This is a genomic window from Aliiroseovarius sp. CAU 1755 (assembly GCF_054482655.1).
This window is the reverse complement of the sequence record NZ_JBTLRH010000004.1, coordinates 1-115,087: the sequence shown is the minus strand read 5'-3', so window position 1 is coordinate 115,087 and position 115,087 is coordinate 1. Positions and strand designations below refer to the sequence as shown.

Genomic DNA, 115,087 nt, shown 5'->3' with positions numbered 1-115,087 from the left:
CGGCCGCACGGTTTTCCTGCTGCGTGAAATCCATGAAATCGAAGCTGTGGCAGTTACGACATTCCTTCGAATCCGTCGATTTCATTCGGCGCCATTCACGGGCGGCCATGTCGATACGGTGACCTTCATACTCTTCCGGGGTCCAGATCACGCGCGTGATGAAGTGGCCGTAAAGCTCTTTCGAAGCTTTGACCTTGCGCACGATTTTTGGGCCCCAATCCTTTGGCACGTGGCAGTCCGGGCAAGTTGCACGAACGCCCGAGCTGTTGTTCTGGTGAACCGAGCCCTGATACTCTGCGTAAGGGTTATCCTCCATCTCGTGGCAGGAGATGCAGAACTTTTCGGTGTTGGTCATCTCGAGCGCCCAGTTGAAGCCACCCCAGAAGATGACACCGGCAGCAAAGCCACCAATCAGCAATGTGCCAAGCGAAACACCCGCAGGTGTCCTGAACTTGCGCCAAAGGCGGCGGATGAAGCCGGGGTTTGCGTCAGACATGTCCCTTATCCTTTCTCATCCGCCTCAGTTCGAGGCTTCGAATGTGTTGTCGACAAGCGCGGGCGCATCGGCCTGCGGCACGTGGCATTGGTTGCAGAACCAGCGAGTCCCGGCGACGGTGTCCAGCTGGTTGCCGTCCCGGTCCAGATAGTGGGTCATCGACAGGGTCGGTGCCTTGCGCTCGCCTGCGACGGTCCAGTCATGGCACGACAAGCAGCGATTGGCCTTCAGGTCGATCTGATACTGATCGATTGAATGCGGCACCAAGGGGGGCTGCTGGCGATAGTTCCGGGCGAACCGGGTTTCGTTTTGGTGAAACACATCCTCGACGGCGACGGGTTCGGATACATCCGCCCCCCGCAAGGTGCTGACACCGCCAGCGCTTTGCGCGAAGGCAACGGTGGCCAGAAGCGTCGGGGCGACGATGGCGCTGATCAGAAGGTTCTTTTTCATTTGGGCATCTCCCGCATTTATTGTCTCAGGCCGCGCGACTGGCCTCGGGTTGACGTTGTTTTGGCCGGCGAGCCGCGCGGGCTGGCGCGGGGGTGGTGTCAAACCGGGTGGTGAATTTGAAAACATCGGGCGCGCAGACATCCACGCAGCGACCGCAATTGGTGCAGTCGGGCGACAGGATGATCGGCGTGTCCTCATCCGCGCCGCGAAGCGCGGGGGTGATCACGTGCATTTCGGGGCAGACCGCGAAACAGTCCATGCAGTCGTCGCATTCGGCGCGGTTCACCGCACTGACCCTGAGGATCGAGCCGTGACCCAGCAGGCCATAGAACGCGCCGACCGGGCACAGGTGTCCGCACCATCCACGGCGCGACACAAACAGATCGAACAGAAAGACGGCAAGGACGAAGGTCCAGGCAAAACCCATCCCGAAAATAAGGCCTCGGTGCAGCATGGAAATCGGGTTCACAAACTCCCAGGCAATGGTCCCTGTCAGGGCAGAAACGATCAGCACCATGCCCAACACCCAGAAACGCGTGTTCCGTTTGGGTTGCCAACCTTTGGCAAAGCCCAGCTTGTCGTGCAGCCAGTGGGCGCCGTCGGTGACCGGATTGATCGGGCAGACCCAACTGCAATAGACGCGCCCGCCGATCAGCGCATAGGTCACGCCGACGATCAGTGCTCCGATGATGGCCGTCATTTCGGGCCAGTGTTGGGCGACCATGCCTTGCAGCAGGACGAACGGGTCGGTCAGGGGCAGAATGTCCAAGGTCAGTGACCCGGCCAGATTGCCTTTCACCCACCAGATCCCGAACCACGGGCCCAGCAAGAACAGGCCAAGGAAGAACGCCTGTGACACACGGCGCAGGATCAAGAACCGATGGGCCAGCCACCAGCCTTTGTCCTGAATGGCCTCTTGTCCGACGGGAAGGGCGGTTTTCTCGCTCATTGTCCTGACCCTCCTGTTCCGGGAAGGTTGAAAGAGGGGGTAAAGCCGCCATCCATCGAGGGATCGGGCAGGCCTTCGGTGCCCGGCAGATAGCCACCGGGGGCGGCAAGGTTATCGGTGCCCGGTCCGGGCAGGCGATCGGGCAGGTCGATGATGTCATCCACCATCGGGTTGCGATCTTCCCAACCCAGCTTGTAGTGGTCGGCGGCCTCGGCCATCGCGACACGACGGGGCAGCACCTTGATGGCGGCCTCGCCCGGCAGCACGCAGGATTTTTCACATTTGCCGCAACCGGTGCAGTGATCGGAATGCACGATGGGCATGAAAATGGCGTGCGCGCCTGATCGTTCGTTATGGCGCCGCTCCAACGTGATCGCTTTGTCGATCACCGGGCAGACGCGATAGCAGACATCGCAACGCAGGCCGAGCGCATTGAGGCAATGTTCCTCGTCGATCAGCACCGCAAGGCCCATGTCAGCGTCGTCGATATTGGTCAGCCCATGGTCCAGCGCACCTGTCGGGCAGGCCACGACGCAGGGGATGTCGTCACACATCTCGCAGGGGATATCACGGGCGGTGAAGAAGGGCGTGCCGGTGGCGGGACCTTCCAGCCCCAGCTCGGCCAGTTTCAGCGTGTCATAGGGGCAGTCCCGAACACACAACCCACAGCGGATGCAGGCGGCCAGAAAGTCCTCTTCCGGCAGGGCGCCGGGCGGGCGGATGGCCTGCGCCGGCAGCGCGCGGGCGTCTGTCGCAAGTTTCGTAAGCGCCATGCCCGCCACCGCGCATGCCCCGGCGGCCCGTGCTGCATCCTGAAGGAAGCGGCGGCGATCAAGCGGCTTGGGTTTGCGTTTGTTGGCGGCGGACATGGTCTTATCTTTCCTCAGTAGTACGCTTAGGCGCGTTCGACTTTACAGGCGCATTTCTTGAAATCCGTTTCCTTGGAAATCGGGCAAGTTGCGTCCAGCGTCAGCTTGTTGGTCAGCTGACCTTCGTCGAACCACGGCATGAACACGACACCACGGGGCATCTTGTTGCGGCCTCGGGTTTCCACGCGCGACAGAACCTCGCCGCGACGCGTCGAGACCTGGATCTCTTGCCCGCGCTTCAGCCCACGATCCTTCGCGTCATCCGGGTGCATGAACACCACGGCAGATGGGAACGAACGGTGCAGTTCCGGCACACGACGGGTCATCGAGCCCGAATGCCAGTGCTCCAGCACACGACCGGTCACGAACCACAGGTTATATTCGTCATCCGGTTCTTCGGCGGCAGGTTCATACGGGGCGAAGATGATGAAAGCTTTGCCATCGGGCTTGCCGTAGAACTTAACCCCCTCGCCTTCTTTCACGTAAGGATCATAGCCTTCGCGGAAACGGTAGAGCGTTTCCTTGCCGTCCACCACGGGCCAGCGCAAACCGCGCGCCTGGTGGTAGACATCGAAATCCGCCAGATCGTGGGCATGGCCGCGACCGAACTCGGCATATTCTTCGAACAAACCTTTCTGAACGTAGAAGCCGAAGTCCTCGCTTTCGTGGTTGTTGAACCCTTCGGCCACTTCGGACACGGGGTATTTGTTGACCTTGCCGTTCTCGTAAAGAACTTCGAACAGGGTCTTGCCCTTAAGCTCCGGCATGGTGTCCAGAAGCTCGGCGGGCCACACCTCGTCGGTGGTGAAACGTTTCGAGAACTCCATCACCTGCCAGACATCCGATTTCGCTTCGCCCGGTGCAGACACCTGTTCGCGCCAGAACTGTGTGCGACGCTCGGCGTTGCCATAGGCGCCTTCCTTCTCGACCCACATGGCGGTGGGCAGGATCAGGTCAGCGGCCAGCGCGGTCACGGTCGGATACGGGTCGGACACGGTGATGAAGTTTTCAGGGTTGCGATACCCCGGCAGACCTTCTTCGTTCATGTTGGGCGCGGCTTGCATGTTGTTGGTGCACTGCACCCAGTGGCAATTCAGGTCGCCATCTTTCAGCTTGCGGTGCATCAGCACGGCGTGGAAACCGGGCTTGGGCGGAATGGTTCCTTTCGGGATGCCCCACGCGGTTTCACAAATGTCGCGGTGACCTTCGTTGGCGACAACCATGTCGGCGGGCAGACGGTGGGCAAAGGTGCCAACCTCGCGCGCCGTGCCGCAAGCCGACGGCTGACCGGTCAGCGAGAAGGGCGAGTTGCCCGGTTCCGAGATTTTGCCCACCAGCAGGTGCACGTTATACATGAGGTTGTTCACCCATGTGCCGCGCGTGTGCTGGTTGAAGCCCATGGTCCAAAGGCTCATCACCTTGCGGTTCGGGTCCGCATATTGCTGCGCCAGACGTTCCAGCGCGGCGACCGGCACACCCGACAGTTCGGACACATACTCGGCGCTGTATGGTGCGACCGCTTCCTTGTATTCCTCGAACGTCATGTCCGACATGGCGCCGTGCTTGCCGTCATGCGACGGGTTCGCGGCGGCTTGTTCCAGCTCGTGCTCGGGACGCAAACCATAACCGATATCGGTGTTGGTGCGTTTGAAATGGGTGTTCTTTTCAACGAAGTCCCAGTTCACCGCATCGTTTTGAATGATGTAGTTGGCGATATAGTTCAGGATCGCGAGGTCCGTTTGCGGCGCGAAGATCATGCCATTGTCCGCCAGTTCGAACGAGCGATGTTCGAACGTGGACAGGACGTGCACTTCTGCACCCGGTTTGGTCAGGCGGGTGTCAGTCAGCCGCGACCACAGGATCGGGTGCATCTCGGCCATGTTCGAGCCCCAAAGGACGAACGTGTCTGCATGCTCAAGGTCGTCATAGCAGCCCATCGGCTCGTCAATGCCGAAGGTGCGGATGAAGCCGGCCACGGCCGACGCCATACAGTGGCGCGCGTTGGGGTCGATGTTGTTGGACCGGAACCCGGCCTTCATCAGCTTGGCAGCGGCATAGCCTTCCCAGACCGTCCACTGCCCGGAGCCGAACATGGAAACGGCGGTCGGGCCTTTTTCCTTAAGGCTGGCTTTCCACTTCTCGGCCATCACGTCGAAGGCTTCGTCCCAGCTGACCGGCTCAAAGTCGCCGTTTTTGTCGTAAACGCCGTTCGACTTGCGCAGAAGCGGTGTGGTCAGGCGGTCGGCGCCATACATGATCTTGGACAGGAAATAGCCCTTGATGCAGTTCAGACCACGGTTCACCGGGGCTTCCGGGTCGCCTTGCGTGGCCACGACGCGGCCGTCCTTGACGCCCACAAGCACCGAACAGCCGGTGCCGCAGAACCGACACGCCGCCTTGTCCCACCGGATATCGGGGGACTTGGGTTGCGCCATAGCGCCATTGGGAAGGGTGATGCCGGCGGCCGAGGCGGTCGCGGCGGCGGCGCTGGCCTTCAGAAAGGATCGGCGGGATGAAGTCATGGACATGGTGTGTCTCCCGATTAGTGTTTGGTCGTCGAAGCGGCGGCAGGGTCGCCGTCGAGCTCTTCGAAATGGTGATACGTCAGGGTGATGGTCAAAACGCCGGGGATCTGGTGCATCTCCATGATCTGGTCGGATGCACGCATGTCTGGCGTGTCTTCTACGGTCACAACGATGCGACCGTCTTGGTGGGCATGCACTTCACCACCTTGGGTGGCGTCGATCGCGGTTATGACAGTCTCGGTCATATCCGGCATCGTGTGCACCAGGCAGCCACAGATATTCATCATGGGCGGGCCTCCGTTTCTGATTTGATCTTCTTGAAGGAAATGGCGCCGACGGGGCAGGCCATCGAACAGCCCCCGCAGCCATTGCACAGGTCTTCGTCCAGCACCGGTTGGGCGCGGCCTCCGGTTTGCAACTGGAACCCGATGGCGCGTTGGTCGCAATGGTCTTCGCAGGTGCGGCAGTTCACACCGTTCAACGACAGGCAGTTGTTGCCGACATCCCCGCGCCACAGCCATTCGTTCTCTGGCGTCAGCGCGCCAAAGTCACAGGCATCGGTGCAGGCATGGCAGAACGTGCAGGCCCCGGCGTTGAAATCCAGGAACGGGCGTTCGCCCGCATCTTTCATGATAATGCCTTCGGGGCAGGCCGTCGCGCATTCACCACACTGGGTGCAGGCGTCGTGGAACTCTGCCTCCGGGCCAACTCCGGGGGGCCGCTGGCGCAGAACCTCCTGAACTTTGCCTTTCAGGAAGGCGCGTCTGGTGGGTGATGCAGACATATGTGAATCGCTCGCTGGTTTGGTGGCTTGCGTTTCAAGCCCTAAACCCGGCGTCGGCGCGCCCTAATGACCTAGATCAAAGAAAGTGTCGATTTGTCGCAGAAATCAATTCACCTGAAAAATTTTACTTTTTGAATGTGGTGTTGGAAAAAGTCGTAAGTCCCTGATACGGCGCACTTTCTGGAAGGGTAAACTGGCGCCAACACGCGTTTGCTGAACAATGAAAGTTTTTGCACGAATGCTGACGCCCTTGCGACAAAATCGGTTCAGTCCGTCTGGCTGGCAGTCCAGTAGCCTTCGAACTCGGCGGGAAGCTTTGCGAGTGTTTCCGGCCCCAAAGCTTGTTTCATGCGGGCGAGTTCGGTGTCAATCTGCGGCCATTCCGAACCAAACCGGTATTGGTGATAGTGCAGGATTGAAGGGGTTGCATCTGCTTCGAAGCCGCGGTTGGAAATCGAAAAATTATAGTCTTCAGACAAAACCCGATACTCAATCCCAAATCTGGCCAGCGTCAAAGGCAAGGTTATCTGGTCAAGCCAGGGGCGTTTCTTGGCGACAGCGCAGTTGAAGTCGAAATCGTGTGCGGTTTCGAACCACAACTTGCCAAACCCTTCGTCCTGGCCTTTGTAGGCGTCGTTGAAAATAACAAGGCCTGCGTTGAAATAGGGATAGAACTCTATCCTTCGGCGGCGTGTCAGGCGCACCCGATCCGTGGGCAACGGCAGGTTGAAATGCGCATAGGCGCGGTCCCATCGGTCGCTGTTCTTGCCCCACGATGGCACGCCTTCGGGCACCACGGAAACAGCGTTTGGCGATGCCAATGAAGCGAAGTCAACCGGGGCGACACAGACCATGTCGGTGTCCATGAAAACATGGATATCTGCCGTGCGGTCTTGCATCGCGGCCAAAATTTTATTGCCATGCGGATAGGGCTTTTTCCATGCCCCGGCGGGAATTTCCATGGTCTGCAGACTGACGCCGAAACCGTCCAGCGCGGCCTTGGTGGCTGCATCAGGGCCCGGCCGGGCGTCGTCCAGCGGAAGATAGCCGACAAGGTCAGGCTCATCGCCCAAATGCGCCCTCAGGCTACTGGCAAGCAACAGCGCCTGCGATTGCATATAGAGGCCCTGAATGACAAAGAAAATTGATGTCTTAGGCATGGTATCTCTCCGAATGTCGGTCGCTTCTCAGAGCCTATCGCCATCAAACGCGCGACAGCACACTTGCCGGACGCGCCTTGGCCAGAGCCGCCGTCAGCATCCCCGCAATTGCGGCTTTCAGGATGTCACCGGGGATGAAGGCCGCCATGACCACGGTTGCTTCACCCATGGTTTTGCCCGTGACCAGCGCAAAGCCCGAGATCCCGAAGAGGTAAAGCACCACGATCCCACCGATGACCGAGGCAACACCCGCGCTGACCGCCAGCGACCCCTTGCGCCATGTTTCGGTGATCAGACCCGTGACAAACGCCGCGATTGGGAAGCCCACAAGAAAGCCGGCGGTCGGGCTGGTGAACACGCCCAAGCCACCGCGACCACCTGCCAGCAGAGGCAGACCAAGCGCCACCAGCAGCAGAAACAACAGCACCGACAACGCGCCGCGCTTGGCCCCCAGCACCGTGCCGCACAGCATGATGCCAAGGCTTTGGGCGGTGATCGGCACACCAAAGGGCAGCGCGATTTGCGGGATCAGACCCAGCGCAGCAATCAGGGCTGCAAATAGGGCGATCAGGGTGACATTCTTTTCCATGTATTAGGTCTCCATAGCATCAAAACCACCGCGCGCGCGCAGCGCCTCGGCGATATGGTCCGCGTCATCCAACGCAAGGACCGTAAACGGTAAGATAATTCGCCAACCGGGGCGGCGCGGCGATCGGGCGCGCCACGCGTCGATCAGCTTGGTGCCTTTGGCCAGCAGTACCGGCGTGAAGCGGATAACCAGCGCAATGGCGGTTTCCAGATAGGTGGTTTTCAGCCCCACACCGCGCAGCGGCGTCGCCAGCCAGCGCACCACCGCGATCAGGTCCGACAGTTGCGTGGTCATTGTCACTAACGTGGCCAGCCCGACCGCTGTCAGCATCCGCAAAACGATCACCCCACCCACGTAAGGCGTGCGCGTCACTAGGTGATAGATCGCCAGCATCACAACGAAGGGCCACAACACCTTCAGCGCCCGCAGACCGGCGCGAAAAAACACCGGGCCGGGCAGGCGATACAGCGCCAACATGCCGGCAAAGGCCGCGCCATGAACCCACAGGTTTTGCGCCTTGAACAACAGCACCGTCGCCACGCACAAAGCCGCCAGTTTCAGCCCGGCGGGCCAATCATGGGCGCGCGTCCTAACGGGAGAGGTCAGAGATATCATCGCCCTCTCCTTGCCGTGTCATTTCATCGGTGAAGGCGTCCAGCACATCGGCCCCCTGCCCTTGCAACACCCCACGGTCCAGCCATAGAACCTGATCATAGCCCGTCAGATCACGCGGATCGTGCGAGACATGAACCAACGTGCCGTCATAGCGATCCAGATAGCGGGCAAGCTGCATCCGGGTCGGAATATCCAGCCCCGCGAACGGCTCGTCCAGAATCAGGATGCGCGGCGTCATCGCAAGGATCGACATCAGGCAAACCAGTTGCTTTTGGCCTTGTGACAGGCTGTGCACATGCGCCTCGTGCCAATGCGCCTTGCCGAATTGCTCCAGCACAGCACCTGCGCGCGCCTCGGGGTCATCCATACCTTGCTGGCGCAGGCCGAACGAGATCTCCTCGATCACCGTCGGAAAGATAATCTGGTGGTCCGGGTTCTGGAACAGAATGCCCACCAGCGACAGCGCCGCACGTCGGTCTTTCGCCGGGTTGATCCCGTCAATCGTGACCGTGCCCGCGCTCGGCGCAACCAACCCCGCCAGCAGCCGCGCAAACGTGGTCTTGCCCGACCCGTTGCGCCCAATCACCCCAATGCGCCGCGCCGACAGATCGACCGAGACGCCGGACAGAATCAAGCGCCCGTCGATCTTGTGATCGACAGCGGCAAAGTTGATCTGTGCCGTAACGCTCGTATCTTTCACCTGTGCGTGGACCCTTTTGTGACCGGTTCACGCGCCTTTTAACGGGCTGCGCGACGGATTGCCGCAAGAAAATGCATCCCGCGTGTTTCTACGCAACCGCTCAGGCGCAGAACCGCCCGGTCAAAGCCTCCCACTGGCGGCGGGTCACATCGCGGTCAGACGCGACCATCCAATAAGAGTTTTCAGACGGCAACACACTTTGCGACAGGCGCGTAAGCCGCTGATCCTCCAGATGCGCCCGCACCAAAGGCAGCGACGCCAACAACACCCCTGCCCCGGACTCGGCGGCAGATAAGGCAGCAGTGAACGTATCAAACCGGAGTTGCGGCACCGGCGTTGGTGCGTCCCCCGTCACTTTCGCCCAGTCATGCCAACCGGCGCGCGGCCCTGACAGACCAAGGCGCGGCAGATCCTGCCAGCCCCCCTGCCCTGCCCGCTTGATCAATACGGGCGCGGCGACCGGCGTCAGCGCCTCGTCATACAGCCGCGCGCGGTGCGCGATATCCCAATCCCCATTGCCGTAACGGATGCGCACGCCCGATACGCCCGGCCCATCCTCGGAGGCCAACACCATTGTCTTAAACGACAGCTCAACCTGATCGCCCAGCGATAGCCCCGCCAAACGCGGTGCGACCCACAATTGCAACACGGACGCGCTGGCCCAAACCGTCACCCGTCGCCTCTGGATGCCAAACAGTTCTTCCGAGCTTTGACGCAGCGTGCCAAGCGCATGGGTCACATAAGGCAACCAAGCCTCGCCCTCGACCGACAGGATCACGCCGCGCGGCTGGCGGATGAACAGGGTCGCGCCCAATCGCGCCTCAAGGTTGCCGATCCGCTGGCTGATTGCGGCCTGCGTCAGCCCCGTTTCCGCCGCCGCTGCGGTGAAGCTGCCGGTGCGGCCTGCCGCCTCGAACGCGCGGACCCAATCCAGCGGCAGGTTTGAAAGGGGGGTGTTTACCATAAGCCAATCCATGCCTCAGGGTTGTTTCCTCTAAATTGTGCTTATCTATCAAACGCGCGAAAGTGTCACCGAAATTCACGCAGCGAACGGACACACCATGCTTGATGCCAACCTTGACCCGACAGGACAGATCCTGACCCTTACCACCCCAGACGGCCCTTTGCGCTTTCACGCCATGTGGCTGCGCGACAACGCCTGGGACGACGCCACCCGGGCGCCCGGCAATGGGCAGCGGCTTGTCGCGCTGCGTGACATTCCGGCGGATACGAAAATAACCGGGGCTGTCGTGAATGGCAGTGCGGTTGACGTGACATTCGTGCCCGAGGGCAAAACCATCACCTATGACGCAAATTGGTTGGTGCAGAACGCCTATGACCGCCCTACCCCGACGCAAAATGGCTGGCTTTCGGCCGAATTAGAGCCTTGGGACGCCCGCCTGATGGGATCCGTTCCGGTTGGTGACTTCGTTGCGATGACGCAAGACGACGCGGCCTTGGGCGACTGGCTCGCGCTGGTCAACCGTTACGGTTTCGGCAAGCTAGAAAACGGCCCCATCGAGGACGGCGCGCTGTTCAAAGTGGTCGATCTGTTTGGCTATGTGCGTGAAACAAACTATGGGCGCAAGTTCGAGGTGCGCACCGAGGTGAACCCAACCAACCTCGCCTTCACCGGGCTGGGTCTGCAAGCGCATACCGACAACCCATACCGCGACCCGGTGCCCTCGGTTCAGGTGCTATATTGCCTTGAAAGCTCGGCGGCGGGTGGTGAAAACATGGTGGTCGACGGGTTTGCAGCCGCCCTGCGTCTGCGCGACGAAAACCCTGACTATTTCACCGCATTATCGTCCTTCTGCGCCCGATTTGAGTATGCGGGTGAAGATGGTGTCTGCCTGCAATCGCGCCGCCCTATGATCGAACTTGCCCCCGACGGCGAACTGGTCGCGGTGCGCTTCAACAACCGCTCGCTCGCGGCCGTGTCGGACGTGCCGTTTGACGAAATGCAGACCTATTACGCCGCCTATCGCCGGTTTGGCGAAATCATCGACGACCCGGCGATGGAGGTCACCTTCCGGCTGGAACCCGGCGAGGCGTTCGTCGTCGACAACACCCGCGTTCTGCACGCCCGCAAAGCCTATTCCGGCACCGGCTCGCGGTGGCTTCAGGGCTGTTATTCCGACAAGGACGGGTTACGCTCGACCTATGCCGCGATGCGCCGCGCAGACGTGAAAGAGGCCGCAGAATGAAACCCAATATCAACACCCTGACCCCTGACACCATCGTCGATTTCATCGGCAGCATCTTCGACCGACGCGGAGGGGAGGAATATCTGGGCGAACCCGTCACCATGGCCGAACACATGCTGCAAGGTGCCACCATCGCCGAGCAAAACGGCCAGCCCGAGGAAATCATTGTCGGCGCGCTGCTTCATGACATTGGCCATTTCACTTCCGAATTCGGCACCTATCACCCTGACGACACAGAAGATCGCCACCACGAAGACGCGGGCGCCGAGGTATTGGAGCGGTTTTTTCCCAGCGTGATCACCGATTGCGTGCGGTATCACGTGGCCGCGAAGCGCTATCTCTGCGCCACCAAACCGACCTATTTCGACCGGCTCAGCGAAGCCTCGGTGCATTCACTGATGCTGCAAGGCGGCCCAATGAGCGATGATGAGGTCGCCGCGTTTGAAAAGAACCCGAACCTGAAGCACATCATCGCGGTGCGCTATCTGGACGATGCAGGCAAACGCGATGACATGGAGACGCCGGATTTTTGGCACTTCGCCCCGATGGTGCAACGGATGGTCGATCGGCACGTTGCGCAGGGCTAAGCCCCCTGCCCCGCTGGATTAGTGTCTGATTGCGATCTCTCCCACGCTGTTGTCGATGGATTGGCAGGCATAGAGGATCCGTGCGCGGAAATGCGTGTCGACGTAATCCGCGTGGAACCTGCTGGGCGCTTTCAGGATCAGTTTTGCACCCTCTCGCCCCTGCCGGGACAGGCCCCGGAACCACGCGTTGAACAAGGTTTGATCCTCTGAATGCAGCAAGGTCTGGACCGTCGACCATTCCGTCCCGTCCGACATATCAGGCGGGGGCGCATCTATGCCCCCTGCCCCGCTCCGCGATCCGCTGACCGGAAGCGGCACGACATTGTCGTCCTTCGCCTCGTCGCGCGTCATCCGTTGTTCGTAATCAGGCCCTATTGCTGCCCAACTGGCCCGTGTGCAGCGCAGGATCTTTTCGATATCCAGCCGGTATTCGGTGACCCGGCCCCGCGCGCCCTGCCGCTTGACGACCAGCCAGCCCATCGCCCTGAGCTTCGCCATCTCGCGCTTCACGGTCCGTTCATCCACCGACCACAGCCGCGCAATCTCGCGCTGGCCCACGGTCAGTTCATTGCGGACCCAATTGTAGCGCGCGGTGACCAAGGTCATCAGCCGCAGCACCAACCGTTGCGGTCCCTTCCCTTCGGCCAAGGCATAGGCGCCCATCGCCGTGAGAAGATCATATTTCAACGACGCCGCATTACGACCCGTCGCCCTGAGCTGTTGCATACCGCCCCCAGCTTACCTGTTCCGTCCGCATTCGCGGCTGCCTCGATCCGGAGCTTTGCCCGGAAGTATTATCAATCGCCGAATCTAACGTTCGGTCTGTGGAAGGCATATTACGCCGAACTCAACGCTTTTGCCAACACTGCAACGATTTGCGTCCTTGGTTGCGATTCTGTCAAGCCCTCTCGGCTCAAGACCCTAAAACCTTTTCAAATCTAATAAGAAAAATGGTTTATAGGTATAGGGGGACATGCAGGGTGTCCCGTATTACAACATATATGTCCCCCAATATAGCGAAGCGGCACATCTTGTGTCCCCAAATTCTGCGGCTCAGCGGGCTATTCTGAATAAAATGTAATGAAATCAATGCTGTCCCTGTGGGGCGTCGCAAGCTGACCCAATTCCAAAATCCCTTTTGCTTTTTCCGCCAATTCCGCGTAAATCAGAAAGCACATATAATTAGCGTCCTATAAGAGCAGGAGTCAGGATGTTTACCCACGAAGATTTGGCGCAGTTACAGGCACAATCACTGAAGATGCAGGGCTGGATCAGGCAGCAGACCTATTCGCCCGAGATGGAGAAGACGCTGCGCCGGTTCTCATCCTGGGAGGTCGCCGAGCTGATCTTCAAGGTCAATCAATCCACATTGCGTGGACGTCTTGCCGCCGACCCCTCCCTGCCCCAAGGGCTGGTCGAAGGCGACGGGCGGCAGCGCTGGTATACGCTGGACGAGATCAACGAGCTGCGCCGGCGCATCCGCATCAACCGCAAATCCATGATGCCCAAACGCCCCGCGGGCAAGCGGGCGATTCGCGCGGCGATTGCCAACTTCAAGGGCGGCGCGGGCAAATCGACTGTTGCGCTGCACTTTGCGCACGCCGCCGCGTTGGATGGCTACCGCGTGCTGTGCGTGGATTTCGACCCGCAGGCGACGCTCAGCCACTCGATGGGGCTGAGCGACGTGGCCGAGGAATACACCGTCTGGGGCATTATGGCGCGCGACCTTATTCAGGAAACCCAGCGGATGAACAGCGCGGTCGCGGGCGCCGAAAGCGGAACCGCCCTGCCCCAGCGAAAGCTGCCCGCCGCGATCACGGATATGGGGCTGTCTGATCTGCGCAATTCGGATTTCATCAAGCCGACCTGCTGGCCGACGATTGACATCATCCCAAGCTGCGCCAACGCCGCGTTCGTTGAATTTGCGTCCGCGCAGTATCGCCACGTGAACCCGGAATGGTCCTTCTTCGCGGCCGTGTCGCGGTTTCTGGATGGGTTGGCGGATGACGCCTATGACATGATCGTCTTCGACTGCCCCCCCGCGATTGGGTATCAGTCGATGAACGCGGTGTTTGCGGCGGATGTGCTCTATATCCCGTCGGGTCCCGGCTATTGGGAATATGACAGCACCACGTCCTTCATCGGTCAGTTGTCCGAGGCGCTGGAGGATCTGGCGCGGTTCACCAATTCTGTCCCCGCGGGGACAATGTCGCTGCCCAAGGAGTTCGCCGATGTGCGCTTCCTGCTCACGCGCTATGAGGCATCGAACGAATTGCACCGTGCGATGCGGACGGCGTTTGGTAAGGTTTTTGGGGAACGATTGGCCGAACACCCGATCGAGATGACGCGCGCCGTGGAGCAATCCGGGCGCTTCCTCAGCTCGATTTACGAAATTGATTACCGCGATATGACGCGGGAAACCTGGCGGCGGGCGCGAGGGTCGTTTGACACCGCGTATGAGGAATTCAGGGACAACCTGCTGACTGCCTGGGACAAGCTGGAGGATAGAGCATGAGCAAACGTCGCGTCTTTGACATCGACTTCCCGGAAGCCGACCCACCCGCAGCCGATCCTGCGCCCGTGACGGAACCCCGACGCGGCCCGATGGCCTCGGCGATTTCGGAAAATTCGGCCGCTTTGGAAGAGCGCCAAGCGGTCGAGGCGCAAATTCGCGCCGAGAACGACAGGCTGGCGCATGAACATGTGCGCCTGAAAAAGGCAGGGCTGATCACTGACATGATCCCGCTGAATGCCATCCGGTCTGACAAACTGACCCGTGATCGCAAGCCGGGGCGTGATGCGGAACTGGACGAGTTGAAAGCCTCGATCCGTGATGTAGGGCTGTCCAACCCGATCCGGGTGGAGCAGGTGGGCGAAGGTGTCTTTGAGCTGGTGCAGGGCTTTCGCCGCCTGACGGCGTTCCAAGAGCTTTATGACGAAACGGGTGACGAGGCTTACGCGCGCATCCCCGCGGGGCTGATGGCGCATGGCGAAGAGCTGGAAATGCTCTATCGTCGGATGGTCGATGAAAACCTTGTGCGACGCGATATCTCGTTCGCGGAAATGGCTGAGCTTGCGCGCGGCTATGTGGCGGACCCCGAGACAGCCGCGCAAGATGCAGATCAGGCTCTGGCGGCCTTGTTTGGGTCTGTTTCGCGGCAAAAGCGCAGCTACATCAAGCATTTCATGACGCTGCTTGACGCCATTGGAACCCACCTGAAATTCCCTGAAGCGATCCCACGCGCCTTGGGCTTGCAGCTTGAAAAGCGTTTGGTGTCGGAAGAGGGCGCGCGCGCCAAGGTCAAATCAGCCTTGGCGGCCGCGTTGGTGTCCACGCCGGATGCCGAACTAGAGGTTCTGCGCGAGCAAGCCGCGCCGCTTTCCATCCCCAAGAAAGCTCAGCCCAGCAAGCCCACAGGTGCGGCAAAGACGACGTTCCGGCAGGACGTCAAGGGTGGAACGGTGCGCTGCGCTGCATCCGAAGGGCGGATCGAAATGCGCATCGCGCGCGATTTCTCGAACGTTGATCGGCATCGGCTTGAGGAAGCGGTTCAAGCTTTTTTTCACGCGCTGGATGGCTGACCACCTTCTTGTCCCCAAGGGGACAGAAGGCTGAATGGGCCGGGCAGGAGGTCTGTCCCCGCGGGGACAGGGTTCGCCCTGCGCGTGGATTGGCCGAATTGCAGGCATTTTCCCGCCCATTTTCTGCCACAGAGGTTGATTAACTCCGTCTGACAGCAGAAACGTAGCTGACCGAAATCAGGAGGCTTTATGTCGATCATTGAATTGTTGCGCGCAGGTGGCGTGCAAGCCGGGGCGCAAAGCGCCGCAAGCAGCCCGTCTCTGGCCGCGATGCCAGCCTATTCGGTCAACCAGATCGCAAGCTATCTGACAAATGGTTACTGGGCGATCTCCGGACAACCAGCCCGGCATTTTGATGTGAAACCGGGTGGCACGCTAACCTATTCCGTGTCTTCCATCGCGCCGGCCGGAAAGTGGTTTGCCCGAAAGGCGCTGGATGCCTGGTCCGCCGCATCTGGCATCAAGTTCACCGAAGTTTCGGGCACGTCGGCGCAGATCGTGTTTGTGCAAGGTGACAGCAGCGGGGCGTATTCATCGTCTTCGGTGAGTTTTGGCGGCACCATAAGCGGGTCGATGGTCAACATTCCGACCTATTGGTATTCGGGCGACGAATATGACCTGAGCAGCTATTCCTATCAAACATACCTGCACGAGATTGGGCACGCTCTGGGGCTGGGCCATGCAGGGGATTACAACGGGTCGGCCAACTTCTTTGGCAATGCGCATTACGCCAATGACAGCTGGCAAAAGACCGTCATGTCCTATTTCTCGCAGTCGGAAAATCCGTATGTGTCCGCCTCTTTCGCTTATGTCCTGACGCCGATGATTGCCGATGTCGCCGCCATTCAAAAGCTGTATGGCACTTGGAAGGGGGCCAACAAGGGCTCGACCACCTATGGCTATGGCTCGAACGCCGACGGGCCGGCTGGTGATTTCGCGGGTGAAAGCAACGTCGCGATGACCGTCTACGATTCCAGCGGTTTTGATACGTTCAATTTCTCGAACTACAGCGGCGATCAGCGGATCGACCTGCGCATCGGCAAGGCGTCAAGTGTGATGGGCGAGAAGGGCAACCTTGTGATTGCCTATGGCACAGTGATCGAACGGGCCAAGGGTGGTTCGGGCGATGATGTTTTGATCGGCAACACCGGCGCCAATACGCTGATCGGTGGGGCGGGTGACGACACGCTTGCGGGCGGCAACGGCAAGGATGTGCTGATCGGCGGCCCGGGTCTGGACGATTTGTTTGGCGGGGATGGCTTTGACTTTGCTGACTATTCCGGCACAAAAGCTGCCATCTATGTGAACTTGGCCAAGGGCATGGGACGCGGTGGTGCCTATGGTGACACCTACTCGCGGATCGAAGGTGTGCGGGGCGGCGACGGCAAGGATCTGCTGAAAGGAAATGCGGCGGGCAACACGCTGTCCGGAAAAGATTCAGGTGACCGGCTGTATGGCTACAAAGGAAATGATGGGCTGTTTGGCGGGACCGGCAATGACGCGCTATACGGCGGCAGGGGCAAGGACTCGCTCTATGGCGGTGCAGGCTCTGACTGGATGACAGGCGGCAAGGGTGCTGATCGGTTCTATTTCAATGGCGGCAAGGATCGGATCAAGGACTTCCGCGATGGTCAGAACGACCGGATCTTTATTGAACGCGATCTGCTGCCAAAGGGTATGGGCGCGCATAAGCTCATGAAAAACAAGGCAAAAGTTAAGAACGGCGATGTCTATATTGAACTGGGCAACGGCGATACACTGATCGTCGAGGACGTGCGCAACAAGATGAGCCTGGTCGACGATATCTCGTTTTACTAAGCGATATCAGGGGTCTACCGAGTGCGCGCGGGGCTTAGTCGCGCCGTGCAAGGGCAGGGGCCAGCACCACGATCAGGGCGGACAGCGCCAAAAGCAGCACAAAGCCCACCCGGAGTGAGCTTGCCTGCGCGATGAACCCGATCACCGGCGGCCCCATCAGCAGACCGCCATAGCCTAACGTTGCAAGCCCGGCGACCGCTTTGCCCGGCGACAGGTCCGGGTCGCTGGTGGCCCGGCTGAAGGCCAATGGCATGATCACCGCATAGCCGACCCCCATCAGCGCAAAGCCGACCAACGCAACAGGATAGGTTGCAACGCTGATGGCCAAAGCCACGCCAGATGCTGCGATCACTCCGGCAAGGCGCGCGGTCGGCACGGGCCCCAGATGGAGGGTCACGCGGTCTCCGGCCAGTCGCATGGCAACCATGGCCACGGAAAAGACCGCATAGCCGAAAGCGGCCGCGGCTTCGGAAGCGCCGGTCGTCGTGACCAGAAAGATCGCCCCCCAATCTGCCATCGCCCCTTCCCCCAGCGACGCGCACATGGCGGTCAGCCCGACCAGCAGCAATGACCCCTTGGGCAACGCCAGAAATGGGCCGCGAGAGGCGCTGTGGGCCGGGTTAGGCGCCCATTGGGCAGATTTAGAGGGTCCAGCTGCCAGCCAGAGCGAAAGGCCCGTCACGGCGCCCCCAGCAAGCACTGCATGCGCCGAAACGGGCAATCCGAGCTTGATCGCCGCATAGCCCGACGCCGCGCCAAGCCCCGCGCCAAGTGACCAGGTCGCGTGAAACCGGGACATCATCGGGCGGGGCAGGTGGCGTTCGACCGCGCCAGCCCAGCTGTTCATCGCAACATCCATGCCGCCATGGGTTGCCCCGAAGAAAAACAGGGCCACCGCAATCGACAAGAGGTTGGGTGAAAGGCCAATCAGCAACAGCGACAACGCATAGCCCACCGCTAGCCACACGGTCACGCGTGCAGCGCCGTGCTGATCCACCCAACGCCCCGCAAGCGGGAATGCCGCGATGGCCCCGGCCCCCATCAAAAGCAACAGCGCCCCAAGATCCTTCGGGTCCAGCGCAAGTTTGCCCGCGACTGTGGGGATACGCGACGCCCAGATGCCGAACAGCGCGCCGTTGAGCACGAACATCGCAATCACGGCGTTGCGCGCGGCGTGGAGGGCTGGGGCAGGGGGGGGTGGCATTGGTTACCTCGGTTCAATCGGGCGAAGGGGTTTGCGGGAAACAGACACTAAGCAGGCCAAATAGGGCGTTTTACCCCCGCGATGCTTCGGCGGGGACGGTGGCATTGCTGATCTCGACGGTGGCGTGTTCGATGCTGAACGCCTCGCGCAGACGGGTTTTGACACGGGTCTTGACCTCTTGCGGGTCCGTTCCGGGGGCTGGCGTGACCTCCATCGTCACCATCGGGCGTTCCTGGGTGACGGACCACGCATGGATATGCGCCACGCTGTCGACGCCGGGCAGGGCCTCCAGATCGGTTGCAACCTTGCGCCGGTCAAACCCATCGGGCGCGGCCTCAAGCAGGATAGACCCGCTTTCACGCACAACTTTCCACGCCGAGCGAAGGATGATCAGCACCACAACGACCGACAGGATGGGGTCGATCGGCGTCCAGCCCGTCGCCAGAATGACCAGTGCGGCCACGATCGCGGCAACCGACCCCAGCAAATCCCCCGCCACATGCAAAGCAGCGGCGCGGACGTTCAAATTGTCGCCTTCGCCGCGTGTCAGGACCAGAAATGCGACGATATTCACCAGAAGGCCCAGCACCGCGATGATCAGCATCGTGCCGCCCAGCACCTCGACCGGGGCGGTCAGGCGCTCAATCGCCTCCCACGTGATCCAGGCGGCGATCAGGAACAGCGACAGCCCGTTCACAAAGGCCGCCAGCACCGAGAACCGATCAAACCCATAGGTGCGCTTCCAATCGGCGGGCCGCCGGGCCAGCCGAAACGCGAACCACGCCAGCATCAGCGACGCGAAATCGGTCAGCATATGGCCCGCATCGGCGATCAGCGCCAGCGAGCCGGACAGAAGCCCGCCCACCAGTTCTGCGACCATGAACCCCCCGGTCAGTGCGGCGGCGATGGCGATCTTGCGCTCGTTCTTTGGGATATGGTTATGGCCATCATGGGTGTGATGGTCGTGCGCGCCGTGGTGTGACATGGGTGCCCTTCGCTTGGTTGACCGCTGTTGGTTGCGCACAGTGCGGCGATTGTTTGCGAAGATCAATTGGCGTGATTGCCATATCTGAACCATCCAAATATTTGCTTCGAAAAAGTAAAAATTTTTCAATAGGTTACTGGGTCTTGCGACGCTCCACTACGCGTCTGCGACCCGCGGACCCCTGTGCATTTGCTTGACTCGGGGGCGGTCGATCTGACATGGACGTCGTGCGATCGGTTCCGTGTGCGCAAAGGCGCCGCGGTAGTAATAGGGAATACGGTGAGGTGTAGCCAAAAGGCGCCAATCCCGTAACTGCCCCCGCAACTGTGAGCGGCGAGCGAAGCTGACAATGCCACTGGGATGCGTCCCGGGAAGGCCAGCCAAGCCAAGACCCGCGAGTCAGGAGACCTGCCGGACGCTGGGCATCTGCCCACAACCTACCGGACGCCGGGGTGAGCGTCTGGCCCGGCGGTCACCAGACCCTCCCGAGCCATTATCCCCGTTGTTCCTTCTTGAATGCAGGCGTTTTGCCTGTGAACTCTAAGAGGACGACATGAAAACTTGTCTACTGGCCACCGCTTTGGCCGCTTTGCTTCCCGCTGCTGCCGCGGCGCATTTCCAACTGAACTACACCGACGACGCGATGATCGACCGCCCCGGCGATGTGCCGATGGGCCTGATCTTCTGGCACCCGTTTGAAAACGGCCATGTGATGGACATGGGCGCGCCGCAGGAATTCTTCATGGTGCATAATGGCGACAAGGTTGATCTGTCCGATCGGCTGGAGCCTGCGACGTTCAAAGGCGCGTCGAACGAGGCGGCGGCCTATCGCGCCACCATTCCCGTGAAACGCTCGGGCGATTACGTCGTCGTCACGATCCCCGCGCCCTATTACGAGGAAAGCGAGGATATCTTTATTCAGCAGATTGCCAAGGTCGTGCTGAACCGCAACACGCTGCCCACCGATTGGGATCAGCCGGTTGGGTTGCCGACGGAAATCCTGCCGCTGAACAAGCCCTACAACGTGATCGTGGGGTCCACCTTCTCGGGTCAGGTGCTGGCGGACGGCAAACCCGTGCCGGGGGCCGAGATTGAAGTGGAATACATGGCGGCAGAGCCGGATCTGGAGGCTTTCGCAACAACCGACCCCACCGCCCAACCCATGCAGGGCGGTGCAGTTGTGGCCATCGCGGATCAAAACGGCGTGTTCACCTTCGGCATTCCCAGGGCCGGATACTGGGGTTTCGCAGCGTTAGGGTCTGGTTTGGCCTCTGAGCACGAGGGCAAGGAACTGTCGCAAGACGCCGTGATCTGGATCCGCGCCGAGGACATGAAGTGAGGCGGCTGCCATGCATATCGTAGACGGCGCGCTGTCAAACCCCGTGCTGATCAGCGGCGCCGTCGTCGCCATCGGCGGAATTGCCATGGGCCTGAAACACTTGCCGCTGGAACGGATTCCGGCGGCAGGCGTGTTGTCGGCCAGTTTCTTTGTCGCCTCGCTGATCCATGTGCCCATCGGCCCAAGCTCGGTCCATCTGATCCTGAACGGGTTGGCCGGGCTGGTGCTGGGCTGGGCGGCGTTCCCGGCATTGTTTGTCGGGCTATTGTTGCAAGCGGTGTTCTTTGGCTTTGGCGGGCTGACCGTTCTGGGCGTGAACGCGGTGAATATTGCCGGCCCCGCGGTGCTGGCGGGCCTGATCTTCGGGCGTCTGGTATCACGCGGATCACCCATGCAGGGTGCGATCTGGGGCGGCATCGGCGGCGGCTTTGCAATAGCCGCCACCACGCTGGCCGTTGCGTTTTCACTGGGACTTTCGGGCGATGAATTCATCCCCGCCGCCAAGCTGGTCTTCATCGCCCATATCCCGGTCATCGTGATCGAGGCGCTGTTGTCCGGCGCCGCTATCTATCTGGCGCGCCGGGTGAAACCTGAACTGTTCATCGGCGCGAAAGGGGGGCTGGCATGATCCGCGCTCTGATCCTGATCGCCACGCTGTTGGCCCCTGTGCCCGCGCTGGCCCATAACGTCATCGCCAGCGTCTTCCCGTCCGGCCAGGATATCGAGGGCGAGATCGGCATGTCCGACGGCAGCATGGCTGTGAACAAGCTGGTTGAGGTGTTTGACGATACCGGCACCAAGCTGGGCGAAACCACGACCGATGATGACGGGTTCTTTGTCTTTACACCGATCCAACCCGTGACCCATGTCTTCCGCGCCGACCTTGGGGCCGGGCATGTGGCCGAAGCCATCTTGCCGGGGGCCGAGGTTGCGCAACTGATGGGGCAGGGGGCGGCCGGAGCATCGGCAACCGCGTCGGTTCTGGCGGGGGCGCCGGAAGCCATGCAGAGCGGGACGGCAGGTCTGAACGACGCCACCCGCGCCGAAATCGCAACCATGCTGCGCAACGAGCTGCGCCCGATCCGGCAAGAGCTGACAGCGTTCAAGAACAAATCGGATTTTCAGTCCGTTTTGGGTGGAATAGGCTATATTTTCGGCCTGTTCGGTCTGGGCTTCTACATCGCCGCGCGGCGCAAGCTGGGGGCTGGCAAATGACTTATGTCCTGACCTCGGACCACAAGCCGCTATCAGGGTTTGGCGCGCTTCGGGCGGCGGTGTCGTCGCTTGATCCACGGATGCGGATCGTGATGACGGTGATCTATGCCGTGACCGTGGTTGGGCTGAGCGATCTGCGCGTTCTGTCGGGCGCACTGATTCTGTCGATGTGGCTTCTCGCGATCTCGGGCTTGCCGATCCAGAAAACACTGAAACGCATGGCGATGATGGACGGGTTCATCATCTTCACCTTGTTCCTGTTGCCCTTTACGGTGCCCGGCACGCCGTTTGTGACGGTGTGGGGGTTCGAGGCCACGTGGCAAGGCCTGTGGCGCGCGACCGAGATCGCGTTGACGGCCAACGCGGTGATTCTGGCAGTGATGACGCTGGTCGGCTCGATGGAGCCGGTGACGATGGGCCATGCCCTGTTCGCGCTGAAAACGCCCGAGCGGTTGGTGCATCTGATGATGTTCACCATCCGCTATATCGACGTGCTGCGCGAGGAATACCAACGCCTGCGCACCTCGATGAAGCTGCGCGGGTTTCGGCCCGGCACCAACTGGCACACCTATCGCAGCTATGGCTATCTGGTGGGGATGATGCTGGTGCGCGCAATCGAACGGTCCGAACGTATTCTGGCGGCGATGAAATGTCGGGGGTTTTCTGGCCGCATCGTGCTGCTAGAGGATTTCCGCCTGAGCCGCGCCGATCTGCTGTTTGCCGCAGCACTTGGCACTGCCCTTGCGGCCCTTGTCTGGGCCGAGGTCGCGTATGCCGCTGCTTGAGCTAACAGACATTCACTTTGCCTATCCCGGTCTGGACCCGGTCTTGCAGGGTGCGGCGATGCGGCTTGAGCCGGGCGAACGGTTGTCGCTGGTTGGACCCAACGGCGCGGGGAAATCCACGCTTCTAAAGATCATCATGGGGCTTTTGCATCCGGCGCAGGGGACGATCACCGCCTTCGGCAAACCCCGCTCGGCCGAGGCGGATTTTCACGAAGTGCGCCGCCGGATCGGGTTTGTGTTCCAAGACGCAGACGATCAGCTTTTTTGCCCCACCGTGGCCGAGGATGTCGCCTTCGGGCCGCTTAATCTGGGCAAATCGCGTGACGAGGCGGTGGTGATCGTCGATGACATTTTGGCACGCCTAAGCCTGACCCATCTGCGCGACCGCGTGACGCACAAGCTGTCGGGGGGCGAGAAACGCCTGGTGACGCTTGCGACGGTGCTGGCGATGGAGCCGGAAGTGCTGATCTTGGACGAGCCGACAAATGCGCTGGACCCGGACAATTACGCGCGGCTTGTTGCGATCCTGAAAGGGTTGGATCAGGCGATGTTGTTGGTCAGCCATGACCCGGAGTTCCGGGCCGAAATTGCGCCGGATGGGTATCGGCTGGATGGCGGAGTTTTGTCGCGGCTTTAGTGCTCCGCCCGGTCGCCAGACCGGGCAGCGCCCGTTCGCCCCCATGGTCGGGCGATGCCCTATCGACCCTATTCCAGCCGAACAACCGGACCATCCGCCGCTTTTGCATCCGCGTCGTCATGCGTGACAAGCAGCACCGGCAATCCCCGCACTTTGGCATGGTCAAAGACCAGTTGGCGCACTTGGTCGCGCAGCTCTGCGTCCAACCCTGAAAATGGCTCATCCAGCAACAGCGCGTGGGGATCTGACAGCAACATCCGCATCAGAGCCACCCGTGCGCGTTGTCCTCCTGACAGGGTCGCGGGGTCGCGGTCGGCAAAACCGTCCAACCCGACCTCGGCCAGTGCGGTGTCTATCTTCGTGCGACGCTCGGCCCGTGTGCCGCCCTGCGCCAGCCCAAAGGCAAGGTTTGCCCCCACCGACAGGTGCGGAAACAGCAACGCGTCCTGAAACAGGATGCCGACACAGCGCTCATCCGGCGGCAGTGCGGTCAGGTCGCGCCCGTTCAGATGGATTTGCCCGGACAGCGTGAAATCGGGTGAAAGAGTGCCTATTATGGCGGAAAGCAGGGTAGACTTGCCTACGCCCGACGGCCCCATGATGGTCACAACTTCGCCGGGGGCGACATGGGTGTCGATCGACATCAGGGGCTGGCCCAAATGCGTGATCTTTACTTTGTTCAGGTGCAATCCCTCAGCCATGCAACAGCCCCTTTCGGTTGCGCCATATCAGGGCGGGCAGGACCAAAGCCAGCGCGAATGGCACCAAAGCGGCGGCAGTTTGCATCAGGCCAAACACGCCAATGGCGCGGCGGTCGCCACCGGATGCCAGCGCGACGGCTTCGGTCGTCAGGGTTTCAATGAGCCCGCCACCCACAAGAAGCGTGGGCAGGTATTGCCCGACCGACACCGCGACACCAACCGCGATGGCCGTTAAAAGCGGGGCCAGCAGCATCGGCAGACGGATGCGCCACAGCACGCGATCAGGGCTTGCGCCAAGGGCGGCGGCAACGGTGGCTTGGCGCGGGTCCCATGCCTGCCATGGCCCTTCAAGCGACAAGCGCAGATAGGGGAGGACGAACACCAGATGCGCCAGCACCACCGGTGCGCGGCCCATATCCAGCCCGAAATTTAGAAACAGCGTTTGCAGCCCCGGCAGAAACGCGGTTTGCGGCACGATCAGCGGCAGATAGATCAGCCACATGCCGCGCTGGGTCAGGCGCAGGTTGCGGCGATGCTCGGTCTCTAGACAGCCGATGGTAAGGGCCAAGCCGATGGCGACGGCGATGCTGGCGATCAACATGGTTTCGAAAAACGCGCCCAGACTGCCGGAATAGTGACGTATCCAGTTGCGGGCGGTCAGTTGGTCGGGGGCAAGGTCGGGGAAGCTCCAGAACCCCGCGACGGACCAGATGGCAAGGCTGAGAAGCCCCAACAGCAGCGCGACCGAGATCGCGGTGCCAAGGGCAAAACCTGTGAGCCGCAGGGGGCGGTCGTAATGGCCGCGGTGGCCCATCTCAATGCGCCTGCAGGCAAGGTGGGCGACCAGTTTTTCACCTGCGAACCACAACCCGACGGCACCGATGACCAGCGCCAGTTGCACCAGTGCAGCAGCGGCAGCTTGAAGGCGGAAGGCAAGGTCCGGGTCCGACATCCAGCGCACGATCTGCACCGATAGGGTCGGGGGCGTCGATGGGCCAAGGATCACTGCGACATCCACCACTGACATTGACCATGTCAGAACCACCAGCACCGGCAGACGGATGCGGGCATAGACCGCCGGGAAGATTGCGAACATCCACGCCGAGATGCGGCCGTAGCCCATGCTTTGGCTCAGCGCCATGCGACGGCGTCCGTCGATTTGCCCAAGGGCGGCGATGGACATGAGCAGCAGGAACGGCACCTCTTTCATCACCATTCCTGCGATCAGGGACAGGCCCCATGGGTCGTTCAGGATCAGCACGTCAGGGGGGCGGTCCCAGCCGGTCAGCCACGGCGAAAACAGGCGCGCGATCCAGCCTGACGGGGCGATCAGGAAGGCCAGCCCAAAGGCCGCGGCGGCGTGGGGGACGGACAGGAAGGGCGACAGCAAGCGCTCAAGGATGCGAAAGCCGCGTGTGCCTGCCCAGCCCGCGAGGATCAGCGCGGTGATCGCCAGCGACAGGATCGCAGCGGCCAGCCCGGTTGTCACAGACAGCCGCACCGCCGGACCAAAGCCGGGCCAGTCGATGAGCGCGCGAAAGGCGTCCAGCGACGGACCGGACAGCCCCGCGGCAGGCAGGTGGCCAAAGGCTGGCAGCAAGGTGCCCCACAGCCCCGCCGCCACCGGCCCCAGCAGCACCAGAACGGTCAGCGCCGGAAACAGCGGCAGGCGGGGAAATCTGCGGGATTGGGCCATATCAGGGTCTATTGCACACCGTATCGGGTCTGCCAGTCATCAGAAATGCGGGTCATCCAGCTGGGGTGCGGTTCGTCCTGCACATCGCCCAGTTGCTGGGGTGTCAAGGTGGCGATGCCAAGGTCCAGCGCGTCAAATTGCGCGCGATCCTCGGGCGGCAGGGCGCCGACATGCAACACGGTGCCATAGCCCAACACCTCGGGGTCTTGCGCGCGGGCCTGCGCCATGGGCGACATCAGGAAGTTGGCAGTCACCATCGCTCCTGCCTTGGACCCGGAGTTATACGGGATCGCCACGAAAGAGGCGTTGCCGATGGTGCCTTTGTCCAGCACGAAGGTGCGCACGGTGGCGGGCAGTTCGTAGTTGGCTATGGCGGTCGAGGCTTCGGACGGTGAAAAGCTGATCGCCAGGTCGATCTCGCCATCATTCATCAGCTGGATCTGGCGCGGCCCGTTGGCGGGATAGGCGCGGCCTTGGCGCCATAGGGTCGGGGTGAGGTCTTCGAGGAAGTCCCACAGCGGCGCGGTGACGGTGGCGTAGGTGTTGTCGGACACGGGGGCGGCCAGCGCGGCGGGATCATCCACCAGTTCAACCAGCATTTGTTTCAGAAAGGTAGTGCCAAGGAAATCGGGCGGCTGAGGATAGGTGAAGCGGCCGGGGTTGGCCTTGGACCAGTCAAGAATTTCAGCGGCCGAGGGCAGGGGGGTCGAAATATCCGCCGTGTCATACATGAACACGACCTGCGCCATGGCCCATGGGGCCTCATAGCCCTCAACAGGAACGGTGAAGTCGGTGCGCACGGTTTTGCCTTCGACATCGACATATTGCCAGTTGGGCAGGTCTTCCGCGAAGGGGCCGAACAGCAGCCCGTTTTCCTTCATCGACGCGAAATTGGCCCCGTTGATCCAGATCAGATCAATCGCGCCGTCATCATCCTTGCCTGCTTGCTTTTCCGACAACACGCGGGTGACGGCGTCGGCGGTGTCGGTGAGTTTCACATGCTCCAGCGTCACGCCAAACCGCCCGCTGACCTGATCGCCCACCCAGTCGATGAACGCATTCGTCGTGGGGGACCCGCCCCAAGCGTTCCAATAGACGGTTTGGCCGTGGGCTTCGGCCTTGACCCCCGCCCAATCGGCTGGATTAGGGTCTGATAGGGCCGGTTGCGTCAGCGCGCCCAAGGTGAGGCCGGCGGCAAGGGCAAGGTGTTTCATGAGGTCTCTTTCTGGTCGGACGGGGGGATGGCGAATGCCTGATACGCGCCCCAGACGCGTAAGGTGGCGGTGGCAAAACAGAGCGCGCCAAACAGGTAGGCGAGCGGCGCGAAATATGTTGGCAGAAGGCAGAGAAGGACGAAGAAGGCGATGGTCTCGGTGCCCTCCAGTAGCCCGTTTGAGTAATACAGCGACTTGATGCCTTGCGCGCGGGTGGCCATGCCCTTTTTCTCGGCGAGGATTGCATAGCCCAGAAAGCTGGCTCCGTTCACATAGAAGGACAACAGCAGGAACGCCCCCGCGACCCCGTTGGCCGCCGGATCAAACAGCACGAACCCGAAGGGCACCGCGCCGTAGAAAAAGAAATCCGACGCGATATCAAGGTAGCCGCCGAAGTCGGTTTTGTGCGTTGCGCGCGCCACTGCGCCGTCCAGCCCATCGGCCAGGCGCGAGGCAAGGATTAGACACAAACCCACCGCAAAAGCGCCCATCGCAACCGCGCCAGCCGCCGCCACACCAAAGCCCAGCCCGGCCAGCGTCACCGAATTCGCACCGATGCCCAGACGTGCCAGTCCGCGCCCGGCCACGTTCAGCGGCGGGTCGATCAGTTTGCGTGCATAGGCGTCCAGCATCTGCGGCCCTTTCCCCTCCCCGCAGTCGCGCGGGAATTGCTTGTTTGGATATGTGGACCGGAACGCCCCCATCCGTCCATCCGGCTTACGAAATCGTGAGAGGATGTCATTGCGCGCGCGCGCGCTTTCGACCCTTGCACCTGACCCCGCTTTCGCGTTCTGTAAACCCATCACCCAATCGACGAGGTTCTGATGTCCCCCGCTTCCAGCAGAAAAATCCGTATCGGTTTGAACGGCTTTGGCCGCATTGGCCGCTCGATCCTGCGTATCCTGTCCGTGACGCCGTCGGATTTCGAGGTCGCGTTCATCAATGACATCGAATCCTTGGACACCTGCGCCTATCTGTTCAAATACGACAGCGTGTTCGGCCCCTTTGCGGGTCAGGTTGAGCCGGTCGAGGGCGGGTTGTCGATCAATGGCACGGTGATCCCGTTTCATGGCCTATCCGACATCAGCACGATGGACCTGTCGGATGTGGACGTGGTGCTGGAATGCACCGGCATGGCGGGCAAGCGGGCGGTGGCGGAACGCGGGCTTCAGGCCGGCGCGCGCAATGTGTTGATTTCCGGCCCGTCGAACGAGGCGGACGTGACAATCGTTCTGGGTGCGAACGAGGATAAGCTGACCGGGCAGAAGATCGTGTCGAACGCATCCTGCACCACCAACGCGCTGGCACCTTTGCTGAAGCTGTTGGATGACGAGCTGGGCGTGATCGGCGGGCATATGACCACGGTGCATTGTTACACCGGCAGCCAGCCGACGGTGGACAAGCCGCGTGCCGATCCTGCGCGGTCGCGGGCGGCGGCCTTGTCGATGGTGCCAACCACCACCAGCGCGCATGAACTGGTGGGCGAGGTGCTGCCCCATCTGGCGGGTCGTATCGAAGCGCGGGCGATCCGGGTGCCGACCGCCAGTGTTTCAGCCATCGACCTGACCGTGCGCACCCGTCGCGAGGTGTCGGCGGATGAGGCGCGCGATATTCTGAAAGCCGCCGCAACTGGCCATGTTCTGGGCTGGACCGAGGAACCCTTGGTGTCCAGTGACCTGCGGATGCGGCCCGAAAGCCTTGTGTTGTCGGGGCCTGAGACCTCGGTTTCTGGAGGCGGGCTTTTGCGCGTTTTCGGTTGGTATGACAACGAATGGGGCTTTTCGCACCGGATGCTGGATGTGGCGCGGATGATCGCAAACGCAGGCTAAATTCACAAAAACCGTTGTTTCGAGCCGAATTTCGGCTTTGGTTGACGTGTGGGCAATTGTCCACACCCAGCTCTATTATGCAGAGAACGTGAACAATGGTTAATCTGCCTGTTGTTTAGGTAGAGTTTTCTAACTAACAATTCCTAAAAGCGAATAGTTTTTGGCGGGTAGAGGTGTGTTCTGTCGATAGTGGTCGCCACTACAACCCAGTTGGACCGACGAGAAGCCAACAGCAAAACGCGCAGTTTCGAGGTTGTGAGCAGATGAATGAGTTCCGGGACAGACTGACGAGCACGTGGCTCAAGCCGATCGCACGCGCGGCCGCTGCGGTAAAGACAGCCCTGCTGGCCATGTTCATGATCGCGTCGTTTGCGGGTGAAGCGGATGCCTCCGACTTTACCCTTACCTCCGTGCCCAACAACTTCACTGCTGTTCTTGAAGACGGCAACGGCAATTCGATCACAGTCACTGTTTCGCCTCAGAACACGTCCTGCGCCAGTATTAGTGGTGCCGGACGCATAACACTGTTTCCCAGTCAGAGCCGTTCCGCGTGTAACCGTTCCGCGATTATGACCTATACAACGAATGGGTTTCTGCTGGATCGGGCCATCTTCGAAGATATTGACGATATGGACGGCACAGCGCCACGGGATTCCTTTGCAGCAAACGTGCCGGGCACATGGACTTCACCTACCATCGAGATTTACCCGCTGGTCGGACCGCGCCCCCCTTGGCTGTCAGCCGCCGACGATCAGCGCGGCCGATTGATCGCCTCGGGCGCCGTCGGAAGCTTCTTGGCAAACGCCAGCGGTAATAACCCGACAAATGAGTCTGCGACTTTCACGTTGGATACGCCGGCGACATCTTTCTCGATCATCATGGACGATGTTGAAGGCACACGAAATGCGCGTGTTCAATTCTCGCTCGCGTCCATCACCGTGGATATTTCACCTGAGCTTACACTTGAGAAGGTTGTTGATAACTCGCTTGGCGGGTCCGCTGTGCCGGGTGACTTCACCTTGTCTTACACAAACGGCAGCACAGCATCCGGCAGCGGTGTCACCGGGTCTGCCGCTGTCACCGATGTCACGGTGCCGGTTGGCACATACACGATTTCAGAAACCAATGATCCGAACTACGCCTTAACGGCCACCTGTTCGGGCGGCGCGGACAGCAACCCGCTGGATGGTCTGGCTTTGGGGGATGCCGAGGATGTGACCTGCGTTCTGACCAACACCTTTGTTCCCGCCCCCGAACTGGAGGTGACCAAGACCGTCCCGGCGACCAATCTGTCAAACCCACCATCGGTGGGTGACACGATTGCCTATCAGGTTGTGGTTGAGAATACCGGCAACGTGGACATCTCGGGTGTGGCGCCCGTCGATACCGGCCCGACCTTTAACGGAAGCGCCCATGCGGGTGCCGACCTGACCTGGGTGGCGGGCGGCAGCACGACGCTGGCACCGGGCGATACGACCACGTACACGGCGACCTATACTTTGGTGGCGGCAGATGTGGCGGCGTTGACCAGTGCGGCCGATCCGACGAACGCAATAGCCAACAGCGCGACAGCAACCGGCACGCCTGCAAACGGAACGCTGCCCCCCGTGACGCCCAGCACGGCCACGACCGGATACAGCGCCGCGCCGGGTTTGAGTGTTGCCAAGTCCGTGCCAGCTACCAACCTGTCGACACCGCCAACGGCGGGCGACACGATTAACTATCAGGTGGTGATTACCAACAGCGGCAACGTGGATGTGTCTGGCGTGGCCCCGGTTGATACCGGCCCGACCTTTGATGGTGCCGCCCATGCGGGTGCTGATCTAAGCTGGACGACGGGCGACAGCACGACGCTGGCCCCCGGCGCCTCGGCGACGTTCACGGCGACCTATACCTTGGTGGCGGCAGATGTGACGGCACTGACGGGTGCCGCAGACCCGACCAACGCGATTGCCAACAGCGCAAGTGCGACCGGCACACCGACCTCTGGCAGTTTGCCGCCGGTAACGCCAAGCACAGCGACGACAGGTTACACCGCAGCTCCCGGCATGAGCGTGGCGAAAAGTGTCGCTGCCTCCAACCTGTCCACCCCACCCGTTGCGGGCGACACGATTGAATATGAGGTGGTCGTCACCAACACCGGCAACGTAAACATCGACGGGGCAACTCCGGTTGATACCGGCCCGACCTTTGACGGCAACGCCCATGCCGGGGCGGATCTGTTCTGGTTTACGGTTGGCAGCACGACGCTGGTGCCGGGCCAGGCCAAGACCTATTTCGCGACCTATACGCTTGTGGCCGCCGACGTCGCCGCGTTGACCAGTGCGGCAGACCCGACCAATGCGATTGCCAACAGCGCAACCGGCACCGGCACGCCGACCTCTGGCACCTTGCCTCCGGTGACGCCCAGCACCGCGACGACGGGCTACACCGCCGCGCCAGAGTTGAGCGTTGCGAAGTCCGTGCCGGCCACCAACCTGTCCAACCCGCCTGCGATTGGCGACACCGTCGACTATCAGGTCGTGGTGACGAACTCGGGCAACGTGGATATCTCGGGCGTGGCCCCTGTGGATACGGGGCCGACCTTTGACGGTGCCGCCCATGCCGGTGCTGATCTTGTCTGGACCACCAGCGACAGCACAACGCTGGCGCCCGGCGGCACCGCGACCTTCACGGCGACTTATACGCTGGTGGCGTCGGACGTGACCGCGTTGACCTCGGCCGCCGATACGGCAACCGCAATTGCCAACAGCGCAACCGCGACCGGCACGCCGGTCAGTGGCAGCCTGCCACCCGTAACACCCGGCACGGCGACCACGGGCTATACCGCAGCACCCGGCATCAATGTCGAGAAGACCGCGAATACCGCTGGGTTCAGCACGCCGGTCACAGCGGGCGATCAGATCGTCTTTACCATTCAGGTTGCCAATACGGGCAACACCGCGCTGACCAATGTGTCGCTGAATGACAGTCTGACCCGGCGCGATGGTGCGACGCTGACCTTGTCGGTTCCCGGCACGCCCAGCTCCGGCGATGGGGGTGTGCCTGGCACGCTCGATATCGGCGAGACGTGGGAATATCAGGCGACCTATACGCTGGTGCAGGATGACATCAACGCGGGCGGGGTCGAAAACACCGTGACCGGCACGGCGGATGTGCCGGGTGGCGGCACTGTGTCGGATGTCTCGGACGATGGCGATGATGGGGACGGCAACACCACCGACGACCCGACCGAAGTGTATATTGCGGCGACACCCACGATCACCTTGGCCAAAAGCCTTGCCGCCAGCAGCCCCAACCCGTTTGATACGGTCGGGCAGGTGCTGGCCTATGAGTTCCTCGTCACCAACACCGGCAATGTGACGATCACCGCGCCGGTCACAATTGACGACCCCCTGATCGCGGGGCAGGGCACCGGACCTGTCACCTGTCCGACAGGACCGATCCTGCCGACCGCCAGCATCACCTGCACGGGCAGCTATCAGGTCACGCAGGACGATTTGAACAACGGCGAGGTCGTGAATTCGGCCACCGCCAGCGTCACCCAGCCGGTTGTGCCGGTAACCCCCGGCGGGCCGACCTCGGTCACTGCGACCGATGGGCCGTCAGGCGTCACGGTTCCGGCAGACACGACCGCGGCCATTCTGTTTGATAAGACACTGGCGGCAAGTTCTGCCCTGACCTATGCCGCGGTTGGCGATCAGCTGACCTATGAATTTACCGTCACCAATGACGGCAACATCACGCTGGACGGACCGTTCACTGTCGATGACAACCAGATCGGCAATGGTCTGGCCTGCGGCACCGGCCCGCTTTTGCCCGGCGCGAGCGTCTCGTGCACCCATGTCTGGACGGCTGAGCAGGAAGATCTGGACGCCGGGTCGGTCACCAACCTGGCCGTGGCAACAACCACTCAGAACGGCACGCCTGTGCCGCCGAAGAACGATCAGTTGACTGTCAACGCGACGGTCAACCCGGCGCTGACGATCGCCAAGACGCTGCAATCGGCGACGCCGGACGCGTTTAATCCAGGCACCGTGCTGAGCTATCAGTTCGAGGTCACGAACACCGGCAACGTTACCATTGCCGGGCCGATCACGATCACCGACAACAAGGCCACGGGCATCACCTGCGCCGCGTTGACCAATGGGGAATTGTTGCCCACCGAAAGCGTTCTCTGCACCGGCTCCTATACGCTTGTTGCGGGGGATATCGGGTTTGGATCGGTGACCAACGTGGCGACAGCATCGGGCGATTATAACGGCACGACGATCACCTCGCCGTCCGATGATGCGATTTACCCGGTGACGGCCACGCCCGCGATCACCCTGACCAAAGACAGCGACCCGACGGACGTGACCTTTGCCGCTGCGGGCGATGTGATCACTTACAGCTATCAGATCGTGAACGGCCCGGACGTCGCCTTGTCCGAAGACATCACCATTGATGACGACAAGATCGGCGCGCCGTTCGTGTGTTATGATGCCTCGGTCAGCGGAATTTTCGCCACCGGGGCCACCGCGACCTGCACCGCGCAATATACCGTCACGCAAGATGACGTGGATGCGGGTGGGGTGACCAATATCGCCGTTGCCTCGACCACTTTCGCGCCGGGCACGCCGAACGAAACACTTGTGCTGTCCGGTCAGGCCACCAAGACGGTGCCTGCCGATGTTGCTCCGTCCCTGTCGATTGTCAAAGCCATCACGGACGGCCCGCAGCCCGCCGCGGTCGGCGATGTGATCGAGTTCACAATCACGGCGACCAATGACGGCAACCAGACCATCGACAACGCGTCGGTCAGCGACCCGGATGTCACCGGGTTGATTTGTCGTCACCTTGGGTCGAATATCTTCGCGCCCGTGTCCTTGTTGCCGACCGAGACGATCACCTGCGTGGGCGACTATACGGTCACGCAAGCCGACCTTGATGCGCAAAGCAAAATCAACATCGCAACCGTGTCGGGCACCGATCCCAATGGGGCCACGGTCACCGTCGACGGGCAATTGACCGTCTTGTTGGATGACAATACCCCGGCGCTTGAGCTTGAAAAGTCCATCACCCCGGCCGTGGCCCCCGGCACGCCGGTGTTCACGCAGGCAGGCGATACCGTCACCTTCTCGGTTCTGGCGCGCAACACGGGTAACGTGTCGCTGGAAAATGTGGTGATCACCGATGACCTTCCCGTGACGCCCACAAGCTGCGCGGTCGGTGACCTTGCCGTTGGGCAGGCGCTGACCCTGTGCACGTTTACCTATACCGTGACGCAGGATGATGTGGATGCGGTGAATGGTGCGGCCCCGGCCTATGGCGGGTTCACCAACATCGCGCGCGCCACGGCCAATGACGTGACACCCGATGCGACCCCGGTCACCGCCGATGACGACGTGTTCGTGCGCGGTCCGGATCACGCGCCCAGCTTCTCGCTTGCCAAATCGGCAGATGCGGCGCAGATCGCATCCGTTGGGCAGGTGGTGAATTACAGCTATCTGGTGACCAACACGGGCAATATCACCCTGACCGCCTTGCCGGTCGTGGCGGACGACAAGATCGCCAGTGTGACGTGTCCCGCGCTGCCGGGAGGCGAACTTGCACCGGGTGACGATCTGACCTGCACTGGCAGTTATACGGTGACGCAGGCCGACCTGAACGCAGGCAGCCTGACCAATATTGCGCGCGTCTCCTCGCCCGAGGTGCCGCTGCCTGCCTCGCCGGGGCCGGAAACGGATACGGTAACCTTGCCCGCCAACCGCACCGCGTCGGTGGATTTCGCCAAATCGGCCTCGATCACGTCAGGCGCGGCTGTTGGCGATGTGATCACCTATACCTATAGCGCGACCAACACCGGCAATGTGACGCTGACCGATGTGGCGGTCAGCGACCAGCACACCAGCGCGGCTGGCACCGTGGCGCTGAGCGTCGGTGGTGATGCGATTGATACGGATGTCGCACCCGCCGGTGACAGCACGGATGCCGCCGCCAATGGCAGCTGGGATACCCTTGCGCCGGGCGACAGCATCACCTTCACGGCAAGCTATACGGTCACGCAGGACGACGTGAACCAACAAGGGTCGCTGGACAACACGGCCAGCCTGACCGCCACGCCACCCGCCGGGCTTCCCCCAGTTAACGAAACCGACGGGCTGTCGATCCCGGTCACCGCCCCGACGCCTGAGATTACCGCGCTGAAGACGCTGGCGACCGGTGGTCTGTCCTCGCCTCCCGTGGCGGGCGAGACACTGGACTTCACCATCACCGTCACCAACTCGGGCAATCAGGATCTGAGCAATATCAGCCTGATCGACGTGTTCCAACGGCTTGACGGATCGACCATCACCCCCGCCGCTCCGCCGCAATATGTCAGTGGCGATGTTGGCACGGCCAATGTGTTGGATGTGGGCGAGGCATGGACCTATTCCTTCCAACACGTTCTGACGCAGGCGGATATCGACGCAGGTGGCGTTAGCAACCAAGCCACCGCGCGCGGCCAGTCGCCCAGCAATGCGCTGGTGTCGGACGCGTCCGACGATGGCAATCCGGCCAATGGAGATGACAACCCGACCGTCTTGCCAATCGCTGTGACACCGGGGATCGAGGGGCAGAAAACCCTGTCATCCGGCAGCGGTGTGGTGGGCAGTCAGTTGGTCTTCCTGATCGAAGTGACGAATACTGGCAACGTAACGCTGACCAGCACCGGCATTCAGTCCGACACGCTGACGCGGGTGGACGGCACACCGCTGACGCCCTCGGCCCCGACGTTTGTCGGGTCAACGCAAGGGTCTGGTGCAGGCACTCTGTTGCCCGGCGAGGTTGCCAGCTACGAGGTCCGCTATACGCTGGTCCAAGACGATATTGACGGCGGCGGCGTGCGCAACAGCGCGACCGTCACCGGCACCCCGTCCAGTGGTGTGCCGATCACTGATGTGACCGATGATGGTGACGATGGGGACGGCAACACCACCGATGACCCGACCGAGGTTTTGATCACGCAAACCCCGGCGCTGTCGATGGTCAAGACGGTTGGCGCGGGATCGTCCAACCCCTATGACACGGTCGGCCAGCTGATCAACTATGACTTCGTGGTCACCAATGATGGCAATGTCACCCTGACCGACCCGATCACCATCGCGGATGATTTGATCGACGGGGCGGGGGGCAGTGTCACCTGTGATCCGCTGCCAGCCGGCGGCTTGCTGCCCACTGCGACGCTGAATTGTGCCGGGTCTTACACGGTCACGCAGGACGATATCGACAACGGGTCGGTGACCAACACGGCGACCGCCTCCAGCGGGGCGACGACGTCGGCACCTGACAGCGTGACGGTGCCTGCCAGCCAGACCGATGCGCTGACCCTTTTGAAAGTGGCTGATCCGATCGCTGGTCCTGCCTTCTTTGTCGGCGCCACGGCGAGCTATACCTATACCCTGACCAACACGGGCAACACGACGCAGGTTGGGCCGTTCAGCATCAGCGACAACCTGATTGCCCCCGCCAACATCACCTGTCCTGTCCCTGCGGGGAACGAGCTTGCGCCGGGGGATGATCTGGTCTGCACCGCGACCTATCTCATCACCTCGACCGATGTATTCCTGGGTGTGGTGACCAACCTTGCGACGGGCAGTTCGTCGACCACGACCTCGCCCCTGACGTCTGAAAGCATTCCCGACCAGGGCGTCGCCGCCTTGTCGATCGACAAGCAACTGGTTGCAGGTTCCGACTTCTCAGAGGTTGGTGATGTGATCGGCTATCAGTTCGTCGTGACCAACAGCGGCACCCGGACCCTGATCGAACCGATCATTGTGCGCGACAGCATTCTGGGCGACATCACCTGCTGGACGCCAAACCCGCCCACCGACCCTGATTTCCAAGTCGGGGAAGAGGCGATCTGCACCGGTGACTACGTTGTGACGCAGCCCGATCTGGATCGTGGTTTCGTCTTCAACGAGGCCTACGCCGAAACGACCTATGGCCCTGGCGGCACACCGGTTGTCAGCCCACCGGACACTGTGACGGTGGATGGCGACCTGATGCCTGACCTGACTCTGTCCAAAACGGCTGCGACCTTGCCCGTCACGACAGTCGGTCAGGTGCTGACCTATACGCTGACGGCGGAAAACACGGGCAACCAGACCCTGTCGAACGTGTCGATCACCGACCCGCTTCTGCCCGGGTTCACCTGCGAAACGCCGTCACTTGTGCGTGGTGACACGCTGCAATGCACCGGCACCTATACGGTCACGCAACCCAATGTGGACAGCGGCACCCTGTCGAACCGCGCCGATGTCACGGCGCAGAACCCGCAAGGGGCGCCAGTGACCACCTTTGCGACGCTGGACATCCCGATGCCCGCCGCCGCCCCGGCGATAGAGCTGACCAAGGTCGCCTCGCCCTCGCCCTTTGGTGCGGCTGGCAGCACGCTGACCTATCAACTGTCAGTCACCAACACCGGCAATGTGACCCTGTCCAATGTCGAAGTGACCGACCCGATGGGCGGTGGCCAGATTTGCACGATCGCTTCGATTGCGCCGGGCGTGACGACGGGCGGGTGCAGCTTTGATGTGACCGTCACCCAAGACATGGTCGATGCAGGCGAGGTTGTGAACAACGCCTCGACCACTGCGACCGATCCGTTCAACACCCCGGTAACTGACATGGTCGAACTGACGACCCCCGGTCCGGCACGCAACCCCGCGCTAGAGGCGACGAAGGTCGTTCTGGGCGGGCAGTCGGTGGTTGGCGGGCTGGTGGATTACAGCCTGTCGGTGGCGAACACCGGCAACGTCACGCTGCGCAATGTGAATGTCGTGGACCAGATGCAGTCGCTTCTGGGTGCGGTCACTGCGTTGGATGCGCCCTTTGCGCTGGACCCTGCCAGCGATCTGGACAGCGACGGTGAATTGGATGTGGGCGAGGTCTGGACCTATACCGCCTCGGTCACGCTGCGCCAGATTGATCTGAACCATGCAGGCCTGTCCAATCAGGTCACCGTCACCGCCGATGGTCCCGCAGGCAGCGGGCAGGCGACAGATGTGTCTGATGATGGCGATGACAGCGACGGTAATACGGTCGACGATCCAACCATCTTCGATGTGGTCGTGGACCCGCAACTGACTGTTGTCAAAGCCGTTTTGACCCCCGGCACACGCGCGGGCGATCAGGTGGTGTTCGAGATTACGGCGACCAACACCGGCAACCAGGATCTGACCGACCTGAGCGTGAGCGACACGCTTCTGCGCGCCGATGGCACGCCGATCCCGGCCACCGCCACGCCGCTGTCAGTGCCCGCAACGCTATCGCCAACCGAGGACGCGGTTTGGCGCGTGACCCACACGCTGACCCAAGCGGATGTGGACGCAGGCGGGTTGCGCAACAGCGCGGTGGTCAGCGGCCTGTCGCCCGACGACACGCCGGTCAGCGACCTGTCAGCCGATGATGATCCGCTGGACGGCAACAACACCGACGACCCGACCGAGATGCTGATCCCGCCCGCACCGGGGATGGAGGTCATCAAGCGTGAAGTCTCTGCCGGGGCGGCTGCGGGTGAGTTGGTTGTTTACGAGGTTACGGTTGAAAACACCGGCAATGTGACCCTGACGAGCATTTCCCTGACCGACCAACTGACCGCCATTGATGGGACCGATCCGCGCACTCTGACGCCGGTCTTCAACAGCTCAGATGGCACGCCACCGTCACCCGCTGGCACCTTGGCACCGGGCGAGACCGCGACCTATGACGTGTCCCATGTTCTGTCGCAGGATGATGTGAACAAGGGCGGGGTGATCAACGTGATCACCGCAAACGCGGCCACTCCGCTTGGCGGATCGACCTCGGATGTGTCCGATGATGACGGGGTGGGCACGGATGATCCCACAGTCACGCCAATCGCCTCGGCACCCGCGCTGGATGTGACGAAAACCGCCGGAGCACCCTCGCGCCTGTTCCACACGGTTGAGCAATCGACCTTTACCATCACCGTCACGAACACCGGCAACATCACCCAGACCGGCATTCAGGTGACCGACGATCTGGTGACGTTCCTTGCGCCCGCAACGCTGTTGTCTGCCGACTATCCGGTCACGACCACAGCGGCGGATTTCACCAACGGGGCCGCCAGCGCAACCTTTGACGGGGTTGGCGACACCGCCCTTCTGTCAGGTGACCCGACACTTGATCCGGGCGAAACCGGCACCATCACCATCACCATGGTCTATTCCACCGCAAACGGCTTCCCGACTGCGCCGAACACGGCCAGTGCGACCTCGACCCAGCTGACCACGCCCAGCATCGGGCAGGGACCGCTGACGCCGAATGACAATGACGGCGACGGGATCCCGGATTATCAGGATTTCGACCCGACCGGCTATTTCTATTGCGAACAGGACGGGTCTGTCCTGACGGGCGGCCAGGTCAGCATCTCGGGTGGCGGATTCACCCAAACCGGGGTGGGTACCAACGGGCCGATTGTGGTTACCGATGACGGAACGGACGGGTTCTATCAGTTCTTTGTCACCGCGCCGGGGACATACACGCTGGCCGTGACCTATCCGCCGATCGGTGCGCCATCGACGACGCGCACGCAAAGTGGCACGATCGACCTGACGACGCTTTTGCCGACCAATCCGGCGCCCATCGGGTCTGGGGCAAACGCGGACGGATCGTCGCTTGTCGATTACTCTGCGGGCGGCAACCCGTTCTACTTCACATTCGACATCGAAGCGGGCGACCCAGAGGTCCTGAACAACAACATTCCGTTGATGGATTGTCGCCCCAGCGTGCCGATTGTCGCCACCAAGACGGCAGACCGCGAAACGGCTGTATTCGGGGAAAGTGTCAACTTCACCCTGACGTTCGAAAACCAATCTGGTGCGACGTTCAGCGATACCCGGTTGGTGGACGAACTTCCGCCGGGCTTGCTGTATACCCCCGGCACCGCACGGGTGAATGGCGCGGGGGTTGAACCCAATGTGTCTGGCCGGAAACTGCGCTGGATCGAAACGCTCGGCGCGTCCGAGAAGATCACGATCACCTTCGCCGCCCGCATTGCATCGCGCGGCAACTTCGGCACGCTGACCAACCGCACATGGGCGCAGGATGCGAACGGGAATGTGCTGTCCAACGTGGCCACGGCGGATATCGAAATCCGGCCTGAACATGTGTTCGATTGCTCGGACGTGATCGGCAAGGTGTTCGACGACAAGAACCGCAATGGCTACCAGGATGGGCCGGGCACATTGCCCGAGGCGATCCTTGACGACGACCTGTATGACGGCAGCAAGGGCAAGCTTGCCCCGACCGTTGAGCGCCCCAACACGACCGAGCCGGGCCTGCCGGATGTGCGTCTGGTGTCGCCCAATGGCACGATCATCACGACCGATGATTACGGTCGCTTCTCGGTCCCCTGTGCAGCACTTCCCCGCACCATCGGGTCGAACTTCATGCTGAAGCTCGATAAGCGCAGCTTGCCGACGGGCTATCGCGTCACCACGGAAAACCCGCGGGTGATCCGCCTGACGCCGGGCAAGATCGCCAAGCTGAACTTCGGTGCCGCGATTGGCAATGTGGTGGATATCGACCTGAATGCGGCTGCGTTTGCGCCCGGTTCGGCGACCCCAAGCGATGGGTTGTCGCGCGCGCTGACATCGCTGATCGGCCAGATCAGCGACAAGGAGACCGCGATTGAGCTGACCTATGTGCTTGGCGCGGGCGAAGATCCGGCCTCAGCGCGGGCACGGCTCAGGGTCGTCAAACAGCTGCTCAAACGCGACTGGCACGGAAACTATCGGCTTGATGTCGACACGCATGTGGTGCGCAGACAATGAGCGCGGTGAGGTATAAGATGATGTATCGATTGACCAAATTCACCCTGGCCTTCAGCGCATCAGTGCTGGCGCTGATCGGAACTGCGCACGCGCAGGACGGGTTCAGCATCACCATCAACGACGAACAATTTGCGGGCGATCCGGCGGTGCAGACCGCCGTGCGCCAGATTGACCAGTCGTTGGCAGCGGCCGACTTGCAGGTCAAGTTCGACGGGCTTGGCGTGGTGCCACGCCTGACGCTTTTGGTGCTGAACGACACGCCGCCCAGACCCGGCGACACCGTCGCAGTGCGCAGCGAGCTGAACTATCCCGCCTTCGTGACCCGCGCCGAGCTGCGGGTGATTGACCCGCGGGCCTTGGGTGGCGCGCGCACGGTTTTGGTGGCGCCGATCACCCCCAATGGAGAGGCACGCTTCACCATGCCCGAAGGGCGCGATCTGGTGCTGGTGCACCGAGTTTATGACCAGTTCGGACGCTTTGACGAAACCAACCCGATCAATATCGCACCGCTCTCTGACAGCCGCGCGGAAACCACCGAGGCCGAGGCCGGCGTTGACAACACCGCGCGCCGTCGCATCCCCGTGCGCGGCGGTGCCGTGACCGTCAGCGGCAGCAGCGTTGCCCCCGGTGCCACGGTGCAAACCCTTGGCGAAGAAGTCAAAGCCGACCGTTCGGGCAGTTTCGTCATTCAGCGCATTCTGCCCCCCGGTGACCACCCGGTCGGCGTGCGCGTCGCGGGTGGCGGTGCAGGCTATATCGAACGCGAAATCACGATCCCCAACACCGAATGGTTCGGCACGGGCCTGATTGACCTGACCTTTGGGCGCAAGCTTCAGGGCGGGGTGGGGGCCGCAGGTGGCCCGTTTGAGCGCGACTATGGCTATGGGCGCATCGCGGGCTATGTCACCGGCAAAACCGCGACCGGGTGGGATTTGACCGCACGGATTGACACCGGCGAAGACGAGTTCAAGAACCTGTTCAGCGGGTTGGACAAGAAAGACCCGAAGTCGCGGTTGCGCCGGATGCTGATCGAAGACGGCTATCCGACCTATGGCGATGACAGCACGCTGATCGACGGCGCGCCGTCGGATGGCAAGATTTACCTGAAACTGGCCAAGGATGGCAGCCACATCCTGTGGGGCAACTACAAAAGCCAGATCGAAAACAGCACCTATCTGCGCAACGAACGCACGCTTTACGGCGCGCAGGCGCTGTATCGGTCGCAGGCGCAAACCTCCAATGGCGAAAGCCGACTGGCCGCCGAGGTTTATGCCGCCAGCCCCGACCGTCTGCCGGGACGCGAGTATTTCGACGGCACCGGCGGGTCGATCTATTTCCTGACGCGCGATGACCTGACGCTTGGGTCCGAAACCATCTCGGTCGAGCTGCGTGACAAACGCACGGGCCGGGTGATCTCGACCACCGAGCTTGTGCATGGCGTGGACTACGAAATTGACTACAGCCAGGGCGTCGTCACCCTCACCACGCCACTTGGCAGTTTTGGAGCGTCGGGCAATCTGATCACAGACCCCAGCGGCGATCAGGCGCTGCGCCTTGCCGTGCAATATGAATACACCCCCAGTGCCACCGAGATTGACGGCATGTCCTATGGGGGACGGGTCGAAACCTGGGTCAGCGACAGCGTGCGCGTTGGGCTGACGGGCATGGTTGAACAGACCGACATCGCGGATCAGACCGCTGTGGGTGGTGATGTGCGCCTGCAATTTGGCGAAGACAGCTTTCTTGAGGTCGAATACGCCGAAACCGAAGGGCCGGGCTTTGGCTCGTCCATCAGCTCGGATGGTGGGTTGATCGTGACGACCACAACCACAGCCGGCACCGTTGGCGGCACAGGCGAGGCATGGCGCCTGCGCGGACAGGCCGAGTTTGCCGATCTGGGCGTGCCCGTGCCGGGTCGCGCCACCGGGTATTACGAAAAACGCAGCGCGGGTTTCTCTACTCTGGATTACCAGATCGTCAATGACGAAGAATTGTGGGGCGTCACGCTTGAGGCCGAGCCGACCGAGCGGCTGGCCTTCCGCCTTTATGCGGATGATTTCAAGGACAGCACCGGCAAGAAACTGACCGAGGTCGGTGCCGAACTGACCTTCAAGGCGTCCGAGCGGATCACGTTGGATTTCGGTGTCGAACATCTGGACCAGGTCACCCCCGGCGGGGATGCGGACGAAACCGGGTCGCGCACCGATGCGGCGGTTCGTCTGACCTATAAGGTCAGTGATGACCTAAGCTGGTATGTGTTCGGTCAGCATACGCTGGACCGCGCCGGTGGGCTGCGTCGCAACGACCGGTATGGCGCCGGGGCGTCCTACCGATTTGCCAAGAACTGGACAATCGAGGGCGAGGTGTCCGACGGCACCCTTGGCATCGGTGGCGAGCTGTTGCTGAGCTATCAGAGCGATGGCTATAACAGCGCCTATTTCGGCTATCAGCTGGAACCGGGGCGTGAGTTGTCAGGCGTTGACTTGATCGGCGATGACGGCGGGCGCTTTGTGCTGGGCGGCAAACGACAGGTCAGCGATTCCGTCAAGCTTTACGGCGAAAACACTTATGACATCTTTGGCCGCCACCGGTCGCTGGTCAGCGCCTATGGCGTCGAATACGCCTTTGACGAAGCACTTAGCTTTTCGGCCGGGTTCGAGACAGGCCGCATAGATGACGATATCGAAGGGGACTACGAACGGAACGCCTTTTCGTTGGGTGCGCAGTATGATGACGGCAATGCGCTCAGCTTTGCGGCCAAGCTTGAATACCGGCGCGACCGGGGCGTCAGTGACGGCACGATCCGCGATGCAGATGCGTGGCGTGTTGCGGCGTCGGGGCAATACAAATTCGACGACAGCCACCGGCTGGTCTTCTCAGCCGACCATACCAATGTGGAAAGCGTCAGCCCGACGCTGGACAATGGCGTCTATACCGACGCGGTTCTGGGCTATGCGTTCAGACCGGTAGACCACGACCGCCTGAACATGCTGTTCCAGTATCGCTATTTCCACGACTCGCTGGGGCAGGTGATCGACCAGACCGGCGAACGTGGACAGCGTCAGGAAAGCCATATTCTGTCGTTTGACGTGGAATATGACCTGAACCGGTTCTGGACAATCGGCGGCAAGTTGGGGCTGCGCAAGTCGGTGTCATCACCCAGTGCGGGCGTCGCCTTCCAGCAAAACGACGCAGGGCTGGCGGTGGTAAATGCCCGCTATCACCTTGTTCACAAATGGGATTTGCTGCTGGAGGCCCGCCATCTGGAAGCCAAGCAAGCCGGTCTGTCGGAAACAGCGTTCTTGGGGGCGGTCTATCGCCAAATCGGCGACAACGCCAAGATCGGCGTCGGCTATAACTTCGGCAACTTCAGTGATGACCTGACCGATCTGACCTATGACGACGAAGGCGTGTTCATCAACGTCATCGCCAAGTTCTGACACCGTAAATTGGCGAGGATCGGTTTCATAGGCACCGGAGAGATTGCCGCCGCGATCGTCACCGGTCTGGCCGGGCGGGGACATCAGATTCTGGTGTCCGACCGCAACGCAGATGTCGCGGACCGGTTGGCCCGCCAGCACAGCGATGTTTTGGTCACGCCCAACGATCAGGTGGTGGCAGACAGTGATATCGTCTTTCTGTGCCTGCTGGCAGATGTCGCCCGCAAGGTGTTGCCCACGCTGCCATTCCGCCCCGATCACAGCGTGATATCGGTGATGGTCGATGTGCCGCTCAGCGATCTGAAGGCGCTTTGCGCGCCGGCTGTGGACATCGCGATCACGATCCCCTTACCCTCAGTAGCGGTCGGAGGGTCTGCCCTGCCGGTCTATCCTGAAAGCGCAGCTCTGAGGACTTTGTTTGGGGAAACTGACATTATCATTGCGTGCCGCGACGAAAACGCTCTGAACGCTCATTTTGCGGCGTCGGCGCTGGCATCTCCGATCCTTGATCAGATGCGCGAAGGTGCGGCCTGGCTGACGGATCTGACCGGTGATGCAACCGCTGCCGAACGCTATGTCGCGACCGTCTTTGCTGGCTTCCTGCGCCAGATGACGACCGAGCCCGACGCCCGTTTTGAAGGGCTGCTGGACAGCCTGTCGACCGAAGGCGGTCTGAACGCCACCCTGCGCGCACATATGCGTGATGCCGGCACATTGGCAGAGCTTGCCGAGGGGCTGGACACGCTGAAGCCGCGGTTGGGTTTGGCTGACTAACCCTACAAAAGAATGGATAGAAATCCACCCGGTGTCGCTTTTTGTCGTCAAAAGCGGTTTTCCCATCCCGTCTGATATGGTCAGTCTGTGCATAACCGAACGCATGGCCGCGTCACACCGACTCGGCCCCCGATAGAAGGCATTCAAACCATCCGATGACGGACTTGTGGGACGGCATAGTGCAGGCGTTCTGGCTGCTGATCACGCTGGATGCGGATCTGGTCGAGATCACGTTGCGGTCGCTTCGGGTGACGCTGACGGCGCTGGTGATCGCCTCGGCAATTGCGCTGCCGTTGGGGGCGCTTTTGGCCGTGCGCCGGTTTCGCGCGCGCCGCGTGACGATTGCGGTGCTGAATGCGCTGATGGGTCTGCCGCCGGTCGTTGTCGGTTTGATCGTCTACGTCTTCCTCAGCCGCTCTGGTCCGTTCGGCGTCTTTGGTTTGCTGTTCACCCCCACGGCGATGATCATCGCGCAGGTGATCATCATCGTGCCGCTGATTGCCTCCATCGCGCATCAGGCGCTGCGGGAGCTTTGGTCGGATTACCACGATCTGCTAATTTCGATGAACACCACTAACTGGCAACGGATACAGGCCCTGTTATGGGACGGACGGCGCGCGCTTTTGACCGCATCGCTGGCAGGCTTTGGCCGCGCGATCGGCGAGGTTGGCGCGATCATGGTCGTGGGCGGCAATATTGACCACCACACCCGCGTTCTGACCACCGCCATCGCGCTGGAGACCGGCAAGGGGGATTTCGCGCTGGCGCTGGGGTTGGGTTTCGTGCTGATCGCCATGGCCATCGCGGTAAACCTCGCGATCCACATTATTGGCCGCACAGAGCAGGAGGGGCGGTGGTGAGCATCCTGTTTCCCCTGACGATCCAAGACGCCTCCTTACGGCGGCGCGGCAAGGTGCTGGTGGGGCCAGTGGACCTGACTCTGCAAGGGCAGGGGGTTACGATGGTGATCGGGCCGAACGGGGCGGGCAAGACCTCGTTTCTGCGGATGTTGCATGGGATTGCACGGCTTGGCAGCGGGTCGGTGACATGGGCCTGCGATCAGGCCACGGCCCGCGCGCGGCAGGCGTTTGTCTTCCAACACCCGATCATGATGCGCCGGTCCGTGCTGGGCAATCTGACCTATCCGCTGCGCCTGACGGGGGTGTCGCGATCTGACGCCCGCGCCCGTGCCACAACTGCGGCCGAAGAGGTCGGGCTGGCCGATATGCTCGAGCGCCCGGCGCCTTTCCTGTCAGGGGGCGAGCGGCAGAAACTGGCGCTGGCGCGTGCGTTGATCACCAAGCCTGATCTGCTGTTTCTGGACGAACCCTGCGCGTCGCTGGATGGCCGCGCTACCCGTGAAATCGAAGACATCCTGACCCGCGCCGCCTCCGCAGGCACCCGGTTGATCATGTCCACACATGATATGGGGCAGGCACGTCGTCTGGGCACCGAGGTGCTGTTTTTGCTCAACGGCACCATTCACGAACACCAATCCGCGCGGGACTTTTTCGCAGGCCCGACCTCTGCGCCCGCCCGTGCCTTTCTGAAAGGAGACATCGTCGAATGAAACGGATGATACTGGCCCTTGCAGCCGCTGCCCTGATGGGAGGTGGTGCGCTGGCCGAGGATATGAAACTTGCGGTGACGACATCGTTCCACAACTCGGGGCTGGCGGATATTCTGCTGCCACAAATCAAGGACGATACGGGCATCGACGTGCGGTTGCTTGTCGTCGGAACCGGTCAGGCGATCAAGCTGGGCCAAGCGGGCGATGTGGACGCGATCCTGGTTCATTCCCGCCCGGCCGAGGAAAAATTTCTGGCCGGTGGCTTCGGCACCCATCGCCGCGAGATCATGTATAATGACTTCGTGTTTATTGGCCCTCGAACGGACGAGGCCAAGCTGTCGGATGCGACCAGCGCCGCCGACGCGTTGCAAAGGATCGCCGCCGCAAATGCGCCCTTCGTCAGCCGCGGCGATGACAGCGGGACGCATAAGAAAGAGCTCAGCCTGTGGGCCGCTGCTGACGTGATCCCTGAAGGCGACTGGTATCGCGCGGTCGGCGCGGGCATGGGGGCTGCGTTGAACACCGCGTCGGGGATGAATGCCTATATCATGTCGGACCGGGCCAGCTGGCTGAACTTTGGCAACAAGGGCGATCTGGCGCTGGTCTATGCCGGTGATCCGGTGCTGTTCAACCAGTATGCCTTTCTGCCGGTGAACCCGGACAAGCACCCGCATGTGAAGGCCGATTTGGTCATGAAGCTTGAGGCATGGTTGGTGTCAGAAACCGCCAAAGCCCTGATCGACGGCTATAAGATCAACGGCGAAACGCTGTTTGTTTTCAACGCAGAAACAGGCGGTTAAGGCACTAGAAAGGTTTGCAACATGATAAAAGTCGGCTTCATCGGATTTGGCGCCATCGCACAATATGTGGCACAGAAACTGCCCGAGATCGGCGGCGAAATCGCGTTCGTCATCGTGCGGGAAGGGCGGGCTTCGGCTGCGAAGGATGCGATGGGTGCGGATGTGCATGCCTTGACCTCGATCGGGGATGCGTGCGCGGATGTGGTGGTGGACTGCGCCGGCCATGCGGGTTTGCGAGACCACGGTGCCGCGATCCTGCGGGCGGGTATGCCGCTTGTCACCGTATCAATCGGTGCCCTTGCCGATGATGCGTTTCGCGAGGCGCTGACCGAGGCCGCGCGGGCCGGGGGCACACAACTGCACCTGTCTACAGGTGCCATCGGCGCGCTGGATGCCATCGCATCGGCGCAGGTTGGCACACTAGAAGCGGTCACCTACTCAGGTCGCAAACCGCCCAAAGGGTGGAAGGGATCGCCCGCAGAAGATGTGATGGATCTGGACAATCCGGGCAGCGACGCAACGGTGCATTTCGAAGGCTCAGCCCGAGAGGCGGCGTTGAAATATCCGAAAAACGCCAATGTGGCGGCGGCTGTCGCGCTGGCAGGGCTGGGGTTTGACAAAACACAAGTCCAGTTGATCGCCGACCCGAACGTGGACGCAAATATCCACGAGATCACCGCGCGCGGCGATTTTGGAGAGCTGTCCTTTACCATCCTTGGCAAGACGTTGCCTGACAACACCCGCACCTCGGCACTTGCCGCGATGAGCGTGGTCAAAATGATCGCCGCGCGCATGAAGGCGATCACGTTCTAGGGGTGCGGCACATTGATTGCGCCGACCTGCTTGACGTCTTGAGTTCAAACGACGATTTGGACTGCGGTGATGATAGGCGCCGCGTGCCGCTGGCGCGCTAGATCCAGTCAAGATTGACCCGGGTTGGCGGGTGAGCCTTCGCGACGGCGACACGCAAGGCCTTGAAACGGTCGCGCAGGGCCTTGAACTTGTTTTCATGGGTTTCTGCGACGGTCAGCGTAATTTTGTCGAACAACCCTTCAGCCTGCATCACCTCTAGAATATCAAGCTCGGCCCCTTCGATATCCATTTTTACAAATGCGATTTGGCCATGTTGGGTGTGCAGGTCGGAAAGGAAATCAGGCAGCGAGATCAACGGCACCTCGATGCTGTTGCCGTTGGTTTCGTCGATCTTGCGCCCGCCACTGATCACTGTGCTTTTGACCGACGCCCCGCTTGGATTTTCATCGAAATTTTCAGCCCGCATCAGGTTGATCATGCCAGCTTTCGTGCCAACGGCGGCGTTGTGAAGGGTGACGTTCTTAAAGTCGCGGGTCGCATCTGACAGCTTGCCGAACGCATAGGGGTCAGGTTCGAACGCGTGGATATGGGCGCCGGTTTTTGCCAGCGGAACGGTGACCTCGCCGACATTCGCGCCGCAGTCCAGAACGACATCACCGGGTTTCAGCATCGAACAGATGCCTTGCAAAAGCCCCTTGGCATGGGCTGCCCGTTGGTTTCTGGCTTGCCGCCGTTCAAGCTTTTCCAGCCTTTGGGTCAGCTTGGCGACGTCCAAATCCTGTGTGTCATCAGTGTCTTGCATTACCCTGTCCTGTCTTGTTCGGGCACCGCCGAGCGATGCAAAAACAGCAGCGCGGCGGCGAGTGGGTTGTCTTTCAGCATTCCATAGCCGGCTTTGGTCAGCATTTTGGCGGCGGTTTCGGCGTCCATCTGGTCGCCCAGTGCGCGGGCGCCAAGGATGATGGCTTTGGGTGGCATTTCAGGCACCGCGTTCAGGGAAGTCTCCAGCATAGCAGGGGTTATGCGTGGGTCGTTCACGACAAGCACGCTGCATTTGCTGTCCTTGATCAGTGTTTTAAGCCCTGACGCAGTGTCTTGGGCATCACCGGGTTGGATCAGTGGTGCGGTGGTCAGCGTCAGCGCTGGCCCTTGCGAAAGCCCGTTCATTTCCAAGATGCGCGCGGCGGTCTGGGCAAGGGCAGGGGCCTCTTCCTGTGCGATCACGGTGACGCCGGGTTGTTCGTGGGCGATCACGGCGGGCAAGAAGCCGACGCCTGCGCCGACCTCAAGATAGGTGGCGCCGGGGTTCAGCAGTTTCGGGATGCGTCGGGCGGCGTTGCGTTCAAATTTGCCGTCCATGATCAGCTGAAGCGAGGCGGGGGTGAACACGCGCGGGTCGGCGGGGATCTTCAGCTTGCGGTTCTCGAAGACCTCGACCGGGGTGTCGGTGGCCAGATCAATCGGCCCGCGCACGTAAAGATCGCTGGCTTTGCCCCAATCGAGGTGCGCGCTGTGGCGGCGTTCGGCCTTGGGCTTGGTGTTGCGCTGCTTTTCGACCTCGGACATCAGGGCGGCGATGCGGGCGGGGTCGCGAGGTTTGGGGGGTTTGGCGTCGATCTTGGTGATCGGGACTTTTGACGCCTCTTTCAACCCGGCGACCAGATCGGCATAGGCGTCGGTGCCTTTGAACTCCGCCAGACGCGCTTCGGCCCGGTCGAGTGCTGCGAAATGCAGTTTGTGAAGCACCGGGTCGGTGAGCAGCGTGTCAAAGATCTCGCGCCGCCGGTCGGCGTGGCGCAGGGCGCTGTCGTCCGCCACTTCGTTGCGGTCCTGAAGCGCCCAGTAGTCTGCGTTATACTTGTCCTTCTTCAGGTTCACGTTGCCGCGAAACTTGCGGATCGCATAGCTGTCGATGGATTTGACCGCATAATGGTTCATCTGCGCCCAGTCATAGCCAACCGTGCGAACGATCGAGCGCCAGCCGCGGAACTTGAAATAGTCCTCCATCGGCAGGCCAGAGCCGTTCAGCCAAACCACGCTGTCAGGAAAGTCGGTCTTGAGGTGCTTGTTCTTGATCTTGGGACGGTGGATGCCAAGCTTCCAGTAATCGGGGTCGAATTTGAACAGCGTCTTGACGCCCCAACCCTTGTTCCACATCGGCGGGGCGGCGTGCAGATACTGTTCGGTGACAGGCGCGCGTGACCAGTCGTGAACACCGCCGGAGCCATAAATGCGCCAGGTGATGACGATGCCGTTCGCGCCTTTGTCCTGTGCGGCTGAAATCATCCCGTCCAGCGACCCGTCGCCATGGCGGATGCACAAAAACTCGTCCGCATCGAACACCAACAACCAATCGCTTGCGCCGACCAGCGGATCCACTTGCGCATGTTTCAACGCCGAGGGCTGGGGCCGGATGCCGTCCGCGATCACGTTGCGGCGGTGGTGGGCCAAGCCCAGCTCCTCGAGCCGGATCAGGATATCGTCGGTGCCGTCAGAACAATCATTGGTAAAGACCACCAGGTCGGTGAAGCCGACGGCCAGATGGTGGGCGATCCATTCCAGCACGAACGGCCCTTCGTCCTTCATCATCGACACGGCCGTGACGCGCCCATGCGGGCTTTTGTTCGGCTTCAATGCGAAGTCCACAGTGCCGTAAATATCCGACACCACTGACCCTGCGTTTGAATTGCCGTGTTCTGCCTTGGTCATAGTGTTTGTGTTCTGCCCGGCGCTTTCATGTGGTGTCGGCGTTTTCGCCTGCCGCAACCTGCCACGGACAGACCACGGATGGTAGAGAAAACAAGGTTGTCGCCTGCAATCTGACCATAAAACTGGCACGAAGGCACTGGACAGTTCAGGGGAAAATGTCCATTCCTAACCCCTAACAGGATCAGGCCTGCGCATGGGTGCGGCCAATCAAAGCGGAGAATTTCATGGCTGAACTGAACCGACGCCCCGTCGCATCGCTTTGGATCGGGGACAAGTTGCATTACCTCAATCAGCTGTGTCTGAAATCGCATATTCAAGCGGGGCATCCGACGACGCTCTATTGCACCGATGATGTGCAGAACGCGCCCGAAGGGGTCGAGATCCGCCCCGCGTCCGAGATTATGGACATCGACATGTCAGTGGTCGAACAGACCAGCGCATCGTTCCTGTCCAACGTGTTTCGCTATAAGATGATCAAGAAGACAGAAGCGGTCTGGATTGATTGCGACGCCTTCTGCCACAAGCCGTTTCCCGATGACATGCAGCATATCTATGCCGGCCATGGCTTTCGCGGCGCACTGAATTGCGGCGTCGTTTCTATCCCCGCGCAGGGCGATCTGATCGACATGCTGCTGGATTACTACGAAAACCTGCCCGAGGCCCCGCCGTGGTTCAACAAGAACCAAAAGCGCAAACTGGAACGGTTCGCGTCCGACCCGCTTCCGGTGCGGATTTACAAAGCCGAGCGCACAGCCTTTGGCCCGCAAGCCTTCACCTATTTTGCCCAGCAGACCGGCGATTATGACAGGGCGCTCAGCCCGGATTACCTGTATCCGGTGCCGTTCCAGTTGAACGACATTTTCTATGACCCCTATGGCCGGGTCGAAGGGCATTTCACCGACAACACCCTGTCGGTCCACCTGTATACCAACGGCACAAAGCCATGGTGGCGCAAGAACGCACCGCTGGAAGGGTCTTATGCGGACCGGATGTGCAAGCAGGTCGGCATCGACCCCAATCAGGCGTTGAAATAGGATCGCACGGGTGGGGGATGTGCCGGACACCAGTGATCTGACGATTTTCTATATCGTCGAGCCACCGCTATACGAGATCATGGCGTGCAATCTTCTGGCCTCGATCCGCACGCATTTCCCCGACTCGGTGAAGGCGGTCGGCTATTGCCCCGAACACCGGTATCACGAAATTCACCCCGCGGTGCACCGTGCGCATGAGCTGATGGGGGCCGAAGTGCGGCCGTTCACAACCAAAGACCGCTTCGACCCCGCCTATCCGCATGGCAACAAGATCCTTGCGGCGCTGGAAAAGCGCGACAGTGCCTATTCGATGTTTGTGGATTCGGATGTGTTGTTCATCCGCGACAACACGCCGGACAACATCATCCAGCCGGGGCACGTGTCGTGTTCCATGGCGGCCTCGATGCTGTGGGCCGAGCAGTCGGTCTGGGATGACATCTACGGCGCGCTTGATATGCCAATCCCGCCAGAGCGCTATGAGCTGATGCGCCGCAGCAAGGGTGCGGTCGTGCCGTATTTCAGCTCGGGCCTGGTGGCGTTTCCCGAACATGACATGGGGCAAGGGCGGTTCCCCGATGTCTGGTATGACACCGCTCAGATCGTTGATCGTGTCGAAACGCTGGAACGCCGTCGCCCTTATCTGGATCAGATGACGCTGCCAGCCGCGATTCGCAGGGCGGGGTTGGATTGGAACATCCTGCCGGAAGAACAGCATTACATCTTGGGTGGTAAGCTTCGCGGCAAGCCTTTGCCTGAAGATCGCGACATCTACACGATTCACTATCGCAACTCGAAAAACCTCAAGGAATGCGGGAAGTTGCCAACCGCGCGGGCGTATCTGAAAGAACAGACCGGCGAGAAATACGTGCGTCGCTTGGTGCCGGAAAGCTAAGCCAAAAGGCTGTCCGACTGAACGGTGCAGATGCGGAAACCGACACCAATATACGCTGCTGATTCGCAAGCGACGGTGGGTCGATTCGCCGCGCTGCCGCATCGCTGGGTCTTTCTGGCAACGGCTGTGCCGCGGGCCGGACGACCTGTGGGTTTGTCTGGGGCGAATTTCGGGCAAATGTGGCTCAGACAGGCCGCAAAACATCACTAAAAACAAAGAGATAGCAATAAACGCCCGTCGCGCGAAATGACTTAGAAATTATGTCGGAATGCGGTTGTTGCTTAACAATTGTCAAGCTACGAGTCAGATAGCTACCTTATCACCGAAACTGGATAACTGAACTGGAGGCCAATATGCGAGAAGTCATGACTAAGACCATGGCGCGTAACGTGTTCTATGGCGGCTCGTTGTTTTTCATCGTGGTCTTTTTGATCCTGTCGGCGCACTCGGTGCGATACGTGGTGACCAAATCGACTGCAAATGCAGAACTGACGGAAAGCGTAGTGCGCGGCAAACATGTGTGGGAAAAGAACGCCTGCATCAACTGCCATACTTTGATGGGCGAGGGCGCATACTTTGCACCCGAGCTGCAAAACGTGATGACCCGGTGGGGTGTCGACGATGACCCGGAAGGCGCGTTCGACGTGCTGAAAGGTTGGATGGAAGCACAACCCAGCGGCATCGAGGGGCGGCGCCAAATGCCGCAATTCAACCTGAGCGACGAACAGATTCGTGACCTCGCAGACTTCTTCCTGTGGGTGAACACCATCGACGCACAGGGCTGGCCGCCCAACGAGGCAGGCTAAGGCCGGGAAGAGGAGACGTGAAATGAAATATCAAACACAACGAATTGCCTACTGGTACTTCCTGGCAGCCATGGCGGTCTTTGCCGTTCAGGTGCTTGGTGGTCTGTGGGCCGGCTGGATTTATATCAGCCCGAACTTCCTGTCCGAGCTGATGCCGTTCAACATCGTGCGCATGTTGCACACGAACGCGTTGGTCGTCTGGCTTTTGCTGGGCTTCTTTGGCGCGGCCTACTTCCTTATCCCGGAAGAAGCCGAGCGTGAGATGTATTCCGCCAAGCTGGCCTATATCCAGCTGATCCTGCTTCTGGTGGGCACGGCGGGTGCGGTTGTGACCTATACGTTCGACCTGTTCCACGGCCACTGGCTGTTGGGCATGGAAGGGCGCGAGTTCATCGAACAACCTGTCTGGGTCAAGCTGGGCATTCTGGTCGCGGCACTGATCTTCCTGTTCAACATCTCGATGACGGTGTTGAAGGGGCGTAAGACTGCGATCACCAACGTTCTGCTGATCGGCCTGTGGGCGCTGTCACTGCTGTGGCTGTTTTCCTTCTATAACCCGGGCAACCTGTCGCTGGACAAAATGTTCTGGTGGTACATCGTTCACCTGTGGGTGGAAGGGACCTGGGAACTGGTCATGGCTTCGATCCTTGCCTTCTTGCTTCTGAAGCTGACTGGTGTTGACCGTGAGATCATTGAAAAATGGCTCTATATCATCGTCGCCACCGCGCTGTTCTCGGGCATTCTGGGGACGGGCCACCACTACTACTGGATTGGTCTGCCGGGCTATTGGCAGTGGATCGGGTCGATCTTCTCGACGCTTGAAGTGGTTCCCTTCTTCGCAATGATGAGCTTCAGCTTCGTCATGGTGTGGAAAGGCAAACGCGACCACCCGAACAAAGCTGCCCTTCTGTGGGCGCTGGGTGCCGCAACTGTCGCCTTCTTCGGCGCAGGTGTCTGGGGCTTCCTGCACACGCTGCACGGTGTGAACTATTACACCCACGGCACGCAGATCACCGCGGCCCACGGCCACTTGGCCTTCTATGGTGCCTATGTGTCGGTGAACCTTGCGATCATCACCTATGCCATGCCGATCCTGCGCGGACGTGATCCGTATAACCAGGTTCTGAACATGGTGAGCTTCTGGCTGATGACCGCTGGTATGTCCTTCATGACCTTCACGCTGACCTTTGCGGGCACGGTTCAAACCCACATGCAACGTGTGCTGGGCGAGAACTTCATGGAGATCCAGGAAGGCGTGCATCTGTTCTTCGTCATGCGCTGGCTTTCGGGTCTTGCGGTGGTGATCGGTGCGCTTCTGTTCATCTACTCGATCCTTGTCCCGCGTCGTCGCGAGATCATCGAGCCGACGGACCAGTATGAAAGCGAAGGTGCCTGAGATGGCTGCCGTTGACAAAAAAACGGAGGGGGCTTCGGCCCCCTTCTACTCACCCGTATCAGACGAATGCGATATCTTCGAAGCTGCCGAACGCCATGGGCTGCCGCTGCTTTTGAAAGGTCCGACCGGTTGCGGTAAGACCCGTTTCGTCGCCCATATGGCCGCCCGTCTGGGCCGCCCACTTTATACCGTCGCCTGCCATGACGACCTGTCCGCGTCCGACCTTGTGGGGCGTTACCTGCTGAAAGGCGGGGAAACGGTCTGGGTCGATGGCCCGCTGACCCGCGCCGTTCGTGAAGGCGCGATCTGTTACCTTGATGAGGTGGTCGAAGCACGCAAGGACGTGACCGTCGTTTTGCACCCGCTGACCGATGACCGCCGCATTCTGCCGCTGGATAAAACCGGCGAAGAAATCGAGGCTGCTCCGGGCTTCATGCTCGTGGCCAGTTACAATCCGGGGTATCAGAACATCCTGAAAACCCTGAAACCGTCCACCCGCCAGCGTTTCCTTTCCATCGACTTCGATTTCCCTTCCCACGACCGCGAAATCGATATTGTGACACGTGAAAGCGGACTGGATGTCAGCCGGGCAACGTCCCTTGTCCGGCTGGCGCACAAATTGCGCGGCCTGAAAGGTCAGGATCTGGAAGAGGGTGTTTCGACCCGTCTGGTGATCTATTGCGCCACGCTGATCGAAGACGGCATGTCCGTCGAACGCGCGATCCGCGCGGCGATGATCGAACCTCTGTCCGATGACGAAGACGTCAAGCAAGGGCTGATGGATCTGGTCACCGCGATCTATGGCTAGTGCCACATCCGCGACCGGCCATGGTGCCGGTCGCGGGTCTTTCTACACTGGACGGTCCGCCTAATCACCCGAGGTTCCCCATGTCCGAACGCATCTTTGATCCCTTCGAGCCCGAAGAAACCGTTGGCAAGATCTGGCACAAATACGCCAGCCGACTGGACGCACCGGGCATTCACGATGAAAACGCCGTCAATCTGGCCGATGTCGAAGGCCGTCTGGGCGTGTTTTTCCGTGGCCTTGGCGGGTCACATTCCACCGAAATAAAACTGGCGACCGTCGCAGCCTCGCATCACCGGCTGTCGTTTCGCCGGTCGCTTGGCACGTGGCGCGAAACGCAGGCGCGCCCCAGCTTTGATGGCGAAGCGCTGCGCCTGCCGGAAACCATCGCTGAATTCCCCGCCCGCGAGGCCAACGCGGCGCTGTATTTCTGGCTTGTCGCGTCCGTCGCGCACGCGCCTGACCCGGTCGGTGACGACGACCCGTTGCGCGCCGATCTTCGCGCCCTGCAAGCGTCAATCGCGATGACGCAGGCGACGTTGCAAGATTGCCCCGGCCTGCGCGGCTTTTACGAAACGCTGGTGGGGGCGTGCCGCGCGATGCGCCCTGACGCAAAACTTCCCGGCACCGAGGCCGCGATGGAAGCAGCCATTGATCACCTGCTGGGCGGGCCAGAGCCGACGGGCAAGCTGGCGCTGGACTATGTGGCGCTGATCCGGTCGCCCGATGCTGATCTGTCTAATTTGACTGCCCCGCGTGGCTATCGCCCGTTTCGCCCGGTGCCGATGTGGCCCGACCTGCGTCCGATGGCGGCACGCGCACCGGTGGATCGGCTGGGCGAAGGCGATGAAGAGCAAGGCAGCGGGCCGGGCGAAGAAGCCGAAGGCACCAAGGCCGCACGCCGGTCTGAAAGCGATCAGGCCGAACGGCGCGACAGCCTGATCCTGCACCGGTTCGAGGCGATCTTTTCCTGGGTTGAAAGCCTGAACATGAACCGTCGCATCGAAGATGATGACGACGATAACGCACGCCGTGCGGCTGACGATCAGGACGAGCTGGCGTTGGGACAGGTGTCAAAGAAAACCGCCACGCGGCTGAAGTTTCACCTTGATCTGTCGCCTGAAGATGCCGACCGCGAACGCCTGTCCGGCAAGCACATGTATCCCGAATGGGACCACCGCACGAATAGCTATATCCCCGACCACGCGCGGGTTTTGTCCAGCGTCGCGGACGAGGAGGAGGCGATCGACCACGACCCCGCCACCAACCGCCGCATTCGCGCCGTGAAACGTCAGTTTGAGGCATTGCGCCCCAAACGCGTGATCCTGCCGCGCCAATTGGACGGTGACGAGCTGGACCTTGAAGCCGCGATTGCCGCGCAGGTCGAACTGCGCGCCACGGGCCGGTCCAGCGACCGGGTCTATCGCGCGGCGCGGGTGATGGAACGTGATCTGGCGATCTCGGTCCTGATGGATGTATCACGCTCAACCGAAAGCGCGATTGGCGACCGTCAGGTGATTGATGTCGAAAAAGAAGCGCTGACCGCGCTCGCGTGGGGGCTAGAGGCGTGCGGCGATGATTTCGCGATCAACACGTTTTCATCCCTGAAACGCGACCGCGTCTATGTGCAGGAATGCAAAGGGTTCGACGAGAAAATGGGCCCGCGGGTTGAGGCACGGATCGGCGGGCTGTCCCCCGCGTTCTACACACGTCTTGGCGCGGCGATCCGCCATACCACCGCCGGGCTGGACGACCGACCCAACACCCGCCGCCTGATGCTGGTCATCACCGATGGCAAACCCAACGATCTGGACCATTACGAAGGTCGCCACGGGATCGAAGATAGCCGCATGGCTGTGCGCGAAGCCCGCATGAAGGGTCACGCGGTGCACGGCGTCGTCGTTGATCACAAAGGGCAGGGCTGGGTGCATCGCATCTTTGGCGCAGGCGGATTTTCGATTGTGCCGGACCCCACGCGGCTGACTGCCGCATTGCCTGAAATCTACCGCCAGATTACCGGTGGGGCATGACCGACCAGACATCCATCATTGATGACCTGCCCGGAGATCTGATGATCTGGGTGTTGATCGTGTCCGAACTTCTGGTGTTCGGCGCGGGGCTGCTGGCGTTTCTGGGCATGCGGGCCATGGACCCGGTGGCGTTTGCCGCCGATCAAGAGGCGCTGAACCGCGTTGCGGGCGCGGCCAACACCATCGTCCTTGTCACCAGCGGCTATTGTGCAGCGCGCGCGGTGAATGCCGCGGCCCATTCGGTGCGCAACATGCGTCTTTGGCTGGCCGCTGCGATGGCATTTGGTGTCGTGTTCCTTGTGGTCAAAGGGTTCGAATACGCCGAAAAAGCGCGCCACGGGATCGGGATCGAAACCAGCGACTTTTTCACCTTCTACTATCTGCTGACCGGGTTTCACGCGCTGCATGTTGTGGCCGGTCTGATCGTCTTCGCGCTGCTCATGCGCTGGGGCACGCCGCGCAACCTTGAGGCAGGTGCCGGGTTTTGGCACATGGTCGATCTGGTCTGGGTGCTTCTGTTTCCCATCATCTATCTGGTGCACTGATGAGCAACGCAATCCTGACCCGCGCGTTTTTCCTGCTGATTGGCCTGAGCGTCGCCACGACCTTTCTGGCGGGTGTCCTGCCCGAGGCTGGCCCGGTCTTTGTGCTGTCCGTTCTGGTCCTGTCGGGCCTGAAATCCTTTGTGATCCTGTCCGATTATCTGGGCCTGCGCGTGGCGCGCGCTGTCCGGGGCGGGTTCACCGCCTTTCTGGTCGGGTTTTTGGGGCTGGCCGCCCTTATTTATGCCATGCCGTTGGCGATGTAGTGCTGCTTGATGATGATCAAGCCTTGCGTCATGCCGTTACAATATGATGAACAAAGAACATGACAGGAGCCCTGCTATGAAAACTCTTCCACTGGCCATATTGGCTGGCATCGTGGCCTCACCCGCTTTTGCCCACCACGACCAGACCCCACTGCGTGAAGCGGTGATCGACGGACATTCGCACGCTGTTGGCGGCGCGACTCTGTGGCTGTTGGGGGCTGCGATTGCGCTGATCCTTGCGCTGGTTGCCGTGCAGAAATCCGTGTTTCGCAAGAAATGACCGATCACGGAGACAGGTCAGGCCGCTGGCCCGTCTGGGCGGTGGCGCTTGTGATCTATCCGTTTGCGGCGGGGGCTGCGGCGGTGAACCTGTTTTTCCTGTTCTTGATGCTGCAAGCCATCGGCCTGCGCGCGCTTACCCCGTTCGAGGCGATCGCGGGCGGCGTCATCCTTGGCGTACCGTTTGCGTGGGTATTGGGCAAATGGACCCACGGCATGATCACGCAGGCCGAAGACGACGCCTGACGCGCGCGCCGACCCGCCACCTTTTTTCGTTTCACATGCGCAGGACTTGACTTTGGTCATTGGTCGCCCGCGTCAGACCCATAGGCTGCGTGACGTCAGCCAATAGGGGGCCAGTCATGGCAAATGTGGTGAAACGCGTCCTCAGCGAAGGGTTTCGCGCCTTCTTTCTGGGCGCTGCAATCTGGGCCATTCTTTCCGGCTTGATATGGGAGGTCTGGCTGAGCGGGCAAGCCACGGGCACCGCGTCTGATCTGTCGGGCCTGTCGATGGCCCCGCACCTGTGGCACGCCCATGAAATGGTGTTTGGCTATGCGGGCGCGGCGGTTGCCGGGTTCTTTCTGACGGCTGTCGCCAGCGGGCGCGGTTTGGTCATCGGGATGCTGGCCGCCTTGTGGCTGGCGGGCCGTATTGCGCTTTGGCAATCCGCAGCGCTTCCGCCTGTGCTGGTGGCCGCAGTCGATCTGTCATTTCTGGCGGTGCTGGCGGTGCGCATCGGGGTGCAGCTCGTCAAACGCCCAAAGGCGCAACACGCGATCTTTCTGATTTTCCTTGGCACTTTGTTCGCCGCAAACCTTGCGGTGCATCTGGATTGGCTGGGCCTGTGGCCGGACGGTGCCCGCGTGGGTCTGCGCATCGGGCTTTTGGCCTTGTGCGGGTTGATCGTCGTTCTGGGCGGGCGCGTGACGCCCGGGTTTATCCGCAACGCGATGAACCGCGCGGGCCATCCGCCCGAGGCTTTGCCGCCTGTCACGCCCCGGCTGGATCGCACCGCGATCCTGACTTCCATCGCGCTTCCGTGGAGCGTGCTTTTGCCCCCATTCACCCCCATCATTGCGCTGGTTCTGGCGATTTTGCACGGGTTGCGGATCAGCCTTTGGCGCCCGCATTGGTCGTTGCGCGATCCGCTTTTGTGGTCGCTGTTTGCCGCCCAAGGGCTGTTGGTCGTCGGGCTGGCGCTGTTCGCTTTGGCTGGTTGGGGCATTGGGGACGAGGTCGGCGCGCTGCATGTTCTGGGTCTGGGCGGCGTTGGCGGCATGACTTTGGCGGTGATGAGCCGCGCCACGCTGGGCCACACGGGCCGCGCGCCGATTGTGCCGCGCCCGGTTGCGGTCGGCTATGGGCTGATGATCCTGTCGGCGCTGACCCGTTGGCTGGCCTCGGATCTGCTCTATGGCTGGTATGACGCGCTGGTGTTGATCGCCGGGGCCGCGTGGATCGGGGCGTTTGCGCTGTTCCTTGTCGGGATGATCCCCGCGCTGACCCAAGCGCGCACCGCACGCCCTGCACCGCCGCCGCCACCCCCGTTGCCGCCGCATATGAAAACCGCACCGTCTTGACGTTGGTTAAGTGCAGCCGATCCGCGATGTGCCACATTTCGCCCAAGGCCCACCCGCCGAGGTTGCGCAGGCATCCTTGTTTTGTAATTCGAATACGGCCTCTGTGATCAATGTCGCCTCTGTTCTTGGGTGAGGCCGGCGGCGAAACCGATCACGTTCGGGTTTTCGAACCCATAGGCCAACCGCCCAGACGCATTTCATGCGTTCCGAGGCCGGGTGTCCCCAATCTGGGGGCGGGCGGTTGGTCTTACTCTCCTATTTTTGGCGCGCAGTCCCTAAGGGCCGTCGTGTTGGCCCGGTTTTTCCCGTCCACTTGACAAACATCATGTCCGGCCCGCCGCCGATCCGGTTCAATACCACAACCGATAAGGCACCGGAGGGACGTCCCATGAATTATCAAGACTATTTCAAAACCCGCCTTGATGCGCTGAAGGATGACGGCAACTACCGTGTTTTTGCCGACCTGCAACGCAAACGCGGCGCGTTCCCGAAGGCCCGCCATACGGGTGCGGATGGCACGGGTGACGTGACGATCTGGTGCTCGAACGACTATCTGGGCATGGGGCAACATCCCGATGTGCTGGAAGCTATGCACCACGCGATTGACACGGTGGGCGCGGGCGCCGGCGGCACGCGCAATATCTCCGGCACCACCCATGACCATGTGTTGCTTGAGGCTGAATTGGCCGATCTGCACGATAAAGAAGGCGCGCTTTTGTTCACGTCAGGTTATGTGTCCAACTGGGCCGCGCTTGGCACGCTGGCGTCACAAATCCCCGGCTGCATTGTCTTTTCCGACGCGCTGAACCATGCCTCGATGATCGAAGGCATCCGCCATTCGAAAGCCGCGCGGGTGATCTGGAAGCACAATGATCTGGAAGATCTTGAGGCCAAATTGGCCGCCGCCGACCCCGATGCGCCGAAGCTGATCGCCTTTGAAAGCGTCTATTCAATGGATGGCGACATCGCCCCGATCAAGGAGATCTGCGACCTGGCCGACAAATACGGCGCCATGACCTATCTGGACGAGGTGCACGCGGTTGGCCTTTACGGCCCACGCGGCGCGGGCGTTGCCGAACGCGAAGGTCTGATGGATCGCCTGACGGTGATCGAAGGCACGCTGGGCAAGGCGTTTGGCGTCATGGGCGGTTACATCGCCGCCTCGGCCGAGCTGTGTGATTTCGTGCGCAGCTTTGCCAGCGGATTCATCTTTACCACCGCCTTGCCACCTGCCGTGGCCGCAGGCGCGCGTGCCTCGGTGCAGCACCTGAAACGCTCGAACGTCGAGCGGGATCGCCAGAAGGAACGCGTCGCAAAGGTGCGCGAAGGGCTGGACGCGATGGGCATTCCGCATATCGACAACCCGTCCCACATCATCCCTGTGATGGTGGGCGACCCGGTGAAGTGCAAGTTCATCTCGGACACGCTGATGCGCGACTATGGCGTCTACATCCAGCCGATCAACTATCCCACTGTGCCGAAGGGGACCGAGCGGTTGCGTATCACCCCGTCGCCAGTGCATTCGGATGCAGATATCGCGCACCTGTTGGGCGCTTTGGAACAGTTGTGGCGCCAGTGCGAAATTGCGCGGGTTCCGATGGCAGCGCAGTAAGCCAAACCCGATAAATTGACTCAGATCAAGGCTGGAGGCTTGCCCGCGCGGCATATACCTGTGTAATTCAGTCGGGAATAGCCGACTCACCCAAGGAATTGCAGACGATGCCGAAGCTCAAAGACCTGAATATAGGCGACCGCGCCACGGTCACTGGATTTTTGGGTGGCTCACCCAGCTATCGGCGCAAGCTTTTGTCGATGGGCTTGACCTTGGGGGCCGAGTTCTCGGTCAGCCGATTGGCTCCGTTGGGCGACCCGGTCGAAATCCGCGTGCGCGGATACGCCCTGAGCCTGCGCAAACATGAAGCCGAGGCGATCAACGTCGCGCTCATACCCACCCCCATCGTGTCATGACACGCGTCGTTGCGATTGCCGGCAATCCGAATTGCGGCAAAACCACGCTGTTCAACGCCCTGACCGGTCGCCACCAACAAGTGGGCAATTGGCCGGGCGTCACGGTTGAAAAGAAGCTGGGCGATCTGCATCACCACGGCACCGCAATCACGCTGGTGGACCTGCCGGGCGTCTATTCGCTGTCGGTGGCAGGTGGGGCCGCGTCGCTGGACGAACGCATTGCCCGCGATTTCATCCTGTCCGAACGGCCAGATCTTGTGGTCAACGTGGTCGATGCCTCGAACCTGGAACGCAACCTCTATCTGACCGTGCAATTGGTCGAGATGGGCGTGCCGGTGGTGGTTGCCCTGAACATGATGGATGTGGCGCGGGCGCGGCGTTTGGTGATCGACACCGATGCTCTGTCGCGCGCACTGGGCTGCCCGGTGGTCGAGATTGTCGCCTCCGAGGCGCGCGGGTTGACCGAGTTGAAAGACCTGATGCGAACGGCGGACGGAGTGCCGACATTCGCCCCGAAATTCGACGATGCGACCGAAGCAGCGCTCGCGCGGTTGGAAACCGCACTGGCCGGTAAAGTCGCGCAAGGGGTGCCGCGCTGGCTGGCGATCAAGCATCTGGAAGGCGACGAGTTGTGCCCGGCGATGACCGATCCCACTGTCGCCGCGCAGGCCGCTGACGAACGCGCCGCACTTGAGGCTGACACCGGGCTGGATGCCGACACCGCCATTGCCTGCGCGCGGTATGACGCGGTGGCGGAGTTGGTGGGACAGTCGCTTAGCCGCGCTTCCGAAGTGGCCCGCACTGTGTCGGACCGCATTGACCGGGTGATCCTGAACCGCGCGCTTGGCATCCCGGTCTTTCTGGCCGCGATGTATGTAATGTTCATGTTTACCATCAACATCGGCGGCGCGTTCATCGACTTTTTCGACATTCTGGCGGGGACCATCTTTGTCGATGGCACCGCAGCACTTCTGGGGGCGATCAGCGCGCCGGGTTGGCTGACCACCATCATGGCCGATGGCGTCGGCGGCGGTATTCAGACCGTGGCCACCTTCATTCCCATCGTCGCCTGCCTGTTCTTCGCGCTCTCGGTTTTGGAGGATTCGGGCTATATGGCGCGCGCGGCCTTTGTCATGGACCGGTTCATGCGGATGATCGGCCTGCCGGGCAAAAGTTTCGTGCCGCTGATCGTGGCCTTTGGCTGCAACGTGCCCGCGATCATGGCGACGCGCACCTTGGACAGCGCGCGCGATCGCACGCTGACCGTGATGATGGCGCCCTTCATGTCCTGCGGCGCGCGACTGCCGGTCTATGCGCTTTTTGCCGCCGCGTTCTTTCCGGTGGGCGGGCAGAACCTTGTGTTTGCGCTCTATCTGCTGGGGCTGCTGGCCGCCGTCGGCACCGGGCTGATGCTGAAGCTGACCATTCTGAAGGGCGAACCCACGCCCTTCGTGATGGAGCTTCCGCCCTATCACCTGCCGACCTTGCGCGGGTTGGCCCATCGCACCTGGCACCGGATGCGCGATTTTCTGACGGAAGCCGGGCAGGTCATCGTCTTGATGGTCGCTGTGCTGGCCTTTCTGAACTCATGGGGCACCGATGGCAGTTTCGGGAACGAGGACAGCGAGGCCTCGGTCCTGTCGGAAATCGGGCGCAGCCTGACCCCCGCCTTCGCCCCGCTGGGGATCGAGGAAGACAACTGGCCCGCCACTGTCGGCATCTTCACCGGCATTCTGGCGAAAGAGGCCGTGGTCGGCACGCTGAACACGCTTTACGCCACGCCCGAACCGGATGACGGCACCCCCTATTCGCTGGTGGCAGGCGTGAAAGAGGCCAGTGCGACGATCCTGCCCAACCTGCGCGACGCGATTGGCATGGCGCCCGACCCGCTGGGGCTGAACATCGGCGATGTGTCAAACCCGGACGTGGCGGCGGAGACGCAAGAGGTGTCACGCTCGACCTTCGGGACGATGGCAAGCCTTTATGACGGGCAGGCCGGGGCGTTCGCTTATCTGCTGCTGATCTTGCTGTATATGCCGTGTGTCGCGGCCATCGGAGCCATCTGGCGCGAAACGGGCTGGCAATGGGCGTTGTTTGCCAGCACCTGGACGATGGGTCTGGCTTACGGTGCGGCGGTGATGTTTTACCAGATCGCGCGATTTGATCGCCACCCCGACAGCTCGACCATATGGATCGTGTCGATCCTGGCGGCGCTGGCCGGCGTGTTCCTGTTCCTCAGGTGGCTGGGCAATCGCCCGACACCGTTTGCCGTGGGGGCGGAGTGATATGGCCGTTCTTTTGGACATCCGCAACTATGTGAAAACACATGGGCATGCCAGCCTTCTGGATCTGTCGCACAGGTTTCATTTGCAACCCGAAGCCATTCGCGGCATGTTGGACCATTGGCAGCGCAAGGGCGTGATCCGACGGGTCGAAGTGGCCGACAATTGCGGCGGCTGTGCGATCAAGGTCGGCTGCGGCAGTTGTTCGTCGAACGCTGCGTTTGAAACCTATGAGTGGGCGGCAGGCCGCGCCTAGCCTTTCCAGTCCAACGCAATCGGTGGCGCAATCCGCAATAGGTCCACCGCCCGCGCGGCAATCTGGTCGACCACCTGATCCACGCTTTCGGGCAGCATGTAAAACGCGGGCACCGGTGGCAGGATGATCGCGCCCATTTCGGTGGCCTGTGTCATGTTGCGCAGATGGGCCAGCGTCAGAGGCGCCTCGCGGGTCATCAGAACCAGCGGGCGGCGTTCTTTCAGTTGCACACTGGCGGCGCGGGTCAGCAGGTTGTCGTCCAGCCCGTTTGCAATCGCCGCCAAGCTGCGCATGGAACAGGGCGCGACGATCATCCCATCCACGGGGGCGGAGCCTGACGCGATGGATGCGCCGATATTGCCACGTTCATGAAACCGGGTCGCCATGGCGGTGATCTGGTCAAAGGCATCCGCGCCGCATTCCTCAAGCAAAGTGCGTTCGGCAGCGGCGCTGATGACCAGGTCAACCTCGGCCCCGATGGCCACCAGGTGACGCGCGGTGGCAAGGCCAAGGGCCGCGCCTGATGCGCCTGCGATACCAAGGACGACGCGGGTCATTGGGACAACTCCGGCAAATGGCGCGCCAGAAGGTCGGCGGCGAAGGCTGCGTCTTTCGGGTTGGTGTGCATGACCTCGCCCCATTCACGACTGGTTTCCGCGCCGATCTTGTTGGTGGCGTCAATGCCGATTTTCCCGGCGAGTCCTGGCTCGGGCGAGGCGAAATCAAGGTAATCCATCGGCGTCTTCTCCAGAATTGTCACATCGCGCGACGGGTCCATCCGCGTGGCGAGCGCCCATGCGATGTCATCCCAATTGCGCGGGTCGATGTCATCATCCACCACGACGATCATCTTGGTATAGCTGAATTGCGGCAACATCCCCCACAGCGCCATCATCACCCGGCGCGCCTGCCCCGGATAGCGTTTGTCGATCGAGATCACCGCCATGCGATAGGACGCGGCGGCGGGGGGCAACCACAGGTCGCGGATCTCGGGGATCTGCGCGCGGATCAGGGGCAGGGCGAGGCGGTTGAAAACCTCGCCAATGATCGCGGGTTCATCTGGCGGGCGACCGGTATAGGTGGACAGGTAAATCGGGTCTTTGCGGTGGGTCAGGGCGCTGACCTGCATCACGGGGAAGGGGTCGACCTGGTTGTAGTATCCGGTGTGATCGCCAAACGGGCCTTCGGGCGCGGTCTCAGACGGGTGGACCCAGCCCTCGATCACCATCTCGGCATCCGCTGGCACCATCAGGGGGACAGTCTTGGCGGGCACAAGGCGGGGACGCGCGCCGGAAAAGACGCCCGCGAAGCCCAGTTCCGAAACTGTTTCAGGCAGGGGGAGGGCGGCGGACAAAAGCGTGGCCGGGTCCGCCCCCAAGGCGATTGCCACGGGCATCGGTTCGCCTTGCGCGGCCCAAGACCGGTGATGCGCCGCGCCGCCCCGATGGGCCAGCCAGCGCATGATGATGCGGTTGCGGTCAATCACCTGTGCGCGGTAAACGCCTGCGTTGTAACGTTTCACGTCGCCCGCGTCGCTGCCATGCGGGCGGGTCAGCACCACGGGCCATGTGATCAGCGGCCCCGTGTCGCCCGGCCAATGGGTCTGGATCGGCAGCGTTGACAGGTCCGGGTCCGTGTGAACCTCGGCCTGCACGGGCGGGCGGCGCATGATCTTGGGTCGCGTGGCAAGGGCGGCTTTCAGCATGGGCCAGCGCGACAGCGCATCGCGCATTCCGTCGGGCGGCGTGGGCGCGCGCAAAGCGGCCAGAAATGCGCCAAGCTCATCCAGCTTGTCGGGTGCGACGCCCAGCCCTGCGGCCACGCGTTCCGGCGTGCCAAACAGGTTCACCACGACCGGCACATCGGACACGCGGCCCGCGTCCAGCACGGGTTTGTCAAAACGCAGAACCGGCCCGCCACGTTCCAACACCGCGCGGTGCACGGCGGTCATCTGATGGCGCACCGACACGGGGTCAGGCACGGCGGTCAGATCGCCGCGCGAAGCTGCCCAGTCGAGATAAGCGCGCAGCGTGGGGAAGGGGGGCAGGGTGCGGATGGTCGGTTCCTTTTTGCAGATCGTTCACCGCTATCACCGGGCTGTGATGCGGCAATTGACCAAGGTCAAGTTACCGCGCGCCCAGATTGATATGAAAGTCCGGTGTAGACACCCGTTTGCCCGCATTGAAGAGGTGCGCCATGCAGGACCATGCCGTCCAACTGCCTGTTTTTCCACGCCTTCCCGCCTTTGCCCTGCGCGGACTGCCCCTGACCCCGATCTCGTTGGCGCTCGGCGCGTTTGCGAGGAGGATGGCGACGCGGCATCCGTCGATGTTCAAGCGGTTGGGCGACTATAGCAATACGCGCTTCGTGCTGGACCCGACCGACCTGCCGGTGACACTGCTTCTGGAGCCGCGCGCGGGTCATCCCCGCCTGCGGCTGTCGCGCAAACCCATGCAGGGGGATGCGCGGATCGCCGGGCCTCTGTCCGGGCTTCTGGGCATGGTGCACGGGGCTTACGATGGCGATGCGCTGTTTTTCTCGCGCGATCTGGTGATCGAAGGCGACACCGCCGCCGTTCTGGCCCTGCGCAACGCCATTGACGACGCCGAACTTGACCTCGCCGCCGAGGCCGGGGCGATGTCCGGTCCCTTCGCCCCGCAGGTCAAGCGCCTGATTGGGCTTGCTGAAACCAAAACCGGCGTGGCCCTGTCGCGCCACGAGGAGGACCCCCTGTGGTAATGGAAATCGTTTGCCCCGCCGGCACGCCCGCATCCCTGCGCGCGGCTGTGAAAGCGGGGGCGCACACCGTCTATTGCGGGTTTGCCGATGAAACCAACGCGCGCAACTTTCCCGGCCTGAACTTCGACCGGGACGAAATGCGCGAAGGCGTGAAATTTGCCCATGACCACGGCGCGAAAGTGCTGGTGGCGATCAACACATACCCCCGCGCGGGGGCCGAGGCGATCTGGCACCGCGCTGTGGCGGACGCGGAAAAATGCGGCGTCGATGCGGTGATTCTGGCCGATCTGGGCTTGCTGGCCTACGCGGCCAAGCACCATCCCGGCCTGCGTCGGCACCTGTCGGTGCAAGCCGCCGCCGCCAATGCCGATATGCTGAATTTCTATGCCAGCGAGTTTGGTGTGAAGCGCGTCGTGCTGCCGCGCGTTCTGTCCGTGCCCGAAATTGCCGCGATCAACGCGGAAACCGAGGTCGAGACCGAGGTGTTCGTTTTCGGGGGGTTGTGCGTGATGGCGGAAGGGCGCTGTTCGCTGTCATCCTACGCCACCGGGTTATCGCCCAACATGAACGGCGTGTGCTCGCCCGCGAGCCATGTGGAATACCACGACGATCACGGCGCGCTGTCGGCCAAGCTGGGCGGGTTCACCATCCACAAGGTCGGCGCGGATGAACCCGCACCTTACCCCACGCTGTGCAAGGGGTGCTTTAGCGCAGGCGACGCGTCCGGGCATCTGTTCGAAGATCCGGTCAGTTTGAATGCTGAGAAACTGATCCCGCAACTGGCCAAGGCGGGTGTGACGGCGCTGAAGATTGAGGGGCGGCAACGCTCGCGGTCCTATGTCGCGCAAGTGGTGCGCAACTTCCGTGCCGCCGTTGAAGCCCAAGCCGCAGGGCGTCCGATGCCCGAGGGGATGTTGGCGCAACTGACCGAAGGGCAGGCCGCAACCGCCGGTGCCTATAAGAAGACCTGGAGATAACTCATGCAGTTGACCGTCGGACCCAACCAATTCTTCTGGAAAGCAGACGCGTGGAGCGAGTTTTACGACCAGATGGCCACCGCCCCTGTCGTGCGTGTCGTGCTGGGCGAGCTTGTGTGTTCAAAACGTCTGCCGTTTTACCAAGACCGCATTCCCGGCGCGATTGAAACGTTGCTGGAGGCGGGGAAAGAGGTCGCCGTGACCTCGCTTGCGCTGGTGACGTTGAAACGCGAACGCAAGCTGACTGCCGAGCTGGCCGATGCAGGTGTCGAGGTCGAGGTGAACGACCTGACCACGCTGGCCTATCTGCCCAAGGACGCGCCGTTTTCGGTGGGGCCTTTGGTCAACGTTTATAACGAAGGCACGCTGGCATGGCTCGCCGATCGCGGGGCCACGCGCATTTGCCTGCCGCCGGAATTGCCGTTGGCGTCTGTCACGGCACTGGCGGCTGAGGGGGCCAAACGCGGTGTCACGATTGAGGTCTGGGGGCACGGGCGTTTGCCGCTGGCGATCTCGGGTCGTTGCTATCACGCGCGGCTGCACAAGCGGACCAAGGACAATTGCCAGTTTGCCTGCGAAGATGACCCCGATGGGCTGTCTGTGCGCACGTTGGAAGACCAGCCGTTTTTGGCGATGAACGGCGTACAAACCCTGTCGGACAGTTGCGCCAGCATGGCCAACCAGTTGGAGGTGCTGGAAAAAGCGGGCGTGACCGCCCTGCGTCTATCACCCCAAACCGGCGATTTTGCGCGCGTTTGTCAGGCGTGGCGCGACCGGATTGACGGAACGCTGGACGCCGCTGCATTGTCGGCTGAATTGGAAACCCTGTCAGGCGGAATGCGCCTTTCGGACGGGTTTTTGACCGGCGCACGCGGTGCGGACTGGTCGCGCGCCAAAGAAGGAGAGCCTGCATGAGGATCGCTTGCATCACCGCAGATGGGCGGGGCGAAACCGACCGCCTGATTTCCGAGGCCGCCGCCACCCTTGAGGCCGAGGGCTTCGTGCTGAACGGCATCGTCAAGGTTTTGCAGGACATGCCCGAAGGCTCGCACCATTGCGACATGGATGTGCGTGTTCTGGCGGACAATCGCACCATCCGCATCACCCAATCGCTGGGCGAAGGGTCGGATGGGTGCCGTCTGAACCCCGAAGCGATTGCCGAAGCCGTGGCCGCCGTGGATCAGGCCAGTAGCCTGGACGCTGACGCCTTCATCTTGAACAAATTTGGCCCGGAAGAGGCCGAAGGCCGCGGCTTTCGCGCCGCCATCGCCGATGCGCTTGAAAAAGACATCCCGGTTTTGGTGGGCCTAAGCGCGGGCGAGGGCAGCCGCAAAGGTTTTGCCGAATTTGTTGGCGATATGGCCGAAACTCTGCCTGCCAATCCCGACGCAATCCTGACATGGGTGCGCGGCTAGGCGTTAGGCCGACGCCGCCTGCTGTGCGGCGCTTCCTTCGGCCAGTTTCGCCTTGATGGCGCGGGCGACCATCGCATCGACGCCGGGCAATTGGCTGATGACTGGCAAAACGCGGCCTTTGAAGGCGCACTCACCCAGTTCCTCGTGCACGTCTTCGCGCACGTGGTCGCCCTCCATCGCGAAGAAGGGCAGGCACAGGACATTGTCCGGCAAGCCTTTTGCGACCTCGGGAATGGTGGGGGATTGCTCTAGAAACCCGACCGTTATGTTCGCGCCGCCAAGCGCGGTGGCCAGAGCTTTGGCGAAATCATCCGTCGCGCGTTCAGGCGCAGGGCGCCCGCTGCCCGACCCATGCGCGACCAGCAGCAGCGGATCGCCATCGGCCCAGCCTTCGGCCCGCAGGCCAGCGGCGGCCAGATCCGGCAGGTCCGGGTCCATGCCAAATGGCGTCATCACCGCAAAAGGCGCGTCGCCCACACGCCCCGCAAGACAGGTGCGCACGAACCAGCCATCGGACATGAACAGCGGATAAATCACCGCACCGGGGGCCATGCGTTCAAGCTGTGCGTCAAGGCTGCCGGGTTTGGCCAGCGTGGCCGATCCCAGCCGCAAGTCTGGCACATGGGCCTGCACCTGCGCGACATAAGCGGCCAACGCGGCTTCGGCCGGATCGGGCGACGAGGGTTGGCCGTGCGAGACGATCAGGGCGTCGATATGGTCCAATGGCTGGCTCCTTTTGCAAGCTGGCGCGGGGTTAGTGGCTGGTGCCTTCTTCGAAGGTGATCTTGTTCCAGACGTTATACTTGCCCGACGGTTTGCGCATCGGCAAGCGCTTCACAATCTCGAGGGTCTTCGCGTCATAGACCAACACCTCGCCCTCATCTTCCCAGACCGACACCAGCGCGTGGCTGCCGTCCTTGGTAAACTCGACATGGGCGACGGTCGCGCCCGGCACGGGTTGCAAGGTCTTCACGATCTCAAGCGTTTCTTTGTCGATGATGTGCATCTTGTCCTTGTTCGGACCAAAGAAAACATCGGCCCAGACATAGGGCGAGTTTTTGTGGCTGCGCATGAAGAAACCGGGGCCTTCGGTGGTGATCCGCTTGACCGTTTTCCAACTGTTCATGTCGATCACCGACACCACACCTTCTTTCAGGTGCGGGGTGGCCATGACCTTTGTATCGTTCCAATCCCACGTGATGCCCGACCCAAGGTGCGGCATGCCTGGCAAGTCCAGATCGGCCACTTTCATGCCGATCACCAGGTCGATGACCAACCCATCCTCGCCTTTGCGCGACGCGCCCATGATGTGCTCGTATTTCTGATCGAAGAAGAAATCGTCCAGATAGTCGGGCGTGGTGATCTTGCGGATCGGGAAGGGCGTGTCCTGCTTGGTCGGGCCTTCAATGCGCCAATCATGGGTGAACCCGGCGGCATAAATGCCCATGTCGGGGTTCTTGCTGTAAGAGACCTCCCAGATTTCCGGCACGTCCTTCAGCGCGAGAACGAAGCTGTCGCGCGGGGGGGCCTGATAGACGGCAGAGACCCGGCTGGGTGTGCCGTCTTTCCCCTCGACCTGATGCACTTCTGCGACTGACAGGTCATCAGTGGACAGGATGGTCAGCGTGTTCGGCAGGTAGTTCGCGACCGCCAGCCATTTGCCGTCGCCCGACATGGCGATGTTGCGGCTGTTCAGACCGGCGCGCACGCGGCCCACTTGTTTCAACGCGTAGATGTCATATTTCTGCACCCAGCCGTCGCGCGACATGATGAAGACGAACTTGCCGTCAGGGGTAAATTTCGGGCCGCCATGGACGGCGAAGGGGGTTTCGAACCGATCCAGCACCTCGAACGTATCACCATCAAGAACGGACACGTGGTGATCGCCGGTTTCCACCGCCAGCGTGATGTTCATCGGGTCGGACGGCCAGACGGGCGCGTCAACAGGCACGTAATCTTCGTCCATCACGCGGCTGGCCATGATCTCAGGCTCATTCCATGGGGGAATGACATCCAGCGGGGTTTTCAGATAGTCGGCCAGCGCGGCAATCTGCTCTTCCGACAGCTCTTCGGAATAGGCGGGCATCTGCGTCGTGACGCGGCCATCGCGGATGACCTCGGCGATCTTCGGGCCGCGCATCCGGGCCAGCGTTTCGGGAATCAAGGCCGGGCCTTGCGCGCCAAGACGGTTCTCGGCGTGGCATTCGGCGCAGTGTTCCTGATAGTCCGCCTCTGGGTCGGCACTTGCCGCAAAGGGCAGGGCGGTCAGGGCTGCGGTCAGCGCGAGGGCTTTAGAAAAACTGGTGTTTCGGGTCATTGCTTTTGCCTCGGAAGGGGGTGACTTCAAGCCGGTCGGCATCGGTCACGCCAATTTCGTCATTTGTCAGATAGCAGGCCGGATCTTCGGCCCACGGATCGCCCGTAACCTGTAGCGCGCGGATGCGGGTGTTGCCACCACAGACGTCCTTGATCGCGCAGGCGCCGCAGCGGCCTTTCAAGGGGCGCGGGCGGGTGCGCAGGGTGGCGAGCATTTGGTCATCACTGGTCCACAGTTCGGAAAACGGCGTGTCTTTCACATTGCCGACGGTGTAGTCGGACCAATAGGTGTCGGGGTGGACCTTGCCCAAGAAGTCGATATTGGCGACACCCATACCGGATGAGTTGCCGCCCCAAGCTACAAGATGTTCGCGCAGATGGGCGACTTTCTCGGCGTCGAAATTCTCGGCCGCCCATTGCAGGAAATAGCCCGCATCGGCGTCATTATTCCCGGTGACGATGTCCAACTGCCGCCCGCCCGAGGCACTTTCCCACGCGCGTTCGATCAACAGGTCCATGCCCTTGCGGGTCATCAGATGGTGGGCATCCTCGCCCCGGTTTTTGTCGCCGCGCCCGGCATAGACAAGGTGGGACAGATAGAATTTGTCGACCCCTTCATCATCGCAGAGTTTCAGAAGGTCGGGTAAATGGTGCTGCGTGCCTTCGGTCAGGCAGAAACGCAGGCCCACGCGCACGTCGCGCTTTTTCAACTCGCGCACACCGCGCACGGCGTCGTCAAATGCTCCGTCAACGCCGCGGAACCAATCGTTCGTCTCGCCAATCCCGTCGATCGAGATGCCAACATAGTTGAACCCGATCTCGGCCACCTGATCGGCGGTCTCGCCGTGGATTTTGGTGCCGTTGGTGGATAGGGCCAGAACGCGGGTCAGTTTGCGGGCGCGTTTCGCCAGCGGGAACAGGTAAGGGCTGTCCAGCGGCTCACCGCCCGAAAGGATAATCGCGGGGACTTTGAACTGGCCCAGATCTTCCAACGTGTCCATAGCCTGCGCCTCGGACAATTCGCCGGGGAAATTCACGTCGGCCGACACGGTGTAACAGTGGCGACATTTCAGGTTGCAGCGGCGCGTCAGGTTCCAGATCACCACGGGTTTCACCATCCCGTCACCCCGGCGTTGGCGCACGGGGGTGGGTTTGGCAAGTTGGTGCATGTATTCGGTCAGGCGGAACATATCAGTCCCCTTTCTTGCGAAGCCGAAGCCCCGTCTTTTTCAGAATGCGAGTGGAGTAGAGCGTGTCCGAGCTGCGCAGCGCATCGCCCAGAAGCTCGACGATCTGCTGGCGCTTTTCCTCGACCTCTTCACGCGAGGATCCGTGGACCATGGCAAACAGGTTATAGGGCCAGTCGGGCAGGGCGCGCGGACGTTCATAGCTGTGGGTGACGAAGGGCAGCGCGCCGATTTTCGGGCCAACCTCGTTCAGCACTGCGTCGTCCACATCCCAAACGGTCATGCCGTTGGCGGTCATGCCCAGTTTGTAGTGGTTGGGCGCGGCGGCGATCCGGCGGATGACGCCGCTTTCCTTCATCGCGGCAAGGCGCGTGGTCAGGTCGGACTCCTCCAGCCCCAGTTTCTCGGCCACTTCGGCGTAAGGGGCTGGGACCAGTGGCAGGCCGGATTGCAGCGCTTCGATGATGGCGCGGTCTGTGGCGTCAATGCTCATGCCGCCACCCTGAACCCGATGTAGAATTCCTGGAGTTTCGGGAATTGCAGGACTTTAAGGCCGGTTTCATCTTCGATCCGGGCAGCAATTTTGGCGATGCCTTCGGGTGTTTCGCAGGCCAGCACGAACCACATGTTCAGCTTGTGCGAACGTTCATAGTTGTGGGCCACTTCAGGGTGGGCGTTGACCTTGTCGTTGACCTCGTCAAACCGATCCGCCGGCACGTTCATGGCGCACAGGCAGAACGCCCCGCCCATGGCGGCCGCGTCAAAGAACGGGCCGAAGCGGGTCAGAATGCCGGATGCGCGCAAGGCGCGGACACGGTCCAGAAGCGCCTCTTCCGTCAGGCCAAGTTTTTCGGCCAGGGGTGCGAAGGGGCGGTGGTCCAGCGGCAGGTCGTCCTGCAACGCGTTCACCAAAGCGCGGTCGATGTCGTCAAGGGCGGTCATTCTGCGGCCTCCTTTTCTTTCGCGATCATCGCGCCGGTTTGGCGGAAGCAGCGAGTGGAGAACAGCACTTTGTGGTCGATACCTTCCAGCGCGGGCAGGGCGCGGGCCTTGTCCAGAACCGCCATCGCGGCCTCGCGCGATTGGGCGTGGATCATGCAATACAGGCGATAGGGCCAGACATCCGCGACCGGGCGGCGCTCATAGCAGAGCGTCACGCCGGGCAGGGTAGCCAGTTGGGTGCCAGCCTCGGGGATGTCAGCTTCGGCCACTTGCCAGACGACCATTGCGTTTGATTTCCAACCCAGTTTGCGGTGGCGCACGATGACGCCAAGGCGCGATAGAACGCCAGCATCCGTTAGGGCAGAGACGCGGGCCAGAACGGTGGCTTCGCTCCGGCCAAGCTGGTCGGCAATCACCGCATAGGGCGCGGCGACCAAGGGCATTCCCTTGGTCAGGATATTCATCAACGCTTTGTCACCGTCGCGGATCGCGGACATATCCAGCGCACGGGGCGTGGCGTGCATGACGGGTGTGTCTTGCCCGGCCATTTTGAACCCAAGGTCGATGTTGAACGGGCGCAAAAGGCGCAGGTCGATCACGCGCAGCCCGGTGCGTTTTGAAATGCGATCAAGCGAGGCGTTCACCGCATCGCGATCCGGCCCGGTGGCGACGAACCAGATGTTCCACTGGTCCTCACGCTCGTAGGAATGGTTCACGCCGGGGTCTTCGTTGATGATCGCCGCGACCTCTTCGATGCGATCCTCCGGGGCGGCCACGGCGGCAAGTGTCGACGCTGACAGAGTGTTCGGCGCACAGGTCGCGCCAACCCGCGTGATGGTGCCGTTTTCCTGCATATCAGCCAAGCGATTCAGCACGTCAATCTCGCTGGTGCCTGCCGCTTTTGCCAGTTCGGCGAAAGGGCGGGACACCACGGGGAAATCTCGCTGCCAATCGTCCAGCAGGGCGCGGTCAATGGGATCGGCGACATCTTTCATCGCTTACAGCCCTGTCCGGTGCGCGCGCGCGGTGAAGAAAATGCCCGAGGGGCTGTCGGCGTCAATCTCGCGCAGCAGCTCGTAGCTGTGCGTGTCGTAGATCTTCACTTTGTTCTCATCCCGCACGCTGACCCAGATTTCATGGCCGCGCGGAGTGAATTCCATATGCAGCACAGCGGGGCCGGGTTTGAACTGGTGGATCACCTCTTTCGTCACCGTGTCGATCACCTGAATGGTGTCGTTCATCGGGTGGGCGAAGTTGACCCAGACCTGACGCCCATCGGGGCGCGCCATGGCGAAAACGGGTTGGGAATAGGTCTTGGTGCGGCCGGTTTCTTCCAGCGTTTGGGCATCGACCCACAGCACTTCGTGGTGGCCCACGGCGGGCAGCACGAATTCCGATCCGGTCAGCGCCCAGCCTTCGAGGTGGGGCATCTTGTAAACCGGCATTTCTTCCTGTCCACGGCCATAGTTGGGCATGACGCGGATGGGTTTGGGGTCATCTTCCCACAGGTCCAGCGCGGTCAGCCCGTCTTCGCCAAAGAGGCCGGTGATATAGGTGCGCCCGTTGCCGGTGACCAGCGCGTCATAGGGATTTTTGCCCATGTCGGTGATCTTGGTGATCTCGGGCTCGGGGCCGTTTGACATATCGGCAATCCACGTCTCGCCCGTGTCCCACATGGTGAACACGAAGCGGCGACCGGGGACGTCCACCAGCCCGATGGTCTTCGATTCGGTAGGAATGTCGGCAACCAGTTCCAGCGTCTCGGCGTCAAAAATGCGCACGCCACCGGGTTCATAGTTTGATACGGCGACCAGCTTGCCATCGTCAGAAATCGCCCCGCCGATGGAGTTGCCGCCCTGCACCACGCGGTTTGCGATCTTGCGTTCAACAATATCGACCTTGGTCAGCCCGCCGTCGCGGCCAAACACATAGGCGTAGCGTTCGTCAGATGAATACACGATCGAGGCATGGGACAGATCGCCCAAGCCTTCGATCCGGGCAATGGAGGCGCGGTCGGATTGGTCGACCAAGAGGACCGAGCCTTTGGCCCGTTCAATCACCAGACCCAGATCGCCAGTTGCAATCGTGTCGGCAAGCGCGGCCGTGCCAAGGGTGGCGGCAAGGGCAAGCGCGGAAATGAGGGATTTCATTGGGTGTCGCCTTTCAGCAGATAGTCAGCGATCCAGGCCGCTTCGGCCTCGGAAATCAGCGGGCGCCAAGGGGGCATGGCGGTGTCGGGAATGCCGTCAAGGATGACAGATTGCAGCACGTCCGCGTCGTAATGTTCGATGGTTTCGGCCCGGATATCGGGTCCAAGACCGCCTTTCAGGGTCAAGCCATGGCATGAGCCGCAATCCTGATGCACCAGACGCTGAAGCGCGATCGGGTCAACAGGTGCCTCGCCCGCATGGGCGGCACCTGTCAGAAGCAACAAGGCCAGAAGGCTAGGCATGGGCGGCGACCTCTTGGGCGGGATCGAACTGGACCGCATCATAAAGCGACACGACCTTGCCGATAATGAACAGGGTGGGCGGCTTCAACCCGGCATTGCGGGCGTCTTGCGCGACGTGATCAAGGGTCGAGATCATGCGCGTCTCGTCAGGTGTGGATGCACGCGAAATGGCCATGACGGGGGTCGTGCCGGACAGGCCTTCGGTCATCAGGCCCACCGCGATCTGGCCGATATTGGCCACTCCCATATAGACGACCAGCGTGGTGGTCGGATCGGCCAGTCGTTTCCAATCAAGATCCAGCACGTTGTCGGCCTGACGGTGACCGGTGACATATTGAACGCTGGTCGCCAAACCGCGATGGGTCAGCGGAACGCCGGTGACGCTGGCGGCACCCTGTGCGGCGGTGATGCCGGGGGCGTATTCGACTTCGACCCCTTGGGACACGACATACCCAGCTTCTTCCGAGCCACGCCCGAAGATCAGCGGATCGCCCCCTTTCAGGCGGGCTACGACGTGCCCGGCGCGGGCTTTTTCAACCAGAATCTCGTTGATTCGATTTTGCGGCACCGTGTGACAATTCGAGGCCTTGCCGACGAAAATCATCTCGGAATCCGGTTTGGCCATGGCGACGATATCGTCTGACACAAGCCGGTCATAGACCACCACGTCTGCCTCTTTCAGCATACGGATGGCTTTCATGGTCATCAGCTCCGGGTCTCCGGGGCCTGCGCCGATCAGGTAAACTTTACCGGTCATGTCTTTTCTCGCTCGTCCTTTGGATGGCTGCAAGCCAGATACCCGAGACGAGCGACAGCATAATACATGCGTCTGAACATAGACATCGCCAGCGGGTGAGGCTTCGGCCGAATTGTGAGGGTAAGATGGCCCGCCCAGCCATGCCCTTCCTTGATATAAAGCAAGGCGCGCCGATTTCGGCGCACCTTAACACGTGAATAATTTCAAGTGCTTCTAATCAAAGGGTTATTTTGACGTAACCGTGACCATACCAATCATATTTTGTGTTTCCCAATGGGGTCCACAAAGGTATTCCTGGTCGCCTTCGGTCAGAAAGGTGTATTCGATCGTCTCTTCCGGGAAAGCGCGGTCGCTTTCGGGTTCGTTGGGAACGATCACGCTGTGGCTGGTGCGCTTGTCCACATTGACCCAACGCACCGTGGTGCCGACGGGCACGACCAGTTCACCAGGGCAGAAGTTATACTTATACATCTTGACGACCACGACGCCCTCTTCCTGATCAGAGGGGTGGCCGAACAGCTCGACATAACGATCTTCAGCTTCGGCGCAGATGGCCGCGGTCTTGTCGTCATCGGCCAGAACGGGAAAAGCCGCGCAAAGCACGGCAGTCGAGGACAGGGCAAAAGCGGCGAGTGTGCGTTTCATCAGCGTTCCTTTCTGAACCTCGTCAAATGGCTGCGGCCGGTTGGGGCCGGCCGCAGCTTAGTTTTTTATTGCTTGACCACGTTAATCGCAGCTTCTGCATTGTCCAGTGCAAGGCTGGTATTCAGCGTTACATGGTGGAAACGCGCCGCTGTGAAGTCATCATGGATCGCAAACCCGACCGTATAGATCTTGCCTGCTTCCAGTGCGACATCACCTTCGCCACCTGCCAGAGGCCGCGAGAACGTGACGGTCCAAGTGCCATCTGCACCCAGATTGGCTTCGGCGGCCATTTCACCTTCGTTCACCGTGCGGTTTTGCAGAAGATAGCCGTTTTCGGCTGTGCCATCGGCATAGACCCGCATCAGGTCCATAAAGGTGCCATCGGCCAGAAGCTGGTCGATTTCAGCCTGATCTTTGACCTTGTCCCAACCACCCAATGGCTTGTCGCCACGGCCTTTCAGCTCGATATCTGTCCGGCTTTCGGCCAGATACTTGGTGATTGTTTTGTCGGCCTGAAGCTGCGTGGCGATGTCACCGCTGGCGGCAATCGCATCCGCACCCGGATCGAAGGGCATATAGGTGTTGTCGGCGTGGCAGGTTGCCCAGCAGCCCACTTGCTCACCCATTTCGATCCCTGTGCCGGTGATCATCATGCCAACCTTGATCTGGTTGTCCGGGTCCATCTTGCCGCCGTCAACAAACGGGGCAGGGGTGTGACCGGCATCCATCCACTGCAGGCGGAAATAGACGTTTTCATCGTCATAGGCTGCCTTCAGCGATGCAGCGATCGTGCCGCGCTTACCGGGGATCGGGGTCGGTTCCAGCTCGTCGTTCTTGCCGCCACCGCCAGCGACGATCTTGTCGCCAATGGCTTCCAGTTCTTTCGCGTGGCAGGTCGAGCATGCGTCGCCACCCTTGGTCAGCGGACGTGCGCCGCCGTGGGTCTTGCCGTTTTGCACCCATTCGAATGAAGCTTGGCCCGGATAGAACAGCGTCATATCGGTCGAGGCGACAGCGTCCCAATCGACATTGGCGCCAACCGTGCCACCGGCACTTGCACCACCAGCGTCACCACCGGCAGGCGCATCCGTCGCGGTGCCAGCCATTTCGGCTTCGACCTTGGCGCGTTCGTCTGTGCGGGCGGCTTCAACCGCTGCCATCACACGGGCCTGAGCCGCGTCAGATTCAGCTTTGCGCGCTGCGTCTTCTTCGGCTTCCTGGGCTTCGATACGGGCAAGGCTTTCCAGATAGGCTTGCGGAACTTCACGAATGAATTTCGGGTTCGGCGCTTCCAGCGCTTCCAGATATTCCTCGTCCGCGCGGTCACGCAGGTCCGAGTGCGCGATGCCCTTGTGGCAGTCGATACAGGTCTGACCGGTTTCCATCGCGTTCAAGTGCTGCTGACGGGCGCGGGGGGCCTGAAACTCGGGCATCATGGATTGGAAGTTGTGACAGTTGCGACATTCGCGGCTGTCGGAGTTTTTCATCCGTTCCCATTCGTTCATCGCCAGATGCAGACGCTTGGCTTCAAACTTCTCTTCTGTGTTGATGGTTCCGACCAGCTTGCCCCAAAGCTCTTTCGAGGCTTTGACCTTGCGGATCATCTTGTGGGTCCAGTCCTTCGGAACGTGACAGTCGGAACAGACCGCACCGACGCCCGAGCGGTTCACGTCGTGGATCGTGCCCTTGTATTCCTGATAGACGAAATCTTCCATCTCGTGACAGGAAATACAGAAATCTTTGGTGTTCGTGGCTTCCATGGCGGTGTTGAAACCACCCCAGAAGATAATGCCGGCGACAAAGACGCCCGCGATACCGGCAAGCGGCATTCCCCACAGGAAATACCGGCGCCAGATTGGCTTTTTCGGGTCGCTACCGTTGGTCTGGGACATGTCCAGGCTCCGTTCTGGCTTCGTGATTGGTCCGTATTCAGACCAGTAAGTAGAAAAGGGGCGGGCGCTTGGCCCGCCCCCTTGGGTTCTTTTTCAACTCACCCTTAGGTGACGTGGTTCGAACGGTTGTAGACGTTGAACTTGCCGGTCGGGGCAAACAGTCCCTTCACGCGGGCTTTTTCTTCCAGCGTTTCGGCGTCGTAGATCACGATCTCACCATTCGGCTCAAGCGAGTCTGCCAGGTTCCAGTTCGACACCCAAACTTCGGTGCCGTCTGCGTTGAACTCGAAGTGCACAGCGGCGTGACCTTCTTGTTCTGTCAGCTGGATCGTTTTCACGATTTCACCTGTCTCTTTCGAGATAACCTGAACAGATTGCTGAATTTCAGGCTCGGGGTGTTTTGTCTGATCCGCCCAAACATACTTGGAGTTCGGGTGGGTCCGGACAAACAGGCCAGCGCCGTCAGTTTCGACTTCGTAGCAGGTTTTCCAGGCGTTATCCGGGTGACCTTCGGGGTCGTTGCCCCAAACCGTCACAGTACCGATACCCAGGTGGGTGGTGCCTGCAACCGGGCCACAGTTCGGATCGTCCCAGTTGGCGCCGGGACCGGGGTGCGGCAGGGCCGCAACGTCGATCATGGCTTCCAGCTTGCGTTCCTTGGTGTCGACAACAACCATTTTGTTCGAGGCGTTCGCCGCGATCTGGAAGTAGCGACCGGTCGGATCAAAGAACCCATCGTGCAGGAACTTGGCCGAGTCGATCTTGTCGATCCGCAGGTTTTCCAGGTCGGAATAGTCAACCTGCCACATCTGCCCCAGCTCTTTCACTGCAACCAGCCAGCTGGTTTCATTGGGCGTGGTGTAGATGGCTGCCACACGGGCTTCTTCCACATAGTCGCCGTCCACGTTCACGCCGCGGGTCGATACGACCTTCAGCGGTTCCATGGTCACAGCATCCGCGATCACGAAGTGCGGAGGCCAGTAGCCGCCACCGATGACATATTTACCATCGCCGGATACGGCAACGTCACGTGCGTCATAGGCAACTTTGACTTCGGAAACCAACATCTTGTCCGGTGTTTGCCACAGGTCGATCTTGGTCATCTTGCCGTCGCGGCCCATCGTGTACCAGAAGCGGCCGGGCTGTTCGGGTTCGGTGATCTTGTGGTGCTCTGACGCTTTGATCACGTGCACGGCATAGCCGGTCGGGATGTGTGTCAGCACCTCTTTGGTGTCACCGTCAACGATGGCAACTTTACCAGCGTCACGTTCGATGACGACGAAGAAGTTTTCCCAGTTGCGGCCATGAAGCGGCTCGGTCGGGTAGTCGGCTTCTTCGACATAGACCTTGCGGGTCTCTTTCATCTGAGCCAGCGACATTTCTGGCGGCTTGGGCGGATCCATTTGGATATAGGTCGCCATGTCTTTGATCTGCTGCTCGGTCATGATGTCCGAGAAGTTGTTCATACCGCCTTCGGTGCCCCAGGTAATAATCTTTTCAAGACGTTCCTGGCCGAGTTTAAGCGTGCCGCTTTCTGTTACCGTGCCATCGTCGGCAGTGGTTTTCACAACCGGCTCAAGGCTTTTGCCTGTCGCGCCCTTACGGAGCACGCCGTGACAACCGGCACATTGTTCAAAATAAAGTTGCTTCGAAGCATCAAATGCTTCTTCGCTGAGGGTCGGACCTTCAGCCATTGCTGGCAGAGCGACGCTGCCGAGCATCATGGCTAAGCCAATCCCTAGCGAGCTGCGGATATTCTTTTGGGTGGTTCCAAGTGACATGATCACTCTCCATTTGCTTGGTGAGGCAAGGTGAAGATGGAGGCAACGGGCGCCGCGCGTCTTGACATATGTCAACGAAGCTCACGAAAAAGAGAGCGGGCGTGAAAAACAACGTGATCGCAGGGGTTATTAGTTTGCTTCTAACACGCAGCAACTGTCCCAATCTTGGAAATGAGGCGTAAAAAGACCGTTTCCGGGGAATCAATTTGAGCTGTGCGGCGTTGGCTGTCCGCGTCCGAATCTGTCAGGTGTGACAGGCCGGACAACGCGGGCAGGTCGCTACTCGATCGCCAGAACAAGGGACGCCGGCGACAGTGGGATCGCGGCCACGTCCGGGTGCTGTGTGTCCATCAGCACGATCGACGGTCCTGCCATGTCTGCAATGCTTTCGCTGCCCATTGCGGCCAACGCCGCCCGTATGCCAAGCCGACCTTGGGCGACCGGATCATCAAACGGAACCGCCATGACTTTACCGCTTTGCAGACCCCGCCGAACCGAGTGGCTGATATAGGTTGCGATCATCTTTGGAAACGGGCGGCCGAGACGCTCGGACAACCCCATAGCGCCTTCGATTGCCGGGGCGCTGCCGATCAGATAATCCAGATCCGGCTGGGTGGTCAGCAGGTCTTCGACCTCACGCAGTTGTTCACGCAACCCGGTGTCCGCGCGCCTGACGGCCACGATCTTTGCGGACGAGCCTTGCAAACCGACGCGCAGGCCGCCTTCCAAAAGGGGTGACCACCCGGAATCTTCTGGTCCGGTGACAAAGCCGACCCGCATCGTCTTGGTCCCTTCGGGGTGGCGCTCGGCGACAAACCGTCCGACCGCCTGGCCCATTTCGCGCCAATCCACCCCGATCGAGGCCACAAGCTGCGGGGCATGAAGTTCGTTCACCAGTGCCAGTATGGGCACCTCAGCAGACGCTTCTTCGACAGCCCCCAGAAGGGCAGGCGCATCCGCAGACACCGCGCCCAGCAAGATCGCGTCCGCGCCTTTCGCAAGACAGGTCTGCATCAGCGAAACCTGACGTTGCAGGGCGTGATAGCCACCGGATTCATAAAACAACAAGGTGGCCCCTTCTTCAGTGGCCTCCTCTTGCAATCCATAACCCACGCTAAGCCAGTATTCATCCTTGAAATGCGGCACCACGACACAAATTGTCTGCGCGCCCTCCTGCGCCTGTGCTTGCATTGAGGGCAGTGCGACACTCGCACCAGACAGGCCCAGCACGGTGATTGCGATCGCCCGCAATACACCATACCGTCGCATCATGCGGCAGGTCGGTTTTGATAAACAATTGCTCAGGGTTTTCACATTCATTGTGAGCCTGTCCGTGCTTGTCAGCGTCACAGCGCTTGCATCCATCTGGTATCTGGCAGGGCAGCAGCGCGCCTTGATACAGGACAACCTGCCCGCTGCCGCGCTGGCCCGAAAGATTTCGGAAGAAAGCGTCTTTGTTGCCGCGCTGGCGCCATCCTTCTCCGAAGTCGGCAATCTGCCCGACCTGCAATCGCTTGTGCAGTCGCTCAGAACCGAAATGGACAACCTGCAGACAGATTTGCAAGAGCTGGAGCGACTTGGGCTGTTTCCCGAGGGCGACGATGGCATGGCGGTTCTGAACAGGCTGCAAAACGCGGTGACGCGTCTGGCCACGGGGGCCGAAAGCCGGTTGATGCAGCGCCAGGTTCTTCAGCAGCAGATTGTTGACATCTCGGACAGGCTGACCGAAATGCAAGACATTCTGGCCAGCCAACTGGACATCGCGCGCGTCCGTGTCACGGCAACGATCGCTGATTTGTATACCCAAAGCGGCGCAGATGCCCGCGACCGGCTGGACGGTTTGGCCGACCGGGATTTCTTTGCCTATGACCGGCAGGTCGAGCTTGGACGCTCGATCGACACCGCGGGGGGCTTGTTGCTGCAAGTCGCAGGTGCGTCCGATCTGGCGCAGCTTGAAGAGGCGCGCGCGCAGGCACGCGACGAGCTTGCATTTGCGCAGCGGCGATTGAGCTATCTGCAATCCGCAGCGGCCCAAACACGCGCGGCCACGCTTTTGGATCAGCTTGCAGGCGAACTTGCCAGCGATGGGGTCTATAGCCTGCAGGCCGAATGGCTGGCAGAAGGCGACACGATGGCAGACATACTGTCCGGCATCCGCGACGATGTGCTTGCCTTGACAGGGTTTTCTGAAACCCAGTTCACCCGCTTGCAAGCCCATGCCGAACAATCCCAGACCAGGACGCAGACCTTGGGGCGCAGAATTGTCGCGGGTCTGGCGCTGTTGTTGGGCCTGACGACCGGGGCGGGCTTTGTCAGCTGGCAATTCGCCCGCCGCAAGGTGGTTGGGCGACTGCGCGGGGTTGCCGAGCATATCGAGGCCTTGGCGCATGAGGATTTCGACCACGCCATTCCCGTCAGCGGAGGGGATGAAATCGGCGAGATGGAAAAGGCGCTTCGCATCCTGCGCACCCGCGCCCTGAAGGCGCGAAACCTGCGCGACGAGCTAGAAGAGACTGTGTTGCAGCGCACCGGCGATATCGTCACCGAGATGAAAGCCCACGACGCGGCCCGCGCCGAATCCGAGGCAGCGAACCGGGCAAAATCCGAATTTCTGGCGATGATGAGCCATGAAATCCGCACGCCGTTGAATGGCATCATCGGGATGCTGCGACTGTTGGAGGGCGAACTGTCCGGCGCGGATGATCGCAAACGTTTGGTGACCGCGCGCGCCTCGGCGGAGCATCTGTTGGGTCTGACCAATGACTTGCTGGACTACGCCAGCACCGAACGGGGCAAGCTGCGCGCGGCGCCCGTGCATTTTGACACCCGTGATCTGGTCGGCCATCTGGCCACCTATCTCAGCGTCAGCGCCAAGGCTCGCAGGCTGGACTTTGAAATCAGCGCGCCGCCGGATTTACCGATCGCCCTGTTCGGGGACGTTGCCAAGATCCGGCAGGTCGTCGTTAACCTGCTGTCGAACGCCACCAAATACACCGACACGGGTCGTGTCGATCTGATCATCGACCATGTTTTTGACAGCGATCAGGGACGGCATGTGATCACCTTTGCGGTGGCAGACACCGGGATCGGCATCGCTGCCAAGGATATGGACTATATCTTTGACGCCTATGGGCGCGTCGATCCGGGGCAGCGGGCCGACATTCAGGGCATGGGGCTGGGTCTGTCGATCTCGCGGCGGCTGACCGAGGTCATCGGCGGGCTGTTAAGCGTCGAAAGCGCGCCGGGGCAGGGGTCTCGGTTTTCGCTGACGGTTGCCCTGCCCGAAGGCGATCTGGCGCAGGTGGCCCGCACCGCCGAAATCGCCCAACACGCCGAGCTGGGCCAGCATGTGTTGCTGGTCGAAGACAACGCGGTCAACCGCATGGTGGCGCATGGCTATCTTGAGCGGCTGGGCTGTCGCGTAACCGACGCAGAAACCGGAGCGGCGGCAATCGACGCTGTGAAATCGGATCAATTTGACATCGTGCTGTTGGATCTGGATCTGCCCGATATGCAAGGGACCGAGGTCGCACAGGCGATCCTGCGCCTTGTGCCGACACCCCCCAGACTGGTCGCGCTGACCGCCCACAACATACAGGACACCCCCGACGAACGGGCGCGATTGGGGGTCGAGCGTGTGCTGACCAAACCCATATCGCCCCGCATCCTCAGCGAGGTGTTGGGCACCGCGCCTTTGGTGGTCCAAGAGATCGACGCGGAGGCCGCGGCGAACACCACATTGGCCGGGCTGAAAGAGGATATCGCCGATCTGGGGGCGGAAGAGACCGAGGCGATCCTGTCTGAATACATTCATCAGGCGGACGAGGCGATCCCAGCCTTGAAAGATGCCGCGAGGGCAGGGGATCACGAAACAGTTCGCAAACTGGCGCACCGGATGAAAGGTGCCTCGAGCAACTTCCGACTGGATAAGCTGTGTGCCCGGCTCGGTGACATCGAACAAATCGCCCGCGATGGCGGCGATCTAGCGGTCGTTGAACGCATGTTGGACGACACTTACCACCCGGCGCGCGCGACGCTCAGGGATGCCGCCCGATCAGTGGGGCTTCACTTCCCTGACGAGGCAAAGACATAGCCTTCACCATGCACCGTGATGATCCAGTTGGGCTGGGTCGGATCGTCTTCGATCTTCTTGCGCAACCGACCCACCAACACGTCGATGGTGCGATTATCCGGCGCCCATTGGCGATGTTGGATCAGGTCAAGCAGGCGGTCACGTGACAAGATCACGCCGGGATGGCGGGTGAAGGCATGCAGCAGCTCGAACTCGGCCCGGGTCAGGGGTTCGATGGTGCCGGTGTCATCCTCAAGCCGCCGGCGCATCTGGTCCAGCGTCCAACGGCCAAAGCGCCACACGGGGTCGGGGTCTGCGGTGGCTTTGCCGATCTCGCTTATGCGGGCCAACAGGTTCTTGACGCGGGCGAACAGCTCGCGTTTGTCGAAGGGCTTGGTGACGTAATCATCCGCGCCCATTTCCAGCCCGACGATCCTGTCGATCTGGTCATCCCGGCTGGTCAACAGGATGATCCCTGCCTTTGACTTGGCCCGTTGCTCGCGCGTTATGGTCAGCCCGTCCTTGCCGTCAAGGTTGATGTCCACCAACAACAGGTCGGCGGGATCACGGGCCAAAATCTCCTCCATCTGGGCGGCGTCTTCGGCTTCGCTGACACGATACATCTGTTTGCGCAGGGATGCCGCCAACCGCCTGCGGGTGACGCTGTCGTCTTCGACGATGATGATGTGCTGGCTCATTGGACCCTTCGATTCCCTGCTCACCTCTTCCTTTTACATTCTTTTACAAACTCGAACAGCCTGTTCATCCCAGCTCAAAGACCGGTTCACATCGTGGGTGTAGAAAGAGGGCAAGAACAGTTAACTCGTCAGGAGGACATCATGACATTTGCCAACCCAACCCGCCGCGGTTTCCTGCAAGGTGGCGCCGCCATGTTTGGCGCTACGTCCCTTATGGGATCGACCGCGCTTGCAGCGCTTGACCCCAACTCGTTCACGGACCGCGTTTTCCACGCCACCCACTTCGGCCCGTTCGAAGGTGTGGTGCGTGACGGCAAACTTGTCGGCATCAACAACATCATGGAGATTGATGCCCGCCCCACCGAGATGCTGAACCACGGCGTTCTGGACCGGACCTATGACAAATCGCGCATCAACTACCCGATGGTGCGTAAATCCTACCTTGAAGGTTGGGAAACCGGCGACACCAAGCCCGAACTGCGTGGCAAGGAAGAATATGTCCGCGTCGATTGGGATACGGCCTGGAGCCTTGCGGCCAAAGCGCTGCTCGACACCGCCACCAACCACGGCAACGAAGCGATCTTCAGCTCGTCCTATGGTGGCTGGTCGAACGCTGGTTCGTTCCGCCCCAACGTGCTTCAGGGTCGCCTGATCAACCTTATCGGCGGCTGCACCAACACCGCTGGCGACTGGTCGGCCGGTGCTGGTCAGGTGCTTTTGCCACGCGTGATTGGCGACATGGAAGTCTATTCGGGTCAGACATCGTGGGAAGTCATCCGCGACAACACCGAAGTGTTCGTGCTGGTTGGCTGTGACCCAATCAAAAACAACCGCATCGAATATCGCGTGGCCGACCACGGCATGTATGGCCCGTGGGAAGAGATTCGCGACGCAGGTGTCAAGTTCGTCTCGATCAACCCGCAACGCACGGCCTCGGACGACTATCTGAATGCCGAATGGCTGCAAATCGTGCCCAACACCGACACCGCTTTGTTCCTTGGCATGGCATATCATGTGCTGGAGAACGGTCTGGAAGACCGCGCCTATATGGACAAATACACGGTCGGTGCCGACAAGTGGATCGCCTATGTGAAAGGCGAAGACGACGGCACGCCGAAAACACCGGCTTGGGCCGCCGCCATCACTGGCATGGACGAAGACAAGATCAAGGAACTGGCCGAACTGCTAGCTACCTCGACCACCCAGATCGCAGGGTCTTGGGCCATTCAGCGCGCACAACACGGCGAAATGGCTTATTGGGCCATCGTCAACTTCCAGGCGCTGACCGGCAAGATCGGCAAACCCGGCGCGGGCCTTGGCTTCTCGTGGCACTATGGTAACGGCGGCATGCCGCAAAGTGGCGCACGCACGCCGGTCGGCATGAGCCAGGGTCGGAACTTCATCAAGAAGGTCGTTCCCGCGTCGCGGATAACCGAGGCGCTGGAAAACCCGGGCAAAGAGTTCTTTTATAACGGGTTTACGAACACCTATCCTGACATCAAGATGATCTTCAACGCCGGCAACAACTTCATGTCGCACCAGCAGGACACCAACCGCCTGATCCGTGCGCTTGAGAAGGTCGAAACCATCGTCAGCGTGGACGTCTGGTGGACAGCGGCAACCCGTTGGGTCGACATCGTCTTCCCGGCGTCCTCGACGCTGGAACAGGATGACATCACATCGGGTGGCACCTATTCCAACGACAAGGTCTATGCCATGAAGAAGGTGATCGAACCGATCGGTGAAAGCCTGCCGGACTACGAAATCTTCGAAGGCTTGGCCGACAAACTGGGACTTTGGGCCCAGTTCACTGACGGCGAAGACAAGATGTATCACATCAAGCTTGCCTACGAGGCCTCTGGCGCTGCAGCCCACACACCGTTCGAAGAGTTCTGGGAAAAAGGTTATGCCCGGATGCCAGTTCCGGATGCGGCCCGCAAGTGGACCCGCCACGGCGCCTTCTACGAAGACCCCGAAGGCACACCGCTGCACACCGACTCCGGCAAGATCGAGATGTTCTCGGAAGGGATCGCCGGTATGGAGATCGACGATTGCCCCGGCATGCCGGTCTGGATGGAGAAACACGAATATCTTGGCAACGCCAAAGAAGGCCAGTTGCACGTCGTGTCGCCCCACCCATGGTTCCGCCTGCACAGCCAGATGGACCAGTCCGAGAAACTGCGCGCCCTTTACAAGGTGCAAGGTCGCGAGCCGGTCCGGATCAACTCTGAAGACGCCGCCTCACGCGGTATCGAAGATGGCGACCTGGTCGAGCTTTACAACGACCGTGGCACGGTGATCGCCGGGGCTGTTGTCAGCGATGACATCATGCCGGGTGTGGTCTCGATCTACGAAGGGGCTTGGCCGTCGCTGGACAGCAAGGGTCGTTGCAACTCGGGTCTGGTGAACTTCCTGACCTCGACACAGCGGTCTTCCGGTCTGGCGCAGGCAACCACCGCCAACACCGTTCTGTGCAGCATGCGCAAGTGTGAAGACCCCGAAGGTCCGAACATGGCGTATGAGAAACCGGCCATTATCGAAGACATGGAGTTCGCTTCGGTCGACGATGAAAAGGTTGGTGCCGAGCGTCTGGAAGCCCTGACAGAAGCGCTTTATGCCGACATGACCCCGGGCGAGAAGATGTTCTTCGAACGCTGCACCGTCTGCCACGCCCCGCGCGAGGTGACGCACTATACCCAGCAGCAATGGAAAGGCATCGTGCCGTCCATGTTCGAACGGGCCGGTCTTGAAGAAAGCGAACGCGAACTTGTCATGGAATACCTGATGACAAACGCGGCTGACGCGAACTAAGCGACCCCAAGTCACGACACCGAGGGCGGCCAGACAATCTGGTCGCCCTTTGTCGTCTGCGGGTTGCTCTATTTGCTTAACATAACTTTGGTTATGCGCACTAAATACGGTGGAACCCCCGTCTGACGCCACCTCACCCGCATGGCGCGCGTCGCTTTAGCTGACTTGCTCCAGCAACCATTCGGCCCGGCTGATATGTTCGCGTGCAATCGTCAGCTTGCGCTGCAACCGCCCCTGCTTGTCTGGCTTTTCAGTCTTTTCAAGCTCGGCCTGAAGCTCGGCCTCTTTCTCGCGCAGCTTGGACAGGACTTTCTTCACGTGGTCCGGCGCTATCTGGCTTGCGGTTCCGCTTTCCAGCCGGTCGTTATAATCGGCCACTTTGGCGGCCAGCTTTTTCAGACCCATGACTTGGACCTCCTATGGTCAACCATCAACTTTCCCCACCAACGGGGGCAGCCTCTGTCGCCTTGTCAGGTTTCATTTGCAACTCTTCGTCTTCCAGTGACAGCAGCTTTTCGACCTCTGCCAAGGCACTGTCGCGTTCGATGTAATAGCGCCGCGCGGCCTCGATCAATTGGCGCATGGCCGAATAGGCATAGCCGCTATCGTTCAGAAACGACGTGGCGGCGACAGGGTTCAAATCTCCGGTTCGGATCAGTCGGTCGATGTTGCGGTTTGTCGACCGTGCATCCTCTTCGATCTGTGCCCGCTCCTGATCAAGCCACAGGGCAGAGCGCTTGTCAGGTTCGACTTCCCCAAGCTTGTGAATTTCGATCAGGATACGCGCCAATTCCGTGCGCAGCCCATCGTAAAGCTCTGTCACTTTGCCTTGCGGACGTGTCGTATAGCGCAGCACATTCTTGCGCAGGTGTTTGACCGATTTCACCGCCTGCACGATATCCGCTGCCACATCGCGCAACGTGTTGATCTTTTCAGAGACATCAGGATCGTAACGTTTGTTACCTGCCCGCGAGGCATAGTTCACGATGGCCGCAAAAAGGGTTTTGACCCGCCGTTCATACCCGTCTTCGATGTCCAAATCGAACGGCGCACGGCTGTTGCGCACGGTTTGCGCCACGTTGGAGGCGCCAAAGACCTCGTGGCGGTGCAGGTTCAGGCCATGAAAAATCAGCTCGACCGCGTTTTCATAAAGGTGCTGAACCTCCTGACGCAGCGCGCTTTCCAAGGTCTGAGGGAATTCGAAGACAGCTTCGTTCAGGAAATGGGGTTGGCTGACTTCTTCGGTCGGTTCAACGATCCGGCGTTCAAGAAAGGCGACCAGCTTGGTCAAAACCGGCAACATCAAGATCACGCCGACCACGTTGAAAATCGTGTGGAAAACAGCAAGCTTCAGGGCAAAGTCGTTGGCGTCGATCCCGACCTGCAGGCTGACCCAATCGACGATCTGCCCCAAGGGCACAATGAAAACCAAGGCGACCGCTGCCGTTGACACGTTGAACACCAAATGCGCCAGCGCCAGCCGCTTGCCCTGAAAATTTGCGCTCAGCGATCCGATGATCGCGGTGATCGTGGTCCCGACATTGGCCCCAATGGCCAGCGCCAGCGCGTTTTCATAGGTAATTTGCCCGGCCGCCAGCGCAGTGATGATCAGCACCATGGTCGCATGGCTGGATTGCATGATCACCGTCGCCGAGGCCCCCAGCAACGTATACACCACCAAGCCCGCCAGACCCGGCAGGGCAAAGCGCGTCAGGTCAATTTGGTCCTTGAACGCGTCAAATCCCTCTTTCATGTGGTGGATGCCAAGAAACAGGAAGCCAAGCCCGCCCAGGGCGTAACCGATACCGCGCAGCGCCTTGGATTTTTGGAACACCAAGACGATGCTCAGCGCGATCATGGGCATGGCATAAGACGCGATGTTGACCTTCAGGCCAAACCCCGCGACCAGCCACGCGCCTGTCGTGGTGCCGATATTGGCGCCAAAGATCACACCGATGCCACCGATCAGCGAAATCAGCCCTGCGCTGAGAAACGAGATCGTGATGACCGACACAAGCGAGCTTGACTGAAGCAGCGTGGTCGAAACCATGCCAAACAGCAGTGCACGCGGGGTCGAGCGCGTGGCGCGTTCCAGGATGCGTTCCAGCGCCCCGCCGCCAAACAGCTTGAACCCGTCTTCAAGCATCAGCATCCCGAACAGGAAGATGGCGACGCCGGCGGCGATTTCCTGAATGTCGGGTTTCAGCCAGAAGGCCAGAATAAGCCCCGCGACAATGACCGGCAGAAGGTATCGTTTCATAATGCGCTTAAGCTCATGGCAGCAGCATCCCCCTTAGGACGAAATAGAACAGCGCAGCCAGAAAGGCCGATACCGGCAATGTGATCACCCAGGCCGAGGCGATTTTCAACAGCGATGTGCGGCTGACCAACTGGCGTTTCAGGGCCTTTTGCAGCTCTTTGCGCTGCGCGGCCGGAATAAGCGTGTCAGGGCCCATGGCCTTCAGTTCCTTCAGAATGCGCTGCTTTTCCTCGACCGGCGCGTTGCGGAAGTCCCACAGGACGGCCTCGACCTCGTCGAAATCCGGGTCCCCTTCGTGACGTGCCAGAACGGATTCAGCCACGCGGCCGATGCGTTGGTCAAGCCATTCGCGCAAAAAACCGACACCGAACACCGCCCCCAACGCCACATGGGTCGAGCTGATTGGCATGCCCAGCTGGCTTGCCACAATCACGGTGATGGCGGCGGACAAGGCAATGCAAAACGCCCGCGAGCGGTCAAGTTCCGTGATCTCGGAGCCGACTGTGCGGATCAGCTTCGGGCCAAACAACGCCAGCCCGAACGAAATGCCGATCGCACCGATTGCCATCACCCAAAGCGGAATGGCAACCTTGCCGCCCCCATTGCCTTCGGTCAGAACATCGACGACACCAGCCAGCGGACCCACCGCATTGGCCACGTCATTGGCGCCGTGCGCAAAGCTCAGAAGGGCGGCAGCGAAGATCAGAGGGATCGTAAACAACCGATTCACACCGTCGCGGTCTTGCGTAAGGCGCGGGCGCTTGCGTTTGATAATGGGGCGGCTAATGAAATAAATCAGCACGCCGACCACAAGACCAAGCAGCATCGCCATCGGAAACGGGATGACGATGATCTTCTTGATGCCTTTCAGGGCGACATAGGTCGTGAAAGCCCAACCCATCAGGCCGATCATCACCGGCACGGTGCGTTCGGCCTCTTTCAGGGGATCGTCGCGAAAGAACACCATTTGCTTCAGCACCAGCAGCAGGCCTGCCGCGATCACACCGCCGGTGACGGGCGATATCACCCAGCTGAGCGCGATACTGGTGACGGACCCCCAATTCACGATATCCCAGCCCGACGCCGCGATGCCCGCACCCATCACACCTCCCACGATCGAGTGGGTGGTCGAAACCGGCGCGCCAAACCATGTCGCGGCATTCAGCCAGACCGCCGCACCCGCCAGCGCGCCCATCATGACCCAGACATACTGGTCCGTATCTGCAAGATCCGCCGGATCAATAATGCCGTTCTTGACGGTCTTGACGACATCACCGCCTGCGATAATCGCGCCCGCGGCCTCGAATATCGCGGCGATTATGATCGCCCCGGTCAGCGACAGCGCGAACGACCCGACAGCCGGCCCCACGTTGTTCGCCACATCATTTGCACCGATGTTCATCGCCATATAGGCGCCCACAACCGCAGCAGCGATCAGCAAATACGCCTGTTCAACATGCGCAAATCGGGTGCCGGTAAAGACAATCACCGCCACGATAAAAAGTATCGCCGTTCCCATCCGCGCCACTTCGCGGCGGCTCAGATTGGCCGCGCGCTCAACCTTGTTGAATTCTTTGATCCGCAATGTGAAATTCCTCCCAGACTGGGCGCGCCGTTCTGGCACGCACATACTTGCGTCTAGACCCTAAACCTAACGCCGCGCGCCCGCTTTGATAGGGATCATCTTAGGGGTGCATTGTCGACGGCGCGTCAAAAGCGATAACCCGCCGATCATTTAAATCCGGTGGTGGCGCGGGTCGGATCGCGTTAGATTGCACGGACGGCTGCAAACGCCAGAGAAACTTGGGGGTATGGGGTGGCTAAGTTGCGTTTTGCCATGCGGCAACCACTGCTTTTTGCCGGGGCCTTGATCGGCGTCCTGACGTTGCCCGCGATGGCACTTGATGACGCGCGCCTTGACGTTGCCGGGGCTGACGACAGCTTGCAGGAGCAGCTGGAAGGCGCCTCTTTGGTTCTGTCGGCCAAGCGTGACGGCACAACGGATGCCCGCGACGTGTTTGCCGCGGCTTTGGCCGACTACGGACGGCTGACGGAAACGCTTTATGCAAACGGTTATTACAGCGGTGTGGTGCAGGTGCGCGTAGATGGGCGTGAAGCGGCAGACATCCCGGTCTTTTCCGTTCCCAAGAACATCGACCGGATTGACATCTCGGTGACCCCCGGCCCGGTCTTCCGCTTTGGCGCGGCCAAGGTTGCCCCGGTTGCCCCAAACACGGACTTGCCCGAGGATTTCCGCGCCGGTCAGGCCGCGAAAAGCACGCTTATTCAGGAGGCGGCAGACGCGACCATCTTGGGCTGGCGCAGCGCTGGCCACGCCAAGGTCAGCCTGTCGGGGCAGAAGATCACTGCAAACCATGCCAACCAGACCCTGTCGGCGTTTCTGTTCATCAGCCCTGGCCCCAAGGTTCAGTTTGGCAAGCTGCGCCAAACCGCGCCAAGTGCTGTCAGATCCGATCGCATCCAGCGGATCGCGGGCTTTCCCGAAGGCACGGTCTATTCGCCCAAGGCCATGGACACCGTGGCCAAACGCCTGCGCCGCACCGGCGCGTTTTCATCGGTCGCGCTGAGCGAGGCCAAACAGCTTGGACCCGGCAACAGCATGGATGTGGATCTGGCGCTGGTCGATGAAACACCGCGCCGGTTCGGCTTTGGCGCCGAACTTTCGTCGCTCGAAGGGCTCGCACTGACCGGCTTCTGGATGCATCGCAACCTTCTGGGCGGGGCCGAACGGTTCCGCGTCGAGGGCGAAATTTCCGACATCGGTGGACAGCATGGCGGTGTCGACTACTTCCTCGGCGCCCGGTTGGAACAACCCGCGACCTTCGGCGCAGACACAAGCGCTTTTGTCTTTGCCAAGCTCGCCTACGAAGACGAACCCGCCTATATATCGCGCAGCGCCGACCTGGGCGCCGGGGTGACGCGCATCTTTTCGGACACGCTTCAGGGTGAATTTGGGGCGGGCCTTCGATACTCGGAAACCACGGACATCTTCGGCGACCGGCGCTTCTTTCTGTTCACATTGCCCACATCGCTGACCTGGGACCGGCGCAATGATGTGCTTGATGCCACTTCTGGCACCTACCTGAAGGCCGAGGCCCTGCCCTTCGTGTCATTGGATAGCGGCGCGACGGGCGCGCGGGTCTATCTGGACGGTCGCGCCTACCGCGCGTTGGACGCAGGCAACCGCTTCGTGATTGCCGGGCGGGTGCAGGCCGGGTCGGTCTTTGCGCAGAACATGAACGACATTCCCCCGGATTACTTGTTTTATTCCGGCGGGGGCAATTCTGTGCGGGGACAGCCCTTCCAATCGCTTGGCATCGACGCGGGTGGTGGGCGGTTCACAGGGGGGCAATCCTATCTTGGACTGTCGGGCGAGCTGCGCGCCCAGATCACCGACACGATCGGTGTGGTCGGGTTCGTGGACGCTGGACATGTCGCACAGGGAAGTCTGTTTGACGATCAGGGCGACTGGCATGCCGGGGCGGGGCTTGGGCTTAGATACAAGACAGCGATCGGACCATTGCGCCTTGATGTGGCTGCCCCGATTTCCGGCGACACGGGCGACGGCGTTCAGATCTACCTTGGGATTGGACAAGCGTTTTGACCCGGTTTCTTTGCAAACTTGCCCTGTTGATCAGCGTCTTGCTGCCCGGTCTGCCCACTGCAACCGTTGCGCAAACCGATCAGGCCGAGGACGACCGCGGCTATCTTCAAGCTCTGCTTGAGGACAACCTGTCCGATGTCGGGCGCGACATTCGCATCATCGGCTTTTCGGGCGCCTTCAGCTCATCCGCAACTGTCGATCAGATCACCATTGCCGATACCCAAGGCGTGTGGCTGACGTTGAACGACGTGGTGCTGAACTGGAACCGAGCGGCCCTGCTGCGTGGTGCCATCGACATCACCGAACTGTCGGCCGACGAGATCTTGATAGACCGTCGCCCGATCGCCGACCCCGATATGCCCGCCCCCGAAGCGTCAGGCTTTTCACTGCCCGACCTGCCCGTCTCGGTCGAGATTGACTTGATCAGGGCGCGGGCCGTCAACCTTGCCGAAAGCGTGATCGGCGAGGCCGCGATCGTCAGCCTTGAAGGCGCGGCGCAACTGTCCGGCGGCACCGGCCAGGCCACGCTGGACATCCAGCGCACAGATGGCCCAGACGGCGCCCTGACGCTGGACGGCCGCTATGACAACGCCAGCAAAGAGCTGGGTATCGACCTGACGCTGAAAGAAGGAGCAGGCGGGATCGCCGCCAATATGCTGGGGCTGCCCGGCCGACCCAAGGTTGCGCTGACCATCGCAGGGGCAGGTCCGCTCGCCGATTTCACCGCCGATATCGACCTGTCCACCAATGGTCAGAAACGTCTGGCGGGTCAGGTTGTGTTGACCGATGAGCCGTCCACCGCGACCGACACAGACGGCACCGACACCCCTGCCCCGACCAAGCTGTTCCGGGCCAATGTCTCGGGCGATCTGGCCCCGGTCTTTCTGCCCACCTACCGCGAGTTTTTCGGGCCAAACGTGACCCTTGGCGCAACCGGGCGCCGTTTTCCCGACGGCGCGCTTGCAGTTGAGGCGCTTGAGGTATCGACTGACGCGCTGTCCCTGAAGGGCGATCTGGCCCTGTCTGCCGGTGGCTGGCCCGAACGGTTTTCGCTGACCGGGCGCATCGCTGACAAAGCGGGCGCTTCGGTGCTTCTGCCGCTGGCCGGAGCGAAAACCTTTGTGCAGAACGTTCAGCTTGACGTGTCCTATGACGCGGCAACCAGCGAAGGCTGGCAGGCCGATTTCGACATCACTCAATTGTCGCGCCCCGACCTTGCACTGGAGCGCGCCGCCCTTGTGGCCAAGGGCACACTGATCCGGGGGGACGGCACCGCCTTGGGTCAGGTGAACGGCGACGTGACGCTTCAGCTTTCTGGGATCGCCCCCAAGACGCAAGAGCTTGCCGCCGCCATTGGCCCCGAGATCACCGGGCAGATGTCCTTTGGCTGGCGCGAGAAGGCGCCGCTGACCATTTCAGACCTGCGCCTGTCGGGGCAGGATTACGCCCTGACCGGCAGCCTGCAGGCCGACGATTTTGACACCGGGATCACCATCACAACCCGCGACAACCCCACTTTGCGCGCAGATGACCTGTCTCGTTTCGCAGGTCTTGCCGGCGTGCCGCTAAACGGCGCCGTGCAGGTTGGGCTTGGCGGCACGGCGAACCTTCTGGGCGGCGCGTTTGACCTGAAGCTTGACGGCCGCGGTCGCGATCTGGGCATTGGGCAGCCACGGTTTGACCCGTTGATTGCAGGCGCCAGCACGCTGGTTGTTGACGCAACCCGCGATAAAACCGGCACGCGGCTTAACGTCCTCAGGGTCGAAACCCAACAGGCAACCGCGTCCTTGTCGGCCGATCTGAAAACAGACACATCCAGTGCTAAGGCCGAGATCCAGATCGCCGACACTTCGTTGATCGAGGCTGGGTTGCGTGGACCGGCGCAAATCACCGTCCAAGCACAACAATCCGGCAGCGTATGGAGCGTGACCGCCAATGGAACCGGGCCGGGTGATCTGGTCGCCTCGACCGAAGGCACCGTCGCCATCACAAGTGGCGCCCCCGGAAAGCTTCAAGGCAAAGTGACCGCAACCGCCGGGTCGCTGGCTCCCTATGCGCGACTGGTCGGCCAACCCGTGACTGGCGCGCTGGACGTGACCGCAAATGGCATGTTTGACCTGCAAGACGGCAGCTTTCAGGCGGCGATTGACGGCACGGGCCGCGATCTGGGGCTGGGCCAGGCCACGCTGGACCTTCTGACCCGCGGCAACAGCCAGTTCAGCGCAAAGGCACACCGCACCGCAGAAGGGATCGTGTTCATCGACGCGCTTGACGTGCAAACCACCGAAGGCGCGGCACAAATCACCGGGGCCAGCGACAACGGCCGCAACACGCTGCAAATCAGCGCGCGCCTGCGCGACCTTGGGCTGCTGGCCGATGGAATTTCTGGCCCGGCCGAGGCGACCGGCACCGCGGTTCTTGTTGACGATGCGTGGCAAATTGCGTTCACCGGAACGGGGCCGGGCGGCGTGAATGCGACAGCCAATGGCAGCGTGCGCGCCGATGGCAGTGCCGCCAACCTGGACATTGACGGCGTGGCACCTTTGGCGTTGGCCAATCGAATGATCCGCCCGCGGTTGATCACGGGACAGGCAAGTTATGACCTTGCGCTTAGCGGCCCGTTGGCCTTGTCGTCGCTGTCTGGCACGGTGCAAACGCAGGGCGCGCGTCTGGTGCTGCCGACCTTCCGGCAATCCATCAGCATCGACACCGCCACGGTCACCCTTGCGGCGGGGCGCGCAACCGTCAACGTGGCGGCCACCGTCGAAACCGGCGGACAGCTCGCGGCAACCGGATCGATTGGGATGGCCACGCCTTACACGGCTGACATGCAAATCAGCGTGGACAATGTCACCCTGACAGATGCGCGGTTGTTCGAGACGCTGGTGAACGGTTCAGCCACCCTGAACGGCCCCCTTATCGGCGGCGCGACCCTGCGCGCCGATCTGGCGCTTGGCAAAACCGAAATCCGCGTGCCCGAGGCCGCGTCGATCACCTTACCCGTCATGGACGGGCTTGTGCATGTGAACGAACCCGCCGCCGTGCGCCGCACCCGCGCCAATGCGGGGTTGATCCAAACCGAGGACGACAGCACCCAAACCGCCCGCCCCTACCCCATCGACATCACGCTTAGCGCGCCCAGCCAGATGTTTGTGCGCGGTCGTGGACTTGATGCCGAGTTGGGTGGGCAGCTTCGCCTGACCGGCACCAGCGCCAACGTCATCCCAGAAGGTCAGTTCGATCTGATCCGCGGGCGGCTCGACATTCTGGGCAAGCGTTTGACGCTGACCGAAGGGCGGGTCAGCCTGCAAGGCGATTTCGACCCCATCCTGCGGTTCATTGCCGAAAGCGAGGCCGAGGGCGTTCAGGTCAGGATCGGTGTTGAAGGCCCGGCCACGGCGCCGGAAGTGACCTTTACCTCGAGCCCTGAACTGCCCGAAGACGAGGTGCTGGCCCTGCTCTTGTTCGGACGCGACATTACGCAGATCTCGGCCCTTCAGGCGCTGCAATTGGCTGCGGCCGTGCGCACGCTGGCAGGCAAAGGCGGCGAAGGCATTGTCGGCAAGCTGCGCAACAATTTCGGGCTGGATGATCTGGACATCACCACCGACGAAAACGGGTCTGCGGCGGTGAAGGCCGGCAAATACATCTCGGAAAACATCTATACCGATGTGACTGTCGGCGCGGATGGCGATACCGAGGTCAATCTGAACCTCAACATCACCCCGTCACTGACCGCGCGCGGCACCGTGGGGACGGATGGGAAAAGCACCATCGGCGTGTTCTTCGAACGCGACTACTAAAAGACCCAGCACGGTTACGCCGCGGGGGTCAGAACCTCGATCCGGGCGCCGGGGAAGGCCGCGACAGCCTGCGCAGCGTCGGCCTGATCCATCAGGCACAAGGCGGTCGACAACCCGTCTGCAACCACCGCACTGGGGGCCGACACGGACACAAGCGTATTGACCGGCGCGCGGCCCGATGGCGACAGGATATGACCCTGCGCCATACCGATCTGCATCGCTGTCGGCACCGATGTCGCCACCGCCCGATCCGAGGCGGTCAGCCGATGAACCAACGTGCCATCCGGCATCGCAACGCCGATTGACCAAGGCCCGTTCGGCCCCTGCCCCAGTGCTGCAATCTCGCCCATATCAACAAGCACGTCACGCAGGCCCTGCGCCTTCAAAAGCGCCGCAATCCGGTCGGTCACCGCGCCCTGCGCAATGCCGTTCAGGGTCAATGCACCACCTTTGGGCAGTTCGATGCGTTGCGCGTCGAACGCGACCTTGTCCCATCCGATCGCCGCCTTCGCCGTGGTCAGATCAGATGCACCGGCTTTTTCTGCGATCGCGGTCCAGAGCGGCTGGATCGTTGGGTCGAACTGTCCCTTGCTGGCGCTATGCAGCGCCCCACACAGGCTAAGCACCTGCAACATCTCGGCCGAGGGTGCCGCAAGCGTGCCGGCTCGGTTCAGACGCGAAAGCTCAGAGCTGTCGCGATAGAGGCTGAAGATATCTTCCAGCCGGGTCAGCTCTGCCTCGACGGCACTGAAGATTGGCGCGGCTTGGGCGTCTGAAAGACCCACCAGCTGCATCGACACCGGCCCGCCAAGGGCGCGGCCTGTCCATCGTGCGACCGACGCGGACGCACCTGACGGCGCGACCACAGCGGCTGCAGCGGTTATGGCCAGAAAACGGCGACGATTAAGGCTGCTCATGAGGGGGTCTCCAATGTCTGGGTCAGGTCGACGGGCGCCAGAACGGCCGCGTCGGGAATGGTATCAAGGCTGTGTGTTTCACCGCCATAAGTGGCGATGAAGGCCGCGGCAGATGCGTCATCCTTGAACGGCACAATCTCGGGGGCGCCCATACCGCCCGCGACATTCGCGCCGACCACATAGATCGCATCTTCGGCCGCCATCCAGTTGTCAACGCCAGGGTTTTTCCAACTGGGCGCGGCGCTCATGTCGCTGACATAGACCGCGGTGATTTCGGCCTCGCGCTCGGGGCTTTTCAGATAGGCCATCAAGTCGCGCACTTGTGCGAAGAACAGCGGCGCGGGGAAGCCTTGCAGGTGGATTTGCCCCTTGGGGCCGCCATGTTCGGCAACGTTCATCTGGCAGAAATAGCTCAACGCCTGCTCGGTCAGGTCAACCGGGGGTGGCGGGGCTTTCGCCTCTTCTTCGTTGCAGGCAACCAGCGCCAGAAGGCTTAGGGCGATCAGGCGCTTCATGGCTCGACCCTTTTGAAGGCAGCGCGCGCCAAAGCGAAGGCGAGAAGCGGCCAAAGGATCAGCGACAGGGGCGCGGCCCATGCGGGCAGAGTTTGCGCTGCCCCCACCATGCCAGACGCCATCGCCACGCCATCAGAGGCCGAGATATTCCACACCCGGAACGCATCCGCCGGGTTGGCGACCATCAGCCACGGAAAGATGGATCGTGTGAAGTCTCCGCTGCCGTCCATGACGACTGCGCCCAACAGGCCAAGATCATAAAGCACGACGAAGACCAGCCACAGACCCGCGGACAAGCCCGCCGCTGCGGTCGCGCTGCGTGACAGGGCCGAGACCAGATAGCCAAGCGCCAGAAACACCGCGCCCAGCAGGATCGAGGTACCGATCAGACGTGCCAGCGCGGTCAGGCTTTCCGCCCCTGCCCCGCCGAACCACGCAGCAATCGCGCCGGCCGCGCCAAACCCGATGGTCATGGCGAACGCCAGTGCGGCCAGATGGGCGGCGAACTTGCCCAGCAGGATCTCGCCCCGCCCGGCGGGATAGGACAAAAGCAGTGACAGGCTGCCGCGTTCGGCTTCGCCTGCGATGGCGTCGAAGCTGATCATCAAGGCCAGAAGTGGGGCCAAATAGACCGACAGCGTGGTCATCGACGTGACGGACACGGTCAGCATATCAACGCCCACCGATCCGGTCGGCGCGCTGCCCGCGAAGGTCAGTGCCAGCGCAAAGAGCAGCATGATAACGGTCGCCATCAGCAGCCAGCGGTTGCGGCGCAGGATCAGCATCTCGGTCGAGGCAATGGCAAGGAAGCGGGTCATTGCGCGCCCTCCTTTGCATAATGGCGATACAGGTCTTCAAGGCGCGGGGGCGTCATTTCAATATCGGTGATCACCTCGCCCATAGCAGCGACGCGGCGCAACGCCTCCATTTTGCGATCCGGGGTGCAGAGGATTTCAACCGACGCGCAGTTGATGCGGGTGCCGCCCGTTGCCTCGGCGACCTCATCCGCGTGGTCGCCGCTGGCGCGAATGCGCAGCTTGGTGGGCAACCCGGCCTGCGCGGACAGGTTTTCCAGCGTGTCGTCGGCCACTTTGATGCCTTTGCGCAGAATGGCGATGCGGTCGGTCTGGGCCTCGACCTCGGTCAGGGCGTGGCTGGCGATCAGGACGGCGGTGCCGTTGGCGGCCAGCTCGTCGATGATCGCGTAAAGATCCTGGCGCGAGATCGGGTCAAGCCCGCTGGTCGGTTCATCCAGCAGCGCGACTTTCGGATTGCCCAGAAGCACCTGCGCCAGCCCCAAACGCTGCCGCATCCCTTTGGAATAGGCGCCAATCCGGCGATCCATCGCATCGCCCAGACCCACACGGTCCAGCAATCCGGGAATATCGGCTTTCTGCCCATCGAGGCGGGCAAACAACTGCAACTGCTCGCGCCCCGTCAAAGCGGGGTGAAAGCTGACAGCTTCCGGCAAATACGCGGTCGTGCGGCGGGCGACCGCACTTCCGGGCTTCGCATCACCGATGCGAATTTGACCATCCGTGAGTGGAGTAAGGCCAAGAATTGTTTTGATCAGGGTCGATTTACCCGCCCCGTTGTGACCCAAAAGCGCGACCCGTTCGCCGGGCGCCACGCGCAACGACACGTCGTCCAGAACCGTGGTCTTGCCCCGGTCCTTGCGCACATTGTCGATGGTCAAAGCATTATCCGTCATACGGCACCTTTTCACTGGCCGCCGGTTTCACGGGGCGCATAAGAGGGTTCGAGTCGATCACGCCACCGGGCAAAAGCGCGGGGAAGGCGGATTGCGACCAGCGCACAAGCTGCACGGCCGGCGACCCCAAAAGCAGTTTAGCAGCAGGTTGGGTCCACAGAACATGGTCCATGCTGTCATTGGGACGGTATGGCGCATCTGCGATCCCGTCGCCATCCACGTCGAAGGCGGCAAAGTCGCTCCAGTAATTGCCGCGCCCCTCTTCGGACCATTCAACCCACTGGGTTGAGACATATTTCACCTGCGTGCGGTTGCCGATGAAGCTGTTGCCGACAATGCGGTTGCGTTCCGACCCGGCGGTGAAGTGGATGCCGATGTCACAGCCCTCAAACCAGTTGTCGGTGAAGGTGTTCTTGTTGGCATTATAGAGGAACGTGCAGCGGTCGGACGCGTTCTTCACGTAATTGCCCACAAATTCGCTGTCATTGGCATAGTTCAGCATGACGCCGTGGTCGCGGTCGTTCAGCGACACGTTGTTCAGAACCTTCACATGGGTCGTGAACATGATCGCATAGCCAAGGTGGTTGCCGATCGAGATGTTGTCCGACACCTCGCTGCGGTCTGCATACATATAATGCACCGCGAAACGCAGGTCGCGAAACAGGTTGCCCTTGAACAGGTTCTTTTTCGAGGTGTTCACGAAGATGCCGTCGCGGCCATAGCGAACGTCGTTGTTCAGCACCTGTGCGCCCGCGGCATTCCACACGTATACGCCGTTGCCGCGCGCGTTCATGTGACGATCCTGACGGCCTTCGATGACATTGCCCCGCACGATGCTGTCGCGCGCGCCGTGAATGTCCACGCCGTAAAGATTGCCCAGAATTCTGTTGTTTTCGACAATCGCGCGCCGGGCTGTCTTGGTCAGCTGCACACCGCTGTCGATGGTTTCATGGCTGCTGCCGGAGCCGATCAGCTCTAACCCGCGCACCACGATATCGTGTCCCGTCACCGTAATGACAGACCCTGTGCCGCCCGCGTCAATCACGGCCTCGCCGCGTCCGTCCAGCGTGATGGTCTTGTCCAGCACCACGGGGCCGGCATAGCGACCCGGCGCCAAGATCAGCACATCGCCGGGGGATGCCCCGGCGATGGCTTTTGCAAGTGCGCCCTCTTCTGCGGTCACAATCCGTTCGGCTGCCGACACCAAAGGTGCCGCCAAAACCGTGAAAAGAACCGTTAGAAGAAGGCGCAGGATTTGCATGGTTTAGGCTTTCGGTTTCACGAACATCCGACCGCGCATCTCCATGTGGAGTGCGTGGCAGAACCACTGGCAGTAATACCAGTAAACGCCCGGTTTCGCGGCGGTGAACGTCACCGAGGCTGTCGCCATCGGGCCGATCTCCATCGCGACGCCGTGGTTGTTCAGCGTAAAGCCGTGCGTCAGGTCGTCGATGTCATCAAGGTTGGTGATGATCACTGTCACCTCGTCGCCTTGCGTAACCTCGAACGATTCCAGCGCAAAGGTCGGCGCCTGGCTGCTCATATAGACGCGGACTTTGTTGCCGTCACGAACGATCGTGTCCATGTATTCGTCAATATTGACACCATCCGCTTCAGCCTGCTTGCGGGTTTCAGCCCACATCGGATCGTTACGATCCCAGACGTCTTTCGGGTTCACGATGTCACGACGCACGATGATCACGTCATGCGGTTCGGCAAAGGTCGGGCCGTCATGCACGACTTTCATATCGTCGGTCGAGATGTCGATGATCTGCTCGTTCTCGGGCTTCAGAGGACCGACATTGATAAACCGGTCTTTCGAGAACTTGTTGAGCGACACCAGCCACTTGCCATCGGCTTCCTTGGTTTCACCCATGGATGTGTGGTTGTGGCCTGGCTGGTAATGCACATCAACCTTCGAGATGATCGGATCGACGTCTTCGCCAGCATAAGCCTTGACCGCTTTTTCAAGGTCCCATTTCACCATCTGGCTGTCCAGGAACAAGGTGGTATAGGCCATGCCCTTGCCGTCAAATGCGGTGTGTAGCGGGCCAAGACCCAGCTCAGGCTCGGCAACCACGCAGGAACGCGGATCGGTGCCATCTTCAAAGATCGCATCGACCTTGCGCACGTCAATGACCGAACAGGTCGGCGACAGCTTGCCGTTGATCACGACATAGTTGCCATCGGGCGCGGTATTACAGCCGTGCGGGCTGTTGGGGATCGGAATATAGCGGGTATATTTCTTATTCTGACCCTTACGACCGTCGATGACCTTGACGCCGTTCATCTCTTCAAAATCACCAGCGGCAATGCCGGCTTCGATTTCGGCAATGTTGAAGACGACAACGTGGTCCATCTCGTTTTCCGTCATCTCGGCCAGGTTCATACCCATTTCCGAGTTGTAGGACGTCGAGAAGGCGAACTTGCCCTGATAGTCACAGTCGGTGTTATCAAGGTTGCCCGACACCATGACCTGCCACGAGATTTCCATCGTGTCGCCGTCAATGGCTGTGAAGAAGTTCACATACTTTTCGGGTTCATCCAGGATCGAGCCGTCATTGACGATCGGTGTTTCGTCTTCGCCGTTGGCAAACACGTAACCGGTGCGCGGGAATTTCTGTGGACGCAGGCCGTGGATGGCTTTTGCGTTCGGAATTTCCACGATCTTGTCGGTCTTCATCACGTCGCAACGCACACGCGCCACGCGGGTGTTCGCCTTGTCGTTCATGAACAGGTAACGCCCGTCATAGGTGCCGTCGGTGAACGACATGTGCGGGTGGTGAAGGTCACCGTTGTCGTGCACGCGTTTGCCGTTGGCCTCAAGAAACGCCTTGGTTTCGGGCAACATGCCGTCTTCAAAGATCTTGATGCTTTCGTTGGTTTGACCCCAGCCGGTGGCCGAGCAACGGTTGAACACGGGAACCCGCATCAGTTCGCGCATCGACGGGAAGCCGAGGATGCGCAGTTCGCCGGTCTGACCCGACGACCAGAAGCCGTAATATTCGTCCAGCTCGCCCGGCTCAAGATTCAGGGCCGACGCCGCACGTGCAGGAGTCGCCGTCATCATCGAGCCACCGATACCGCCGGTGCCAGCGACAACCGCAGTGGTAGCGGCAGCCCCCAACATGCCCCGACGGGTCATGGATAGGTCTTTGGTTTCTTCAGTCATGGTCTTTACCTCCTTCAAGGAATTTATGACGTCTTGGCGTTCGGATGGTTCGCCGGTGGGTTTTTGGGCGGGATGTTGAAATCCGCCGTGCCGATCTTTTCGCGCCGTTTGATTTGGCGAATCACGACCGGGCATTTGTCGGCCGACTGATACAGAACCTGGCAATGCAGGCAGTCGACACACTCGTTGGGATTGATCTCGCCTGTCGGGTGAATGGCCTGAACGGGGCATTCATGTGCACAGGTCTGACAGGGATTGCCGCATTCCTTATAGCGTCGTAGCCAATCGAACATGCGGATACGGGCCGGGATCGCCAGTGCACCGCCCAGCGGGCAGACATAGCGGCAATAGAACCGTTCAACGAACAGGTTCGCGACGATAATCGCGACCGCAAAGACCACAAACGGCCAGTCGCGGACGAATTTCAGGATGATCGCGGTCTTGAACGGCTCGATCTCGGCATAGGTTTCGGCCATCGAGAGCGACACCATACTGACGCCAAAGAGGCCGAAGAAGATCATGTATTTCAGCGGCCACAGGCGTTCGTGCAGACCCCAGGGCAGCGTCCATTGCGGCACCTTGAAGGCGCGTGCGATGCGGTTCGTCAGCTCTTGCAGCGCCCCGAACGGACACAGCCAGCCGCAGTAAGCCCCACGGCCCCAGAAGACCAAGGCGGCGGCGACCGCGAACCATTGGATGAACACCAAGGGGTCCATCAGGAAAGCGTCCCACGTGAAGCCACTGCGCAAGCTATTTGTCAGCGCCATCAGGTTCACCACCGACAGCTGCGCATTGGCATACCAGCCAAGGAAGAACAGCGTGAAGGTCAGATATCCCATGCGGAACCAGAAAAAGACCCGCGCGTTTGCCGTGGCTTGGAACTGGAAGAAGAACACACCGGTCAGCACCAGAAGCATGGCGCCCAGAATGCCGATCTCGACCGTTTTGTCTTTCCAGATGCGCTTCCACAGCATCGACTTGGCGGCGGCCTCGTCATCTGCGTCGTTCAGGACGGGGACCGGCGCGGCTGCAGGAAGCAGGTATTTCTCGGGCAGTTTATAGCCCAGATCAAAGGTGATGAATGTCTTGTCAATCGCACCCACCGAGCGCTGTGCAAGCAGTTGCAGGCGGAACGACTCGGCTGGGTTAAAGTCAATTTCGGCGGGGATCTTGAACAGATCCATCTCGGCAAAGCTGGGGCTGTCAGGGGATGCCAGCTGTCCCACACGCTCGTGTTGCTTGTCAAAGAACCGCGCCGAGATGTCACCTTGGATCAGCTGGATTCGGTCAAAGATACCACCGCGCACATAGCCCGAGCCTTTGAAACTGTATGTCCCGCGACCCATCACAAGGATCGCGTGTTCGCCCTCTTCCAGCCAAGCTTGCAGATTGCGGTATTCAGCGTCGCCCAGAAGCGATTTGCCGATGGACGGCACCGATACCAGCGCCATGTGCATGTCGATGAATGTGTCGTCAGGCTGGCCTTTTTCCGGGCGCTTGATGGCGCGGGCATCACCGGTTGCCTCGAACGCTGCGTTGATCTGGCCGACATCAAGGGTCAGCCGGCGCACGGACCCGTCACCTGACAAGGTGGCCCAATCCGCCAATTCTTCCTTCGACATGTCCACGTCACGCTTCGGCCCTGCGGCCAGCGCAGGCGACAGGTCACCCAACCCCAAACTGCGCGCGACCTTGATCCCGGCCCGCACAAGGCTGTCGTCGATCACCATGATCGTCACGGTCGCGCCTGAAATGATGTCCAGATCATGTGCGGTGCCACCGGCGGCGACTTCGGCCTTCAGGTCAAGGCCGGTATAGCCTTCGGTGACCTTCACCATCTTGGATTCCGGAATACCGATCAACACGATCGGTTCCGAGTGCTTGACCAGCTTCACGCCCGTCAAGATCGCATCCGCGTCAATCGCGGCGACAACATGGATAGGTTTGCCGGAATATCCCGTCGTGCCCACGAAATCCGAGGTCAGGAAGGCATAGGCAACCGTCTCGCCGCCCTTCAGGACGGGGGCAACCGGCACATCCTCGCGGATCGGACCGAACGCGTCAGCGCCTTCGGCCAGTTCAGACGGCGTAATGTCGGGAAGGAAATTTGCGAGGCTTTCGGCTTTTGCCTCGCCCGCCATGACCCCGGCAAGGATCACGACAATGGCTCTGAGCCAGTGGTTCATCGCGCGCTTAACGTTCACAGCGCACCTCCATTTTCTTGGATTGACGCTTGGAACGCGCGAAGGGCGCGGTCGACTTTATTCTTGTTCGCGGCTGGAGGGCCACGGGTTTCAGGCCAGGCGCGTCTGAACGCCGGACCAACCGTTTGGGTTCGCAGGTCCGAGGCTGTGGAAAGGGCTGGCGCAAACCGGTCAAGCGTGATGCTGTCGCCTTCGACACCCGTCAAGGACGCGCCACACATGACGCAATCAAAGCAATCGGCGCAGCCATCTGTGCGGTCCACCGGCCCATCGGACAAGTCGACCCCGACATAGGCCGTGCCAAAATCTGAACAGATCTCGATCCACGTGCCGTTTGCGGCATATCCCATCGACGACGTGAAAAGTTGCAGCACAAGCGCCAGCATTCCAACGAGAGGCAACACCACGGCACGTCTATAGGCATGCCCCTTGGCACCCTGTCGGACGTTTTGTGATGTCAGCCCCCAACGGCGCATTCACGAATCCCTTCGGCTCGATACCCGGCCAATGTGATTGGCGGGGTCAAAGCCCTCCTTGACCTTGATCAAGTGACAGTGAAACACAACCAGCCGGAGAGTTACAACCAGCCTTTTGCACCTGCGCAACATTTTTCTGACTATAACGTTCTGAGATTTCACAGATAAAAAAATGGAATGGATGGCAGGCAAGGCAGGTATCGCTGCGCGATGACACCCGCCTTGCCCCAGTCAAGCCTACCCTTCCAGAGGCGCCAAGACCGTCTTTGGAGCCTTGGTATTGGTCCTGAAAGCAACGTGTCGCTTGCCAAAGCGCTCCGTAATTGGAAACGCCCTGCGACGCATTGCTTTCTGGGACCGTTCCACCCCTCGGCAAACCAAACCCATACACCCGAAGATGATGAACCCGACCTGGATCAGGAAGGAGCCCAGGTTGAATGCACCGATCAGGCTGATCAGCACAAGGACAGCGGCCAGAATCTTGGACACCGAATACCCTGTGCCATTGCCACACGCCCACCCACATTGAACCAATGCAAATCCACCTACGTAGATGATTGACCCAAGAACTCCTGCAGCTTGAAGAAGATCAGGGTAGTCTCGCATAATTGAGAGCACGTCCGACAAAGCTTAATTCCTTTGCATCAATATGATGACCCTAGAAAGCGGACCGAAGAACGTCATACCCAGTATTGGGTAAAAATTAACGTGCGAGGTATTTTTCTGCCTCGTCCAGCACGGTTTTCCAGTGTCTGAAGAACACCAACTGGCCCGCGTCGTCAAAAACGCGGTAGTCAATCCAGTCGTAATCCGCTTGAAATTCTTGCAACGTCGCCAGCGGCACCTGCGGATCGTGGGTGCCATTGAAGAAGACCACCGGCATCTTGCCGCGACGCGCGTCGACCAGCGCGGACCAGTCTTTGATCTGCCCGCCAAGCACCATGTGCGAAAAGGCGTCATGGGCGCTGTGTTCGTCGGTCAGGGCGGTTTCCGATCCAGTGACCATTGCCTCAAAAACCTCTGGGTTTTCAAAGGTATCAACGTCTGCCGGGCAGTTTCCATAAACCGCGTGGACAAAACCGCGCTTGCCGATCTTACGGGCCAGATAAAACCCGGCTTTCACCATGAAGGGCAGCAGGTGGGGCGTGTATTTCGCACCGGCCAGAATGAACCGGTGCCACTTCTCCATCCGTTCGTATTGTTCGCGCCGGGTCATCGGCAAAACCCCGGCGCAACACAGCATCGCGGTAAACCGGTCCGGCACCATATTGGTCAGCGCGAAAGCATAGAAACTGTCGCCACCAAGGCTGATGATCGGGCAGCGTGTCACACCCTCGGCATCAAGGATCTGCAGCACATCCTGGTGGGCGGTCTGATCATAATCCTGCCCCTTGGCGACCATATCCGACAGCCCATAGCCCGCCCGCACCGGAACGATGATCCGAATGCCCCGCGCCGCGGCTTCGGCTTCTGCCGTGGCGGGCCAGCGCACCAGCCCGTAATCCAGCGGCAGATACAACAGCGGCACCCCGTCGTCGGCCCCAAGCGTCAGGTAGTCCAGCCGCCGCCCATCCGGTGTCACCAAGCTGTGAAAGGGTTGCTCTTTCAGCGTTGCATATCCCCGGCTGACAATGCGCGGACCGGGATCGACCTCCAGCGTCAGGTTCGACATGTCCATCACCGACAAGGCCAGCCGCACCAATTCGACCTGCGACCGGGTTTCGGTCTTGGACAGGATCGACTTGATCTGCACCCGCACGGTATCCACCGACCGGCCCCGCTGTTCGGCGATATCCTTGACCGAGCAACACTCAACCAAGCTTTGAACCACGTTCGCTTCGGCGGTCGTCAGATCGAACGCGCGCTTCAGAATATCCGAAAAGCCGTCCGGGCAGCTGACTTCCGAGGACGCCGCCAGCACATAGCGTTCACCCGACCCGACCTGCACCACCTGCAGGCGAACGACCACGAAATGGCCTTTCTCGCGCGACCGAAGCCGCAGCACGGCCGCCGTTTCTGCACGCCCCGCCAGCAAGGAATGGGCCGTGGACAGGATGCTTTCGATATCTTCGGGATTGACCAACATGGACGACAGCCGCGATCCGACCTCCAGCCCCAGCAACACCTTCGCGGCGGGGTTGGCGGCAGCGATCCGGTGATCTTCGTTGAACAAGAACGCCGCCACCCTGTCGAACGGGGCCAGCGCGTTGTTCAGTTCGTCTTGTGTGCTGCTTTGATCCAGCCGGTCCAGAAAGGTTCCTGCCCTGTCGAAATGGCTGGAAATCGTGCTGTCATCCAAAAGGCGCGGCGCGCTGAAATCAGCCCCTTCGCGCAGCGGCGCAATCGCCGTTTCCCACACATCCAGCAGCGTTTCGTATCGCGTTGGATCAAGCGCCACATCGTAAAGTCGCTCAATCGCTTCGTCTCTGGTTTTCCCCGTCAGACTGTCTTCTTGTGTCTGAGAGAACCTGGTTTGCCGTTCCATCGCGCTTGTCCCGGTATTTGTTCTCTGTCGGTCATTCCGACCTCACTACGATAGCGAAAACGCTGTTTCCCGCCAAGGTCACCAGCGGACGGGTAATCCTGACCTTTGGTAAACTTTTCGGTGCGAATCCTGTGCAATCGGCCGGCACTTGCGGTTTTTGAAAAAGGCAGCGCACCCGCTTTTTATTTCGGTTAGGCTGGCCGAAAAGCTTAGAAGGACAAGCCATGGCCGACCCGTTCACCGCCGCTCAGCTGCACCACATCGCGGTCACGCCCGCCAAGGGCGACGCCGCCACGCGCGTTCTTTCGCCAAAGGACTTTGCCGACAGTTGGGCCGAGATCACCCAGTGGGACGGCTATGCCCCCACGCCGCTGGTGCCCCTGTCCGGGTTGGCCGCGCAGATCGGCGTTGCGCGCATCAACTACAAACACGAAGGCCCGCGCTTTGGGCTGGGCAGTTTCAAGGCGCTTGGCGGGGCCTATGCCGCCATGCGCGTGTTGCAGCGCGAATTGGGCAAGCGTCTGGGCCATACGGTGACGCTCGCCGATATTCGCAAGGGCAACTATGCCGACGCGTGCCGTGCGATCACGATGTGCTCGGCCACCGACGGCAATCATGGCCGGTCGCTCGCGTGGGGGTGCCAACGCGTCGGTGCGCCCTGCCGCATCTATATCCACGCCGAGGTCAGCGAAGGCCGCGCGCAGGCGATGCGCGATCTGGGGGCCGAGGTTGTGCGGATCGACGGCGACTATGACGCCTCGGTCGCGTTGGCGCGCGACGAGGCAGAGGCAAACGGCTGGTTCGTCGTGTCCGACACCTCGTGGGAGGGGTATACCGAGCCGCCCCGCGATGTGATGGCCGGATACGGCGTGATGACCCACGAAGCCTGCGCAACGATGGAGGCGACACCCACCCATGTCTTCCTGCAAGGCGGTGTTGGCGGGCTTGCCGCCTCGGTCGCCGCGTTCCTGCGCCAGTATCTGGGCGACGATGCCCCGCGCGTTGTCATCACAGAACCCGAATGGGCCGCCTGCCTGTATGAAAGCGCCCGCAAAGGCGCGGCGACGACAGTGCCGATTGACAAAGAAACCATCATGGCTGGCCTGTCCTGCGGCGAGCCGTCCGAAATGGCGTGGGAGATCCTGCGCGAGGAAGCCACTGATTTCGTCACCATGCCTGACAGCATCGTCGCCCCCACCGTGCGCCTGTTGGCGAATGCGGAAAGTGGTGATGCGAAGATCGAGGCAGGCGAAAGCGCGGTCGCCGGGTTGGCGACCCTGATCGCCGCGATGCGCCAACCGGACTTGGCAAAGGCGTTGGGGCTGGATGCATCTTCCCGCGTGTTGCTGATCGGGTCTGAGGGCGTCACCGACCCCGCGATCTTCAAGGCGATCATGGCAGGCGCTGATCATGTCTGATCCCATGCGCGGCTTTCCCGACGACGAGTTTGCCACCCGAACCGCCCGCGCACAGGCGCGTATGGCAGAGGTGGGTCTGGCCGGGATGCTGCTGCTGACGGAACCCGAAGTGCGATACTTCTCGGGCTTCCACACCCTCTTTTGGCAAAGCCCCACCCGGCCGTGGTTTCTGTTCGTCCCGGCCTCTGGCAAACCCATCGCGATCATCCCCGAAATCGGCGCAGCCCTGATGCGCTCCACATGGATCGACGATATCCGCACATGGTCCGCCCCTGCCCCCGGCGATGACGGGATCAGCCTTCTGACCGACCTGCTCACCCCCCATGCCCGCGAGGGCGCGAAGGTCGGGGTGATGAAAGGGCACGAGACGATGCTGCGCATGCCCCTTGGCGACTACGAACGGCTGGTGGCGGGTCTGCCGGGACTGCGCATCCACGACGCCACCGGGATCATCCGCAGCTTGCGCATGGTCAAATCGGACCGCGAGATCGAAAAGCTCGCCCATATCTGTGCCATCGGCTCGCGCACCTTCGCGCGTGTGCCGGACTTCGCACAGGACGGCCTGCGCTTCGAAGACCTGTTCCGTGCCTTCCGTCGCGAGGCACTGGCCCAAGGGGCCGACGATGTGCCCTATCTGGTCGGCGGGGCCGATCAAGGTGGTTATCACGACGTAATCTCGCCCCCCTCACCGCGCCCGCTGACGAAGGGCGATATCGTGATGCTCGATACTGGCGCGACATGGGACGGGTATTTCTGCGATTTCGACCGCAACTGGGCGGTGGGCCATGCCGACGACCCATCACGCCGCGCCTATGACGTGCTGTGGCGCGCGACAGAGGCCGGGATCGCCGCTGCGACCCCCGGCACCACCTGCCGCGATCTGTTCCACGCCATACAGCGCGTCATTGCCAAGGTGGACGGCCAAGGCGGCGATGTGGGCCGGCTGGGTCACGGGCTGGGCATGCAACTGACCGAATGGCCCTCGCTCGCCGCGTTTGATGACACGGTGATCGAAGAAAACATGGTCCTGACACTGGAGCCGTCCCTTGGCTATGGCGACGGGCGGATCATGGTGCATGAGGAAAACATCGTGGTGCGGGCCGAAGGCGCCGAGCTTCTGACCACCCGCGCCCCGCAAGAGCTACCGGTGATCTAGATGAAGCTAACGTTCGACACAGACCAAGGCATCGGCACACACGCCAATCTGGGCGTGATCGTATTGGAAAACGACGAAACGCTGGAAAACGAGTTTCGCCGGATGATGGATATCGACGGCGTGGCCCTTTATCATTCACGCATCCCGATGGGGCCTGAGATCCGCCCCGATACCCTGCCGCAAATGCTGGATGACCTGCCCGCCGCTGCGCGCCTGTTGCCCCCTGCACTGGATTTCGATGTGATCGGTTATGGCTGCACGTCCGCGACCTCCGTCATCGGGCCTGACAAAGTCGCGGCCGCCATCCAAACCACCTGCCCCAGTGCGCGCGTCACGGACCCGCTGAGCGCGATCATTGCCGCCGGGCGGCACCTTGGCGTCACGCGGTTGGGGTTCCTGTCGCCCTATGTGGCCGAGGTCTCGCAATCCATGCGCGACCGGCTGACTGACTCCGGGTTTCAGATCACCAGCTTTGGATCGTTCGAGGAAAGCAATGACCGGATCGTGGGCCGGATCACGCCGGCGTCGATCCTTGCCGCCGCCCGTCAGGTGGCCGACGCCGCGCCCTGCGACGCCATCGTGATTTCCTGCACCGCGCTTCGCTGTCTGGACATCATGCCCGAGATCGAGGCGCAGACCGGCACGCCTGTCCTTGCCAGCAACCCTGCACTGGCCTGGCATATGCTGCAATTGGCGGGCGTCACGGACCCGCGCGCCGGGTTTGGGCGGCTGTTTGAAGGGGTTGCCTAGCCCACGCTCGCGTCCAGCTTCAGGGTGCTGCTCAACCACGCTTCGATGGCGGCGTTGTCGGCGGGCAATTCCTCGGCCAGACCATCACAGAAGCTGATGAACGCGTCGCGGTTCAGTTTGTTCACACCAACCAGCACGGGGATATCACGCCCAAGCGCCTCGGCGATGACGGCGCGAAAGCCGCGGCCTTCGGCCTCGTGCTTGCCAAATTTATTGACCAGCAGCAGGTCGGCACCCTGATCCAGCGCAACCTCGATATCCGCAACGGCGGTTTCCAACGCGTCCATGTCCAACCGACACCCGCGCGAAGCCCGACCCAAATCCTGCGAGATGCGGATGATCCGGCCTTCCGGCAACACCTTCACATCCATATCGCATTTGTGCCCATCGTCGCGGTCGGTATCAATCTGAACGGTGCCGACCACTTTGGCGCCTTGCGTCGCAAGATGGTCCGCGATTTGCGCCAAGAGCAGGTTGGTTTCCCCGCGCCCCGGCGCGATGGTGAATGCGAGTTTCATCTGGCTTGCCTTTCGCGCAATTCAACGGGCCATGACACCGCCACAGCCCGTTGGAGTAGGATTACTTTTCGCCAGTCAGATAGCCTTCAAGTTCGACCTTGGCTTCGGCGACGACGCGCCCGTCGGGCAGGCTGAGCTTACCCTCGGCAGCCAGCTCTTGCGAGACCACTTCGTAGCGCTCCTGCCACCCTTCCGGCAAATCATGCGCGATGCCTTGGTGGCAGTCGATGCAGGTCTTGCCGTCATCCAATGCAACCTGGTGGTTGTCGGCCGCACGGTTTTCCTGCTGCGTGAAATCCATGAAATCGAAGCTGTGGCAGTTACGACATTCCTTCGAATCCGTCGATTTCATTCGGCGCCATTCACGGGCGGCCATGTCGATACGGTGAC

96 protein-coding genes and 1 riboswitch are annotated in these 115,087 nt (G+C 61.1%); of the genes, 44 read left to right on the top strand and 52 right to left on the bottom strand.

From position 1 onward, the window contains the following. From ACXYMP_RS15715 to ACXYMP_RS15660, 12 genes are all read right to left on the bottom strand, one after another. A partial coding sequence (locus ACXYMP_RS15715) for a NapC/NirT family cytochrome c (RefSeq protein ID WP_458907511.1) occupies nt 1-496 on the bottom strand: 496 nt, incomplete at its 3' end. Between the two features lie 24 nt (nt 497-520). After that, nucleotides 521-949, bottom strand: coding sequence for a nitrate reductase cytochrome c-type subunit (locus ACXYMP_RS15710; RefSeq protein WP_298571701.1), 429 nt, complete (start codon nt 947-949; stop codon nt 521-523). Nucleotides 950-974: 25 nt separating this feature from the next. Then, nucleotides 975-1,898, bottom strand: a complete 924-nt coding sequence (gene napH, locus ACXYMP_RS15705) for a quinol dehydrogenase ferredoxin subunit NapH (protein ID WP_298571704.1) — start codon at nt 1,896-1,898, stop codon at nt 975-977. Next, nucleotides 1,895-2,767: a ferredoxin-type protein NapG gene (gene napG, locus ACXYMP_RS15700; RefSeq protein WP_298571707.1), complete on the bottom strand. Its 873-nt coding sequence runs from the start codon at nt 2,765-2,767 to the stop codon at nt 1,895-1,897. The genes napH and napG overlap by 4 nt, the downstream gene beginning before the upstream one ends. Nucleotides 2,768-2,793: 26 nt before the next feature. Further along, complete coding sequence (gene napA, locus ACXYMP_RS15695; protein ID WP_458907517.1) at nt 2,794-5,289, bottom strand: nitrate reductase catalytic subunit NapA; 2,496 nt, start codon at nt 5,287-5,289, stop codon at nt 2,794-2,796. A 20-nt stretch (nt 5,290-5,309) separates the two neighbouring features. Continuing rightward, nucleotides 5,310-5,579, bottom strand: coding sequence for a chaperone NapD (locus tag ACXYMP_RS15690; RefSeq protein WP_298571710.1), 270 nt, complete (start codon nt 5,577-5,579; stop codon nt 5,310-5,312). Then, nucleotides 5,576-6,076, bottom strand: coding sequence for a ferredoxin-type protein NapF (gene napF / locus ACXYMP_RS15685; protein ID WP_458907507.1), 501 nt, complete (start codon nt 6,074-6,076; stop codon nt 5,576-5,578). The genes ACXYMP_RS15690 and napF overlap by 4 nt, the downstream gene beginning before the upstream one ends. A 266-nt stretch (nt 6,077-6,342) precedes the next feature. Continuing rightward, entirely contained in the window at nt 6,343-7,236 is an 894-nt protein-coding gene (locus ACXYMP_RS15680; RefSeq protein WP_298571716.1) for a hypothetical protein, read from the bottom strand. 43 nt (nt 7,237-7,279) lie between these two features. Next, entirely contained in the window at nt 7,280-7,825 is a 546-nt protein-coding gene (locus ACXYMP_RS15675) for a biotin transporter BioY (protein WP_298571719.1), read from the bottom strand. Between the two features lie 3 nt (nt 7,826-7,828). After that, nucleotides 7,829-8,440: an energy-coupling factor transporter transmembrane component T family protein gene (locus ACXYMP_RS15670; protein WP_458907504.1), complete on the bottom strand. Its 612-nt coding sequence runs from the start codon at nt 8,438-8,440 to the stop codon at nt 7,829-7,831. Next, nucleotides 8,415-9,140: an energy-coupling factor ABC transporter ATP-binding protein gene (locus ACXYMP_RS15665; protein ID WP_458907502.1), complete on the bottom strand. Its 726-nt coding sequence runs from the start codon at nt 9,138-9,140 to the stop codon at nt 8,415-8,417. Before ACXYMP_RS15665 ends, ACXYMP_RS15670 begins: the two co-directional genes overlap by 26 nt. A gap of 100 nt (nt 9,141-9,240) precedes the next feature. Next, the gene (locus tag ACXYMP_RS15660; protein WP_458907500.1) at nt 9,241-10,104 is read right to left on the bottom strand and encodes a LysR family transcriptional regulator; all 864 of its coding nucleotides are present in this window, start codon (nt 10,102-10,104) and stop codon (nt 9,241-9,243) included. A 97-nt stretch (nt 10,105-10,201) separates the two neighbouring features. Here ACXYMP_RS15660 and tmpA point away from each other — a divergent pair, with 97 nt between their 5' ends. Together tmpA and tmpB are read left to right on the top strand one after the other, a co-directional pair. Then, on the top strand, nt 10,202-11,347 hold the full coding sequence (tmpA, locus tag ACXYMP_RS15655) for a 2-trimethylaminoethylphosphonate dioxygenase (protein ID WP_298571732.1): 1,146 nt from the start codon (nt 10,202-10,204) through the stop codon (nt 11,345-11,347). Next, nucleotides 11,344-11,934, top strand: coding sequence for a (R)-1-hydroxy-2-trimethylaminoethylphosphonate oxygenase (tmpB, locus tag ACXYMP_RS15650; protein ID WP_458907497.1), 591 nt, complete (start codon nt 11,344-11,346; stop codon nt 11,932-11,934). The genes tmpA and tmpB overlap by 4 nt, the downstream gene beginning before the upstream one ends. A gap of 18 nt (nt 11,935-11,952) precedes the next feature. Here tmpB and ACXYMP_RS15645 read toward each other — a convergent pair whose 3' ends face one another. Then, nucleotides 11,953-12,660 carry a DnaA N-terminal domain-containing protein gene (locus ACXYMP_RS15645; protein WP_458907495.1) on the bottom strand — a complete coding sequence of 236 codons (708 nt, stop codon included), beginning with the start codon at nt 12,658-12,660 and terminating at the stop codon, nt 11,953-11,955. Between the two features lie 484 nt (nt 12,661-13,144). On the opposite strand from ACXYMP_RS15645, the gene ACXYMP_RS15640 reads away from it, so the two are divergent. The 3 genes from ACXYMP_RS15640 to ACXYMP_RS15630 all read left to right on the top strand — a co-directional run bounded on the left by ACXYMP_RS15640 (nt 13,145) and on the right by ACXYMP_RS15630 (nt 17,334). Continuing rightward, nucleotides 13,145-14,449 carry an AAA family ATPase gene (locus ACXYMP_RS15640; RefSeq protein ID WP_458907493.1) on the top strand — a complete coding sequence of 435 codons (1,305 nt, stop codon included), beginning with the start codon at nt 13,145-13,147 and terminating at the stop codon, nt 14,447-14,449. Then, a complete protein-coding gene (locus ACXYMP_RS15635; protein WP_298571744.1) occupies nt 14,446-15,516 on the top strand; it encodes a ParB/RepB/Spo0J family partition protein in 1,071 nt (356 codons plus the stop codon). The genes ACXYMP_RS15640 and ACXYMP_RS15635 overlap by 4 nt, the downstream gene beginning before the upstream one ends. Nucleotides 15,517-15,705: 189 nt before the next feature. Then, complete coding sequence (locus ACXYMP_RS15630; RefSeq protein WP_298571747.1) at nt 15,706-17,334, top strand: M10 family metallopeptidase; 1,629 nt, start codon at nt 15,706-15,708, stop codon at nt 17,332-17,334. Between the two features lie 34 nt (nt 17,335-17,368). Here the strand turns inward: ACXYMP_RS15630 and ACXYMP_RS15625 are convergent, their stop codons facing one another. Both ACXYMP_RS15625 and ACXYMP_RS15620 read right to left on the bottom strand, forming a co-directional pair. Further along, nucleotides 17,369-18,538, bottom strand: coding sequence for an MFS transporter (locus ACXYMP_RS15625; RefSeq protein ID WP_298571749.1), 1,170 nt, complete (start codon nt 18,536-18,538; stop codon nt 17,369-17,371). A 70-nt stretch (nt 18,539-18,608) separates the two neighbouring features. Then, nucleotides 18,609-19,523, bottom strand: a complete 915-nt coding sequence (locus ACXYMP_RS15620) for a cation diffusion facilitator family transporter (protein ID WP_458907490.1) — start codon at nt 19,521-19,523, stop codon at nt 18,609-18,611. A 217-nt stretch (nt 19,524-19,740) separates the two neighbouring features. After that, a riboswitch (cobalamin riboswitch) is annotated at nt 19,741-19,953 on the top strand. Nucleotides 19,954-20,076: 123 nt separating this feature from the next. On the opposite strand from ACXYMP_RS15620, the gene ACXYMP_RS15615 reads away from it, so the two are divergent. From ACXYMP_RS15615 to ACXYMP_RS15595, 5 genes are read left to right on the top strand one after another with little or no spacing between them, the layout of a single operon-like run. Further along, complete coding sequence (locus ACXYMP_RS15615; protein WP_458907488.1) at nt 20,077-20,862, top strand: DUF4198 domain-containing protein; 786 nt, start codon at nt 20,077-20,079, stop codon at nt 20,860-20,862. A gap of 10 nt (nt 20,863-20,872) precedes the next feature. Beyond that, a complete protein-coding gene (cbiM, locus tag ACXYMP_RS15610) occupies nt 20,873-21,490 on the top strand; it encodes a cobalt transporter CbiM (RefSeq protein ID WP_298571756.1) in 618 nt (205 codons plus the stop codon). Beyond that, a complete protein-coding gene (locus ACXYMP_RS15605; protein WP_298571758.1) occupies nt 21,487-22,077 on the top strand; it encodes a cobalt ABC transporter permease in 591 nt (196 codons plus the stop codon). Before cbiM ends, ACXYMP_RS15605 begins: the two co-directional genes overlap by 4 nt. Beyond that, nucleotides 22,074-22,862: a cobalt ECF transporter T component CbiQ gene (gene cbiQ, locus ACXYMP_RS15600; RefSeq protein WP_458907485.1), complete on the top strand. Its 789-nt coding sequence runs from the start codon at nt 22,074-22,076 to the stop codon at nt 22,860-22,862. Before ACXYMP_RS15605 ends, cbiQ begins: the two co-directional genes overlap by 4 nt. Next, nucleotides 22,849-23,499, top strand: a complete 651-nt coding sequence (locus tag ACXYMP_RS15595) for an energy-coupling factor ABC transporter ATP-binding protein (RefSeq protein ID WP_458907483.1) — start codon at nt 22,849-22,851, stop codon at nt 23,497-23,499. The genes cbiQ and ACXYMP_RS15595 overlap by 14 nt, the downstream gene beginning before the upstream one ends. A gap of 68 nt (nt 23,500-23,567) precedes the next feature. On the opposite strand, the gene ACXYMP_RS15590 is transcribed toward ACXYMP_RS15595, so the two are convergent. Genes ACXYMP_RS15590 through ACXYMP_RS15575 form a run of 4 tightly spaced genes read right to left on the bottom strand, consistent with a single transcriptional unit; the run spans nt 23,568 to nt 27,742 of the window. Then, nucleotides 23,568-24,200 carry an ATP-binding cassette domain-containing protein gene (locus tag ACXYMP_RS15590; protein ID WP_458907481.1) on the bottom strand — a complete coding sequence of 211 codons (633 nt, stop codon included), beginning with the start codon at nt 24,198-24,200 and terminating at the stop codon, nt 23,568-23,570. Then, nucleotides 24,193-25,896, bottom strand: coding sequence for an ABC transporter permease (locus ACXYMP_RS15585; RefSeq protein ID WP_458907478.1), 1,704 nt, complete (start codon nt 25,894-25,896; stop codon nt 24,193-24,195). Before ACXYMP_RS15585 ends, ACXYMP_RS15590 begins: the two co-directional genes overlap by 8 nt. Before the next feature lie 8 nt (nt 25,897-25,904). After that, nucleotides 25,905-27,110, bottom strand: a complete 1,206-nt coding sequence (locus tag ACXYMP_RS15580; protein ID WP_458907476.1) for an ABC transporter substrate-binding protein — start codon at nt 27,108-27,110, stop codon at nt 25,905-25,907. Further along, nucleotides 27,107-27,742 (bottom strand): CDP-alcohol phosphatidyltransferase family protein, encoded by a 636-nt coding sequence (locus ACXYMP_RS15575; RefSeq protein WP_458907474.1) that lies wholly within the window; start codon nt 27,740-27,742, stop codon nt 27,107-27,109. The genes ACXYMP_RS15580 and ACXYMP_RS15575 overlap by 4 nt, the downstream gene beginning before the upstream one ends. Before the next feature lie 192 nt (nt 27,743-27,934). Here ACXYMP_RS15575 and ACXYMP_RS15570 point away from each other — a divergent pair, with 192 nt between their 5' ends. From ACXYMP_RS15570 to ACXYMP_RS15535, 8 genes are all read left to right on the top strand, one after another. Then, nucleotides 27,935-28,939, top strand: coding sequence for a type I glyceraldehyde-3-phosphate dehydrogenase (locus ACXYMP_RS15570; protein ID WP_298571778.1), 1,005 nt, complete (start codon nt 27,935-27,937; stop codon nt 28,937-28,939). Between the two features lie 263 nt (nt 28,940-29,202). Continuing rightward, a complete protein-coding gene (locus tag ACXYMP_RS15565) occupies nt 29,203-40,758 on the top strand; it encodes a DUF7507 domain-containing protein (RefSeq protein ID WP_458907472.1) in 11,556 nt (3,851 codons plus the stop codon). 29 nt (nt 40,759-40,787) lie between these two features. Then, nucleotides 40,788-44,198, top strand: coding sequence for a DUF481 domain-containing protein (locus ACXYMP_RS15560; protein WP_458907470.1), 3,411 nt, complete (start codon nt 40,788-40,790; stop codon nt 44,196-44,198). Between the two features lie 9 nt (nt 44,199-44,207). Next, complete coding sequence (locus ACXYMP_RS15555; protein ID WP_458907468.1) at nt 44,208-44,972, top strand: NAD(P)-binding domain-containing protein; 765 nt, start codon at nt 44,208-44,210, stop codon at nt 44,970-44,972. Between the two features lie 155 nt (nt 44,973-45,127). Further along, a complete protein-coding gene (locus tag ACXYMP_RS15550) occupies nt 45,128-45,832 on the top strand; it encodes an ABC transporter permease (protein WP_298571539.1) in 705 nt (234 codons plus the stop codon). Then, entirely contained in the window at nt 45,829-46,542 is a 714-nt protein-coding gene (locus tag ACXYMP_RS15545) for an ATP-binding cassette domain-containing protein (RefSeq protein ID WP_458907465.1), read from the top strand. Before ACXYMP_RS15550 ends, ACXYMP_RS15545 begins: the two co-directional genes overlap by 4 nt. Further along, the gene (locus ACXYMP_RS15540; protein ID WP_458907463.1) at nt 46,539-47,342 is read left to right on the top strand and encodes an ABC transporter substrate-binding protein; all 804 of its coding nucleotides are present in this window, start codon (nt 46,539-46,541) and stop codon (nt 47,340-47,342) included. The genes ACXYMP_RS15545 and ACXYMP_RS15540 overlap by 4 nt, the downstream gene beginning before the upstream one ends. Before the next feature lie 21 nt (nt 47,343-47,363). After that, nucleotides 47,364-48,155: an aspartate dehydrogenase gene (locus ACXYMP_RS15535; protein WP_458907461.1), complete on the top strand. Its 792-nt coding sequence runs from the start codon at nt 47,364-47,366 to the stop codon at nt 48,153-48,155. A gap of 97 nt (nt 48,156-48,252) precedes the next feature. On the opposite strand, the gene ACXYMP_RS15530 is transcribed toward ACXYMP_RS15535, so the two are convergent. Both ACXYMP_RS15530 and ACXYMP_RS15525 read right to left on the bottom strand, forming a co-directional pair. Continuing rightward, entirely contained in the window at nt 48,253-48,957 is a 705-nt protein-coding gene (locus ACXYMP_RS15530; RefSeq protein WP_458907459.1) for an FkbM family methyltransferase, read from the bottom strand. Continuing rightward, nucleotides 48,957-50,864 (bottom strand): glycosyltransferase family 2 protein, encoded by a 1,908-nt coding sequence (locus ACXYMP_RS15525; protein ID WP_458907457.1) that lies wholly within the window; start codon nt 50,862-50,864, stop codon nt 48,957-48,959. The genes ACXYMP_RS15530 and ACXYMP_RS15525 overlap by 1 nt, the downstream gene beginning before the upstream one ends. Before the next feature lie 224 nt (nt 50,865-51,088). On the opposite strand from ACXYMP_RS15525, the gene ACXYMP_RS15520 reads away from it, so the two are divergent. From ACXYMP_RS15520 to ACXYMP_RS15450, 15 genes are all read left to right on the top strand, one after another. Next, complete coding sequence (locus ACXYMP_RS15520) at nt 51,089-51,898, top strand: hypothetical protein (RefSeq protein ID WP_298571554.1); 810 nt, start codon at nt 51,089-51,091, stop codon at nt 51,896-51,898. A gap of 19 nt (nt 51,899-51,917) precedes the next feature. After that, nucleotides 51,918-52,790 carry a hypothetical protein gene (locus ACXYMP_RS15515; protein ID WP_298571556.1) on the top strand — a complete coding sequence of 291 codons (873 nt, stop codon included), beginning with the start codon at nt 51,918-51,920 and terminating at the stop codon, nt 52,788-52,790. 353 nt (nt 52,791-53,143) lie between these two features. Then, a complete protein-coding gene (locus tag ACXYMP_RS15510; RefSeq protein WP_298571559.1) occupies nt 53,144-53,596 on the top strand; it encodes a c-type cytochrome in 453 nt (150 codons plus the stop codon). Nucleotides 53,597-53,618: 22 nt separating this feature from the next. Continuing rightward, a complete protein-coding gene (locus ACXYMP_RS15505; RefSeq protein ID WP_458907453.1) occupies nt 53,619-54,992 on the top strand; it encodes a cbb3-type cytochrome c oxidase subunit I in 1,374 nt (457 codons plus the stop codon). Nucleotide 54,993: 1 nt separating this feature from the next. After that, on the top strand, nt 54,994-55,800 hold the full coding sequence (locus ACXYMP_RS15500; protein ID WP_298571563.1) for a CbbQ/NirQ/NorQ/GpvN family protein: 807 nt from the start codon (nt 54,994-54,996) through the stop codon (nt 55,798-55,800). Nucleotides 55,801-55,880: 80 nt separating this feature from the next. Further along, on the top strand, nt 55,881-57,827 hold the full coding sequence (locus tag ACXYMP_RS15495) for a nitric oxide reductase activation protein NorD (RefSeq protein WP_458907451.1): 1,947 nt from the start codon (nt 55,881-55,883) through the stop codon (nt 57,825-57,827). Then, nucleotides 57,824-58,372: a cytochrome c oxidase subunit 3 gene (locus ACXYMP_RS15490; protein ID WP_458907449.1), complete on the top strand. Its 549-nt coding sequence runs from the start codon at nt 57,824-57,826 to the stop codon at nt 58,370-58,372. The genes ACXYMP_RS15495 and ACXYMP_RS15490 overlap by 4 nt, the downstream gene beginning before the upstream one ends. Then, the gene (locus ACXYMP_RS15485; RefSeq protein ID WP_298571570.1) at nt 58,372-58,635 is read left to right on the top strand and encodes a hypothetical protein; all 264 of its coding nucleotides are present in this window, start codon (nt 58,372-58,374) and stop codon (nt 58,633-58,635) included. Before ACXYMP_RS15490 ends, ACXYMP_RS15485 begins: the two co-directional genes overlap by 1 nt. 76 nt (nt 58,636-58,711) lie before the next feature. Next, entirely contained in the window at nt 58,712-58,915 is a 204-nt protein-coding gene (locus ACXYMP_RS15480; RefSeq protein ID WP_298571572.1) for a hypothetical protein, read from the top strand. Then, on the top strand, nt 58,912-59,160 hold the full coding sequence (locus ACXYMP_RS15475) for a hypothetical protein (RefSeq protein WP_458907446.1): 249 nt from the start codon (nt 58,912-58,914) through the stop codon (nt 59,158-59,160). The genes ACXYMP_RS15480 and ACXYMP_RS15475 overlap by 4 nt, the downstream gene beginning before the upstream one ends. A 116-nt stretch (nt 59,161-59,276) precedes the next feature. After that, nucleotides 59,277-60,497: an NnrS family protein gene (locus tag ACXYMP_RS15470; RefSeq protein WP_458907444.1), complete on the top strand. Its 1,221-nt coding sequence runs from the start codon at nt 59,277-59,279 to the stop codon at nt 60,495-60,497. A gap of 388 nt (nt 60,498-60,885) precedes the next feature. After that, nucleotides 60,886-62,109, top strand: coding sequence for a 5-aminolevulinate synthase (gene hemA, locus ACXYMP_RS15465; RefSeq protein ID WP_458907442.1), 1,224 nt, complete (start codon nt 60,886-60,888; stop codon nt 62,107-62,109). Between the two features lie 107 nt (nt 62,110-62,216). Continuing rightward, nucleotides 62,217-62,465, top strand: coding sequence for a FeoA family protein (locus tag ACXYMP_RS15460; RefSeq protein ID WP_298571584.1), 249 nt, complete (start codon nt 62,217-62,219; stop codon nt 62,463-62,465). Then, nucleotides 62,462-64,750: a Fe(2+) transporter permease subunit FeoB gene (gene feoB, locus ACXYMP_RS15455; RefSeq protein WP_458907440.1), complete on the top strand. Its 2,289-nt coding sequence runs from the start codon at nt 62,462-62,464 to the stop codon at nt 64,748-64,750. The genes ACXYMP_RS15460 and feoB overlap by 4 nt, the downstream gene beginning before the upstream one ends. Before the next feature lies 1 nt (nt 64,751). Beyond that, nucleotides 64,752-65,003, top strand: a complete 252-nt coding sequence (locus ACXYMP_RS15450) for a FeoC-like transcriptional regulator (RefSeq protein WP_458907438.1) — start codon at nt 64,752-64,754, stop codon at nt 65,001-65,003. On the opposite strand, the gene ACXYMP_RS15445 is transcribed toward ACXYMP_RS15450, so the two are convergent. Beyond that, on the bottom strand, nt 65,000-65,560 hold the full coding sequence (locus ACXYMP_RS15445; RefSeq protein WP_458907436.1) for a UbiX family flavin prenyltransferase: 561 nt from the start codon (nt 65,558-65,560) through the stop codon (nt 65,000-65,002). The two genes, ACXYMP_RS15450 and ACXYMP_RS15445, sit on opposite strands and share 4 nt — an antisense overlap. Continuing rightward, a complete protein-coding gene (locus tag ACXYMP_RS15440) occupies nt 65,557-67,059 on the bottom strand; it encodes a UbiD family decarboxylase (RefSeq protein ID WP_458907515.1) in 1,503 nt (500 codons plus the stop codon). The genes ACXYMP_RS15445 and ACXYMP_RS15440 overlap by 4 nt, the downstream gene beginning before the upstream one ends. 140 nt (nt 67,060-67,199) lie before the next feature. Here ACXYMP_RS15440 and ubiT point away from each other — a divergent pair, with 140 nt between their 5' ends. The 4 genes from ubiT to ACXYMP_RS15420 are packed head-to-tail and all read left to right on the top strand — an operon-like array spanning nt 67,200 to nt 70,134. Beyond that, on the top strand, nt 67,200-67,742 hold the full coding sequence (gene ubiT / locus ACXYMP_RS15435; protein WP_248369929.1) for a ubiquinone anaerobic biosynthesis accessory factor UbiT: 543 nt from the start codon (nt 67,200-67,202) through the stop codon (nt 67,740-67,742). Continuing rightward, nucleotides 67,742-68,719, top strand: coding sequence for a ubiquinone anaerobic biosynthesis protein UbiU (ubiU, locus tag ACXYMP_RS15430; RefSeq protein ID WP_458907433.1), 978 nt, complete (start codon nt 67,742-67,744; stop codon nt 68,717-68,719). The genes ubiT and ubiU overlap by 1 nt, the downstream gene beginning before the upstream one ends. A gap of 3 nt (nt 68,720-68,722) precedes the next feature. Beyond that, on the top strand, nt 68,723-69,634 hold the full coding sequence (gene ubiV, locus ACXYMP_RS15425) for a ubiquinone anaerobic biosynthesis protein UbiV (RefSeq protein WP_458907431.1): 912 nt from the start codon (nt 68,723-68,725) through the stop codon (nt 69,632-69,634). Beyond that, nucleotides 69,631-70,134: a DUF2478 domain-containing protein gene (locus tag ACXYMP_RS15420; protein WP_458907429.1), complete on the top strand. Its 504-nt coding sequence runs from the start codon at nt 69,631-69,633 to the stop codon at nt 70,132-70,134. The genes ubiV and ACXYMP_RS15420 overlap by 4 nt, the downstream gene beginning before the upstream one ends. A 3-nt stretch (nt 70,135-70,137) precedes the next feature. Here ACXYMP_RS15420 and ACXYMP_RS15415 read toward each other — a convergent pair whose 3' ends face one another. The 13 genes from ACXYMP_RS15415 to torT form a co-directional block, all read right to left on the bottom strand. Further along, nucleotides 70,138-70,857 (bottom strand): sirohydrochlorin chelatase, encoded by a 720-nt coding sequence (locus ACXYMP_RS15415; RefSeq protein ID WP_298571607.1) that lies wholly within the window; start codon nt 70,855-70,857, stop codon nt 70,138-70,140. 31 nt (nt 70,858-70,888) lie between these two features. Beyond that, on the bottom strand, nt 70,889-72,451 hold the full coding sequence (locus tag ACXYMP_RS15410) for a cytochrome D1 domain-containing protein (protein WP_458907426.1): 1,563 nt from the start codon (nt 72,449-72,451) through the stop codon (nt 70,889-70,891). Further along, entirely contained in the window at nt 72,426-73,640 is a 1,215-nt protein-coding gene (gene nirJ / locus ACXYMP_RS15405) for a heme d1 biosynthesis radical SAM protein NirJ (RefSeq protein WP_458907424.1), read from the bottom strand. Before nirJ ends, ACXYMP_RS15410 begins: the two co-directional genes overlap by 26 nt. A 1-nt stretch (nt 73,641) precedes the next feature. Beyond that, the gene (gene ahbB, locus ACXYMP_RS15400) at nt 73,642-74,130 is read right to left on the bottom strand and encodes a siroheme decarboxylase subunit beta (RefSeq protein ID WP_458907422.1); all 489 of its coding nucleotides are present in this window, start codon (nt 74,128-74,130) and stop codon (nt 73,642-73,644) included. After that, the gene (locus ACXYMP_RS15395) at nt 74,127-74,579 is read right to left on the bottom strand and encodes an Lrp/AsnC family transcriptional regulator (RefSeq protein ID WP_458907420.1); all 453 of its coding nucleotides are present in this window, start codon (nt 74,577-74,579) and stop codon (nt 74,127-74,129) included. Before ACXYMP_RS15395 ends, ahbB (ACXYMP_RS15400) begins: the two co-directional genes overlap by 4 nt. Next, a complete protein-coding gene (gene ahbB / locus ACXYMP_RS15390) occupies nt 74,576-75,574 on the bottom strand; it encodes a siroheme decarboxylase subunit beta (protein WP_458907418.1) in 999 nt (332 codons plus the stop codon). Before ahbB (ACXYMP_RS15390) ends, ACXYMP_RS15395 begins: the two co-directional genes overlap by 4 nt. 3 nt (nt 75,575-75,577) lie before the next feature. Next, on the bottom strand, nt 75,578-76,729 hold the full coding sequence (locus tag ACXYMP_RS15385) for a cytochrome D1 domain-containing protein (RefSeq protein ID WP_298571624.1): 1,152 nt from the start codon (nt 76,727-76,729) through the stop codon (nt 75,578-75,580). After that, complete coding sequence (locus ACXYMP_RS15380) at nt 76,726-77,031, bottom strand: c-type cytochrome (RefSeq protein WP_458907415.1); 306 nt, start codon at nt 77,029-77,031, stop codon at nt 76,726-76,728. Before ACXYMP_RS15380 ends, ACXYMP_RS15385 begins: the two co-directional genes overlap by 4 nt. Then, entirely contained in the window at nt 77,024-77,788 is a 765-nt protein-coding gene (cobA, locus tag ACXYMP_RS15375; protein WP_298571630.1) for a uroporphyrinogen-III C-methyltransferase, read from the bottom strand. Before cobA ends, ACXYMP_RS15380 begins: the two co-directional genes overlap by 8 nt. A 225-nt stretch (nt 77,789-78,013) precedes the next feature. Next, entirely contained in the window at nt 78,014-78,433 is a 420-nt protein-coding gene (locus tag ACXYMP_RS15370) for a cupredoxin domain-containing protein (protein WP_458907413.1), read from the bottom strand. 65 nt (nt 78,434-78,498) lie between these two features. Then, the gene (locus ACXYMP_RS15365; RefSeq protein WP_298571637.1) at nt 78,499-80,325 is read right to left on the bottom strand and encodes a NapC/NirT family cytochrome c; all 1,827 of its coding nucleotides are present in this window, start codon (nt 80,323-80,325) and stop codon (nt 78,499-78,501) included. A gap of 104 nt (nt 80,326-80,429) precedes the next feature. Beyond that, nucleotides 80,430-82,106, bottom strand: coding sequence for a cytochrome D1 domain-containing protein (locus tag ACXYMP_RS15360; protein ID WP_298571640.1), 1,677 nt, complete (start codon nt 82,104-82,106; stop codon nt 80,430-80,432). Nucleotides 82,107-82,385: 279 nt separating this feature from the next. Further along, on the bottom strand, nt 82,386-83,375 hold the full coding sequence (gene torT, locus ACXYMP_RS15355; protein WP_458907410.1) for a TMAO reductase system periplasmic protein TorT: 990 nt from the start codon (nt 83,373-83,375) through the stop codon (nt 82,386-82,388). 1 nt (nt 83,376) lies between these two features. Here torT and ACXYMP_RS15350 point away from each other — a divergent pair, with 1 nt between their 5' ends. Then, on the top strand, nt 83,377-86,199 hold the full coding sequence (locus ACXYMP_RS15350) for an ATP-binding protein (RefSeq protein WP_458907408.1): 2,823 nt from the start codon (nt 83,377-83,379) through the stop codon (nt 86,197-86,199). Here the strand turns inward: ACXYMP_RS15350 and torR are convergent. After that, entirely contained in the window at nt 86,172-86,876 is a 705-nt protein-coding gene (torR, locus tag ACXYMP_RS15345; protein ID WP_248363794.1) for a two-component system response regulator TorR, read from the bottom strand. The genes ACXYMP_RS15350 and torR overlap by 28 nt on opposite strands. Nucleotides 86,877-87,017: 141 nt before the next feature. Between torR and ACXYMP_RS15340 the strand changes: the two genes are divergently transcribed. Next, nucleotides 87,018-89,687 (top strand): molybdopterin-dependent oxidoreductase, encoded by a 2,670-nt coding sequence (locus ACXYMP_RS15340; protein WP_458907406.1) that lies wholly within the window; start codon nt 87,018-87,020, stop codon nt 89,685-89,687. Between the two features lie 156 nt (nt 89,688-89,843). Here ACXYMP_RS15340 and ACXYMP_RS15335 read toward each other — a convergent pair whose 3' ends face one another. Genes ACXYMP_RS15335 through ACXYMP_RS15325 form a run of 3 tightly spaced genes read right to left on the bottom strand, consistent with a single transcriptional unit; the run spans nt 89,844 to nt 93,532 of the window. Continuing rightward, a complete protein-coding gene (locus tag ACXYMP_RS15335) occupies nt 89,844-90,092 on the bottom strand; it encodes a hypothetical protein (RefSeq protein WP_458907404.1) in 249 nt (82 codons plus the stop codon). A 25-nt stretch (nt 90,093-90,117) separates the two neighbouring features. Beyond that, complete coding sequence (locus ACXYMP_RS15330; protein ID WP_298571655.1) at nt 90,118-91,947, bottom strand: Na/Pi cotransporter family protein; 1,830 nt, start codon at nt 91,945-91,947, stop codon at nt 90,118-90,120. Between the two features lie 13 nt (nt 91,948-91,960). Then, nucleotides 91,961-93,532 (bottom strand): inorganic phosphate transporter, encoded by a 1,572-nt coding sequence (locus ACXYMP_RS15325; protein ID WP_298571658.1) that lies wholly within the window; start codon nt 93,530-93,532, stop codon nt 91,961-91,963. 252 nt (nt 93,533-93,784) lie between these two features. Between ACXYMP_RS15325 and ACXYMP_RS15320 the strand changes: the two genes are divergently transcribed. After that, complete coding sequence (locus ACXYMP_RS15320) at nt 93,785-95,572, top strand: autotransporter assembly complex protein TamA (RefSeq protein WP_458907401.1); 1,788 nt, start codon at nt 93,785-93,787, stop codon at nt 95,570-95,572. A gap of 26 nt (nt 95,573-95,598) precedes the next feature. Then, nucleotides 95,599-99,375: a translocation/assembly module TamB domain-containing protein gene (locus ACXYMP_RS15315; RefSeq protein WP_458907399.1), complete on the top strand. Its 3,777-nt coding sequence runs from the start codon at nt 95,599-95,601 to the stop codon at nt 99,373-99,375. A gap of 14 nt (nt 99,376-99,389) precedes the next feature. Here ACXYMP_RS15315 and ACXYMP_RS15310 read toward each other — a convergent pair whose 3' ends face one another. The 10 genes from ACXYMP_RS15310 to ACXYMP_RS15265 all read right to left on the bottom strand — a co-directional run bounded on the left by ACXYMP_RS15310 (nt 99,390) and on the right by ACXYMP_RS15265 (nt 110,855). Continuing rightward, a complete protein-coding gene (locus ACXYMP_RS15310; protein WP_458907397.1) occupies nt 99,390-100,292 on the bottom strand; it encodes an FAD:protein FMN transferase in 903 nt (300 codons plus the stop codon). Further along, complete coding sequence (locus ACXYMP_RS15305; protein WP_298571668.1) at nt 100,289-100,807, bottom strand: nitrous oxide reductase accessory protein NosL; 519 nt, start codon at nt 100,805-100,807, stop codon at nt 100,289-100,291. Before ACXYMP_RS15305 ends, ACXYMP_RS15310 begins: the two co-directional genes overlap by 4 nt. Further along, on the bottom strand, nt 100,804-101,625 hold the full coding sequence (locus ACXYMP_RS15300; protein ID WP_298571671.1) for an ABC transporter permease: 822 nt from the start codon (nt 101,623-101,625) through the stop codon (nt 100,804-100,806). The genes ACXYMP_RS15305 and ACXYMP_RS15300 overlap by 4 nt, the downstream gene beginning before the upstream one ends. Next, nucleotides 101,622-102,518, bottom strand: a complete 897-nt coding sequence (locus ACXYMP_RS15295) for an ABC transporter ATP-binding protein (protein ID WP_298571674.1) — start codon at nt 102,516-102,518, stop codon at nt 101,622-101,624. Before ACXYMP_RS15295 ends, ACXYMP_RS15300 begins: the two co-directional genes overlap by 4 nt. After that, nucleotides 102,508-103,779 (bottom strand): nitrous oxide reductase family maturation protein NosD, encoded by a 1,272-nt coding sequence (locus tag ACXYMP_RS15290; protein ID WP_298571677.1) that lies wholly within the window; start codon nt 103,777-103,779, stop codon nt 102,508-102,510. The genes ACXYMP_RS15295 and ACXYMP_RS15290 overlap by 11 nt, the downstream gene beginning before the upstream one ends. A gap of 3 nt (nt 103,780-103,782) precedes the next feature. Continuing rightward, a complete protein-coding gene (gene nosZ, locus ACXYMP_RS15285) occupies nt 103,783-105,690 on the bottom strand; it encodes a TAT-dependent nitrous-oxide reductase (RefSeq protein ID WP_458907393.1) in 1,908 nt (635 codons plus the stop codon). Between the two features lie 23 nt (nt 105,691-105,713). Then, entirely contained in the window at nt 105,714-107,876 is a 2,163-nt protein-coding gene (locus ACXYMP_RS15280) for a NosR/NirI family protein (RefSeq protein WP_298571786.1), read from the bottom strand. Between the two features lie 14 nt (nt 107,877-107,890). Further along, on the bottom strand, nt 107,891-108,370 hold the full coding sequence (locus ACXYMP_RS15275; RefSeq protein WP_458907391.1) for a hypothetical protein: 480 nt from the start codon (nt 108,368-108,370) through the stop codon (nt 107,891-107,893). Between the two features lie 237 nt (nt 108,371-108,607). Continuing rightward, nucleotides 108,608-108,976: a CBU_0592 family membrane protein gene (locus tag ACXYMP_RS15270; protein ID WP_458907513.1), complete on the bottom strand. Its 369-nt coding sequence runs from the start codon at nt 108,974-108,976 to the stop codon at nt 108,608-108,610. Between the two features lie 97 nt (nt 108,977-109,073). Then, a complete protein-coding gene (locus ACXYMP_RS15265) occupies nt 109,074-110,855 on the bottom strand; it encodes a bifunctional helix-turn-helix transcriptional regulator/alpha/beta hydrolase (RefSeq protein WP_298571684.1) in 1,782 nt (593 codons plus the stop codon). Nucleotides 110,856-111,079: 224 nt separating this feature from the next. On the opposite strand from ACXYMP_RS15265, the gene ACXYMP_RS15260 reads away from it, so the two are divergent. The 3 genes from ACXYMP_RS15260 to ACXYMP_RS15250 are packed head-to-tail and all read left to right on the top strand — an operon-like array spanning nt 111,080 to nt 114,179. Further along, nucleotides 111,080-112,273 carry a diaminopropionate ammonia-lyase gene (locus ACXYMP_RS15260; RefSeq protein ID WP_298571687.1) on the top strand — a complete coding sequence of 398 codons (1,194 nt, stop codon included), beginning with the start codon at nt 111,080-111,082 and terminating at the stop codon, nt 112,271-112,273. Continuing rightward, nucleotides 112,266-113,429: a M24 family metallopeptidase gene (locus ACXYMP_RS15255; RefSeq protein WP_458907389.1), complete on the top strand. Its 1,164-nt coding sequence runs from the start codon at nt 112,266-112,268 to the stop codon at nt 113,427-113,429. Before ACXYMP_RS15260 ends, ACXYMP_RS15255 begins: the two co-directional genes overlap by 8 nt. Next, complete coding sequence (locus ACXYMP_RS15250) at nt 113,430-114,179, top strand: maleate cis-trans isomerase family protein (protein WP_458907387.1); 750 nt, start codon at nt 113,430-113,432, stop codon at nt 114,177-114,179. On the opposite strand, the gene ACXYMP_RS15245 is transcribed toward ACXYMP_RS15250, so the two are convergent. Next, the gene (locus ACXYMP_RS15245) at nt 114,176-114,697 is read right to left on the bottom strand and encodes a DUF2478 domain-containing protein (RefSeq protein ID WP_298571695.1); all 522 of its coding nucleotides are present in this window, start codon (nt 114,695-114,697) and stop codon (nt 114,176-114,178) included. The two genes, ACXYMP_RS15250 and ACXYMP_RS15245, sit on opposite strands and share 4 nt — an antisense overlap. Before the next feature lie 61 nt (nt 114,698-114,758). Then, the coding region (locus tag ACXYMP_RS15240; protein WP_458907385.1) for a NapC/NirT family cytochrome c at nt 114,759-115,087 on the bottom strand (329 nt) is incomplete at its 5' end.

Coding starts and splice junctions, on each gene's coding strand:
- ubiV (WP_458907431.1), top strand. CDS start 68,723: ATGCAGTTGACCGTCGGACCCAACCAATTCTTCTGGAAAGCAGACGCG.
- ACXYMP_RS15605 (WP_298571758.1), top strand. CDS start 21,487: ATGATCCGCGCTCTGATCCTGATCGCCACGCTGTTGGCCCCTGTGCCC.
- ACXYMP_RS15270 (WP_458907513.1), bottom strand. CDS start 108,976: ATGCGAGACTACCCTGATCTTCTTCAAGCTGCAGGAGTTCTTGGGTCA.
- ACXYMP_RS15295 (WP_298571674.1), bottom strand. CDS start 102,518: ATGACGGATAATGCTTTGACCATCGACAATGTGCGCAAGGACCGGGGC.
- ACXYMP_RS15520 (WP_298571554.1), top strand. CDS start 51,089: ATGGCTGAACTGAACCGACGCCCCGTCGCATCGCTTTGGATCGGGGAC.
- ACXYMP_RS15350 (WP_458907408.1), top strand. CDS start 83,377: ATGCGGCAGGTCGGTTTTGATAAACAATTGCTCAGGGTTTTCACATTC.
- ACXYMP_RS15360 (WP_298571640.1), bottom strand. CDS start 82,106: ATGTCACTTGGAACCACCCAAAAGAATATCCGCAGCTCGCTAGGGATT.
- ACXYMP_RS15385 (WP_298571624.1), bottom strand. CDS start 76,729: ATGAAATCCCTCATTTCCGCGCTTGCCCTTGCCGCCACCCTTGGCACG.
- ACXYMP_RS15365 (WP_298571637.1), bottom strand. CDS start 80,325: ATGTCCCAGACCAACGGTAGCGACCCGAAAAAGCCAATCTGGCGCCGG.
- ACXYMP_RS15255 (WP_458907389.1), top strand. CDS start 112,266: ATGTCTGATCCCATGCGCGGCTTTCCCGACGACGAGTTTGCCACCCGA.
- ACXYMP_RS15590 (WP_458907481.1), bottom strand. CDS start 24,200: ATGGCTGAGGGATTGCACCTGAACAAAGTAAAGATCACGCATTTGGGC.
- ACXYMP_RS15410 (WP_458907426.1), bottom strand. CDS start 72,451: ATGACCCGAAACACCAGTTTTTCTAAAGCCCTCGCGCTGACCGCAGCC.
- ACXYMP_RS15445 (WP_458907436.1), bottom strand. CDS start 65,560: ATGACCCGCGTCGTCCTTGGTATCGCAGGCGCATCAGGCGCGGCCCTT.
- ACXYMP_RS15370 (WP_458907413.1), bottom strand. CDS start 78,433: ATGAAACGCACACTCGCCGCTTTTGCCCTGTCCTCGACTGCCGTGCTT.
- ACXYMP_RS15680 (WP_298571716.1), bottom strand. CDS start 7,236: ATGCCTAAGACATCAATTTTCTTTGTCATTCAGGGCCTCTATATGCAA.
- ACXYMP_RS15320 (WP_458907401.1), top strand. CDS start 93,785: ATGCGGCAACCACTGCTTTTTGCCGGGGCCTTGATCGGCGTCCTGACG.
- ACXYMP_RS15330 (WP_298571655.1), bottom strand. CDS start 91,947: ATGAAACGATACCTTCTGCCGGTCATTGTCGCGGGGCTTATTCTGGCC.
- ACXYMP_RS15490 (WP_458907449.1), top strand. CDS start 57,824: ATGACCGACCAGACATCCATCATTGATGACCTGCCCGGAGATCTGATG.
- ACXYMP_RS15540 (WP_458907463.1), top strand. CDS start 46,539: ATGAAACGGATGATACTGGCCCTTGCAGCCGCTGCCCTGATGGGAGGT.
- ACXYMP_RS15505 (WP_458907453.1), top strand. CDS start 53,619: ATGAAATATCAAACACAACGAATTGCCTACTGGTACTTCCTGGCAGCC.
- ACXYMP_RS15290 (WP_298571677.1), bottom strand. CDS start 103,779: ATGCAAATCCTGCGCCTTCTTCTAACGGTTCTTTTCACGGTTTTGGCG.
- ACXYMP_RS15310 (WP_458907397.1), bottom strand. CDS start 100,292: ATGAGCAGCCTTAATCGTCGCCGTTTTCTGGCCATAACCGCTGCAGCC.
- ACXYMP_RS15340 (WP_458907406.1), top strand. CDS start 87,018: ATGACATTTGCCAACCCAACCCGCCGCGGTTTCCTGCAAGGTGGCGCC.
- ACXYMP_RS15450 (WP_458907438.1), top strand. CDS start 64,752: ATGGCCGTTCTTTTGGACATCCGCAACTATGTGAAAACACATGGGCAT.
- nirJ (WP_458907424.1), bottom strand. CDS start 73,640: ATGTTCCGCCTGACCGAATACATGCACCAACTTGCCAAACCCACCCCC.
- ubiT (WP_248369929.1), top strand. CDS start 67,200: ATGCAGGACCATGCCGTCCAACTGCCTGTTTTTCCACGCCTTCCCGCC.
- ACXYMP_RS15585 (WP_458907478.1), bottom strand. CDS start 25,896: ATGGCCCAATCCCGCAGATTTCCCCGCCTGCCGCTGTTTCCGGCGCTG.
- ACXYMP_RS15625 (WP_298571749.1), bottom strand. CDS start 18,538: ATGCCACCCCCCCCTGCCCCAGCCCTCCACGCCGCGCGCAACGCCGTG.
- ACXYMP_RS15245 (WP_298571695.1), bottom strand. CDS start 114,697: ATGAAACTCGCATTCACCATCGCGCCGGGGCGCGGGGAAACCAACCTG.
- ACXYMP_RS15530 (WP_458907459.1), bottom strand. CDS start 48,957: ATGCAAGACACTGATGACACACAGGATTTGGACGTCGCCAAGCTGACC.
- nosZ (WP_458907393.1), bottom strand. CDS start 105,690: ATGACTGAAGAAACCAAAGACCTATCCATGACCCGTCGGGGCATGTTG.
- ACXYMP_RS15305 (WP_298571668.1), bottom strand. CDS start 100,807: ATGAAGCGCCTGATCGCCCTAAGCCTTCTGGCGCTGGTTGCCTGCAAC.
- ACXYMP_RS15640 (WP_458907493.1), top strand. CDS start 13,145: ATGTTTACCCACGAAGATTTGGCGCAGTTACAGGCACAATCACTGAAG.
- cobA (WP_298571630.1), bottom strand. CDS start 77,788: ATGACCGGTAAAGTTTACCTGATCGGCGCAGGCCCCGGAGACCCGGAG.
- tmpB (WP_458907497.1), top strand. CDS start 11,344: ATGAAACCCAATATCAACACCCTGACCCCTGACACCATCGTCGATTTC.
- ACXYMP_RS15265 (WP_298571684.1), bottom strand. CDS start 110,855: ATGGAACGGCAAACCAGGTTCTCTCAGACACAAGAAGACAGTCTGACG.
- ACXYMP_RS15510 (WP_298571559.1), top strand. CDS start 53,144: ATGCGAGAAGTCATGACTAAGACCATGGCGCGTAACGTGTTCTATGGC.
- ACXYMP_RS15495 (WP_458907451.1), top strand. CDS start 55,881: ATGTCCGAACGCATCTTTGATCCCTTCGAGCCCGAAGAAACCGTTGGC.
- ACXYMP_RS15570 (WP_298571778.1), top strand. CDS start 27,935: ATGTCCCCCGCTTCCAGCAGAAAAATCCGTATCGGTTTGAACGGCTTT.
- ahbB (WP_458907418.1), bottom strand. CDS start 75,574: ATGAAAGATGTCGCCGATCCCATTGACCGCGCCCTGCTGGACGATTGG.
- ACXYMP_RS15380 (WP_458907415.1), bottom strand. CDS start 77,031: ATGCCTAGCCTTCTGGCCTTGTTGCTTCTGACAGGTGCCGCCCATGCG.
- ACXYMP_RS15710 (WP_298571701.1), bottom strand. CDS start 949: ATGAAAAAGAACCTTCTGATCAGCGCCATCGTCGCCCCGACGCTTCTG.
- ACXYMP_RS15420 (WP_458907429.1), top strand. CDS start 69,631: ATGAGGATCGCTTGCATCACCGCAGATGGGCGGGGCGAAACCGACCGC.
- feoB (WP_458907440.1), top strand. CDS start 62,462: ATGACACGCGTCGTTGCGATTGCCGGCAATCCGAATTGCGGCAAAACC.
- ACXYMP_RS15395 (WP_458907420.1), bottom strand. CDS start 74,579: ATGACCGCCCTTGACGACATCGACCGCGCTTTGGTGAACGCGTTGCAG.
- napH (WP_298571704.1), bottom strand. CDS start 1,898: ATGAGCGAGAAAACCGCCCTTCCCGTCGGACAAGAGGCCATTCAGGAC.
- ACXYMP_RS15550 (WP_298571539.1), top strand. CDS start 45,128: ATGACGGACTTGTGGGACGGCATAGTGCAGGCGTTCTGGCTGCTGATC.
- tmpA (WP_298571732.1), top strand. CDS start 10,202: ATGCTTGATGCCAACCTTGACCCGACAGGACAGATCCTGACCCTTACC.
- ACXYMP_RS15250 (WP_458907387.1), top strand. CDS start 113,430: ATGAAGCTAACGTTCGACACAGACCAAGGCATCGGCACACACGCCAAT.
- ahbB (WP_458907422.1), bottom strand. CDS start 74,130: ATGAGCATTGACGCCACAGACCGCGCCATCATCGAAGCGCTGCAATCC.
- ACXYMP_RS15475 (WP_458907446.1), top strand. CDS start 58,912: ATGACCGATCACGGAGACAGGTCAGGCCGCTGGCCCGTCTGGGCGGTG.
- ACXYMP_RS15470 (WP_458907444.1), top strand. CDS start 59,277: ATGGCAAATGTGGTGAAACGCGTCCTCAGCGAAGGGTTTCGCGCCTTC.
- ACXYMP_RS15575 (WP_458907474.1), bottom strand. CDS start 27,742: ATGCTGGACGCCTATGCACGCAAACTGATCGACCCGCCGCTGAACGTG.
- hemA (WP_458907442.1), top strand. CDS start 60,886: ATGAATTATCAAGACTATTTCAAAACCCGCCTTGATGCGCTGAAGGAT.
- ACXYMP_RS15645 (WP_458907495.1), bottom strand. CDS start 12,660: ATGCAACAGCTCAGGGCGACGGGTCGTAATGCGGCGTCGTTGAAATAT.
- ACXYMP_RS15675 (WP_298571719.1), bottom strand. CDS start 7,825: ATGGAAAAGAATGTCACCCTGATCGCCCTATTTGCAGCCCTGATTGCT.
- ACXYMP_RS15630 (WP_298571747.1), top strand. CDS start 15,706: ATGTCGATCATTGAATTGTTGCGCGCAGGTGGCGTGCAAGCCGGGGCG.
- torR (WP_248363794.1), bottom strand. CDS start 86,876: ATGAGCCAGCACATCATCATCGTCGAAGACGACAGCGTCACCCGCAGG.
- ACXYMP_RS15595 (WP_458907483.1), top strand. CDS start 22,849: ATGCCGCTGCTTGAGCTAACAGACATTCACTTTGCCTATCCCGGTCTG.
- ubiU (WP_458907433.1), top strand. CDS start 67,742: ATGGAAATCGTTTGCCCCGCCGGCACGCCCGCATCCCTGCGCGCGGCT.
- napG (WP_298571707.1), bottom strand. CDS start 2,767: ATGTCCGCCGCCAACAAACGCAAACCCAAGCCGCTTGATCGCCGCCGC.
- ACXYMP_RS15580 (WP_458907476.1), bottom strand. CDS start 27,110: ATGAAACACCTTGCCCTTGCCGCCGGCCTCACCTTGGGCGCGCTGACG.
- napA (WP_458907517.1), bottom strand. CDS start 5,289: ATGACTTCATCCCGCCGATCCTTTCTGAAGGCCAGCGCCGCCGCCGCG.
- ACXYMP_RS15635 (WP_298571744.1), top strand. CDS start 14,446: ATGAGCAAACGTCGCGTCTTTGACATCGACTTCCCGGAAGCCGACCCA.
- ACXYMP_RS15275 (WP_458907391.1), bottom strand. CDS start 108,370: ATGCGCCGTTGGGGGCTGACATCACAAAACGTCCGACAGGGTGCCAAG.
- ACXYMP_RS15565 (WP_458907472.1), top strand. CDS start 29,203: ATGAATGAGTTCCGGGACAGACTGACGAGCACGTGGCTCAAGCCGATC.
- ACXYMP_RS15525 (WP_458907457.1), bottom strand. CDS start 50,864: ATGACCAAGGCAGAACACGGCAATTCAAACGCAGGGTCAGTGGTGTCG.
- ACXYMP_RS15335 (WP_458907404.1), bottom strand. CDS start 90,092: ATGGGTCTGAAAAAGCTGGCCGCCAAAGTGGCCGATTATAACGACCGG.
- ACXYMP_RS15670 (WP_458907504.1), bottom strand. CDS start 8,440: ATGATATCTCTGACCTCTCCCGTTAGGACGCGCGCCCATGATTGGCCC.
- ACXYMP_RS15300 (WP_298571671.1), bottom strand. CDS start 101,625: ATGACCCGCTTCCTTGCCATTGCCTCGACCGAGATGCTGATCCTGCGC.
- ACXYMP_RS15535 (WP_458907461.1), top strand. CDS start 47,364: ATGATAAAAGTCGGCTTCATCGGATTTGGCGCCATCGCACAATATGTG.
- ACXYMP_RS15500 (WP_298571563.1), top strand. CDS start 54,994: ATGGCTGCCGTTGACAAAAAAACGGAGGGGGCTTCGGCCCCCTTCTAC.
- ACXYMP_RS15260 (WP_298571687.1), top strand. CDS start 111,080: ATGGCCGACCCGTTCACCGCCGCTCAGCTGCACCACATCGCGGTCACG.
- cbiM (WP_298571756.1), top strand. CDS start 20,873: ATGCATATCGTAGACGGCGCGCTGTCAAACCCCGTGCTGATCAGCGGC.
- ACXYMP_RS15280 (WP_298571786.1), bottom strand. CDS start 107,876: ATGAACCACTGGCTCAGAGCCATTGTCGTGATCCTTGCCGGGGTCATG.
- torT (WP_458907410.1), bottom strand. CDS start 83,375: ATGCGACGGTATGGTGTATTGCGGGCGATCGCAATCACCGTGCTGGGC.
- ACXYMP_RS15620 (WP_458907490.1), bottom strand. CDS start 19,523: ATGTCACACCACGGCGCGCACGACCATCACACCCATGATGGCCATAAC.
- ACXYMP_RS15485 (WP_298571570.1), top strand. CDS start 58,372: ATGAGCAACGCAATCCTGACCCGCGCGTTTTTCCTGCTGATTGGCCTG.
- ACXYMP_RS15460 (WP_298571584.1), top strand. CDS start 62,217: ATGCCGAAGCTCAAAGACCTGAATATAGGCGACCGCGCCACGGTCACT.
- ACXYMP_RS15660 (WP_458907500.1), bottom strand. CDS start 10,104: ATGGTAAACACCCCCCTTTCAAACCTGCCGCTGGATTGGGTCCGCGCG.
- napF (WP_458907507.1), bottom strand. CDS start 6,076: ATGTCTGCATCACCCACCAGACGCGCCTTCCTGAAAGGCAAAGTTCAG.
- ACXYMP_RS15690 (WP_298571710.1), bottom strand. CDS start 5,579: ATGATGAATATCTGTGGCTGCCTGGTGCACACGATGCCGGATATGACC.
- ACXYMP_RS15480 (WP_298571572.1), top strand. CDS start 58,712: ATGAAAACTCTTCCACTGGCCATATTGGCTGGCATCGTGGCCTCACCC.
- ACXYMP_RS15615 (WP_458907488.1), top strand. CDS start 20,077: ATGAAAACTTGTCTACTGGCCACCGCTTTGGCCGCTTTGCTTCCCGCT.
- cbiQ (WP_458907485.1), top strand. CDS start 22,074: ATGACTTATGTCCTGACCTCGGACCACAAGCCGCTATCAGGGTTTGGC.